This is a genomic window from Pseudomonas sp. W5-36 (assembly GCF_046540455.1).
Lineage (GTDB): Bacteria > Pseudomonadota > Gammaproteobacteria > Pseudomonadales > Pseudomonadaceae > Aquipseudomonas > Aquipseudomonas graminis_B.
The window spans coordinates 1-115,343 of the sequence record NZ_JAXCIQ010000011.1 but is presented as its reverse complement, the minus strand read 5'-3'; the positions used below and the strand labels follow the sequence as shown (position 1 = coordinate 115,343).

The window sequence follows — 115,343 nt, the reverse complement described above, 5'->3', positions numbered from 1 at the left end:
CGTCACGCTGTTGCTGTTCATGCAGCTGATCTATCCGTTGCTGGTGGTGTTTGCCATTGTCGACAGCCTGATTGATTTTCGCGGCCGTCTGGCGTCGAAAGATGCCGATAACGGTTCTGCGAACGGTGAAGGTTAAAGTTAAGAGGTTTTACCAAATGGAACTCATCCTGCTGGAAAAAGTCGCCAACCTGGGCAACCTGGGCGATAAAGTAAACGTTAAGGCTGGCTACGGTCGTAACTTCCTGCTGCCTTTCGGCAAAGCAACCGCTGCAACCGCTGCCAACGTGGCCGCGTTTGAAGAGCGTCGTGCAGAGCTGGAAAAAGCTGCCGCCGAGAAGAAAGCTTCTGCTGAAACTCGTGCTGCTCAACTGGCTGAGCTGGAAGTGACTATCACTGCCACCGCTGGTGACGAAGGCAAGCTGTTCGGTTCGATCGGTACTCACGACATCGCTGACGCACTGACCGCCTCTGGCGTTGAAGTGGCCAAAGCTGAAGTTCGTCTGCCGAACGGCACCATCCGTAACGTTGGCGAATACGACGTAGCCGTGCACCTGCACAGCGATGTTGAAGCTACCGTTCGCGTTGTTGTTGTAGCTGCTTAAGCAGTATGGTTTCTGCGCTTCGGTGCAGAGGTCTGACCGACTGATGACTCGCTCCTCGGTCGGTTAGCATTGGGCACGTTCCTGTTCGCAGGTCGTGCCCTTTGTCATTTCTGAGTATCCTGATTCAACCCCCTGATTTCCGTGTGGCCATGAACGACATCTCCGCTCCCGAGCAATATGACCTGCAAACCGCTGCCCTGAAGGTGCCGCCGCATTCCATCGAGGCCGAACAGGCCGTGCTCGGTGGTTTGATGCTGGACAACAACGCCTGGGAGCGCGTGCTTGATCAGGTGTCGGATGGCGACTTCTATCGTCATGACCACCGTCTGATATTCCGCGCCATTGCCAAGCTGGCGGATCAAAACCAGCCGATTGACGTCGTGACCCTCGCCGAGCAGCTCGACAAGGAAGGCCAGACTTCGCAAGTCGGTGGCCTCGGTTACCTGTCCGAGCTGGCGAAGAACATCCCATCGGTTGCGAACATCAAGGCGTATGCCCAGATCGTTCGTCAGCGCGCAACGCTGCGTCAGTTGATCGGCATCAGTACCGAGATCGCTGACAGTGCGTTCAACCCGGAGGGGCGTACCGCCGAAGAGATTCTCGACGAGGCCGAACGGCAGATATTCCAGATTGCCGAAGCGCGGCCCAAGACAGGCGGCCCGGTCAGCGTCAACGACCTGCTGACCCGGGCGATTGACCGTATCGATACGCTGTTCAACATCGGCGACGGCATCACCGGTCTTTCGACGGGCTACGCCGACCTGGATGAAAAGACCAGCGGTCTGCAGCAGTCTGACCTGATCATCGTCGCGGGTCGTCCGTCGATGGGTAAGACCACCTTCGCGATGAACCTGGTGGAAAACGCGGTGCTGCGCAGTGACAAGGTGGTGCTGGTCTACTCGCTGGAGATGCCAGGCGAATCGCTGATCATGCGTATGCTTTCGTCGCTCGGTCGTATCGATCAGACCAAGGTCCGTTCCGGTCAGCTCGATGACGATGACTGGCCGCGCCTGACATCGGCGGTCAACCTGCTCAACGATCGCAAGTTGTTCATCGATGACACGGCCGGCATCAGCCCCTCCGAGATGCGAGCGCGCACGCGGCGGCTGGTCCGCGAACATGGCGATATCGGCCTGATCATGATCGACTACCTGCAACTGATGCAGATCCCTGGCTCAAGCGGCGATAACCGGACGAACGAGATTTCCGAGATCTCCCGTTCGTTGAAAGCGCTCGCCAAGGAATTCAATTGCCCGGTGGTCGCGCTGTCCCAGCTCAACCGCTCCCTCGAACAGCGTCCCAACAAGCGCCCGGTGAACTCCGACTTGCGGGAATCCGGAGCGATCGAGCAGGACGCCGACGTCATCATGTTCGTCTACCGGGATGAGGTGTATCACCCCGAGACCGAACATAAAGGCATCGCTGAAATCATCATCGGCAAGCAGCGGAACGGCCCGATCGGGTTTATCCGGCTGGCGTTCATCGGCAAGTACACCCGCTTCGAGAACCTCGCGCCGGGCAGTTACAACTTTGATGATGATGAATAAGTAGGCCTCTGGATCGCGACTTTGATGCCGGAAGGGTGCCAGAGTCGCGAGTCAAGCCGATCACTTATCCGACTACTGTCGTCGGATTTGATCAAAATTTGTGCTATTCTCCGCGCCCGCGAATTTCCAAGCGAAAATCGCCCCCAGACACGAACACTGGTCATCGATATGCAAGCAGCCAAGCCGTTATTTGACTATCCGAAGTACTGGGCCGAATGTTTCGGACCAGCGCCTTTCCTGCCCATGAGCCGGGAAGAAATGGATCAGCTTGGCTGGGATTCCTGCGACATCATCATTGTCACGGGTGATGCCTACGTCGATCACCCCTCGTTTGGCATGGCAATCATTGGCCGGCTGCTGGAGTCCCAGGGCTTCCGCGTCGGGATCATTGCCCAGCCTGACTGGAAGTCAAAAGACGACTTCATGAAGCTCGGCGAGCCGAACCTGTTCTTCGGCGTCGCGGCCGGCAACATGGACTCGATGATCAACCGTTACACCGCCGACAAAAAGATTCGCTCCGACGATGCTTACACGCCGGGCGGCATGGCGGGCAAGCGTCCGGACCGTGCGAGTCTGGTCTACAGCCAGCGCTGCAAGGAAGCCTACAAGAACGTGCCGATCGTTCTGGGTGGCATCGAAGCATCGCTGCGCCGCATCGCTCACTACGACTACTGGCAGGACAAGGTTCGCAATTCGATCCTGATCGACGCCTGCGCCGATATCCTGCTGTATGGCAACGCCGAGCGGGCCATCGTCGAAGTGGCGACCCGCCTGTCTTATGGCGAGACGATCGAAAGCATCACCGACGTCCGCGGCACGGCATTCATTCGCCGTGATACGCCGGAAGGCTGGTATGAAGTCGATTCCACCCGTATCGACCGTCCAGGCAAGATCGACAAGATCATCAACCCGTACGTGAACACTCAGGACACCCAGGCCTGTGCCATCGAGCAGGAAAAGGGTGACGTTGAGGATCCGAACGAAGCGAAGGTCGTGCAGATTCTGGCGAGCCCGCGCATGACTCGCGACAAGACGGTCATCCGTCTGCCGTCGATGGAAAAAGTGCGCGGCGACGCGGTGCTCTATGCCCACGCCAACCGCGTCCTGCACCTGGAAACCAACCCGGGCAACGCCCGCGCACTGGTCCAGAAGCACGGCGAGGTGGACGTCTGGTTCAATCCTCCGCCCATTCCGATGACCACTGAAGAAATGGACTACGTGTTCGGCATGCCCTACGCGCGCATTCCGCATCCGGTGTACGGCAAGGAGAAGATCCCGGCCTACGACATGATCCGTTTTTCGGTGAACATCATGCGCGGCTGCTTCGGCGGCTGTACGTTCTGCTCGATTACCGAGCACGAAGGCCGGATCATCCAGAACCGTTCCCACGACTCGATCATTCGCGAAATCGAAGAGATCCGTGACAAGGTCCCTGGTTTCACCGGCGTGATTTCCGATCTCGGCGGGCCGACGGCGAACATGTATCGCATCGCCTGCAAGAGCCCGGAAATCGAATCGGCGTGCCGTAAGCCGTCCTGCGTGTTCCCGGGAATCTGCCCGAACCTGAACACCGATCACTCGGCATTGATTCAGCTGTACCGCAGCGCCCGTGAACTGCCCGGCGTGAAGAAGATTCTGATCGCGTCCGGTCTGCGGTACGACCTGGCCGTTGAATCGCCCGAGTACGTCAAGGAACTGGTGACGCACCACGTCGGCGGTTACCTGAAGATTGCGCCTGAGCATACCGAAGAAGGCCCGCTCAACCAGATGATGAAGCCGGGCATTGGCAGCTATGACAAGTTCAAGCGCATGTTCGAGAAGTACTCCAAGGAGGCGGGTAAAGAGCAGTACCTGATTCCTTACTTCATCGCGGCCCACCCGGGCACGACCGACGAAGACATGATGAACCTGGCGCTGTGGCTCAAGGGCAACGGCTTCCGTGCGGATCAGGTGCAGGCGTTCTATCCGTCGCCGATGGCCAGTGCGACGGCCATGTACCACTCCGGCAAGAACCCGTTGCGCAAGGTCACGTACAAGAGCGACTCGGTCACCATCGTCAAGAGCGAGGAGCAGCGCCGTCTGCACAAGGCGTTCCTGCGCTACCACGATCCGAAGGGCTGGCCGATGCTGCGTGAAGCGCTGGAGCGGATGGGCCGTGCCGATCTGATCGGGCCGGGCAAGCACCAGTTGATTCCACTGCATCAGGTTGAAACCGATAGCTATCAGAGCGCGCGCCGCAAGAACTCGACGCCGGCCGGTAGCCACAAGGTCGCCAAGACCACCAAGATCCTGACGCAGCACACCGGCTTGCCTCAGCGTGCAAGCGACGGGAGCAAGCCTTGGGACAAGCGCGAAGAGGCCAAGGCTGCTGCGGCAGCTCGTAACCGGGACGCCGCCAAGGAACGCGCTGATGCCGCCAAGGGTGGCAAAGGCGGCAAAAGCAAGAAGCCTTCGCGTCAGCCGGTCTTTCCACGCTAAGGTCCCGCGCCGCGCGATACCGAACAACAAAACGCCAGCTTTCGAGCTGGCGTTTTGCATTCCGGTGCAAATAACCCCACCCGCCTCATTTCCGTGCGACCCTTGCACCATTCGTTGAGGGTGGCGCGATTTTGGTGCTGTGCCTGGCTGAACAGGCAACCTCCGCGCCGGAGGCGCCTGATTTGCCGCGGTGGCATAAGTCTTGCGCGGCTCCGCTACCGTCCAGGCTCGCAGGAGGCACGCCGTGTCGATTCACATTGCCTTGCACCACGTCACGCATTACCGCTACGAACGCGCGGTAGAGCTGGGTCCGCAGATCGTCCGCTTGCGCCCGGCGGCCCACAGCCGCACGCGTGTGCTGTCGTATTCGCTGAACGTCCTCCCCGAAAACCACTTCATCAACTGGCAGCAGGACCCGCAGGGTAATTACCTGGCGCGGTTAGTGTTCCCGGAAAAGACCAGCGAGTTGCGCATCGAAGTGGACCTGGTCGCCGAAATGGCGGTGTTCAACCCCTTCGACTTCTTTCTTGAGCCCTACGCCGAGAAGATTCCCTTCACTTATGCCCGAGAAGAGCACCACGAGCTGCAGCCTTATCTGGAAAAGCTGCCGCTGACCCCGAGATTCCAGGCGTACCTGGACAGCATCGACCGCACGCCGATTCCGGCGATCGACTTTCTGGTGGGGCTCAACCAGCGTCTGGCCAACGACATCGGTTACCTGATCCGTATGGAACCGGGCATTCAGACGCCGGAATACACCCTCGAAAACGCGTCGGGGTCCTGCCGTGATTCGGCCTGGCTGCTGGTGCAGTTGCTGCGTCACCTGGGCCTCGCCGCGCGGTTCGTGTCCGGTTATCTGATTCAGCTCAAGGCCGATGTCAAAGCGCTGGACGGACCGTCTGGCACTGACGTTGATTTCACTGACCTGCACGCCTGGTGCGAGGTGTACCTGCCGGGCGCTGGCTGGGTGGGCCTTGACGCGACCTCCGGCTTGTTCGCAGGTGAGGGACACATTCCGCTGGCGTGCAGCCCCGAGCCGTCTTCGGCGGCGCCGATCAGTGGCATGGTCGAGCCTTGCAACACCGAGTTCACCCACGAGATGTCGGTGGAGCGTATCTGGGAGGCGCCGCGCGTCACCCAGCCCTACACCGAAGCGCAGTGGCAGGACATTCAAGCGCTGGGACGCCAGATCGACAGCGATCTGGTTGCCCACGACGTGCGCCTGACCATGGGCGGCGAGCCGACCTTTGTGTCCATCGACGACCGTGACGGCGAGGAATGGAACACCGCTGCGCTGGCGCCGAAGAAGCGCCTGCTCTCCGCCGAGCTGTACCAGCGCATGCGAGACCATTACGCGCCCCAGGGCATCGTTCATTTCGGTCAGGGCAAGTGGTACCCCGGTGAGCAACTGCCGCGCTGGTCGCTGAACTGCTTCTGGCGCAGGGACGGGCAACCGGTGTGGCGCAACAATGCGCTGATCGCTGATGAAACCCGGGACTATGGCGCCGACAGCGAGATGGCGGGCAGTTTCCTGCGCAGCGTTGCCGAGAGGCTGAAGCTGCCGACGCATTACGTTTTCCCGGCGTACGAAGACAATTTCTATTACCTGTGGCGCGAGGGCGCGCTGCCCAAAAACGTCAGCGCCGAAGCCTCACGTCTTGAGGACCCCCTTGAGCGCGCCCGTCTGCGCAAAGTGTTTTCCCAAGGCCTGGACACGATCATTGGCCACGTTCTGCCGTTGGCGCGAACCGCCGCCGACGATCAATGGCAGAGCGGTCGCTGGTACCTGCGCGACGAGCATTGCCGCCTGGTGCCGGGGGATTCCGCCCTTGGCTATCGCCTGCCGCTGGCCTCGCAGCCATGGGTCAAGGCGGCGGAATATCCCTACATCCACCCGACCGACCACAATCAGGCATTTGCCGAGCTGCCCGACCGCGACGAGGTTCAGTCGCGACTGGACGGCCTGGCAGAGCAGCGCGACCCGAGCATCGACCGCGAACCCGAGATCGACGAGTCGGCCGATTGGCTGACCCGCACCGCACTGAGCGCCGAAACGCGGGGCGGGCGGTTGTACCTGTTCATGCCGCCGCTGCAATCCCTTGAGGCCTATCTGGAATTGGTCGCCGCCATTGAAGCGACGGCCGAGGACATGCGCTGCCCGGTGTTGCTGGAAGGTTACGAGCCGCCGAGCGATCCGCGTCTGGCGAACTTCCGCATCACCCCGGATCCGGGCGTGATCGAGGTGAACGTGCAGCCGTCGTCCACCTGGGATGAGCTGGTCGAACGCACCGAGTTTCTCTACGAGCAGGCGCGTCTGACCCGGCTGACCACCGAGAAATTCATGATCGACGGGCGCCACACCGGCACCGGCGGCGGTAACCATTTTGTCCTCGGTGGCGCGACGCCCGGCGACTCGCCCTTCTTGCGTCGGCCGGATCTGCTGCGCAGCCTGTTGAGCTACTGGCATAACCACCCGTCGCTGTCCTACCTGTTCTCCGGATTGTTCATCGGCCCGACCTCCCAGGCACCGCGGGTCGACGAAGCGCGCAATGACTCGCTGTACGAGCTGGAAATCGCCTTTTCGCAAATGCCCGCGCCGGGCGAGGAATGCGCGCCGTGGCTGGTGGACCGGCTGCTGCGCAACCTGCTGATCGACGTGACCGGCAATACCCATCGCGCGGAATTCTGCATCGACAAGCTGTACTCGCCGGACGGTGCTACCGGGCGGCTGGGACTGCTGGAACTGCGGGCATTCGAGATGCCGCCGCACGCGCGCATGAGCCTGGCGCAACAGCTGTTGCTTCGGGCACTGGTCGCGCGTTTCTGGCGCGAGCCCTATGCACCGGCGAAACTGGCGCGCTGGGGGACCGAGCTGCATGACCGCTTCATGCTGCCGCACTTTATCGACCAGGATTTTGCCGACGTTATCGCCGAGCTCAACGACGCGGGTTATCCCGTGCGCGGCGAGTGGTTCGCGGCGCATCTAGAGTTTCGCTTTCCGAAGGTCGGCGACTACGCCGTCAGCGGCATCGAGCTGGAGCTGCGTCAGGCGCTGGAACCGTGGCACGTGCTGGGCGAGGAGGGGGCAGCCGGTGGAGCGGTTCGCTACGTGGACTCGTCTCTTGAGCGCTTGCAGCTGAAGGTCACGGGTCTGCCGCCGCAGCGTTACATGCTCACCTGCAACGGCGTGCCGGTGCCCCTGCAACCGACCGGGCGCGTCGGCGAGTTCGTCGCAGGCGTACGTTACCGCGCCTGGCAGCCGACCAATGCCTTGCAGCCGACAATCCCGGTGCATGCGCCGCTGGTCTTCGACATCCTCGACACCTGGATGCAGCGCTCGCTGGGGGGCTGCGAGTACCATGTCGCCCACCCTGGCGGGCGCAATTACGAGACCCTGCCGGTGAACGCCAATGAAGCGGAAAGCCGACGTCTGGCGCGGTTCTTCCGGATCGGCCACAGTCCCGGCAAACGTGAGGTTCCCGCGTTGACCCTCAACGATGAGCTGCCGATGACCCTGGACCTGCGCCTGCATCGGTAGCCGCGCCGGCGACCTGACGTGGGATCAGGTCGCCGTGCCGCACGTTTGAAACGTGGAAAGCGGCGCCTGCGTGTCATGTTGTCTGCGCTAGTCTAAGCGCTGTTGATTCGAGTCCTTTTGTTGTCTGCCGAGCCTTCCATGCCTGACCTGCTTGATCAATATCCGCTCACCCCGGGTACCTATCACGAGATGCTGGATGCCAGCGGCGCCGTTCGGCCGCACTGGCAGCGTCTGTACGAGCATCTCCAGCGCAGTACACCTGCGCAGCTCATCCAGCGTCAGGCGTTGCTCGCCCGGCAGATTCAGGAAAACGGCGTGACCTATAACGTCTATGCCGACCCCAAGGGTGCCGATCGGCCCTGGGAACTGGACATGCTGCCCCACGTGATTCCAATGGAAGAGTGGCAGCCGCTGGCGGCCGGCATCGCCCAGCGCGCGCGTCTGCTCAATGCCGTGCTGGCTGATCTCTACGGTCCGCAGGAACTGATCGCCGAAGGACTGCTGCCGTCGGAACTGGTGTTCGGCCACAATAATTTTCTCTGGCCATGCCAGGGCGTAACGCCCCCCGAAGGCACCTTCCTGCATGTGTACGCAGTAGACTTGGCGCGCACGCCCGACGGTCGCTGGTGGGTGACCGCCGACCGGACTCAGGCGCCGTCGGGTGCCGGTTATGCGCTGGAAAACCGCCTGATCGTGTCGCGAGCATTTCCCGAGTTGTACCGGGATCTGCAGGTCCAGCACCTCTCCAATTTCTTTCGGTCGCTGCAGGAAACACTCGCGCGCCAGGCACCGACCAGCCACGAAGCACCGCTGGTGGTGTTGCTGACGCCCGGGCGTTTCAACGAGAGCTATTTCGAGCACCTTTATCTGGCCGGTCAGCTGGGATATCCGCTGGTGGAAGGCAGCGACCTGACCGTACGCGACGCCACGGTGTACCTGAAAACCCTCAGCGGCCTGCGTCGTGTTCACGCGATCATGCGCCGTCTGGACGACGACTTCTGCGATCCGCTGGAACTGCGCACAGATTCAGCGCTAGGCGTGCCCGGCCTGCTGCAGGCGGTGCGTCAGGGGCGTGTGCTGGTTGCCAACGCCTTGGGCAGCGGCGTGCTGGAATCGCCGGGACTGTTGGGGTTTCTGCCAAAGATCAACGAACACCTGTTTGGCGAAGAGCTGTTGCTGCCGTCGATCGCCACGTGGTGGTGTGGCGAGCCGCCGGTGCTGGCCCAGGCGCTGGAGAAGATGCCGGAGCTGCTCATCAAGCCTGCATTCCCGTCCCAGAGTTTCGCCCCGGTGTTCGGCCGCGATCTCAGCGAGGAAGCGCGTCAGGCGCTGTCCGCGCGCATGCAGGCCAGGCCCTATGCCTACGTGGCTCAAGAACTGGCGCAGTTGTCCCACGCGCCGGTTTGGCAGGGCGAGGACAGCCAGCTGCAGCCCCGCGCCATCGGCATGCGCGTATACGCAGTGGCCACCGCCGATGGCTATCGCGTCCTGCCGGGCGGATTGACCCGCGTGGCCGCCGATGCCGACGCCGACGTGGTGTCGATGCAGCGCGGCGGCGCAAGCAAGGACACCTGGATTCTTGGCGAGCGTCCGCTCGGCAGCGAACCGTGGAAAAACCGTCACTCGCTGGGCGTGCACGACTTGGTACGTCGCGACCCGTATTTGCCGTCGCGGGTGGTGGAAAATCTGTTCTGGTTCGGCCGCTACTGTGAGCGCTGCGACAACAGCGCGCGCCTGCTGCGAATCATGCTCACGCGCTATGTCGACGGTGATGATCCGGTCGCCCTGCAAGCAGCGGTCGAGCTGGCCGAACGGTTGAACCTCCTGCCGCTTCAGGACGAAGAAGCACCGAGCGAGCTGCATGAGCGTCTGCTCGAAGCGCTGTTGGGTGATGACTGGCCGTTCAGCCTGCGCTCCAACTTGCAGCGCTTGCAGTGGGCGGCGTCCCAAGTACGCGGCAAGTTGTCCCGCGAGAACTGGCAGGCGCTGGTGGAGTTGCAGCGGGAAGCGATGAGCCTGGAGACCGAAACCCCTGATTTCGGCGAGCTGCTGGATTTCCTCAACCGGCTGGTGATGTCACTGGCGGCGTTGTCCGGTTTTGCCTTGGACGACATGACCCGCGACGAGGGCTGGCGCTTCCTGATGATCGGGCGGCGCATCGAGCGCTTGCAGTTTCTGTGCACGACGCTGGCGGCATTCCTGCGCAGCGACGCGGTATTTCATCAGGATGCGCTGGACGGGCTGCTTGAACTGGGTAACAGCGGGATCACTTACCGCTCGCGCTATCTGGCCCTGCCGCAGTTGATCCCGGTGCTCGATTTGCTGGTACTGGACGATCAGAACCCCCACGCGGTGTTGTTTCAGCTCAAGCTGGTGGCCCGTTCGGTGAAACGCATGAACGAGGATTTCGGCGTGCCCCAGGACAACAGTCTCGCGGTGCTGATTCAGCGGCTGTCGATGTTCGATCTGGGTTGCCTGGAAGAAGGGCTCTTCGGCGAGAGCAGTGTCAAAGCGGCGCTGGATGGGCTGGCGGATTTGCTGCAGACCATAGGCGACACCAGCGGCCATGTTTCTGACCGGCTTGCGCTGCGTCATTTCGCCCACGTCGACGATGTCAGTCAGCGCACGGTGTCGGTCTGATGAACAGTGTTCAGTATCAGATCCTCCACGACACGCACTACAAATACGACAGCCCGGTTTCCCTGGCCCAGCAACTTGCGCATCTGTGGCCGCGGCGCAGTCCCTGGCAGCGTTGTCTGGAGCAGCACCTGCTCATCAGCCCGATGCCAACCACGCGCCGCGATGAACTGGACGTCTTCGGCAATCCGCTGACGCGTCTGGCGTTCGAACGCCCCCACGATGAGCTGCAGGTCAACGCGCGCCTGCGCATTGAAGTGCTGGAACGTCCGCTGCTGGATTTCAATGCTTCCGCTTCGTGGGATGAGGCCCAGCACCGGCTGACCTACAGCGCGTCGAGAATGGCGCCGGATATCCTTGATGCCTGCCGCTATCGCTTCGAATCGCCCTACGTGCACCTGAAGCAGACGTTTGTCGAGTTCTCCGCCAGTTGCTTTCCCGCGGGGCGGCCGGTACTGCTGTGCGCGCAGGCGCTGATGGAGAAGATATTCGAAGAATTCACGTTTGACGGCGAGGCGACTCAGGTTGCGACGCCGCTGGTGGAGGTCCTGGAAACCCGCCGTGGCGTCTGTCAGGACTTCGCTCATTTGATGCTGGCGTGCGTCCGGTCGCGCGGGCTGGCGGCGCGTTATGTCAGCGGCTATCTGCTGACCCAGCCGCCGCCCGGTCAGCCACGGCTGATCGGTGCCGATGCGTCCCACGCGTGGGTGTCAGTGTTCTGTCCGGTGCTGGGGTGGGTGGATTTCGATCCGACCAACAACGTTCAGCCTGCGCTTGAGCACATCAGTCTGGCGTGGGGGAGGGATTTTTCGGACGTGTCGCCGTTGCGAGGGGTGATTCTGGGGGGCGGGAGCCATGACCCGGACGTGCGCGTCACGGTGATGCCGATTGCGGGGTAGGTGGGCGTTGCTGTCGACGGGGCTGTGAGCGTACTGGCGATCAGGGGGTGTCAGCCAATGGATGGATCATGGCGAAAATCCCATCGCGAGCAAGCTCACTCCTAGAGGTTTCGCGTTCATCCATCCCATTGCGCTGAATCAGACGATCACTCAGCGGGCTTTTCTTCGGCGGAGCCTTTTACGTCAGCGGAGCCTTCAGCATCGGTAGAGTGTTCGGCTTCGGAAGAGCCTTCGGCGTTTTCGCCGTCTACAACCGCAGCTTCTCCGGCCTCTGCTTCAGCCTTCTCAGCCTGCTTGCGCTGTGCTTTTTCCTCTTTCTTTTGCTCTTTTGCCAGATCACGTTGGCGTTTGGCGAAGGAATAGTTGGGTTTGGCCATGGGCAGTCCTCGAGGCAGACGATAAGTCAGCACATTCTGCCTGAGAATGGTGCAAAGCCGGCGTGGTATTTTTCTTCACCCAGTCATATATCCCGGTCGGTCGCCCGCCGTTACAGGTCGTAGCCTGCGGAAAACGCGCGTTGGTAGACGCCGTAATCCTGGCTGGCGCGGTCGTAACTACCCGATGCGCCACAGGCGTAAGCGGCGAGCAAGCTGCGGAAAATGCTGGAGAGTTGCATGGGATCGTCCTGAAGATAGGTGACAGCGCGATCTTATGCAGCCATCGTAGCGCTGACTGTTTGATTGTCTTGATGGCACTGATAGAGGCCGCCCAGAGGTGACCGGTCATAACGGTTGATAAATTGTTCTAATTCAGGTCAGTCTTTGTATGCAAAATCCAAGGCTGCCCACCAGGAGACGCACCATGATTCGCAAGCTTGTCGCTGCATCCATTCTGACTTTGGCCAGTGGGCACCTTCTGGCGGCGGAATGCTCGGTCGAAGTCGATTCCACCGACCAGATGACGTTCACCACCAAGGCCATCGAAATCGACAAGAGCTGCAAGCAGTTCACCGTCAACCTGAAACACTCCGGCAGCCTGCCGAAGGCCGTCATGGGTCACAATCTGGTCATCAGCAAATACGATGACATGTCGCAGATCGCCACAGACGGCATGAGCGTCGGCATCGACAAGGATTATCTGAAGGACGGTGACGCGCGCGTTATTGCCCACACCAAAGTGATCGGCGGAGGCGAGAAGGATTCGGTCACGTTCGACGTCTCCAAGCTGGACCCGGCCGAGAAATACGGCTTTTTCTGCTCGTTCCCCGGCCACATCGGCATGATGAAAGGCACCGTCAGCCTGAAGTGACCGCTAGGGCTGCTTCGAGTCGGTCATTTTGAAGATGCCCTGCGCGTTGCTGCTGTCGAAGTTGAGATCGATCTTGCCGTTGTCAGGGTCGATCTTGCGCTGAATGAACTCCACGAATGAGCCCGGCACCTTGTGCGCCACGACGACGCCCTCGGCATTCATCAGCCCTCGGCTCACCGTGCAGGCCTTGTACGCGGTCTGCATGACCCTTCCCGAACCTGACACCTCGATGCTGTCCTTCATCGGCCGTTCGCGCCGATTCTGTTCGGCCACCGTCGCTTCCAGATCCACCACCCGATCGGTCAGATGATTGAAGCTGTTGCCCTCGGTGGCGATCCACGCCATTTCCGCGCTTTCGCTCAGCAGTTGCCGATAGTCATCCTCCCGAACGACGCCGTGCTGGCGGCCAAACGCGCGATACAGGGCCGGCAGCAGGCGCGTGGCTTCGGCCAGGCTGCAATGCCGGGTGGTGCGCAGGCGATTCAGCATGCTCAAGTCTTCAGAACTCAACGGGTCGCGGCTCGAACCGACGACGCGGCTGACCGCCTCTTGAAACGACTGACTGAGTCGGCCGGGGTGCAGTTCGGAGACGAAGAACTGCGCGATGTCTTCTGGCAGGTCCATCTGGCGATAGCCCCAACCGGTCATGTTCAGTTTGGTCAGCGGATAGGTGCGCACATCGGTGAAACCCAGCGGCTCGAGCAGGCGCGAGAAGCCCTGACGACCGCGCGGCAATTCGCCGTTGTCCGCCCAATCGACGGTGCGGATGGCGCCATGATCAAACACCACCTTGCGGCCGCTCTCGGATTGCTCGTCCACATAACGAAGCCCGTCGGGCACGGCCTCTACCAACTTGTGGAACAGGCAGAGGTTCAACGCTTCGGCGAGCCAGACCCGATGGACCGCCTCCTCGGACCAGGAAAACCCGCCCAGCGCCTGCGGCACCTCGACGCGGTGTTCCAGCCATGCCGCAGCAGGCTGGCCGACGGTGGACGCAACGAGGGTGAAGAGGCCTTGGAAAGCAGTCATGGGTAGCGGCTCTGGGCGGGGAAGTCAGAGCGCTATGTAAGCCGTGATGGCGAGCGCCATCAAGCGAAAAGAAATAACGGGTTCATTCCGTTTTTGAATGCAGCGGTACTGCTGCCCGATGAATTTTCAATCAAACCCATCGGGCGTCTTTGTGGCCGAGCCTTATGGCGCGTAAGGCAGATCCCGCTTGTGCTGGGTCTTGCGGTAGGTGCTGACAATGATCTCGGCGGTTTCCTGCTTCACTGGCTCGCCGTGCAGGAAGGCGTCGATCTCTGCGTAGCTGATGCCGTGGGCCGCTTCGTCCGGTTTGCCGGGGACCAGTTCTTCGAGGTCCGCGGTGGGGACTTTCTCGACGAGGTTCTGTGGCGCGCCGAAGCTGCGGGCGATCGCACGGACCTGGTTCTTCACCAGACCGCTCAACGGCGCCAGGTCGCAGGCCCCGTCGCCGAACTTGGTGTAGAAGCCCATGACCGCTTCAGCCGCATGGTCGGTGCCGATGACCAGACCGCCTTTCACGCCAGCAATGGCGTACTGCGCGACCATCCGTGCCCGGGCCTTGATGTTGCCTTTGACGAAATCCACGGTATTGGCCGGCTGGCCCCCGAAGGCTTTGATCTGATCAACCAGCGCTTTCACCGAGGGCGCGATGTCCACTGTGTGGCGCTCATCGGGATTGATGAAATCCACCGATGCCGTGGCTTCGTGTTCGTCGTGCTGGATGTGATACGGCAGGCGCACGGCGACGAAGGTGTAGGCATTGTCGCCGGTGCTTTCACGCAGCTCGCGGATGGCGCGTTGGGCCATCAAACCTGCTGTCAGCGAATCCACGCCGCCGCTGATGCCCAGCACCAGCACCTTCAGGCGGGCGTTATGCAGGCAGTCCTTGATGAATTGCACGCGGCGGCTGACTTCCGCCTGCAGTGCCTCATCATTGGCAAAAGGCGGCTGGACGTTGAGCTGCCGGGCGATCTCGCGCTGTACGTCTTGCATGATTGACTCCTCGAGCAAAAAAGGAATGGCATAAAAAGGGGCTGCGGTCGGTGCTCGACTCAGGCTGGCACCTTGAATACGTGGCGCAGATAGGACACGAACTCCGGGTCCTTGCACTGGGTTTTGCCGGGCTCGTCGGAAATCTTGGCGACGGGCTGGCCGGCGCAGGCGGTCATTTTCAGCACGATGCTCATTGGCTGGATCCCCGGGATGTCGGCGGTCAGGTTGGTGCCGATCCCGAAGCTGACGTTGATGCGACCCCGCAGCGCGCGGAATATTTCCAGCGCCTTGGGCAGATTCAACCCGTCGGAGAACACCAGGGTCTTGCTCATCGGCTCGATGCCCAGCTTTTGATAATGCCGGATGCATTTTTCGGCCCACTGCACGGGGTCGCCCGAATCGTGGCGCAGGCCGTCGAAGAGCTTGGCGAAGAACAAGTCGAAATCACCGAGGAAGGCATCGGTGGTGATGCAGTCTGTCAGCGCAATACCCAGCAGGCCGCGGTATTCGCGGACCCAGCAATCGAGGGCGGCAATCTGGCTGTCGATCAGCCGCGGGCCGAGTTGCTGATGGGCCATGATCCACTCGTGAGCCATGGTGCCGAGGGGTTTGAGGTCGAATTTGCGCGCCAGGTGCACGTTGCTGGTGCCGACGAACTGGCCGGGGAAATCCTTTTTCAGCACCGAAACGACGTCTTCCTGCACCGCGTAGGAGAAGCGCCGGCGGGTGCCGAAGTCAGCCACCTTCAATTCCGCCAGTTCATCAGCGGTGGCGGTTGCGTTGAGCCAGTCGATTTTTCGGTACAGCTGATCGCGGGCCTGGCTGAGCAGGGTTTCCGGGTTGCGATGGCGATTGCGGACTTCGCTGACGATGGCCAGGACGGGCACTTCGAAAAGGATCACGTGCAGCCAGGGGCCTGAGAGGCGGATGCACAGTTCGTCGTTTTCGATGGTGGTCTGGACGTAGCGCAGGTTGAAGCGGAATAGCCCGAGGAAACGCAGGAAGTCGGGCTTCATGAAGTTGATGCGTTCGAGGAAACCGGTCTCCTCGACACTCAGCGACAGGTCGCAGAGCTGCTCGATCTGATGGCGGATCTCGGCCAGATACGGCCGGAGGTCTTCACCGTTGCGGCAGCGAAACTCCCACTCCACTTCGACGTTGGGGTAGTTGTGCAGCACGGCCTGCATCATGCTCAGCTTATAGAGGTCGGTATCGAGCAGGTTCTGCACGATGCGGTCCGCGAAAGCGCTCTCACTCATTGTGTCGCTCCAGCCAGCAGCGGCCGCCAAGGTGCGGCCCGGGATTCAATTGGATGTCGCATACAACCTTGCGGTAGCGCTGTGGCGGTACGTCCGGTTTGTTATTGACGATGGCCGACATAATGCCAGTCGTCGTGGAAGAGGGGCAGAAATGTTTCAGCGACTGACTGCCTGCTCCTAGCAGGACTGGCTGGAACTCCGATTCCATGGACTGGCCTGAACTCCAATTGTAGGACCGGCTTTGGCCTGGAAGGCGTCGGTGGTCACGGCGCAGATTTGATGGTGCGCAAACTGGCCTCTTCCCGGCTGAAGCCGGTCCTACTGTGAGATTGCGCGACGTCAGTAGGACCGGCTTTAGCCGGGAATGTTTTTACTGCGGCGTTGGCTCGTTGAGCTGTTCGAGCATCCATTCCACAAACACGCGGATTTTCGGCACTTCGGCCGCGTGCTCCGGGTATGCGAGGTAGTAGGCGTCCTGACTGGGCAGGGCGTGGGGCCAGGGGATGATCAGCTTGCCGTCCGTCAGCTCTTCCTCCACCAGAAACCGGGGCAGCAGCGCGACGCCGCAGCCCACTTGCGCCGCACGAATGCACATATAGATCGTTTCGAAGCGCGGGCCGTGGTAGCTGTGCTCGGTCTGGTGACCCTGACTGTCGAACCAGTCATGCCAGGCCTGGGGACGGTGCGCGTTTTGCAGCAGGACCAGATCGGTCAGTTGCGTAGGATCGGTGAAGGGTTCATCGGGCAGGCTGCCGGGAGCGCATACTGGCACTAGCTCTTCACTGAACAGCTTCACGCTCTCCGCACCGGGTCGGGCGCCACCGCCGAAATAGAACGACAGGTCGCAGCGGCTCTGGGCTACATCATCGCTCTCCTGTTCGTTGACCAGATCCAGATGAATGTGCGGATGACGCAAGCGCCAGCCCTTGAGCCGTGGCACCAGCCAGCGGGCGCCGAAGGTCGAGGGTGTCGACACCCGCAGGACTTCGGTTTCGCCGCCGTAGGAACGCAGGAAGTGCGTCGACATTTCCATCTGCGTGAGCACTTTGCGCACCTCTCCCAAGTACAGCGCACCGGCTGGCGTCAGTTGCAGGCGTCGACGCACCCGTCGGAACAACAGGTGTTGCACCAATTCTTCCAACTGGGCGACCTGCTTGCTGACCGCGCTCTGGGTGAGGTTCAGCTCTTCGGCCGCGCGGGTGAAACTCAGGTGACGGGTCACCGCTTCAAAACATTGCAGCGCGGTGACCGACGGGAGATGGCGTTTGCTCAGCATATTCGGCTCGTTCAGCGTCAGCATGAAAAAACGGAATGATATCTCGCTTAATCGTCGTTTGTTGCAGTGTCGCCGGCCAGCTATTACTAGAGGCTGACGAAATAACCCACATTTGGCATTCCGCTTTTGCGCTTACGAACAGTTCCAGGAGAAACCATGCTCAACGACCTGCTTACCCGACTCGGTGTCGACGCCACGCTTTATCAACAGGGCGACAAGCCTGTTCACACGCCAATCGATGGCAGCAAGGTCGCGTCGGTGAGCTGGGAAAGCGCCGCCGAAGTCGAGCAGCGCATCACCCGCGCCGATCACGCCTTCGAAGCCTGGCGCAAAGTGCCTGCACCCCGTCGCGGCGAGCTGATTCGTCTGTTTGGCGAAGCGCTGCGCAAGCACAAAGCCGACCTCGGTGAACTGGTGTCGTGGGAAGCCGGCAAGATCACTCAGGAAGGGCTGGGTGAAGTGCAGGAAATGATCGACATCTGCGACTTCGCCGTCGGCCTGTCGCGCCAGATGTACGGCCTGACCATCGCTTCCGAGCGCCCGGGCCACCACATGCGTGAGACTTGGCATCCGCTGGGAGTTGTCGGCGTTATCAGCGCGTTCAACTTCCCTGTCGCGGTCTGGTCGTGGAACACCGCGCTGGCGCTGGTCTGCGGTAACGCGGTGATCTGGAAACCGTCGGAAAAAACGCCCCTCACTGCGCTGGCCTGTCAGGCCCTGTTTGATAAAGTCGCCGCTGAATTTTCGGATGCCCCTCAGTACCTCACCCAATGCATTGTCGGCGGCCGCGAAGCCGGTGAGGCATTGGTCGATGACATCCGCGTCGCATTGATCAGCGCCACTGGCAGCACGCGCATGGGCCGCGAAGTGGCGCCGAAACTCGCTGCACGTTTCGCCCGCAGCATTCTGGAGCTGGGCGGCAACAACGCGATGATTCTGACCCCGAGTGCCGATCTGGATCTGGCCGTGCGCGCGGTGCTGTTCAGTGCCGTCGGCACGGCCGGTCAACGCTGCACCACCCTGCGCCGTTTGATTGCGCACTCGTCGGTGAAGGCGGAGTTCGTCGAGCGCCTGAAAGCGGCTTACGCCAAAGTGCGCATCGGGCATCCGCTGGAAGGCAATCTGGTCGGTCCGCTGATCGACAAGCAAAGCTACGAAAACATGCAGGAAGCGCTGGAGCAGGCGTTGAGCGAAGGCGGCAAGGTGTTCGGCGGCAAGCGCCAGTTGGAGGAGAAATTCCCGAACGCTTATTACGTCTCGCCGGCCATCGTCGAGATGCCGGAACAGAGCGAGGTCGTGCGCAGCGAAACCTTCGCGCCGATTTTGTACGTGGTGGGCTATGAGGAATTCAGCGAGGCGGTTCGTCTGAACAATGACGTCCCCCAAGGTCTGTCGTCCTGCATTTTCACCACTGACGTGCGCGAAGCCGAGCAGTTCATTTCGGCACTGGGCAGCGATTGCGGCATCGCCAACATCAACATTGGCCCGAGTGGTGCAGAGATTGGCGGCGCGTTCGGTGGCGAGAAAGAAACCGGCGGTGGCCGCGAATCCGGCTCGGACTCCTGGAAAGGCTACATGCGTCGCCAGACCGCGACGGTGAACTACTCCCGCGAACTGCCGCTGGCGCAGGGCATTACGTTTGATTGATGGTTTGTGTAGGAGCGTGGCTTGTCCCGCGATCTGGCGCGCAGCGGCAGTAAGTTCTTGAACCCGGTTTGTCTGAATCAACCGGGGAAACGCATTACGACTGCTGCGCAGCCGATCGCGGGACAAGCCACGCTCCTACAGGTTTAAGCCATCCGCGCGCATGCATTACCACGCGGAGCGTGGGAACGATCAATGGTCTGGCTGTCTCTTTCCGAGGTTTTGCGATGCCGTTACGCGAAGAATGTCTGTGGGAAACGCTGACGCCGCAGAGGCCGGAAGCGCCCGCGTTGCGCGGGGAAGTGACTGTCGATGTGTGCGTCATCGGCGCAGGCATCACGGGTTTATCGGCGGCCATTCATTTGCTTGAGCAGGGCAAGACCGTTGCTGTCGTCGAAGCCCATCGCACCGGGCAGGGCGGGTCCGGCCGGAACGTAGGATTGGTCAACGCCGGCCTGTGGATTCCGCCTGACGAAATCGAAGCCGGATTCGGCGAGAAAGTCGGCAGCCAGCTCAACACCATGCTCGGCAACGCGCCGTCGCTGGTCTTCAGCCTCATCGAAAAATACGGCATCGACTGCCAGGCCACGCGCAAAGGCACGCTGCACATGGCCCACAACGCCAAAGGCGAGCTGGACCTGCGCAGCCGTGAGGAACAGTGGAAACGTCGCGGCGCGCCTGTGGAATTGCTCACCGGCAAGGCTTGTCAGGAAGCGACCGGCACCACCGAGATCACCTCCGCTTTACTTGATCACCGCGCGGGCACCATTAATCCGATGGCCTATACCAGCGGGCTGGCGGCGGCCGTCACGCAATTGGGCGGTCAGCGTTTCGACCACTCGCCGGTCAGACGCCTTGAGCGACAAGGCTCGCGCTGGTGCGTGATCACTGAAAGCGGCGCGGTGCTTGCCGAGCAAGTCGTCATCGCCTCCAACGCCTACACCGAGGGCGAGTGGACGGAGCTTCGGCGCAACTTCTTCCCCGGCTATTACTATCAAGTGGCCTCGGCGCCGCTGACGGAAGACGCGGCGCAGCGGATTTTACCGGGCGGGCAGGGCTCCTGGGACACGCGGCAGGTGCTCAGCAGCATCCGTCGCGATGCCGATGGCCGGTTGTTGTTGGGCAGTCTGGGCAATGGCAATCAAAAGCCTGGCTGGTTTCTCAAAGCGTGGGCCGATCGTGTGCAACAGCATTATTTTCCGTACCTCAAAACGGTCGAGTGGGAATGCACCTGGACCGGCTGCATCGCGTTTACGCCCGATCACTTGCTGCGAATGTTTGAGCCTGCACCAGGACTGGTCGCGGTCACCGGTTACAACGGACGCGGCAACACCACTGGGACAGTCGTCGGCAAAGCATTCGCCGATTACCTGTGCAGCGGCAACGCCAGTGTTTTACCCATCCCCTTTGCGCAGATGCAGCCGCTGGCGGCCGTCGGACTGCGCAGTTCTTTGTACGAGGCTGGCTTTTCGCTATACCATGCGGGACAGTGCCTCAGAATCGTAATCTAAGAAGAATTCTCTCTCCAAAACAACGCTTTCTCCTACATCCACTACCCTCAAATGGTGCGGCCCGTAGCGGATCCGCACCGACGGTGTGCAGTTCGGTGACGCACGCTGTAACAACAGGGTTGTACAGGTGAGAACGGCGCGGTTGCGCGTCTGTCTCGCCAGGGTTGCTCTTTTAAAGTCGCGAGGTTGCACCTTGCGCGGTTTAGACGGTTGCACGCCCCGTGAAAAAGGGCAGAAATCAGTCGGATAGCGACAAAACGACGAGTTTCTCAAGAATAAAAAACCGATGGCACGCCACTTGCTCGCAGCAGCTCTGTGGTCGCAGTGCTAATTAAAAAACCCAGGAGCACCAACTCATGTCGCAGACGTTCTACAGAAAAGGCTTTCTCGCACTCGCCGTGGCTACTGCCATGGGTGCGGCTTCATTTGCGCAGGCAGCCGACATCAAGATCGGCGTTGCAGGCCCGATGACCGGCGCCAACGCCTCATTCGGCGAACAGTACATGAAGGGCGCTCAAGCGGCTGCCGATGCCATTAACGCTGCGGGCGGCGTCAACGGCGACAAAATCGTCCTGACCGCCTACGACGATGCGTGCGAACCGAAACAGGCCGTTGCCGTCGCCAACAAGGCCGCGTCCGACAAAGTTGCCGGCGTTGTCGGTCACTTCTGCTCCTCCTCGACCATCCCGGCGTCGGAAGTCTATGACGAAGCCGGCATCATCGCGATCACTCCTGGCTCCACCAATCCGACCGTGACCGAGCGCGGCCTGAGCGCCATGTTCCGCATGTGCGGTCGTGACGATCAGCAAGGCGTCGTTGCCGGCGACTACATCGTCGACGTGCTCAAGGGCAAGAAGATCGCCGTCATCAACGACAAAGACACCTACGGCAAAGGCCTGGCAGATGCCACCGCCAAGCAGCTGACCGCTCGCGGCGTGAAGCCTGTGCTGGAAGAAGGTCTGACCCGTGGCGAAAAAGACTTCAGCGCCCTGGTCACCAAGATCCGCTCCGTTGGCGCTGACGTCGTTTACTTCGGCGGCCTGCACCCGGAAGCCGGTCCACTGGTTCGCCAACTGCGTGAGCAAGGCCTGAAAGACGTGAAGTTCATGTCCGACGACGGCGTTGTGACCGACGAGCTGGTGACCACCGCTGGCGGCGCGCAATACGTCGATGGCGTGTACATGACCTTCGGCGCCGACCCGCGCATGCTGCCAGACAGCAAGGCTGTGGTTGAGCAGTTCCGCAAATCCGGCTACGAGCCAGAAGGCTACACCCTCTACGCTTACGCTTCGGTTCAGGCCCTGGCTGCTGGCTTTAACGGCGCCAAGTCGAACAAAGGCGAGGACGCTGCCAAGTTCCTGAAAGCCCATCCTGTCAAAACCGTCATGGGCGAGAAAGCCTGGGACACCAAGGGCGACCTGAAAGTCTCTGACTACGTGGTTTACCAGTGGGACAAGGACGGCAAATATCACCAGCTCGAAAAGCAGAAGTGAGTTAAGCGCTTAGTCGGATCGGCCGTTTCCCGGGGGTGAGTCGGGAAACGTTCTGATCCGGTAATCGGCGCTGTCTGACAGCGGCGCCGGATTTCTTCTGTTGCCACTGTGTGCGCCGCTCTGTTCCTCACGAGGGAATGGTCGCCGCGCGTCAGGCTGGCCTTTCAAGTTCGTGAGCGTGCGTGATGGACGGTATTTTCCTGCAGCAAATGGTCAACGGCCTGACACTGGGCTCGGTCTATGGCCTGATCGCCATCGGTTACACGATGGTCTACGGCATCATCGGCATGATCAACTTCGCCCACGGCGACGTGTACATGATCTCCGCCTACCTCGCAGCCATTGGCCTCGCCGTACTGTCGTTCTTCGGCGTTGAGTCATTCCCCTTTCTGATTCTCGGCACACTGATCTTCACCATTGTGGTGACCGGTGTGTACGGCTTCGTCATCGAGCGCGTGGCGTATAAACCGCTGCGTAACTCGACCCGTCTGGCGCCGCTGATCAGTGCGATCGGCATCTCCCTGATTCTGCAGAACTACGCGCAGATCGCTCAGGGCCCACGCCAGCAAGGCGTACCGACCCTGCTCGAAGGCGCCATGCGCTTCGATGTCGGCAGCGGCTTCGTACAGATCACCTACACCAAAATCTTCATCCTGATCGCCGCCTTCGTCGGCATGGGCGTACTGACCTACATCATCAAGTACACCAAGCTGGGCCGCATGTGCCGCGCCACGCAGCAGGATCGCAAGATGGCCTCGATTCTGGGCATCAATACCGACCGGGTCATTTCCTACGTGTTCATCATCGGCGCGGCTATGGCGGCACTGGCCGGCGTGCTGATCACCATGAACTACGGCACCTTCGACTTCTTCGCCGGCTTCGTCATCGGCATCAAGGCGTTTACCGCAGCGGTCCTGGGCGGCATTGGTTCGTTGCCGGGCGCCATGCTCGGCGGGCTGATCCTGGGGGTGGCCGAGTCGCAGTTCTCCGGCCTGATCAACTCTGACTACAAAGACGTGTTCAGTTTCGGCCTGCTGGTAGTGATTCTGATCTTCCGTCCCCAAGGCCTGCTGGGTCGCCCACTCGTGGCGAAGGTATAACCATGTCTGCACCTACTAAACCCATTGATATCAAACAAAGCCTGATCGACGCGGTGATCGCCGGACTGCTGGCGTTGATCGTGTTCGGCCCGATCGTCGGCATCGTGCTCGACGGTTACGGCTTCAACCTGCAACCAGGGCGCGTCGCCGTGCTGGTGGGCGTGGTCGTTGTCGGTCGTTTCTTCATGAGCCTGTTCCTGCAGACGCCGAAGGGCGTGGCCATCGCCCAGAGCTTCGAAAACTCGGGCTCAGGCGTGCACGTGCTGCCACCGGGTTACAAGACGCGCCTGCGTTTCATCATTCCGCTGATGATTCTGATTGCGGTGATTTTCCCGGTCTTCGCCGACAAGTATGTGCTGACCGTGGTGATCCTCGGCCTGATCTATGTGCTGCTGGGCCTGGGCCTTAATATCGTGGTAGGGCTCGCTGGTCTGCTCGATCTGGGTTACGTGGCTTTCTATGCGATTGGCGCGTACGGCCTGGCACTGGGTTATCAGTATCTGGGCCTGGGGTTCTGGTCGGCGTTGCCGCTGGCAGCCATTGCGGCGGCGCTTGCCGGTTGCATCCTCGGCTTTCCGGTGCTGCGCATGCACGGGGATTACCTGGCGATCGTGACGTTGGGCTTCGGCGAGATCATTCGTCTGGTGCTCAATAACTGGCTGTCGTTCACCGGCGGACCCAACGGCGTGGCGGTGCCTGCGCCGACCTTCTTCGGCCTGGAGTTCGGACGTCGCGCGAAAGACGGCGGCATCCCCATCCACGAGTATTTCGGCTTCGAATACAACCCGGACCTGAAATTCATTTTCATCTACACCGTGCTGTTCCTGGTCGTGTTGGCGGTGCTGTACGTCAAGCACCGCCTGACGCGCATGCCGGTCGGCCGCGCGTGGGAGGCACTGCGTGAAGACGAAATCGCCTGCCGCTCCATGGGCCTGAACCACGTGCTGGTCAAGCTTTCGGCCTTCACTATCGGCGCCTCGACCGCAGGGCTGGCCGGCGTGTTCTTCGCCAGCTATCAAGGCTTCGTCAACCCGACCTCGTTCACCTTCTTCGAGTCCGCGCTCATTCTCGCCATCGTCGTGCTCGGCGGCATGGGCTCGACCGTCGGCGTGGTCATTGCGGCGTTCGTGCTGACCGTCGCACCGGAACTGCTGCGCAGCTTCGCGGAATACCGCGTCTTGCTGTTCGGCATCCTCATGGTGCTGATGATGATCTGGCGTCCCCGTGGCTTGATCCGCATCAGCCGTACCGGCGTGCAGCCACGCAAAGGCGTGCTGGCTAAAGTGGAGGGCGCGTGATGAGCGACGAAATCGTTCTGTCCGTCGAAAACCTGATGATGCACTTCGGCGGCATCAAGGCCCTCAGCGACGTCAGCCTGCAAGTGCGGCGCAACTCGATCTTCGCCCTCATCGGCCCGAACGGCGCCGGCAAGACCACGGTGTTCAACTGCCTGACCGGTTTCTACAAAGCCACCGGCGGGCGCATCGAGCTCAACGCGCGGGGCAAGAAAACCAACGTCATTCAGTTACTCGGCGAACAATTTCGCGCCGCCGACTTCGCGTCGCCCAAGCGCTTCGGCAGCCGCCTGTACTACAAAATGTTTGGCGGCACGCACCTGGTAAACCGTGCGGGGCTTGCGCGTACCTTCCAGAACATTCGCCTGTTCAAGGAAATGTCCGTCGTCGAGAACCTGCTGGTCGCACAGCACATGTGGGTCAATCGCAACATGCTGGCCGGCATCCTCAACACCAAGGCCTATCGCAAGGCCGAAGAAGACGCCATGAACACCGCGTTCTACTGGCTCGAAGTGGTGGATCTGGTGGACTGCGCGAACCGTCTGGCCGGTGAGCTTTCCTACGGCCAGCAACGCCGTCTGGAGATCGCGCGGGCGATGTGCACGCGGCCGCAGGTCATCTGCCTGGACGAACCGGCAGCCGGCTTGAACCCGCAGGAAACCGAGGCGTTGAGCGGCATGATTCGCCACCTGCGCGACGATCACGACATGACCATCGTGCTGATCGAGCACGACATGGGAATGGTCATGGGCATTTCCGACGACATCGTCGTGCTCGACCACGGCAACGTGATCGCCAAGGGCAAGCCGGAGCAGATCCGCAACGATCCGAAAGTGATCGCGGCGTATCTGGGCGCTGATGAAGAGGAGTTGGTATGAGTAAGCCGATCCTCGAACTGAAAGAGATCGACGTGTATTACGGGCCGATTCAGGCCTTGAAGAAAGTCTCGATGCACATTGACGAGGGCGAGACGGTCAGCCTGATCGGCTCCAACGGCGCGGGCAAATCCACGCTGCTGATGTCGATCTTCGGCCAGCCGCGCGCGGCCAGTGGACAGATCATCTATCAGGGCACCGACATCACCCACAAGTCGTCGCACTACATCGCGTCCAATGGCATCGCGCAGTCGCCGGAAGGCCGCCGTGTATTTCCGGACATGTCGGTGGAAGAGAACCTGATGATGGGCACCATCCCCATCGGCGACAAACACGCCAGCGAAGACATGCAGCGCATGTTCGAGATGTTCCCGCGGCTCAAGGAGCGTCGCAATCAGCGGGCGATGACGATGTCCGGGGGCGAACAGCAAATGCTCGCCATTGCGCGGGCGTTGATGAGCCGTCCCAAGTTGCTGTTGCTGGACGAACCGAGCCTGGGGCTGGCACCCATCATCGTGAAGCAGATTTTCGCAACGCTGCGCGAGCTGGCGCAGACCGGCATGACCATCTTCCTGGTGGAGCAGAACGCCAACCATGCGCTGAAGCTGTCGGACCGCGCCTACGTGATGGTCAACGGCGAGATTCGCCTGACGGGCACGGGTAAGGAATTGCTCACCAACGAGGAGGTCAGGAACGCCTATCTCGGTGGTCACTGATTGCTGATCAATGCGGCTCAAACAAGCCCCGGGTGGATAACTTCCGGGGCTTTTTTATGCGGTAGCCGAATTGTGGAAAACAATTTTGGGCAGATGCGAAAACGCGACATATAGCCGCTGCAAATCGCTGTTTTGTCACGCTTTTGACTTGTTCAGTTTTACTGTGGAGGTGACTGTGAATAAGTTGGGAGCAGCTGGCTGGAGGCCTTTATTTACGTGGCTTGCAGCATGCTGATCAATATTTGACCAGTGCTTTCGGCCGGTATTTTTAGGGGGTTTGTCAACGTTCTTGTGGCTGGTTTTTTATACAGTCTTTATAAGGTGTCTGCCTGTGGATAAGTCTGTGTGCAACCGTTGGAAAGACCGCCGCAGATAGCGCAATCTCTGGCGTTCACGCAGCAATCCTGTCCGCGCGCCCAAGTCTTGAGAAAGTCGACGGCAGATGGCCCATGGCCGGTCAAGTAAAAACATCCGCTGAGTTACCCACACGCCCCGTATGCCGGGACTTTCGGCGTTTTAGAGTTGCCCCCAGAAAATGTACGTCTGACTGTGGATAAGGTGGGCAAAAGTGTCTGCAGGCCACATGGTGTAAGGGTTGGGAGCAATTGGTTGTTTTTTGTACAGCAGAGCGGTTGTATGAGGATGTTGCGGATGGTGCTTGATCCCGGCCTGTGCGGGCGGGCATTCTCCAGAACCTTCCTACACGCAACGCTGCTTGCGTGACATTCCCGCTTGGCTTGATAAGCCCGCATCTTTAGTCAGGAGAAAGAAATGACCTCTACCGTATTCATTACCGGGGCCACTTCCGGGTTTGGCGAAGCCTGCGCCCGTCGTTTTGCCGAGGCGGGGTGGTCGCTGGTGCTGACCGGTCGCCGTGAAGACCGCTTACAGGCGCTGAGCGCCGAATTGTCGAAACAGACCAAGGTGCACACGCTGACGCTGGACGTGCGCGATCGCGCAGGCGTGGAGCGCGCCGTGGAAAGCCTGCCGGCTGAATTCGCGAAGATCCGCGGCCTGATCAACAACGCAGGCCTGGCGCTGGGGATTGATCCTGCACCCAAGTGCGATCTGGATGACTGGGACACCATGATCGACACCAACATCAAAGGGCTGGTTTACACGACGCGCACGCTGCTTTCGCGTCTGATCGCCTACGGCCGCGGCGCCAGCATCGTCAACCTTGGCTCGGTCGCTGGGAATTATCCGTACCCGGGCGGTAACGTATATGGCGGCACCAAAGCGTTCGTCGGACAGTTCTCGCTGAACCTGCGCAACGACCTGGTCGGCACTGGCGTACGGGTGACCAACCTTGAGCCTGGCCTGTGTGAGAGCGAGTTCTCGCTGGTGCGTTTCGGTGGCGATCAGGCCAAGTACGACGCCACCTACGCAGGCGCCGAGCCGATCCAGCCCCAGGACATCGCCGACACCATCTTCTGGATCATGAACACGCCAGCCCACGTCAACGTCAACAGCCTGGAACTGATGCCCGTGAGCCAGACCTGGGCCGGGTTTGCGATTGATCGCAGTCGCGGGGAGAAATAAGTAGGGTTTTAGGAGATTAGCGTCGCCCGACACGCGGCGCGTTCCAGAGGGCAGCGCCGTCCATGTGGGAGTGAGCTTGCTCACGAAGACGGCATTCCAACCGCTGAATATTTAGCGGATGTACCTGCCCATTCGCGAGCAAGCTCGCTCCCACAGGGGTCGCCGCCAATCTCTGATGGGATGACCATCAGGGAATCAGCTCAGCCGATAAAAAACTCGGCCAGCCCGATGTAGCAGGTCGCCAGGTGATACGGCGTTGTCGACGGCATGTCGCTGCGGCTGATCTGTCCCTGGCTGTCGAGGCACTCGTTCCAGCCGGTAGGATGCAGGAACTGCGTTTGCAGCGCAGTCAATTGGCGCGCCAGCAGATGTTCGCTCTCAGGCCGTAACGTCAGCGCGCGCAGGTATTCAGCCTGAGCCCAGATGCGCTGCGTGCCGTCTTTTACCGAACCGTCCACTTCCAGCATCGCCGCGACCGCGCCAGTCGTCTGGTCGACACCCTGTGCTTCGGCGTGGGCGAATGCAGCCTCCAGCGAGCGATACAGCGGCGTGCCCCGCAGACGCGCGGACGATGCCAGCAGATAAAACCATTCAAACTGATGACCCGGCTCGGACCAGTTATCCACAGCGTCCAGCGGTTTCTCCAGCATGACGCCGTGATCGACGTCCACGAAGCGTCGCTGCATGGCTTCTACCAGGGCATCCAGCGCCGCCAGCGTGTCAGCGTCATCACGCACGGCCAAGGTGCCGAGAAATGCTTCGGCCAGATGCATCAGCGGGTTTTGCAGCGGGCCGGCGTTGAGCGAAGACCAATCCTCGGCCAGCACGGATTCGTACAAGCCATCGCCATCGGCGAAGCGTTCGGCGACCACGTTCAGCGCGGCATTAAGCACCGACTCCACCAACGGCTCACGGACCTTGCCCCAGTAATGCGCGCAGGCGAAGACGATGAAGGCGTGAGTGTAGAGATCCTTGCGGCGATCCAGCGGTGCGCCCTGTGGATCAATGCTGTAAAACCAGCCGCCGTGCTCGGCGTCGTGAAAGTGCTGCTCCAACGAACGAAACAGCGCGGCCGCGCGGGTGGCGGCGTCGGGCACGTCGGGGTGATCGATCAGGCTTGAAAACAGAAACAGCTGACGCGCGCAGGCCATGGCCCGGTAGCGCTGTGGCGGCAAAGGCCGATGCTGGGCGTCGAGCGCCTCGAACGGCAACGCCATCTCGGCATTCCACCCCGGGCCCTGCCACAACGGCACGACCACGCGCATGAAGTGCTGCTGCAGCTCAGTGAACAGGGCGGACAGTTCAGACTTGGCGGTGGGGAGGGAAGCGTCAGGCATTGGATGGCGTCACGGCAGTGGCAAATTGCGCGACATGGTAGCAGGAGGTGAGGCGGGCGGGGCAGCGGGGATCGATTGATCCCCGCCGAACCCTATAGGGCATGGTTTAGCTCGCGAACAACCAGATGCCGGCTGCGGCCGACAGCGCGCCTGCGATCCGCACCACTGGTGCCGCCGCGGTTGGCAGAAACCGCACCACGGCATAACCCGCCGCATGCAGCGCAGCCGTCGCGCCGACGAATCCGAGGGCATAGCCCCACGGGCTCGACATTTCAGGGAGCTCCAGACCGTGGGCGACGCCGTGGAACAGCGCAAACAGCGCCGTCGCTGCTACAGCCATAAACAGTGGCGGGCGTACGGCCAGCGCGACCGCGAGGCCCAATGCAAACACCGATGCCGCAATGCCGCTCTCCAGTGCCGGCAATGCCAGGCCTTCAAACCCGAGCAAGCCGCCCATCAGCATGGTGCCGACAAACGTGCACGGCAGCGCCCAGCGCGCGGCGCCTTTTTGCTGTGCAGCCCAAAGCCCGACAGCGATCATCGCCAGCAGGTGATCGATGCCGCCCAGTGGATGGCTGATGCCGGCCACAAGACCGCTTTCATCATGGCCGGGGTGGGCGAAGGCCAGCGCCGGAACGAGGAGCAGCGCCAACGCGCCGAATACTTTTTTGCCGTTCATGAATGAATTCCTTGCTTCACTTGGGTGTTAGCCATTTGGGTGGACGAAATCAGGCCGCAGTCAGCAGACCCTGGCGCTCGATGAACGCGATGATCTGCTCCAGGCCGTGACCGGTTTTCTGGTTGCTGAACACGAACGGCTTGTCGCCGCGCATCTTCTTCGTGTCGCGGTCCATCATGTCCAGCGATGCACCCACCAGCGGCGCGAGGTCGATCTTGTTGATCACCAGCAGATCGGATTTGCAGATGCCCGGGCCGCCCTTGCGCGGCAGCTTGTCGCCGGCTGACACGTCGATCACATAAATGGTGAGGTCCGACAGCTCCGGGCTGAACGTCGCGGACAGGTTGTCGCCGCCGGATTCGACGATGATCAGGTCCAGCCCCTCGAAGCGCCGATTGAGCTGGTCGACCGCTTCCAGATTGATCGAAGCGTCTTCGCGGATCGCCGTGTGCGGGCAGCCACCGGTTTCCACGCCGATGATGCGCTCGGGCGCCAGTGCTTCATTGCGCACCAGAAAATCAGCGTCTTCACGGGTGTAGATATCGTTGGTGACCACCGCGAGGTTGTAACGATCGCGCAGGGCCAGGCACAGCGCGAGTGTCAGCGCGGTCTTGCCGGACCCGACCGGACCGCCGATGCCGACGCGCAAAGGTTGGCTGTTCATTCGTTCTCTCCGTTAAGCATGGTGTGCGGTTCGAGGTGCTGCGGCGATGGCAGCCACCTCATGATCGGAACAGGCGGCTGTACTGCCGCTCATGGTTCATGCTCGCCAGCGCCAGACCGAATGGCGCGCTGCCGATGTGTTCAGGATTCAGTACGGTCGCGTCGTGCTGGGCCTTCTGCAGCAGCGGCAGCAACTCACTGGTCAGGCGCTGTGCAGCTTGCTGCCCCAATGGCAGGGTTTTCATCAGCACCGCCAACTGGTTTTCGAGCCAGCTCCAGAGCCAGGCAGCGAGCGCGTCCTGAGGGCTGATCTGCCAGGCGCGCGCGGCCAGTGCCCAACCCAGCGCCAGATGTGGCTCGCCCATACGCTGTAGAAAGTCCCGCGCGGGCTGATCCATTTCCGGCAGACCGTTGAGCAATTGCTGCAGCGAGTAGCCCATCTGCCGGCTTTCCAGATGCAGTTCGCGGGTTTCGCGGCTGGCGCGATGCTCTTCGCTCAATTGCAACAAGGCCGCCCAGTCGTCTTCGGCAGCCGCCGTGCAGTGCGCCAGTAAAAGCGGCGCCTCGAATCGTGCAAGGTTGAGCAGCAACTGGTCGCCAATCCAGCGGGCGGCGCTGGCCGAGTCGTGGACGGTCGATTGCTCGACCGCCATTTCCAGGCCCTGGGAATAGCTGTAGCCGCCGATCGGCAGCTGGGGGCTGGCCAGACGCAGCAGCGCCCAGGCTGCGTTCACGTGCGTACGCCGAATTGATGAATGCGCGGCGCGTAATTGAAATCTTCCTCACCGGCGCGCGAGTGGTGATGGCCGCCGCCATAGGCGCCGTGCTCGGGCTGGAAGGGGGCTTCGATGGATTCGGTCGTGGCGCCCAGTTGATCGAGCATGGCCTTGAGCACGTAGTCGTCGAGCAGACGCAGCCAGCCGTCGCCTACTTGCAGTGCCACATGGCGGTTGCCCAAGTGATACGCCGCCCGGGTCAGCTCGAACGTGTTGCTGCACGTCACGTGCATCAGTTGCTCGGGGCGCGCGCAAACACGCACGATCCGCCCGTCTTCAGCCTTGAGAAAGTCGCCATCACGCAGCGGCGGCTGGCCCCGCTCAAGGAACAGCCCGACGTCTTCGCCCTCGGCACTGAAACAGCGCAGCCGGCTTTTGCTCCGCGCCTCGAATATCAAATGCAGCTCTGCGGCCCATTCAGCCTGAGGTTCGACCCGTTGATGAATCACCAGCATCAGAAAGCTTCCAGCAATGTGCGATGCAAGGGCTAGAGCAAGTGGCTTGCCAACAGATGGACAGGGCAGAAATTGCCAGAATACGGTGCAGTAAGGGCGGGGCTGATCACCTGAGTGCGACTTATCGGTGCGTCAGTTGCGAAGGCGCACCTCCGTGGTGCGAAGGGAGGGTCATGAAGCCGTGTTGCAGAGGAGTGAAGCGTCGCGACTCACTCGGTGCTGCCCAATCCCTGCCAGCGCTTGGCGCCGATGAAGATAAAGCGCAGTTGCTGAGTGATTTTCGCGCGGGGGGTCAAATGTTCGGCCAATGCCGGGGGCGGCGGATCGATCAGCTCCGGAAGCATGGCAAACACGCTTTTTACCACGAGGTCGGCCATGACCGAGAGGTCGTCGGTGTTCAGGTGATGGAATTTGGGCATCGACGCCAGGTCGGTCGCGAGGTCGGCGATGATGCCTTCGCGCAGCGCACCGAGCGCCTGTCGGACCTTCAGCGAGCCGCCGTATTGTTCGCGCGCCAGGAACAGAAACTGCGAGCGGTTGGCGGCCACGACGTCCAGAAAGATGCGGATGGAGGCGTCGATGATGCCGCTGTCGATGTTGTCGTTGTGCCGCACGCGGCGGATGGTTTCGCGGAAGGTCTGACCGACTTCGCTGACCAGCGCCAGGCCGAGGTGGTCCATGTCATCGAAGTGCCGATAGAAACCGGTGGGTACGATGCCGGCTGTTTTCGCCACCTCGCGCAGGCTCAGACTGCCGAAACCGCGTCCGCTCTCCATCAGGCCCCGGGCTGCATCGAGCAGGGCATGGCGAGTCTGCTGTTTCTGTTCGGCGCGGGGCAGCATGGGGCGTGTATCTGATAGAGGCATGGGCCGCAACTCTAGCAAATGCGTTTGCGTGGCGTCGAACCCGGTTTGACGTCGGGCAATAAAAAGCCCGGCGATCAGGGCCGGGCTGTTCACATGTTTTTTGTCGTGCCGATTTTTGGTTGATCTGAACGGCCTCTTCCCGGCTTAAGCCGGTTCCACTAACAAGCGCCGCGTTATTTCCGTAGGACTGGCTTTAGCCGGGAAGCTTTTGACGCAGCGGGTAAAAATCAGGAAACGCGCTGATACTGCTGAATCAGCCGATCAGGGCCGTTTTCGGCGACGCGCTGATATTGATTGATCAATCGGTCGGGGCCGTCCTGCGCAAGGGTCGGCAAACCGGAATGCTGTGTCGCCTTTGCTTCGCCGAGGATCGCTTGTTCGCTGGCAGGCATCGCGAACGCGCTCGAGGCAAGCAGGGAAAGGGTCAGGGCAATCAACTGGCGTTTCATGGAAGGATGCTCGGGTGTAAAGGGTGATGTGAACGTGCTGGCGATTTTACCGCTGCCCGCTTGATAAAGAAGTTCAGCGAGCTGATGGTGACCATCGACAGAAATGATGCGCCTCTGGACTCGTTGCCCGGCGGGCCTTTCAGCGAGTTTCAGAGGGATCGCCAAGCCCGTCTGGACGTACGGTATCGGTGGGGTGCGGAACTTTTCTGGCCTTGAATACAGATTTGATCAAACCGACGCGGCTTTTCTCAGTCGAAGCGTTACGACGTACGAGACGCGCCCTGGATGGCGCATCGGTTTTTGGGGAGACAACGCAATGACGCGAGGCCGTAAAATCTTCGCCTGGACAGCCGCAATCCTGCTGCTGTTGCTGGTGATTCTGATCATTGTGATCGCCACGTTCGACTGGAACCGACTCAAGCCGACCATCAACGAGAAGGTGTCTGCAGAACTCCATCGTCCCTTTGCCATCAACGGCAATCTGGCCGTGAGCTGGCACCGCGAGCCCGATGAAGGCGGCTGGCGCGCCTGGGTGCCGTGGCCGCACCTGTCGGCGGAAGACATCGCACTGGGCAACCCGGAATGGTCAAAGACGCCGCAGATGGTCACGCTCAAGCGCGTCGACCTGCGTTTGTCTCCCTTGCCGTTGATGGCCCAGCGCGTGGTCATCCCGCGTATCAACCTGACCGAGCCCAACGCGAAGATCGAGCGTCTGGCCGATGGCCGCGCCAACTGGGTCTTTGATCTGCCCAAGAGCGACCCGAACGCCAAACCGTCGAGCTGGGTGGTCGACATCGGCTCGATCGGCTTCGACAAGGGCTTCGTGAGCTACAACGACCAGAAGATCAACACGGCCGTCGATGTCGTCATCGACATGCTGGGCAAGCCGATCCCCTACAGCGACATCGTCGGCAGCAGCGAGGCGAAGAAGGTTCAGGACAAGGGCGCTTCGGCTCAGGACTATGCCTTCGGCTTTACTGCCAAAGGCCAGTACCACGGCCAGAAACTCAACGGCAGCGGCAAGGTAGGTGGGCTGCTGGCGCTGAAAGACGCGGCGTTGCCATTCCCGGTGCAGGCCGACGTCAGCGCGGGTGCCTTGCGTGTTGCGATTGCAGGCACGGTTACCGATCCGCAGAATCTGGGTGAACTGGACCTGCGCCTGAAACTCTCCGGCGACAGCCTCAGCAATCTCTATCCGCTGACCGGCGTGACGCTGCCGGATTCCCCTCCGTACTCCACAGACGGCCGCCTGATCGCGAAACTGCACGACCCGGCGGGTGCGTCGTTCCAGTACAAGGGCTTCAACGGCAAGATCGGCGACAGCGACATCCACGGTGATCTCGGCTTTGCCGCCAGCGAACCTCGGCCCAAGCTGACCGGCGCGCTGGTGTCCAACCAACTGCTGATGGCGGACCTCAAGCCGCTGATTGGCGCCGATTCCAATGCCGAGCAGAAAACCCGGGGCGGCGAGAGCAAGCAGCCGACAGGCAAGGTGCTGCCGGTCGAGGAGTTCAAGACCGACCGCTGGGCTGCCATGGACGCCGACGTCGAGTTCACCGGCAAGCGCATCGTGCAGAGCGCCGACCTGCCGTTCACCGACCTGTACACCCACGTGGTGCTCAACGATGGTGTGCTGAGTCTGGAACCGCTGCGGTTTGGTGTGGCAGGCGGCAAGCTCGACGCCGACATCAAGCTCAACGGGCACACCCAGCCGCTGGAGGGCCGCGCGAAACTGTCGGCTCGCGGCTTCAAGCTCAAGCAGCTGTTCCCCACCTTCGAACCGATGAAAACCAGCTTTGGTGAGCTCAACGGTGATGCCGACCTCAGTGGCCGTGGGAATTCGGTGGCAGCGTTGCTGGGCACGTCCAACGGCGAGCTGAAGATGCTGATCAACGACGGCGCCGTCAGCCGTGGCCTGATGGAAATTGCGGGCCTGAACGTTGGCAACTACGTGGTGGGCAAGCTGTTCGGCGACAAGGACGTGAAGATCAACTGTGCGGCCACCGATGTCGGCTTCAAGGACGGCTTGGCGAGCACGAAGGTGTTTGTGTTCGATACCGAGAACGCGATTATTTACGTCGATGGCACGGCGAACCTGAAGACCGAGCAACTGGACATGAAGGTGACGCCCGAGTCGAAAGGCTTCCGGGTCTTCTCCCTGCGTTCGCCGCTGTATGTGCGTGGGCCGTTCAGCAAACCCAACGCGGGTGTTGAGTCAGGTCCGCTGTTGCTGCGCGGCGCGGGCATGGTGCTGTTGGGCGCTGCAGTCGGGCCGGCGGCAGGATTGCTGGCACTGGTGGCACCGAGCAGTGGCGACGCGCCTAACCAGTGCACCGGGTTGCTGGAGCAGATGCGTTCAGGCAAAGCGCCTAAGACTGTGAAATAAGTTCGGCGCAGGATTCTGTGCCGTCTTCACTCACACAATATGCCCGGGTTCGGCGCAGGCTTGCGTGGTACCCGGTCCCACAGAACCGCGTTCGGCGCCTGATTCAGCGTCAGGTTGATCTGGCCCTTGTGGGAGCGAGCTTGCTCGCGAAGAGCTCGGTATCCGCTAAACATCCCGCCTGAAAGTTACCCACAAAAAAGCCAGGGCATGTGCCCTGGCTTTTTGCATTGCGTGTCGCGTATCAGAGGCCGTCGAGCAGGTCTGCCATGTCGTCGGCGTGCTCTTCTTCCTGCGCCAGGATCTCTTCAAAGATACGGCGGGTGGTCGGGTCTTGGTCGCCGATGTACTGAATGATTTCGCGGTAGCTGTCGATCGCGATGCGCTCGGCCACCAGGTCTTCAGTGATCATCTCTTTAAGCGTGTTGCCGGCCACGTACTGGGCGTGGGAATTCTGGCTCAGCAGGTCCGGGTTGAATTCCGGCTCGCCGCCCAACTGCACGATGCGCTCGGCCAGCTTGTCAGCGTGTTCGAGCTCTTGATTGGCGTGTTCCAGAAACTCATCAGCGGCGGCGTGGGACTTGATGCCCTTGGCCATGAAGTAGTGACGCTTGTAACGCAGGGTGCAGACCAGTTCAGTCGCGAGCGACGAGTTCAGCAAACGCAGGACCTCATCACGATCACCGTTGTAGCCTTCAGTGACGGCGCCGTCTTCAACGTTTTTGCGCGCGCGCTCTCGCAGGGTGGCGACGTCGGTCATTGGGTGCAGATTGATCATCAGATTTCTCCAGGGCTTTTACGGTTTTTTCCGTCGCGCTCTGTTGCGCCATACGTCAAGCAGGCGCCCGGCGAGATCGGGTCTTAAGGTGTGAGTGGTGGGCGCTGGCAAAAGTTTGATTTTTGTTCGGGGACTTTTTGACGCAGTGTCAGATGGTCGGGTTGTGGCGGGAACAGGGCGATGCGGAGTCAAGATGGTGTGCGCGTGTTTCCAGGGAATCACTCGCGACAGCGGCAGCGCCGGGCATCTTTGCGATGCCTCGGCGCTCGTGATCGCGAGCGGACTCACCCATTCATACGGACGGCGTCAGATCACATGGCGCGTTCGTTGGCGTCACGCTGTTCGCAGGTCATGAAACCCTTGCTGTTGACGCGGCCATTGTTGTCGAAGGTGACGTAGTACGCCTGCTGATGGCCTTCGCGGTTCAGCACGTAGTTGTTGCAAGTACCTGGGTGGGCGCGACGCTGAATGGAGGTCGATGGCGTGCCGCCGATGGTCAGGACCTGTTCTTTGGTCATGCCTTCTTCGACTTGCTTGACCAGCGGCTCATTGCGATAGGTCGCGTAATCAACCGGGTTCGGCAGGGTGGTCGATGCGCAACCGGCCAATGCGGCCATGGAAATCACTACTGCCAGGGATTGCTTGAACATTCGAATCGCTCCGCGAAAAAGGCCATTGTTGGCCCGTTGCTGTTAGGAGCATTCAAGATGCAAAAGAGTTCGATCAAATTGATGGCGATGGGGCATTACCCGTACTGTCATGTTTTATGAATGTTTCCCGGCTACTTTGACGTGGCTGACTTGACCCCGCAGCGCTGAACAAAAACGCTCACTGAGGAACGCTCCTTAATGTCGCAAGAGCAGGCCACCCGTTATCCCATCGTCTTGGTACCGGGATTGATGGGCTTCGTGAAACTGGTGGTCTATCCGTATTGGTTCGGCATCGTGCCAGCGCTGCGTCGGGGCGGCGCACAGGTGGTTCCGGTCATGGTGTCGGCGGTCAATTCCACCGAGATTCGCGGCGAGCAATTGCTGGCCCGAGTCCAGGAAGTTCTCAAGGAAACCGGCGCGGCGAAGGTCAACCTGATCGGTCACAGTCAGGGGGCGCTGACCATTCGGTATGTTGCTGGCGTACGCCCGGACCTGGTCGCCTCGGTCACCTCCGTCGCGGGACCCAACCATGGCTCCGAACTGGCCGACTACTTTGAAGCGCATTACCCGCCCCATACCCTGAAAGGGCGTGTGGTCAACGCTGCCATCCGCCTCACCACGCTCATCACCAGCCTGCTCGACACCGGTTATCGCGGTACGCGCCTGCCCGTGGATGTCGACGCTGCGCACCATTCGCTGACCGCACGCGGCGTGGCGCACTTCAACCGGCGGTTCCCCCAGGGATTGCCCGAACACTGGGGCGGGCAGGGCGAGGAGGAGGTCGACGGCGTGCGCTATTACTCGTGGTCCGGGACCCTGCAACCGGGGCGTACCGACCGCGGCAAGAACCTCTTTGATACGTCAAATCTCACTTGCCGAATATTTGCTCGCACGTTCACGAAAGAGCGGGGTCAATCTGATGGCATGGTCGGGAGATGCAGTTCTCACCTGGGTAAAGTCATCGGTGATGACTACCCGCTCGACCATTTCGACATCGTCAACCAGCACTTCGGGCTGGTGGGCAACGGAGCCGATCCCGTGGGGTTGTTCCTTGAACATGCCGCGCGTCTCAAAGCCGCCGGTCTTTGACTTATTTGGCCGTAGTTCGTGATCAGTCGACCCGTGAGGTCGCGTAGGAAGAGATGCGATGAGCGATAAAGAGCTTTATGAAATCGAGTACACGCTGGCCGGTGAGCACCATGTCGATCTGATTGAAAACCTCGACGTGCCGATCATCGAGGTCGTGCACGAGCTGGCGCTCAAGCACAACGTGGCCGTTGAAGATGACCCCTTCGATACCGGTGAGGACACCATCGGTCTGCCCCATGTGCTGGGCATTACCGACGTGTCGATTCACGCTGCGCAGGAGCACGACAAAGCCTGATAGCCGGTTTCATCCGACGGACAGCGTTAATGGATTGCGGCCTTGCGCAGCGGTGTGGTCCAGCGTTCTGCCAGGATCACCCCGCCCAGCGTCAGGGCACCGCCGATGAAGTGATACGACGCCAGCTGCTCGCCCAGTGCGAGCGCAGCGACCAGCGCCGTCAGGATCGGCACCAGGTTGAAAAACAACGTGGTACGGCTTGGCCCGAGGATGGAAATCGCTTTCATCCACAGCAACGGCGCGAGCATTGAGGTCGGGATGCACGCGTAGAGCACCAATGGAATGTTGCTCGCATTCAGGCCGGTTTTCGGTGAAATCGCGAACAGCGGAAACAGCGCGATGATCGCCACCAGGATCTGCAAATAAAGCAGCTGCAACGGCGGCATGCGCAACTGCCATTTCTTCAGCAGCGTGCTGTAGGTTGCATAGGCCAGCGTTGCGACCAGCATCATCACGTCGCCGATGTTGATGCCATGGGCAATCAGCAAGCTCCAGCTCCCTTGGGACACCACCCACAACACGCCCGCAAACGACACGATCGCGCCGACCAGCGCGCCTGCGGTCAACCGGGTGCCGAGGCTGGCGATCGACATGCCCAGGGTCATCACCGGCACCAACGACAGAATGATGCCCATGTTGGTGGCCGTCGTGATGTTCGCCGCGTAGTACGCCAGGCTCTGATAAATCGCCATGCCCAGCACGCCCAGCACCACCACCTTGCCGATGATGGGTTTGATCTGCGCCCGATTGCGCAGCACGGGACCCAGCAGAAACGGCGTGAACAGCAAGCCGGCCAGTAACCAGCGATAGAAGCCGATCTCGGCCGGGAAAATACGGCCCGCGGCGGCTTTGGTGATGACGTTGTTGCCCGCCCAGATCATGACGGTGAGCAGTGGATAAAGGTATTGCATGACCGGCCCGGCGGCTGAATGAGGCGCCATTATCGGCCTGTCAGTGCGCACGTCCAGCGCACGCTGCGCATTTGCAGAAATATGCAGCAACATTCTTTGGCTACACTGCTCCGAAAGCCATGCAGGTGCGTGGCGCTTCCGGAGAAAAGCGATGACGATGCTGCGTATTCCTCTGCTGGTGATGGGCCTGCTGCTGAGCGCCCAGGGTTTTGCCGCCACCGCCCAACAAAACAAGATGACCACCTGCAACGCCGATGCCTCGGCCAAATCCCTCAAAGGCGACGAGCGCAAGGCGTTCATGAGCTCCTGCCTGAAGGCCGCGCCTGCGCCTGCCGCCACTCAGCAGGAAAAGATGAAAACCTGCAACGCCACCGCGAGCACCCAGGCGCTCAAGGGCGATGCGCGCAAGGCGTTCATGAGCGATTGTCTTAAAAAGAAATAATTTTCCGAGCCAATGGCGGGCGTCGAAAGGCGGCGCCGGCCCCTGTACTTTCTGCGATTGCGGCCGATGATCTGGCCTGCAATCGCAGCCTCCCAACGCTTGAGCCCTGAAGGGCTTTCGCGTCGCTGGTTCTCCACCCAGAACGCTGGCAGACTGCCCATCCTTCACGCCGCTCGTTTTGAGGCTGTATGCCAACGTTTACGCCCCGTCAAGTCTATCTGGCCAGTTGCATTCTCGTGTTCGGCGGGTTGCTGCTGGTCTTGCCGCTCAACCTTCTGCCCAGTCTGCTGGCGGGTTTGCTGGTGTACGAACTGGTCGACATGCTCACCCCACAGCTGCAACGGCTGATTGCCGGCGAGCGTGCGCGGTGGCTGGCGGTGGCGTTGCTGGGGACTCTGGTGGTGACGGTGCTGGCGTTGCTGTTTGCCGGCGCGATCAGCTTTTTGCTGCACGAGGCGGAAAACCCCGGCGCCTCGCTGGATAAATTCATGATTCTGGTGGACCGCGCCCGCGGTCAGCTGCCGCCTTTCATCGACAACTACCTGCCGGCCAGTGCCACCGAGTTTCAGGTGTCCCTCAGCGCGTGGCTGACCAAGCACCTGGGCGAGCTTCAACTGCTCGGCAAGGGTGCGGCGCACATGTTCGTGACGTTACTGATTGGCATGGTGCTGGGCGCGATCATCGCCTTGCAGCGCATCCCCGATGTCACCAAGCGCAAGCCATTGGCGGCGGCGCTGTTCGAGCGTCTGCACCTGCTGACCCAGGCCTTCCGCAATATCGTTTTCGCGCAAATCAAGATCTCGCTGCTGAACACGGCGTTCACTTCTATATTCCTGGCAGTGATCCTGCCGCTGTGCGGCGTGCACCTGCCGCTGACCAAAACCCTGATCGTGCTGACCTTCCTGCTGGGCCTGCTTCCGGTGGTCGGCAATCTGATGTCCAATACGCTGATCTTTATCGTCGGCATGTCGTTGTCGATCTGGGTGGCGGTGGCGGCGTTGGGTTATCTGATTGTGATCCACAAAGTCGAGTATTTCCTCAACGCACGGATCGTCGGCGGGCAGATCAGCGCCAAGTCGTGGGAGTTGCTGCTGGCGATGCTGATCTTCGAAGCCGCCTTCGGCCTGCCGGGGGTGGTGGCAGGGCCGATTTATTACGCGTACCTGAAGAGCGAACTGCGCCGGGCAGAGCTGGTGTAGCGGCAGGTTTTAACCATTTCGCGGCTACCCGCGGTGTGTAGGACCGACTTCAGCCGAGAGGCCTGCACAGACAACCTCACTTTCGCGGTGTGACACCCGACGCCTTCCCGGCTAAAGCCAGTCCTACGATGCGCCCGCGATGTAGTAGGACCGGCTTCAGCCGGGAAGAGGCCTGCGCGGACGGCCTCAACTTCGCGGTGTGACAGCTGACGCCTTCCCGGCTAAAGCCAGTCCTACGATGCGCCCGCGATGTGTAGGACCGGCTTCAGCCGGGAAGAGGCCTGCGCGGACACCCTTAATTTTGCGGTGTAACACCTGACGCCTTCCCGGCTAAAGCCGGTCCCACAAAGTGCACACGGTCGGTCAGTGGGACCGCGATGTTCAGTAGGACCGGCTTCAGCCGGGAAGAGGCCTGCGCGGACACCCTCAATTTTGCGGCATGACACCTGACGCCTTCCCGGCTAAAGCCGGTCCCACAAAGTGCACACGGTCAGTCAGTGGGACCGCGATGTTCAGTGGGACCGGCTTCAGCCGGGAAGAGGCCTGCGCGGACACCCTCAATTTCGCGGCATGACACCCGACGCCTTCCCGGCTAAAGCCAGTCCTACAAGCGCCCCGCGGGGGATCAGCCGTAACGCTTCTTGGCTTCGATCGCCAGCCCGCTGCCGATGCTGCCGAAGATGTTGCCCTCGACGTGCCGGGCCTTGGGCAGCATTGCGGCGACGCTGTTGCGCAGGGCCGGGATGCCGCTGGAGCCGCCGGTGAAGAACACGGTGTCGACATCGGTCACACCCACGCCGGCGTCATTCAACAGATTCGTCACACTGCCGCGCACGCGTTCGAGCAAGGCGTCAATTGACGATTCGAACAACTGCCGCGTGAGGTCCACGCTCAGGCCGGGCTCGACGCGGTCCATCGGCACCAGGCGATTTTCCGAGTGGGTCAGCTGGATCTTGGTTTCTTCGACTTCCATCGCCAGCCAGTGACCGGCGCGTTGATCGATCAGCCTGAACAGCCGATCAATGCCTTGGGTGTCTTCGATGTCATAGCGCATGCTGCCCAGCGCCAGTTGCGACTTTTGCGAATACACCGAGTTGATCGTGTGCCAAGTCGCCAGGTTCATGTGTGTGCTGGTCGGCATGTAGGCGCCGCTTTTCATCCGGCTGCCATAGCCAAACAGCGGCATCACGCCCTGAAGGCTCAGCTGCTTGTCGAAGTCGGTACCGCCGATGTGCACGCCGCCCGTGGCGAGGATGTCGGTGTGACGGTCATCAATCAGGCGACGCTCCGGCGACAGGCGCACCAGCGAGAAGTCCGACGTACCGCCGCCGATGTCGACGATCAGCACCAGCTCTTCACGGTCCAGCGTTGACTCGTAGTCGAAGGCCGCTGCGATGGGCTCGAACTGGAAGGAAACCTCCCTGAAGCCGATCTTGCGCGCCACATCGGCCAGCGTGTCTTCTGCCTCCTGGTCGGCGGCAGCGTCGTCATCGACGAAGTGCACGGGACGGCCCAGCACGACGTGCTCAAAGGAATGACCGGCAGCAGCTTCAGCACGTTTTTTAAGTTCGCCGATGAATAGCCCGAGCAGGTCCTTGAACGGCATCGCTGTCCCGAGCACGCTGGTGTCGTGCTTGATCAGCTTGGAACCCAGCAGGCTCTTGAGCGAGCGCATCAGGCGGCCTTCGTAGCCCTCGAGGTACTCGTGAAGCGCAAGACGACCGTAGACCGGGCGGCGCTCTTCGATGTTGAAAAATACCACCGAGGGCAGCGTGATCTTGCCGTCCTCCAGTGCGATCAGCGTTTCCACTCCAGGGCGTAGCCAGCCGACCGTGGAGTTGGACGTGCCAAAATCGATGCCAAGGGCACGGGCCGGGGATGGAGTGCTCATCTGCTTTGCATACCAGTCAAAAAACGGCCGCGCAGTGTATGCGAGTGCGCGCCGGATGCGTAGCGCGAAACGTCGGTTTATCGCCCGTCCGGCATCTATTTCCGGCCCTTGGCTTGAACTGTGGCCCCGAGCCCCAATCTAGCAGGCAACTCTTAATGCATTTGGCCGGTCTGGACAGCGTTTCAATTCGCGGGACGGCGTGCCGATAACATTGCAACGTTCAACGCAGCCAGCGTTCACATGTGGAACACGCTGCGGACTGGGCTGGATATTCCAGAATTGGGTGACCGTCAGATGGACTTCAAAGACTATTACAAGATCCTTGGCGTAGAGCCGACGGCGGACGAGAAGACGATCAAGACCGCCTATCGCAAGCTCGCGCGCAAGTATCACCCCGACGTCAGCAAAGAGCCTGGCGCGGAAGACAAATTCAAAGAAGCCTCCGAAGCGTATGAAGCGCTCAGCGACCCTGAAAAGCGCGCCGAATACGACGAGATTCGCAAATACGGCAGTCAGGGCCGGTTCCAGCCACCGCCTGGCTGGCAGGGCCGCGGCGGCGCGGGCGCGGGTCAGGGCTTTGGTAGTGGCGGCTTCGAAAACGGCGATTTCTCCGACTTTTTCAGTTCCATTTTCGGTAATCGCGGTGGTCAGCAAGGCGGTCGGGCGCAGAGCCCGGGGCGTCGAGGGCAGGACGTGGAGATGGAACTGGCGGTGTTTCTGGAGGAGACCCTCTCCACCGAGTCCAAGCAGATCAGCTTCAAGGTGCCGCAACACAGCGCCAACGGTCAGCGCATGGCCGACATCACCAAGACGTTGAATGTGAAGATCCCCGCGGGCGTCACCGATGGCGAGCGCATCCGCCTTAAGGGGCAGGGCGCGCCGGGCGTTGCCGGTGGGGAGAAGGGCGATCTGTACCTGATCATCCGCCTGGCGCCGCACCCGATGTTCGACGTCGAGGGGCATGACCTGATTATCACGGTGCCGATCGCGCCGTGGGAAGCAACGCTCGGCACCAAGGTGGCGGTGCCGACGTTGACCGGCAAGATCAACCTGACCATCCGCCCGGACAGTCAGAACGGTCAGCGGCTGCGGGTCAAAGGCAATGGTCTGCTGAACAAGCAGGGCCAGCGCGGCGATCTGTACGCGCAACTGAAAATCGTCATGCCCAAATCCACCAATGAGGCGACCAAAGCGCTGTGGGAGAAGCTGGCCCAGCAGGCCGCGTTCGATCCGAGGGCTCAATGGAGTAACTGATCATGAGCAATACCCTGGTCATAGACATGCAGGAGTTCTGTGAGGTGGTCGACCTGCCGGCCGCCTTCGTAATCGAGATTGTCGAGCACGGCATTCTCGAACCCCAGGGGAGGCAGCCGGATGAGTGGCTGTTCGACAGTGCCGCGTTGTCGATCGGCAGGCGTGCGGTCAAATTGCATCGCGAATTGCAGCTGGAATGGGACGGCGTCGCTTTGGCGCTGGACCTTCTGCAAGAGCTCGAACACGTCAGGGCGGAAAACCGCATGCTCAGGCAGCGGCTGGGGCGGTTTGTGGATTGAAGCGCTGGACTGAAGCTCACTCCCCACACGGGTTGTGCTCGCTGCTCAACGCTTATTAACCTTTCTTCGGCAATTCCACGTTAAACGTCGTGCCGTCTCCGACGTTGGACACAACCGTGATGCTGCCGTTGTGGGCATTCACCACCTCTTTCACGATGAACAACCCCAGGCCCAGGCTGGTGGAAGGGTTGTGGATGCCGGTTTTTTCGTTGGCCGAGCGGACCAGCGGGTCGAAGATGCTGCCGATGGCTTCCTCCGCGATAGGCTCGCCGCCGTTATGCACCGAGAGGCTCACATGGTTTTCGCTGCCGGTGAGCTTCACGGTGACCTGCCGCGTCGCCGCGCCATGCTGCAAGGCATTGCCAATCAGGTTTTGCAGCAACTGCGCGATGCGTGCCCGATCCCACTCGCCCCGGGTGTCACCGGTGCTGGTGAACACTGCGTTGCAATCGGGCTGTCCTGCCGTGGCCGCGTCGATGGCCTCGCGGCAGGCCAGGGTCATCTCCATGGGTTTGCGCTCGACCGGCAGCGTGACGCCGAGACGGCTGCGAACAAACTCCAGCAAGTCGCTGATCATTGTCCCCATCAACAAACTGCTGCTTTTGATGCGTTTGATGTACCCAAGCTCGGCGTCTGCCAGCGTGGTCTTGCGCATCAGCACTTCGGACGACATACCGATGGCCTGCAAGGGCGCGCGCAGGTCGTGACCGAGAATGGCGAGAAAGATGTCACGGGAACGTGTCACGCGATCGGCGTAGGCCGCCGTCGACTCGGCCAGGGCTTCATCGATGGCTTCGTTGAAGCGGATCATGTCGGTGATGTGACTGACCTGTGGATCTATCTGGTTTTCTGCCCAGAAGCGCACGACCGTCGCCCGAAGGTGGCGGAATTCTGAAGTCATCTGCACCAGGTCAAACCCGACGATATGGCGCAACTCGCCGTGACTGGAGGCGGCCTGATCGAGTGTCGGGGTTTTGCCGATGTCTTCGCCCTGAGCCTTGGCGATGCGTTCGGCTTTGGTCTGAGCGGTGTTCATGTCACGCGCCGCCGCGAGCAGGATCGCCTCGGCATGGTCGCGCAGCTCGGCTGAACTCATCTGGGCGGCGGCGGGCGTCAGCGTGGCCGCAAACCGTTCCCACTCATCGACGATGCGATCCACATTCTGAACGATGAAGTCCGAAAGACGCATGGGGAACTACCTTGCTGCCGGGGCGCTGAATGAGAGCGCGCATAGTACCGCCATGTTGTTGCAGGAAGCATCACGCATTTGCACGCTTTCATTGTAGGAGCGTGGCTTGTCCCGCGATCGGCGACAAAGTCGTCGTGAAAAGCGGCGATCGCGGAATAGCTGGATCTTCGCATTCATGGATTTCACTGGCGCTGCGCACCAGATCGCGGGACAAGCCACGCTCCTACAAAAAAGGACTAATACCCTTAGAACAGAAAATACCGCTGCGCCATTGGCAGCACGTCCGCCGGCTCGCACCACAACAGCACGCCGTCGGCCTTGACCTGGTAGGTCTGCGGGTCGACGTCGATGTTTGGCAGGTAGTCGTTGTGGATGAGGTCCGCCTTCGTGACGCTGCGGCAGCCCTTGACCACGCCGATCTGTTTCTTCAGACCCAGCTGCTCCGGGACCCCGGCGTCAAAGGCCGCCTGGCTGATGAACGTCAGGCTGCTGGCGTGCAACGAGCTGCCGTAGCTGGCAAACATCGGGCGGTAGTGAACCGGTTGCGGGGTCGGGATCGAGGCGTTGGCGTCGCCCATCAGGCTGGCGGCAATCGAGCCGCCCTTGAGGATCAGCGTCGGTTTCACCCCGAAGAAGGCCGGCCGCCAGAGCACCAGGTCCGCCCATTTACCCACCTCAATGGAGCCCACTTCATGGCTGATGCCGTGGGTGATGGCCGGATTGATGGTGTATTTGGCGATGTAGCGTTTGGCGCGGAAGTTATCGTTGCCTTCGCCGTCCCCCGGCAGCGGGCCGCGCTGGCGTTTCATTTTGTCGGCGGTCTGCCAGGTGCGCATGATCACTTCGCCCACGCGGCCCATGGCCTGGCTGTCGGAGCTGAGCATCGAGAACGCGCCCAGATCGTGAAGGATGTCCTCGGCGGCAATGGTTTCGCGGCGGATGCGGCTCTCGGCGAACGCGACGTCTTCGGCGATGCTCGGGTCCAGGTGATGGCAGACCATTAGCATGTCCAGGTGCTCGTCGATGGTGTTGCGGGTGAACGGCCGGGTCGGGTTGGTCGAGCTCGGCAGCACGTTAGGGAAGCCGCAGGCCTTGATGATGTCCGGTGCATGACCGCCGCCGGCGCCTTCGGTGTGGTAGGTGTGAATGGTGCGGTTCTTGAACGCCCCCAGGGTGGTTTCGACGAAGCCGGACTCGTTCAGTGTGTCGGTGTGGATCGCGACCTGCACGTCGTACTGATCGGCGACGCTCAGGCAGTTATCGATGGCCGCAGGCGTGGTGCCCCAGTCTTCGTGCAGCTTGAGGCCGATGGCACCGGCCTTGACCTGTTCGATCAGCGGCTCGGGCAGGCTGACGTTGCCCTTGCCGGTAAAGCCGATGTTCATGGGGAACGCTTCGGCAGCCTGCAACATGCGCATCATGTGCCACTTGCCGGGCGTGACCGTGGTTGCGTTGGTGCCCGTCGCCGGGCCGGTGCCGCCGCCGATCATGGTGGTGACGCCGCTCATCAGCGCTTCTTCGATCTGCTGCGGGCAGATGAAATGGATGTGCGTGTCGACGCCGCCGGCGGTGAGGATCATGCCTTCGCCAGCGATAACTTCGGTGGCGGCGCCGATGGCGATGGTCACGCCGGGCTGAATGTCCGGGTTGCCGGCCTTGCCGATGGCTGCGATGCGCCCGCCCTTGAGGCCGACATCGGCTTTGACGATGCCCCAGTGATCGACGATCAGCGCGTTGGTGATCAGCGTGTCGACGACTTCGGCAGCCACGCCCTGGCCCTGGCCCATGCCGTCACGAATGACCTTGCCGCCGCCGAACTTCACTTCCTCGCCATAGACGGTGAAATCCTGCTCGACCTCGATCCACAGCTCGGTGTCGGCCAGACGCACACGGTCGCCGACAGTGGGGCCGAACATGTCGGCGTAGGCTTGTCGGCTGATCTTCATACTTCGTTCCTCGAATCAAAGCGGCAAGCCTCAAGCGGCAAGCGGCAAGCGGCAAGTAAAAGCGAATGTTGTGTACGCCGCGGACTGCTGTGCTTGGCGCTTGTGGCTTGGCGCTTGCAGCTTGACCTGGCTGGAAAGTGAACGCGTTTTACAGTTCACCCATAACTCTTCCCGCAAACCCGAAAACCCGCCTCAACCCGGCCAGGTCCACCAGTTCCACTTCCCGCGCCTGTCCCGGCTCGAAGCGCACGGCGGTGCCGGCGGGGATGTTCAGGCGCATGCCCCGGCTGGCGGCGCGGTCGAAGGTCAGGGCGTCGTTGGTTTCGAAAAAATGAAAGTGCGAGCCGACCTGAATAGGCCGGTCTCCACTGTTGGCGACGCTAAGGATGATGGTCCGGCGACCGGCGTTGAGCTCGATGTCGCCGGGCTGGATCTGGTATTCACCAGGAATCATGCGCTCTTCCTCGACAGTAACTTGTAGTAAATGGCCGTGGCCTTGTATTCGCCGTCGGGGTTGCAGGCGTAGTCCGGCAGCAGGCCAGACAGCTCATACCCCGACGCGCGATAGAAATCTTCGGCATCGGAACCGGCCAGTGTGTCCAGAAACAAAAGCCCGCGCTGGTGCTGCTGCGCTGCCTGTTCCACGGCGCTCATCAACTGCGTCGCCAGCCCGCGCCGGCGTGCCTGACTGAGCACCAGCAATTTCTGTACCTCGGCGCGGTTCAGGCCATTGGCCTTCTGGCACAGCGCCAGTTGCACCGTCGCCAGCACCTGGTCTTCCTCTGCCACCACCCAGAGCAGCAGGTCGCCCTGCTCAACCTCGGCCTTGACCCCGTCCCACCACGTGGCCGCCTCTTCAGCGCCGAGATCGGCCATGAAGCCGACCGAGGCCCCGTGGCGGACGGCGTCCAGCAACAGCGCCACCAGGCCTGAGCGGTAATGCGCGAAGCTTTCTGACGTGACACGGCGTAAATGGGCGGCATTCATGGGCGAAATCCTTTCAGGATGAACATTCAGGCGACAGGCGTGATGCCGGGCGCTTGCGAAGGTGGGGCAGAGGCGCCGGGCGACAGGTCCAGCTGCATGAAGGTCAGGTCCAGCCAGCGACCGAACTTGGTGCCCACCTGGGGCATTTGCCCGGTGGTGATAAAACCCTCGCGCCCATGCAGGTGAATCGACGCCGCATTACCGCTTTCGATGGCCGCGACCATCATGTGCTTGTCGCAGGCGCGGGCGCGCTCGATCAGCGCTTTCATCAGCAGCGGACCCAGGCCGTTGCCCCGTTGATCGGCACGCACGTAAACCGAGTGCTCGACGGTGTGACGAAACCCCTCGAACGGTCGCCAGTCGCCGAACGACGAATAGCCCAGCACCTGATCCTCGTCGTCGACGGCGACCAGAATCGGGTACGCCTGTGCCTGGCGCGCGGCGAACCAGGTTTTGCGGTTGGCAAGGTCCACCGGCTGCTCGTTCCAGATCGCCGTGGTGTTGAGCACGGCGTCGTTGTAGATCGCCAGCACGGCCGGCATGTCAGTCAGCAAAGCGTCACGGATCGAATAGGTCATGTTCGTTTCCACGGGTTCCTGTGTGGCTGTTTCAACGGGCTTCTCAGGTTCAATGGGCCGTTCAGGCAATCGGCTGATGCACGGTGACCAGCTTGGTGCCATCCGGGAAGGTCGCCTCGACCTGGATCTCCGGGATCATTTCCGGGATGCCTTCCATCACCTGGTCACGGGTCAGCAGGGTGGTGCCGTAGTGCATCAGGTCGGCGACGGTCTGGCCGTCACGCGCACCTTCCAGCAGGGCGGCGGAGATGAAGGCCATCGCTTCCGGGTAATTAAGCTTCACACCGCGTGCCAGCCGTCGCTCGGCGACCAGGCCTGCGGTGAAGATCAGCATCTTGTCTTTTTCGCGTGGGGTCAGATCCATGGGTTTTGTCCGTTATTAAGTTCCGAATAGAGAAATCGCCGCAAACTCTGTAGGAGCGTGGCTTGTCCCGCGATCTGACGCGAAGCGGCAGTCATGGCCTTCCTTCGATCTGTCATGAGGACCGTATGGGCCGGTTTACGACGACTTCGTCGCCGATCGCGGGACAAGCCACGCTCCTACAGATGGCCAGTTTCGTTTAGGTGCTCCAGATCCTCGGCGCCACCGCCTCCCGGCCCAACAGGGCAGGGCGCAGCAGCCTCCATAATTCAATCAGCCAGGCCCGCGCGTGCAGGGCTTCGTCTGCCAGGCAGCGGGCGATGATCAACCCTGGCAACTGGCTGAGGTCGCCGCGCACGGCTGAATGCGCGGCCAACTCGCGGCAGCGCTCCATCAAATCAGCATCGATTTCCCCGGTTACGATCAGCGTCGCAAACACCGGTTTACCGCACAGGCCAATAGGCGAATCCAGCAAGCCGTCATTGCCGACGATGCGCTGGCGCTCGTGCCACAACAGCTTGCCGTCACGCCGGATATCCAGATGCGCCTGAAAGTGGCCCTGATCGAAACGCTCGCCACTGGCCGGCCGGCCCAGCGCAACCACGTCCCAATAGAACAGCCGGGCGTCGCCTTCCAGATCAATCCGCGTGGTCAGTTCAGCCTTGGCTTCGCTGAAGACGATGGATTCCTGCGGCAGCCATTCCAGCGTGCCGCCTGCAGCGACGTTTATGTCCAGTTGCTGATAGGCCGGGCCCGCCGCGCGGTACCACTTCGCTGCGCCGGGGCTGGTCAATTGCGCCCAGGCGTTGGCGCCGACGCTGGCGCTGATGTCCAGCCGATCGCCGCCGGCAATGCCGCCCGGCGGGTGAACGATGATGTGTTGGCAGACCTGCGGCCCTTCGGCGTACAGATGCTTTTGCACCCGCAACGGACCTTTGTGGCGTCGTTGCGTCGGGCGCGTGCTGTCGCCGAAACGCCCATACGCCAACTCCAGCTCGGCATGCCAGCTGGGGGTGAACAGGGCGGTGTGGGCAGGAAGATTCATAAGTCGATTATCGTGTTATCCAAGGACCGTACCTTAGCTGATCGGCGCATTAATTAAATGGTGACCAGACCCCGAACGCCTTCGGCCTCCATGTTATCGCCGCGCCCTTGCTGGACGATCTCGCCGCGGGACATGACGATGTACTGATCCGCCAGCTCGGCGGCAAAGTCGTAGAACTGCTCGACCAGCAGGATCGCCATGTCACCGCGGGCGGCGAGCTTTTTGATCACCGCGCCGATCTCTTTGATCACAGAGGGCTGAATGCCTTCGGTGGGCTCGTCGAGAATCAGCAGGCGAGGGCGACTGGCGAGGGCGCGACCGATCGCCAGTTGCTGTTGTTGACCGCCGGACAGGTCTCCCCCGCGCCGGTGCTTCATCTGCAGCAACACCGGGAACAGCTCGTAAATGAACGCCGGGACTTCCTTCGCCTCCGATCCCGGAAAGCGTGACAGGCCCATGAGCAGGTTTTCCTCAACGGTCAGCCGCCCGAAAATCTCCCGGCCCTGGGGCACGTAGGCGATGCCGGAATGCACGCGCTGGTGGGGCTTGAAACCGGTAATCGGCTTGCCTTCCCACTGCACAACGCCTTCTTTGGCGGGCAGCAGCCCCATCAGCACTTTCAACAGCGTGGTCTTGCCCACACCGTTACGACCGAGCAGGCACGTGACCTCGCCGATTTTTACGTCAAACGACAGGCCGCGGAGGATGTGGCTGCCGCCGTAGAATTGATGCAGCTGAGTGACGGTTAACAATTTGATTTCCTCGGATTCATCAGCTGCAAGCTGCAAGAAAAAGCGGGTCATGCGTTTGGCTTCAGCTCGCCGCTTGCAGCTAAAAGCTTGCCGCTGGGCGGTTTACCGCCCCAAATACACTTCGATAACTCTTTCATCCGCCTGCACGTCTTCTAGCGATCCTTCCGCCAGCACGCTGCCCTGGTGCAGGACGGTGACGTGGTCGGCGATGCTGCCGACGAAGCCCATGTCGTGCTCGACCACCATCAGCGAGTGCTTGCCGGCCAGGCTTTTGAACAGCTCGGCGGTGAATTCGGTTTCGGCGTCGGTCATGCCGGCGACAGGCTCGTCGAGCAGCAGCAGTTGCGGGTCCTGGACCAGCAACATGCCGATCTCCAGAAACTGCTTCTGACCGTGGGACAGCAGCCCGGCGGGGCGCGACATCGACGCGCTCAGGCGAATGGTCTCCAGCACCTCGTCGATGCGGTCGCGCTGTTCGCCATTGAGCTTTGCCCGCAGGCTGGCCCACACCGATTTGTCGGTTTTCTGCGCCAGCTCCAGGTTTTCGAACACGCTCAGCGCTTCAAACACCGTCGGTTTCTGAAACTTGCGGCCGATGCCGGCCTGGGCGATCTGCACTTCGCTCATCTTGGTCAGGTCCAGGGTTTCGCCGAACCAGGCCTTGCCGTGACTGGGGCGGGTCTTGCCGGTGATCACGTCCATCAGCGTGGTCTTGCCCGCGCCGTTGGGGCCGATGATGCAGCGCAGCTCGCCCACGCGGATGTACAGATTCAGATCGTTGAGGGCCTTGAAGCCGTCGAAGCTGACGCTGATGTCTTCCAGCGTCAGGATGGTGCCGTGCAGCGTGTTCAGGCCCTTGCCGGCCACTTGGCCGAGACCGATGGCATCGCGGCTGGTGCCGGCATCGCTGTTCGGGTCGAGCACCGGATCGAATGCGGGCGTCGGAGTGCTTTTCATGGCTCGCCCCTTTTTTTGATCAGGCCGATCACGCCTTTGGGCAGGTACAGCGTCACCACGATGAACAGCGCGCCGAGGAAGAACAGCCAGTATTCAGGGAAGGCCACGGTGAACCAGCTCTTCATGCCATTGACCAGGCCGGCGCCGAGCAGCGGGCCGATCAGCGTGCCGCGACCGCCCAGGGCGACCCAGACGGCCGCTTCAATGGAGTTGGTCGGCGACATTTCGCTCGGGTTGATGATGCCCACCTGCGGCACGTACAACGCCCCGGCCAGGCCGCACAGCACGGCGCTCAACACCCAGACAAACAGCTTGAAACCGCGCGGATCGTAGCCGCAGAACATCAAACGGTTCTCCGCATCGCGCACGGCGGTCAAGACACGACCGAACTTGCTGCGGGCCAGGCGCCAGCCGACGAACAGGCTGCCCGCCAGCAGCGCCACCGTCAGCAGAAACAACACCGCGCGAGTGCCCTGGGAGGTGATGCTGAACCCCAGAATGCTGCGGAAGTTGGTGAAACCGTTGTTGCCGCCAAAGCCGGTTTCGTTGCGGAAGAACAGCAGCATCCCGGCGAAGGTCAGGGCCTGGGTCATGATCGAGAAGTACACGCCCTTGATCCGCGAGCGGAAGGCGAAGAAGCCGAACACCAGCGCCAGCAACCCCGGTGCCAGGACCACCAGGCACATGGCCCAGAGGAAATGCTGGGTGCCGACCCAGTACCACGGCAGTTCGGTCCACGACAGAAAGGTCATGAACGCCGGCAGACCGTCGCCCGACGCTTCGCGCATCAGGTACATGCCCATCGCGTAACCGCCCAGGGCGAAGAACAGCCCGTGGCCGAGGGACAGCAGGCCGGCGTAGCCCCAGACCAGGTCCAGTGCCAGCGCAACGATCGCGTAGCAGAGGATTTTGCCCACCAGCGTCAGGGTGTAGGCCGAGACTTGCAGGCTGTTGCTCTCGGGTAGCAGGGACAGCAACGGCAGGGCGATCAGCAAGGCAAGAATCACCACGCCGACCGCGACCGTAACTTGGGTGCCGGCGCGTTGCGCGGCAGTGACCATCAATGGCTGATTCATCAGTCGATCACCCGTCCTTTGAGTGCGAAGAGGCCTTGCGGACGTTTCTGAATGAACAGAATGATCAGCGCCAGGATCAGGATCTTGCCCAGTACCGCGCCGATCTGCGGTTCGAGAATCTTGTTGGCGATGCCCAGCCCGAAGGCCGCCGTGACGCTGCCGGCCAGTTGCCCGACGCCGCCGAGCACGACCACGAGGAAGGAGTCGATGATGTAGCTCTGGCCCAGGTCAGGACCGACGTTGCCAATTTGGCTGAGTGCCACGCCGCCCAGGCCGGCAATGCCGGAGCCGAGCCCGAAGGCCATCATGTCGATGCGCCCGGTGGGCACGCCGCAGCAGGCGGCCATGTTGCGGTTCTGGGTGACGGCACGCACGTTCAGGCCCAAGCGGGTTTTGTTCAGCAGCAGCCAGGTCAGCACGACGACAAACAGCGCGAAGGCGATGATGACGATGCGGTTCCAGGGCAGCACGAGATTGGGCAGCACCTGAATGCCGCCCGACAGCCATTCCGGGTTCGCCACTTCGACGTTCTGCGCGCCGAACACCACGCGAATCAGTTGGATCAGCATCAGGCTGATGCCCCAGGTCGCCAGCAGTGTTTCCAGCGGGCGACCGTACAAGTGGCGGATGACCGTACGTTCCAGGGCCATGCCGATGCACGCGGTGACGAAAAACGCGATCGGCAGCGCCACCAGCGGATAAAACTCAAGGGCGCCTGGGGCGTAGCGCTGAAACATCATCTGCACGACGTAGGTGGCGTAGGCGCCGAGCATCAGCATCTCGCCGTGGGCCATGTTGATCACGCCCAGCAGGCCGAAGGTGATCGCCAGTCCCAGCGCCGCCAGCAGCAGAATCGACCCGAGCGACAGGCCGGCGAAGGCTTGGCCGAGGATCTCGCCGATCATCAATTTGCGTTTGACCTGAGCCAGGCTTGTCTCCGCCGCCAGACGCACGGTGGGGTCGGTTTCAACGTTGGGTTCGAGCAGGGTTTCCAGCCGGGTGCGGGCCAGAGGATCACCGGTTTCACCGAGCAGGCGCACCGCGGCGAGCCGCACGGTAGGGCTCACGTCCACCAGCTGCAGGTTGGCCAGCGCCAGATTAAGGGCCGAATGGACGCTGTCGTCCTGTTCGCTCGCCACTTGTTGCACCAGCAACGGCAATTGCGCCGGGCGCGCGCTTTTCTGCAGGATTTGCGCGGCGGCCAGGCGAACCTTGGGGTCGGCAGCGAGCAATTGATGGCTGGCCAGCGCGGTGTTGATCAGGCCGCGAAGGCGGTTATTCAGGCTAATGGCCTGTGGCGTGTCGGGGTTTGGCGCATCGGCCAGCGCGGGAGCGGCAGGGTCGACGGCGATGAAGCTGTCGCCGTTCTGGATGAACGCCCGGTTGCTGCTGTCGGCGGCGACGCGGCCGTCCTGCAGGGCAACCAGCAACTCGACGCGCGCCGGGTCAGGCCTGGCGGCCCAGGTTTCCAGCAGTTGGGCGCGCTCGGAGGATTGGGCCGCGACAAAGTCGCCGGCATCGCTGGCGTGGGCGGCGAAGGGCAGCCACAGGCACAGCGCGAGAATGAGGTGGTGGAAGTATCTGGGCATATCGAGTCCTGGGAGCACCCGCATGACGCAATGTCATGCAGGGAACCTGTAGGCGTGAGCTTGCTCGCGATCACGTGATGTCAGACGGCATCTGCGATCTCGGTGAGATCGCATTCGCGAGCAAGCTCGCTCCCACAGGGAAAGGTTCAGCCGGAACATTTCAACCGGCCGTTTACCCTGTTTTCCTTAGTTGCTCTTCACTGCGTAGTCAGGCTTTTTGTCGTTGCCCGGAATGAACGGACTCCAAGGCTGGGCGCGAATCGGCTCTTTGGTCTGCCACACCACGTTGAACTGACCGTCAGCCTTGATCTCGCCGATCATCACCGGTTTGTGCAAGTGGTGGTTGGTCTTGTCCATCGTCAGGGTGAAGCCCGACGGCGCGGCGAAGGTCTGGCCAGCCATGGCTTCGCGGACTTTATCCACGTCGGTGGATTTGGCTTTCTCGACCGCTTGCGCCCACATGTGGATACCCACGTACGTGGCTTCCATCGGGTCGTTGGTCACGGCCTTGTCGGCGTTCGGCAGGTTGTGCGCCTTGGCGTAGGCCTTCCAGTCGGCGACGAACTTGGTGTTGACGGGGTTCTTGACCGATTCGAAGTAGTTCCACGCCGCCAGGTTGCCCACCAGCGGCTTGGTGTCGACGCCGCGCAGTTCTTCTTCGCCGACCGAGAACGCCACTACCGGTACGTCGGTGGCTTTCAGGCCCTGATTGCCCAGCTCTTTGTAGAACGGCACGTTGGAGTCGCCGTTCACGGTTGAGATCACCGCCGTCTTGCCGCCCGCCGCGAACTTTTTGATGTTCGACACGATGGTCTGGTAGTCGCTGTGACCGAACGGGGTGTAGACCTCTTCGATGTCCTTGTCCGCGACACCTTTGGAGTGCAGGAACGAGCGCAGAATCTTGTTGGTAGTTCGCGGGTAAACGTAGTCGGTGCCCAGCAGGAAGAAGCGCTTGGCCGCGCCACCGTCTTCGCTCATCAGGTATTCAACCGCAGGAATCGCTTGCTGGTTGGGCGCGGCCCCGGTGTAGAACACGTTCGGCGACATCTCTTCGCCTTCGTACTGCACCGGGTAAAACAGCAAGCCGTTCAACTCTTCGAAGACCGGCAACACCGACTTGCGCGACACCGAGGTCCAGCAGCCAAACACCACGGCGACCTTGTCCTGAGTCAACAGCTGGCGGCCCTTCTCCGCGAACAACGGCCAGTTCGACGCGGGGTCGACCACCACAGGTTCAAGCATCTTGCCGTTGACGCCGCCCTTGGCGTTGATTTCATCGATGGTCATCAGCGCCATGTCCTTGAGCGAGGTCTCGGAGATGGCCATGGTGCCGGACAAAGAATGCAGAATGCCGACCTTGATGGTCTCGGCCGCCTGAGCGGTCCAGGTCAAACCCATCGCTGCGATCGATGCAGACAAAGTGAACGCTTTCAGCAAACTACGACGCTTCATTGGCTAGCTCCATTCTCTGATTTTTTTAGATGACGGCTGTTGGCGGTGCACAGTTGAGTCTGCTTAGGCTTTAGCAAACGCTGGGCCAAGGCTGCGCGCGTCGCAAAATGGAATCAAAACGTCGCGTGAACCCGGCGCCGCGCACCAATGTGGATCGATGCGGGGCGGGTGGTGCGTCAAGCGCGCTCAACTGGTGCGATACCGTCCGGCGCCCCTCGTTTGACTGGCCTGGCGCACTCGGCAAGGGCTGCTACCTCACGAAAAGCTCACGCTCCCCCGTAAACAGATCAAAGGTTTCGTAGACGATGTTGTCCGGCGCGGTGAAATAGGCGAACGCCTGTCCGTTCACCTCTTGAAACGCTTTGAGCTGAACGCGGGTGCCGGGCGGGATAGCGACGTGGTCGGCAAGAAAATCCGAGAACATGTTCTTCTTCGGTACCGACGGCGCAAAGATCAGAAACACCGGACGCGTATTACTGAGTGCCTGGTCCGTCACGAACCTGTCCAGGCTCCAGCGCACGGCATTCCCGCGGCTAATGGACGCTGATTGCACCCCTGCGTCAACAAACACCGCGCCGAGCTGGCGTCGTAATTGTTGCAGACCCTCGTCCGTGACGCGCGCGGCACGGAACGCATCGCCTTTCCATGAACGCAGGCGGTAGAACTGGTTGAGAAACGCCTGGGTCCGGGGCGTCCGCGCTCCGCTTCTCAGGAGTTGATTGATCTCTGCGGATCCGCCTTCGATGTAGTCGAGGAGCTCGGGGTACAGCTCCGCCCTTGCGCGTTCGGCCAGGGCCAGGAACCGGGGTTCATCGAGGGACGGTTCAGCAATGCTAATGCCTTCAGACGGGAACGGCCATCCGGTGAGCAGCAGGCTTAGGTCATGCCGGGCCTGTCGACTCGCGCTCGGTGCCAGGCGCACCACCGGCTGCGAGAGCTTGCGCCAGCCCCCGGTCCTTGTCCGCACAACGTATTCGTCCTCATGGATCAGCAGCGCGGGGTCTCGGTAATAGGGGCGGTACAGGCGGCACCGCCCGAACAGGTTGAACCGTCGAGCCACGTAGGCCTTTTCAGAATCGAGGGTGATCTCGGTAAATTTTTTCGGGTCAAGCCTCGTGATCATGCCCGACTCGGCAAAGTAGGGCGCCCCAGCGGGTGACAGCAGATAGCCGATCTGCACCTGTCCATGGCGTCCGGTGCGGCGGACCAGGTGCGGGCGTTTTATCGCCGCCAGTTGACGGCCCTTGAAGGCTGCGCCACCTGCGCGGGAGATACCGGCAGTCAGCAGATAACCGGCCGCGTCCATAAACTCCTGTGCGGCACCGTCCCAGTCGTTTTCATCGACTTTTTGAAAGCCGCTCCAGGCGTTGGCCAGGCCCATTCCGAGCGCGAGGGGGATCATGACCGGCGGGGGCAACAGCAGCAGGGCCACGCTCACCACCATGTCGAAGGTTTGCCACCGGGACTCGCCACTGCCGGGCTGGATCAGCAGCGATTTCGCTTCCTCTTTCAACTGGCGGATCCTGCCCCCGAAATACTCGTCTAACAGATCGCCCGTCTGCGTCACAAACACCACTGGATGCGTAAAGTGGGACGGGATGGGAAGCGGACTCGGCAGCGACGCCAGTACGTCCGGGAGGCGCCAGTGCTTGAGCGACTCTTCGTAATCGAGCATCAGCCTGGCCTGGCGTCTGTCGGCCAGCGGCAGCAGCCTCGCCATGTAGGATTTGTACGTGTCGTTTTCCAGAAAAGCGTTCGTGAGGTGGAACATGCTGTCGAATGCGCGGAACACCACGTTATCCGGGGCGTTGAGCGTGCAAAGCACAAGAGGCCCCTTGCTGAATTTGCCAGCGGGGGCAATCAACATGACGTCCGGGATCTTGACCCCGCTAATGTGCAGCAATCGCACCTCGATATTGACCTCGTCCACCCCCGGACGCCGCTGCGAATCGGGGCCCTCCAGTACCGCTTTGATCCAGCGCAGCCGGTTCTCGGGAAATCCGTTGAGCTGACTCTCCCTATACGCCATGCCCAGTCGCGCCAGCAGCAACTCGCGGTGCTGGCGCTTCAACTGGCCAGCGTACTCGGAGTGATCAAGGTGTTCGGTTAGGTAGTCGTCCAGCCGCTTTGGAATCTGGATTCGCGCTAGCAGCTCTCTCACGAAAGCGCCAGAAAGCCCCGGTATCTCTGCACCGTGTTCGTCTGCAGCCCGTAACTCGATGGCGTTCTGGATGTTCGTCCGTAGGGCGTCTTCGTGGGCCAATGCGTGCAGCGAGTGGGTCTGGAACCGGGTTGTCGTTTCTGTCGGGGTAAGGGGGTAAAACAGGGACGCGTCGAGATGCTGGAACGTCGCAATGACCTGAATATTTCGAGGCGCCAGCTGGATATTTTTCTCTGCCAGTGCGGCGGTGACCGTTGCATCGACGTAGGCCGTAATGACGTGGGCGCCGTTAGCTTGCGGCGTGTTGAAGTAGTCCAGACTGATGCGGCGGATGGCCCGGATAGACTGCGCGTAAGCCGTGGCATCGCGGGTCCATTCGGCCCGCTGTTCTTCACTCATTTTGTCCCACCAGTCCGGCATCTGCTCGCGGACCACATCGCAATCCAGCTGCCGCTCGATGCGGTGGTTGTCGAACAGCTGATCCGAGGCCATCAACTCGAGAATGAGGCGCTGCAACGACGGCTGATTGAGGTTCAGGGATTGAGCGATGTTCACCGCGTGGTCGAAGTCTGCCTTCTGCTTGATGATCTGCGATGTCAGCAGCAGGCTCATGAAATTATTGCCCAGCTTCTGCAGGCCCCAACGTACAGGGGGCTGCTCAACGTCAGTGTTGGGCAGCGCCATTGTGATGACATCGTTGAGCCTGAGATGGCCCAGCAACTGGCGGCGTTGCGTCTCGTCGGCAAGGCGACGGGTGAGGGTGCCGGTGAGCTGATTCACTGAATCGAATCGTTCCAGACTGCCGGCAGGGGTGTAGAGAACGACCTCTCCTACTGACTCGTCGTCAGGTGCCGGAACCTGATCGCTGCGTTGCTCGGTGATGACAAACGCCCCTGTCAGGGGAAACAGTGCGGTGGAGCTTGTCCCCAACCACAGGTTAAAGACGTCGTGCTTCTGCAGTGGGTCCGCCGAGGTGTCCATGCCGTAATCCAGTGTGGCGTCGAGCATGCTGTACAGATACGGACGAAACTCACCTTTTTCGACTCGCATCTGGCCCTCCAGCCTGAGCAATTTGACCCGATCCGCGAGGAAGTCGTCTCCCCGCGTTTTACCGGAGGGTTGAAGCTCTGCCCAATGATCCGACAGTGTTTGTTTGTAGCGGGCGGGCAGGGCCTGCGCGACGGCTGCATACAGAGCGATCAGTGCGTCGCGGTCCAGCCCGCCGATGGAGGGCGTGTCCGGCGAAGGAAACTCAGTGGTGTAGAGCCCGGCAGACTCGACGTTCTGCCACTGAAAAAGCCCGGTGAAGTGGGCTGTCAGGCTGGCAAGCAGCGGGTAACTGCTGGTGACTTCGGTTGCGCCGGGTTCGATGCTTCGCTCTTGGCAGACCAGCCGGGCACGGGCGTAATCGAACGCCAGCCCGCGATGGCTCAGGCGAAGGCAGTCAGTGAGCGTCTGTTCAAGGGCCTGGGTGAAATCGGGGAGTGTGTAAATCGTCAAGGCAGAGCTGTCGACGTCGAGCATGGATGGAGCGGTAACGTTCGTGGAATTCATGGCGCCTGTTCGTATGCATGAGGGATGACTCGCAGAACCGACGGGTTCGGCGACTCGTTTCATGGAGTCAGGGCGTGAGGCGCGCGTCTGTAGGCGGAGCCAAGTCTGGAGGGAAAGGAAAAGCGACCAGACGGGTAGGAGTTTTCGCGGAGGAGGTGGGACATTCGACGATCAGAAAAACAGGTGCGAAGCCTGAAACCCGAAATGAGGAGGAATTCATCACTAAACCACCCAAAAGAGGTTCCAGGCTCCGCGAGACGCAATCTAAGCTGTTGTCGCCGTTTTGGCAAAGCGCGAACGCACTATTCGATCGAGCATCCATACCGCCAGCATCGAAACCCCTACCAGCGGAAACGCCACGCCCAGCGCGACCATCACCACCGTTGCGGCTTTCCAGCGCGGCAGGTCATGACGCAACGGCGGAACGCCGAAACCGTTCTGCGGGCGACGCTTCCACCAGATCACGATTCCGCTCACCGAACTCAGCAGCACCATCAGGCAGATGAACAGAATCAGCAGCTGGTTTACCCAGCCGTACATCTTGCCTTCGTGCAGCATCACGCCCAGTTCAGTGGCCTTGGACACGGTGCTGTAATCGCTGTAACGCACGTCCGCCAGCACCTTGCCGCTGTACTGATCGACATGCAGCGTGGCGTCATTGCGCGGGTCGTCGGCGAACACGGAGACGGTGAACACGCCATCGGCGGTTTTCGGTTGGGTGATGCTGTAGCCCGGTTCGATAGTGCGCGCCTTGGCGATGTCCACTACCTGCTGCAGGGAGATGCCCGGCGCTGCGGGAGCGCTGGACATGTGCGCGTGATTCATGTGCTCGGCGTGATCCCCGGACGACACCGGCATCGGCGTGTTTTCCATGGCCCACGGCACGGTCTGCACACTGGCGCTGTTCAAGGCGCCCGCCTGCTTGTCCGACTTGGGCACGTCATTCCACATCGCCGCCGGAAACGTGTTCCAGACATCGGCATACACCTTCCCCCACATGCCGGTCCAGGTCATGCCGCTCAGCAACATGAACAGCAGCGCCACCGACCCCCAGAATCCGGTCACCGCGTGCAGGTCGCGCCAGAGAATGCGGCCTCGGGCGGAGAGACGAGGCCAGAGCACGCCGGCGGGTGATCGACCGCGTGGCCACCACAGATACACGCCCGAAACCACCAGCGCGATGCCCCAGCCGGCGGCCAGTTCCACCAGCCGATCGCCGACGGTGCCGATCATCAGTTCGCCGTGCAGTTCGCGCGCGATGGCTTGCAGGTTTTGCTTTGCGTCCTGGGTGCCAAGCACCGTGCCGCTGTAGGGATCGATGAACACGTTCATGTCGCGGCCGGCGTTTTTGACCACGAACTGCGCGCTGCCCTCGGCATTCAGCGGCGGCAGGTATTTGCTCACCTGAGCCTGTGGAAAGGCCGTCAGCACACGCTTTTGCAGGTCATCGGCACTGAGTGAGTGGTGCGCGGGTTTAACCGTCAGCAGGTCGCTGTACATCAGCGCGTCGAGCTGCGGTTTGAACAGGTAAATGATCCCGGTGACCGCCAGCAGAATCATGAACGGCGCGACGAACAGGCCGGCATAGAAATGCCATCGCCACGCCAGGTTGTAGAAAGACACATTCGGTTTGGACATGGTGCAACGCTCCCGTCAGGGAAAACACGGCGCAACCCGCTGGCAGCCAGAGAAGCCGTCAGCGGGTGCGAGTCAATTTGTGGCGTTCAGGCGACTGACGAGAGGGGCGGCGCGCGACTGCGGGCGTTGGGGAAGACGTTGCGCTGGGCGTGGCCGAGTTGCGTGGCCTCGTTGTAGAAGTCAGCGGGTCTGGGCGGGACGGGGGCCAGGACGGCGACGGTTTTGGTGAGCGCCGGGCAACTGAACAGCAGTGTGCAATAGCCGCATTTGGCCCAGATGACGTGATCGACGCCGGCGTCCAGTTCGGCCTTGGCGTGGCCGCTGTGTTCGCCCGCGCCCATCTCCATGGCCATGTCCATCGAGGCCGACATGTCCATTTCGCCATGCATCGACATCGACATCGAAGTCGGCGCGGGCATTGCCATACTGCTGTGATGCTCCATGGGCATCGACTGCGAGATCAGCGGGCCGATGAAGATCATCAGCATGGCGAACAGGCTCAGCCACGCACCCTGCGAGTGACGAGGGGCGTGGGCTGATCGGGCGCGGTTCGCGGGCGGACGGTTCAAGGGGGCGGCGTCGGGATTCGGCGGGTCAGTGGGCGTGGGCCGGGGCGGCAGCATCGGGTGGCTGTTTCAATACCATGACGTCAACGGTCAGGTCGCCCGCTTTCTCAAAGTGCAGTGTGAGGGGGAAGCTCTGCCCGTCGATCAGTCGGGCGCGGTCTTTCAGATCCAGCAGCATGACGTGATAGGCCATGGGGGCGAATGTCGCGGTGCCGCCGCCGGGGATATCCACCGTCTCGACGTGCTGCATTTTCATCAGGCCGTCCTGGCTGACGTGCTCATGCAGCTGAGCGGCACCGGCGATGGGGCTGTCGACCGCTTTCAGCTTATCGTTCTCCGCGCCTCCGTTGGTGATCACAAAATAGGCAGCGACGGTGGGCGCGTTGGGCGGCAACGCCATGGACCATGGCTGCGCAACGACCAGTTGGCCCTTGGTGTAATCCTGGGCTTCAACGAAAGGCGCTGGCAGCGCAAGGGCGATCAGCAGGAGGATTTTGTTCAGCATCAACGCAGGTCTCCGGTTCATTCAGGTGCGCCAGGGCAAGGTCGACTCATCAGACCCGGGGCGATGCATGCGGATTGCGTGCAGGCCAGCGCTGAAGGGGCGGCGCACGCAGCACCAGTACCGCAACAGGGAAACGCACCGGTTCGACCAGGGCGAACAATCCAAAACCGATGAGGGTCGGCACTGCAACCAGTGGCGTGGCGTTTGTGCAGCAGGCGCAGTGCTGCACGAACGCGATGTCGGGGTGATAGGACGATTGTTTATCGCTGACTTCAACGGGCGTCATGGCCAGGCGTGATGCGGCGTCTGTGCAGCCGCTTCCCCAGACCAGCCGCTCACCCTCGGGGCGCGGCATGGTCGGCGTCATCGGCATCGCCAGCACGCCGAACAACAGTGCGAAACAGGCCACCCAGGCGAACGCCCGGCGCCGCTTCTGCGTGATGATTTGATCTTGTTGTTTTCTCATGCCGGCCATTTAGCCTGATCAGCCGCCAGATGTAAAAAGCCCGCCCGCGACGTTATGTCGCGGGGCGGATTTGGTTCAGGAAGGGTTCAGCAGGGGGCCAGACGGATGCCACACAGCTAGCTGGCATCTTCAGCATTCTGCAACGCAGCCAACACCTCGCCCACACTCCAAAAGGCCCGATCCACCTCCGGCAGCATCGGCCGTTTCAACACAAGCACCGGCACCCCGCGCTCCCGCGCCACCTCCAGCTTCGGCTCGGTGGCCGTGCTGCCGCTGTTCTTGCTGATAAGGACGTCGATGTTGCGAGTCTCGAACAACTCGCGCTCATCCTCCAGCCGGAAAGGGCCGCGCGCGCCGATCACTTCACAGCGTTCATTGCCGGGGTAGATGTCCAGGGCCCGCAGCGTCCAGAACTGATGGGCGGGAATCTCGTGCAGGTGCTGCAAAGGTTCGCGGCCCAAGGTGAACAGGGGGCGTTGAAAGGGGGTGAGGGCGGCGATCAATTCTGCCCAGTCCGCAACTTCGCGCCAGTCATCGTCCGGCCCCGCCTGCCACGCGGGTCGACGCAATGCCCAGCAGGGAACACCGGTCAGCTTTGCCGCCGTGACAGCGTTCTGGCTCATCTGCGCAGCGTAAGGGTGCGTCGCGTCCAGGATCAGATCGATGCCTGTTTGCTGTACGAAGTTTGCCAGCCCTTCAGCGCCGCCGAACCCGCCCACACGGACTTCGCAGCGCAGGTCGGTGGGCACGCGACCCACGCCCGCCAGGCTGTAAACGTGCTGAGGCCCCAGCGTACGGGCGATCGCCAGTGCGTCGGTGACGCCGCCGAGCAATAGTACGCGTTTCAGGGTGTGTGAGTTCAATCAAAACCTCCCGCGTGGCCGACGATCCCGCCCTGCCGGTCGATGGCGAAGACCTCGACCTCAACCTGCGCCGGCACCACGCTGCGGGCGAAATCCAGCGCGTGCTGACAGACCGCATCACCCAGCGCGATGCCGACGGCGGAGGCCATGGCCAGCGCTTGCTGACTGGTGTTGGCCTGGCGAATGTTCTGTTGCAGCTCGGCGTCCGCGCCCACATCGGCAGCCCAGCGCGCGAGCTGAACCAGATCTATACTGGAGTGGCGACTGTGCAGGTCCATATGGCCCGCCGCCAGCTTGCTGATCTTGCCGAAACCGCCGCAGACACTGAGCCGCTCTACCGGGGTTTTGCGCAGGTGCTTGAGCACAGCGCCGACAAAATCCCCCATCTCGATCAGTGCGATGTCCGGGATCTGATACACGCGACGCATCGTGTCTTCGCTGGCGTTGCCGGTGCAGGCAGCGATGTGCTGATAACCGTTGGTGCGCGCGACGTCGATGCCCTGGTGGATCGACGCGATGTACGCCGCGCAGGAGAAGGGACGGACGATCCCGCTGGTGCCCAGAATCGACAGGCCGCCGAGAATCCCCAACCGCGGGTTCATGGTTTTCAAAGCCAGCGTGCTGCCGTTTTCGACGCAGACCGTCACTTCAAACCCGCCGCCATAGCTCACCTCTTGGGCCAGATGCGTGAGGTGTTTGGCCATCATCCTGCGCGGCACCGGATTGATCGCCGGCTCGCCGACACCCAGCACCAGACCCGGGCGGGTGACGGTACCCACGCCTTCGCCCGCGACAAATCGCACGCCGGGCTCAGGGATCAGCCTGACTTGGGCAGACACCAGCGCGCCGTGGGTAACGTCCGGATCGTCACCGGCATCCTTGAGCGTGCCGGCCTCGGCGCCGCCCGCAATCAGACGGCAGAATTCCAGGCGCATCTGCACGCACTTGCCTTTGGGCAGCGTGATTTCGATGGCATCGTTGGTCTCAGCGGCCAGCAACAGGCGCGCGGCGGCGAGGGACGTCGCCGTGGCGCAGCTGCCAGTGGTCAAGCCGCTGCGTAATGGCGCGGGCTGTTCGGCGGTTTCGTCGCGCATCAGGGTTTGATCGCTTCGAGCAAGGTGATCGGCAGCGCCTGACGCCAGGTGTCGAACTCGCCCAGTGGTTTGGCGTGGGCCAGGTGAATGCGGGTCAGTTCGCCGCCGTATTGCTCGCGCCAGTTAACCAGCATCGCTTCGCTTTGCAGCGTGACGGCATTGGCGACCAGTCGACCGCCCGAACGCAGGCTCTGCCAGCATGCAGGCAGCACACCCTCGCGCGTTACGCCGCCGCCGATGAAGATCGCGTCCGGTTGTTCAAGGCCTTCCAGCGCATCGGGCGCACGTCCGCGAATCAGTTGCAGGCCTGGCACACCCAGCGCATCGCGGTTGAATTCGATCAGTTGTTGCCGTCCCTCATCCGCCTCGATGGCGATGGCGTGGCAGGTCGGGTGCGCGCGCATCCACTCGATGCCGATGGAGCCGCAGCCTGCGCCCACGTCCCACAGCAGTTCACCGGGAACGGGGGCGAGCCTTGCCAGGGTGATGGCCCGCACGTCGCGCTTGGTGAGCTGACCGTCATGCCGAAATGCCTCGTCCGGCAGACCGCCCAGCGGCGAAAGACGCAATGCATCAGGCTGGGCGCGGCATTCGATGGCGACCAGGTTCAGCGCCGCGATGTCCGTGGCGTTCCACTCACCGGCGGTGCCTTCGATCTGTCGCTCGGCGCTGCCGCCTAAGTGTTCGAGCACGATCATGGGGCTCGGGCCAAACCCGCGTTCGCGAAGCTGCGCCGCGATGGCCGCCGGGCTGGAGCCGTCGTTGCTCAGCACCAGCAGGCGCAGGCCGTGTTGCAGGTGAGCATTCAAGGCCGCGACCGGGCGGGCGACGACCGACAGCGTCACCACGTCCTGCAACGCCCAACCCAGACGGGCCGCCGCCAGCGAATAAGAAGATGGCGCTGGAATCACCCGCATCTCAGCGAAGGGGACGTGTTTCGACAGGCTCGCGCCGACGCCGAACAACATGGGGTCGCCGCTGGCCAGCACGCAGATCGGGACGCCGCGTTGCTCCAGCACCGGGCTCAGGGAAAACGGGCTCGGCCACTGGCGCTGCTCGGCCTGAATGCACGGCGGCAGCAAGGCCAACTGCCGCGGGCCGCCGAACACCTGCCGCGCCTGCAGCAGCGCGTGCCGAGCGTTTCGGCCCAGACCTTTATAGCCGTCCTCACCGATTCCCACGACTGTCAGCCACGGTGACATGAATTGCCCTCAACCCGATTGCGTGCAACAGGCCCGCCTGCTCGGCCTGTGAAAGTGGCCGGCATGATACCGCGCCGACGGGGCCGGTTCGTATGGCTTTGTGAATCCGACAGAGCGTCTTTTCATGGCAGCGGCCAAAGCAGGCATAATACGGCCCCTGTAACTTTTCGTTTCTCTATGCGTCCGCCCATTCGCACCAGGTGATCCATTGACCGAGCCGTTGTCCGCTCGCCCCTCCGCTACGCCCATTCGCCCCTCGGCTTGCCCGGGGTTGCTGCGTATCGTCCCGGCGCTGGATGGCGGCATCTGCCGGATCAAGCTGCCGGGCGGGGTGCTTTCAGCGGATCAGGCGCTGGCCGTGGCGGATGCTGCCGAGGGGTTCGCCGGCGGTGTGATCGAGGCGACCAATCGCGGCAATCTGCAGATTCGCGGTATAGGCGCCAACCATGACGGGCTGATCGCCTGCCTGCTCGATGCCGGTCTGGGGCCAAGCAATCCGGCAAGCGACGACGTGCGCAACCTGATGCTCAGCCCGACCGCAGGCATCGATCCGCAGCAACTGCTGGACGTGCGTCCGCTGGCCCGGCAGATCCTGCATTCCCTTGAGCACCACCCGCGTTTCCATGAGCTGTCGCCCAAATTTGCCTTGTTGCTGGACGGCGGCGAGGGGTTGGCGATGCTCGAGCATCCCCATGACGTCTGGCTGTCAGCGTTGCAGGTCGATGGCCGGACGCTACTGGGTTTCGGGCTGGCGGGCTGTCCGGCGACCGACTCACCGGTGGCTGCAGTGGCGCCGGAAGCAGCGCACGCATGGGTGGTCGCGGTGCTGGAAACCTTTCTGGATCTCGCTCGGCCCGATCAGGCACGCATGCGCGATCTGCTGAAAGAAACGCCCGTGCACCGATTCCTCGAACACGTCGCCGCGCGTTTGCCGCAGCCATTCGTGGTTGATCAAAAAGTAACCAGCTGGCGGCGCGAACCGATCCGCTCTTTTGCGCACATCGGCACGTACGCCCAGGCAACAGCCGGCGTGGTGGCCGTTGGCGCAGGCGTGCCGTTGGGGCGTCTGCGGCCGTCCATGTTGCGTGAAGCCGCCCGATTGGCGACTGCGTTTGGCGACGGCCAGTTGTGCATGACGCCGTGGCAAAGCCTGACGCTGCGCAATGTCCCGGCGGAAAAGTCAGCGCTCGCAGTGGATGGCTTGGGTCGGGCGGGCCTGCTCGTCGATGCCGCTCAAGCACTGTCGAAAATCGTCGCCTGCACCGGCTCCGCTGCCTGCGCTAAAGGGCTGGCTGACACCAAGGCCGACGGGCTGCGTCTGGCCGCATTGCTGCAAGAAAACGCCATCAGCCGCGCGGTGCACCTGTCCGGCTGCGCGCGTTCGTGTGCTGCTGCCCATGTGGCACCGGTGACCCTGCTGGCAGCGTCGCCCGGTCGTTACGACCTTTATTTTCGTCATGCAGAAAAGGCCGGGTTCGGCGATCTGCATGCACGTGACCTCACTATTGAAGCAGTCGGCGCGTTGTTGACCGCCGACTCACGGAGCAACACCGATGATTGATTACATCCGCGACGGCCAGGAGATCTACCGCAACTCCTTCGCGATCATTCGTGCCGAAGCCCGGCTCGATTCCATCCCGGCCGACCTGGAAAAACTCGCCGTACGGGTGATTCATGCCTGCGGCATGGTCGATGCGGTCGAAGGGCTGCGTTTTTCGCCCGGCGCGGGCACGGCAGGTCGCCGCGCGCTGGCCGCCGGTGCGCCGATCCTGTGTGACGCACACATGGTCGCCGAAGGCGTCACGCGCACTCGCCTGCCCGCCAACAACCCAGTGATCTGCACCCTGAAGAACGAACGCGTGCCCGAGATGGCGCGTGAGCTGGGCAACACCCGCTCGGCCGCTGCGCTGGAGCTGTGGCGCCCGCATCTGGAAGGCGCGGTTGTGGTGATCGGCAACGCACCGACTGCGCTGTTCTATCTGCTGGAAATGCTCGACGCCGGCGCGCCGAAACCCGCGTTGATCCTGGGTTTCCCGGTGGGCTTCGTCGGCGCCGCTGAATCCAAGGACATGCTGGCTGCCGACAGTCGCGGCGTGCCTTACGTGATCATGCAGGGCCGTCGCGGCGGCAGTGCCATGGCGGCGGCGGCGGTCAACTCACTCGCCACGGAGATCGAATGATGGCACCCCGCGGTCGTCTGATTGGCCTGGGCGTGGGGCCGGGTGATCCGGAACTCATTACCGTCAAGGCGCTGCGCCTGCTGCGCGAGTCGCCGGTGGTCGCGTACTTCGTCGCCAAGGGCAAGAAAGGCAACGCGTTCGGCATCATCGAAGGCCATCTGCAGCAGGCTCAGACGCTGATGCCGCTGGTGTACCCGGTGACCACCGAGGCTTTGCCCGTTCACCTGTCTTACGAGCAAGTGATCAGCGAGTTCTACGACCGCAGCAGCGCCGATGTGGCGGCGCATCTGGACGCCGGACGCGACGTGGCGGTGATCTGCGAAGGCGACCCGATGTTCTACGGGTCTTACATGTACCTCCACGATCGTCTGTCCGATCGCTACGAAGCCGAAGTGATTCCCGGTGTCTGCTCGATGCTCGGCGGCGCGTCGGTGCTGGGTGCGCCGCTGGTGTACCGCAATCAAAGCCTGTCTGTGCTGTCTGGCGTGTTGTCCGCCGAGGAACTCAAACGCAAGCTTCAGGATGCCGACGCTGCGGTGATCATGAAGCTGGGGCGCAACCTGCCGAAAGTGCGCCAGGTGCTGATGGAAACCGGCTTGGCGGAGCGCGCGCTGTACGTTGAGCGCGCGACCATGGCCAATCAGAAGATCGTGCCGCTGGCCGAGGTTGACCCAATGTCGTCGCCGTATTTCTCGCTGATCATTGTCCCCGGCGAACGGTGGCAAGGCTGATGGTCACGACCAACATCAAGGCCCCGGCGATTGTCATCCTGGGCAAAGGCGCGCTGGCGACGGCGCGACGTATCCAGCAGCTGTACCCCCAATCGCTGATTTACGGGCTGGCCGGGCGCGTCGAAGAGGCCGACTGCAGCTACTCGGAGTTTGGCGCGACACTGCGTCAGCTGTATCAGCAAGACACGCCGATAATCGCGCTGTGCGCAGCGGGCATCGTCATTCGCACGTTGGCGCCGGTATTGCTGGAGAAGGGCGTCGAGCCGCCGGTGCTCGCCGTTGCCGAGGATGGCAACGCAGTAGTGCCGCTGCTGGGCGGACTGGGTGGCGTCAACGTCATGGCCCGGGAAGTGGCCGCCGCGCTGAACACCGCAGCGGCTATCACCACCAGTGGCGAGTTGCGCTTCGGCACATGCCTGCTTAACCCTCCAGCCGGTTACGCGCTCGGCGACCTGGAGCTGGGCAAGCGCTTCGTCAGCGACTTGCTGTCGGGCGAAAGCGTGCGTGTCGAGGGCGCGGCGCCCTGGTTGGCCCAGGCGCAGTTGCCTGAGGATGATCAGGCGCAGCTGGCGATCCACGTGGGTTACGCCGAGCGCGAGCCCAGCGATCACGAGCTGCTGATCTACCCGCGCAATGTGCTGGTGGCGCTGAGCGGTGATCTGGTCGATCCCGCCGAGGCGGTAAAAAACGCGCTCCACGATTCGCGCATTGCCGTGCAGGCGCTGGGTTGTTTACTGGCCAGCAAGGCCGAGATGGCCAGTCCGGCGCTGCACGCGGCTGCCGAATCACTGGGCGTACCGTTGCGTTTCACCGCCGCCGGTACCCCTGCGGAAATGACCCAGCAGGTGTTGCCACAACTGTTGCCACCGCTCACCCCGGCGGCGGGCATTGCCATTGCTGTCGCGCCGCAGCCGCTGGAGGTTCAGCAGATTGGCTGTGCACAGGGGCGGCTGGCGGTGATCGGCCTCGGCCCGGGCGCTACCGACTTCATGATTCCCGCCGTTAAAGCCGAGCTGGCGCGCGCCAACGATGTGCTGGGCTACGAGACTTACGTGCGCATGGCCGGGCCGTTCCGCGCCGACCAAGTGCTGCACTGCACCGACAACCGCGAAGAAATGCTGCGCGCCCGGCACGCATTCGAGCTGGCCGCTGAAGGGCGCTCGGTGGTAGTGGTTTCTTCGGGTGATCCCGGCGTCTTCGCCATGGCGGCGGCGGTGCTGGAAGCGCTGCATGAGTCGGACAATCCCGACTGGCACCGAGTGGATCTGCACATCCTGCCGGGCGTGTCGGCTTCGCTGGCAACCGCCGCGCTGGCGGGTGCCCCGTTGGGCCACGATTTCTGCGTCATGTCCCTGTCGGACAACCTCAAGCCGTGGGAGATCATCGAGAAGCGGCTGGACCTTGCCTGCCAGGCCGATCTGGCGCTGGCGTTCTACAACCCGATCTCGCGCTCCCGGCCCTGGCAGTTGGGGCGCGCCCTGGAAATCGTCCGCCAGCATCGGGGCCCTGACACCCCGGTGACCCTGGGACGCGACATCGGTCGGCCCGCCCAGACGTTACGGGTCATCACCCTCGGTGAGCTGACGCCGGAGCAAGTCGACATGCGCACAATGGTGCTGGTGGGGTCGTCGCTGACCTGCGTATTCCCTCGCGCCAATGGCCAGCCGTGGGTCTACACGCCGCGCTGGTATGGTGCCAAGCCGGCGTGAGTGACCGTTCGGTTCGTGCTGTGGGATTTGTCTCATAGCTGACGCAGGCCTATCAGCCGGTCGATGGCGAAACCGATCCAGCCGCGTGTAGAAACGCCAGCCGGTGGACGACTGGGCGCGTCGTCCACTGCCGTTGCCCTGCGCTAAGCGCCCGCCAACCGCTTGCTTTGCTTGATGTTTAGCTCTCCCCATGGCCAGCAGCGGTGCCGTCGCTTTGTAGGAATAGGTGCCTGAATGTACCGAACCCGGCTACCAACCCTTGGGTGGCGCGGCGGGCAATGTTCGTTAATCTCGGAGGTGTCCACGACGGACTTACCTGCCAGTTAAAGGATTAACGAATGAAACATGAAACAAGTATGACCGACGCCGAACGCAGTGCTTTCATCGACCAGTGCCCGATGGCCAACTGCACCCACTCGTTGATCGAGCACTTCTCCGCAATGGATAACGCTGTTCCGGATCTTCCGGACGACCCAAGCCAAGGTGCCGTTGCGGCGGGCAACCTGCTGGCCTTCGCCGAAGGCGTTTCGCGGCAGAACAAAGACGACGTCATTGACTCCCTTCTGTTCGCCACGCTGGTCGCCAACAAAGCGTTCAACCCGGAGAAGCAGAGCGAGCAGTGGTACCAGCAATACAACAAGGTGTTGACGACGCTGGGCTGGTTTTCCACCAACTGGAGGTACAGCCGCTATTACTCGACGCACCGTCGATTCAGCATGGAGCAAGCAGGGCTGGAGATCATCTCTTCCGCTATCGCCGCCGCCGCACTGCCCGGGCCTGCGTCCGTCGCCATGCTGAAGGTCGCCGGTGATGCCGTCGCCGCGCTGAAAGCCCAGGAAAAACCGCTGCGAATTTTCGAGCGTCAGACCAAGACCCACCGTGGCGCGAATTTCCGTATCGGCGCTTGTACTGAATCCAGCGACGGCACTGTCAACCTGGCGATGGGTGCGGTGAATTTCTCCACCGATTCGGCTGTCACCAACGTCCTCTTTTGGGAATGGAACAGTGCTGAAGTGCAAGCTTTCCGGGGTGAGAACCATCTGGTGTTGAACACACGCGTCTATGCGGCACTGCGTACACAGATCCAGCAGCGTTTGAACAAGAGCGCCTCAGCCGCCATCGAGGAATTCCAGATCTAATCAGATAGGGGGAGGCGCCCGTCGCCTCCTTCTCAAGGAGATGTGCCCATGCATCAGGGAATGATCGAAACGCAGGTCAGCGCAGGGTGCCTGCTGTTCACGCACAGTGCCTGTGCTGACTTACAGAAAAGTGACGCCGCCGATTGCGTGCTGTACACGCAGCTTGCGGCGACCAAGAAACACGCTCGCTTTACCGCCACCTCTGCCTGGAACGACACATGGCTCGCTGCTTTCATCCGTTTCGGCTGGGCGCTGAACACCCATGAGACGTTGAGTTGCCCGGCGCTGGAACTCGGGCCCGGCTCGGTGTGGGGATGGTTGAAGAGCAAGTGGCCGATTTTCATGCCCAACGACATGCTGTCTGACAGTGAGTCGGCCCTCTGGCGTTCTGTTTCCAGCCGACCCAATCAGCCAGCAGTCGACCTGCTGGCCCGCCAGGCGCTCGGGCCTTTAGTGCCGAGGGATACAGGCGACGTGCAAAAAGGCCAGAAGGTGGTGCTACAGTTCGGCTTTCTGAACCTGAACGCAGGGCTGTCCGTTGCGCTCGTGAGCTTCACGCACCGAACTGCGCTGAAAGACGACTTTGTGTTCGAGACGCTGCAGCCCCACGATATCGTCGGCAATATCGATCTGCGCTTCTATTCCCTGCGACTCATGGACCTGGTCTACACGCCCCTGCGCAAAAACGTCAGCCAGGCGCTGGAGGGTCGTCGCCCCAGCCTGGTGTGCGCGTTGGCGGGAGCTGACGCATGAGCGCGACAGGCGCGGTAGTCGGCAATGGTCTGGTCTCACTGTCTGCCGGTATCAAGAGGCAGGACCGCGAGGACCTGTTCGACTGCCTGCTGCGAGCCGAGCGAGTGGCGGGTAAGGTCAGTCGGGATGAACATTTCACCTACTGGGCATACCGGTATGGCACGGCACTGGAGCAACGAAGTTTCAGGAAACTGAGCCCGATCATTCATGAACCAATGGTGATCGGGAGCGCGTCGGAACTGGAGGAAATCAGCTTCAGTGTTATCGAATCACGCGGCTCCGCTCGGTTGGCGCGGCAGGCGAAGGCGTCGCTTCAGTCCATGCGCATCCATCGTTATGCGACGCATTTTTTTGAGAGCATCAACGCCAACAGCGTCATCGCCGGCTTTCAGGTCATTCCGTGCGCGACGGACTCTGCGGGCAATGTGATGGTGCTGCTGTGCGGCATCCAGATGACCGGCAACGTCGAGACGAGGGATTTCGACTTCTGGTCTGAATCACGCAGTGAGCTGACATTGCGCATCACCGGAGGGGTCTACCGTTTTGACCGCACCGACTACGCCAGACACCGAGATGCCGTTGCCAGGGAGCTGGACGGCCATGGCGCACGGGCGATTCAGACCTTTGCGATCTGAGCGCCCATCAGGTCAGCAGGTAGCCCTTGATGCCCGTGAAAATGATTTGGGCGGCGAGCGCGCACACAAACAATCCCATTAACCGGCTGACAATCTGCAGGCCTTGATCGCCGAGAATCCGCTCGATGCTGTTGGACAGATAGAGGATGACGCCGACGGTCAGGCTGGCCAGCGCGATGCTGACGATGGCCGTGAGTTTGTCATCCCAGTGCGGCTGGCTGATGCCCATTACAAGCAGTGCGCCGATGGTGCCGGGGCCGACGGTGATAGGGATGGTCAGCGGTACGATGGCAACGTCCTGCTGGACGTTGTCGGTCTGCACGCCGGATTTGCCCTGCGCCATGGCCAGCGCGGAGATGAACAGCACGCTGCCGGCACCGATACGGAAAGCGTCAGCGGTAATGCCGAACACCCCGAAAATCACCCGCCCGAACAAGTACAGCAAGACGCTGGACACCAGCGTCGCGAAGGCGATCTTCCACGCCAGGCGTCGGCGTTCCTTGCGCGAATAACCGCGGCTCAGGGAAATGAAACAGGACAGGACGAAGAACGGGCTATAGAGCACCAGCATCTTCAGGTAAACGCTGAACAGCACGTGAAGCATGGTTTGAGCTCATGGCGGCAGACTGGGACGGCGCCAAGTCTATCAGCCCGTAACGGCCACCTGGCGGTCAGTTTTGCTCGTAACGGTCTTCGCCGCGGGTGGCGCGGGTCGCGTCATCCCGGGCACGTTGCTCCACCCAGTATTCGACCAGATCGCGTAACTGCGACATCTCTACCGGCTTGGACATGTGCCCGTCCATGCCGGACTGCCGCGCGCGATCCTTGTGCTCCGCCAGAATGTGCGCGGTCAATGCCACCACAGGGGTGCGAATGCGCTGGTTTCCGGTTTCCCAGGCGCGGAACTGCTGCGTCGCCGAGAACCCGTCGAGGATCGGCATTTCGCAGTCCATCAGCACCAGGTCATAGCGCCGGGTCTTCATCGCCAGCAGCGCCTCTTCGCCATTGCTGGCAGTGTCCGGCTGCAGGTTGAGCTTGCCGAGCATGCCACGAATGACCTTGGTGGAAATGCTGTTGTCTTCGGCAACCAGAATGCGGAAGTCGCTGGGCACGTCGATATCGCCGATCGCCCCGGGGACTGCAGAAAAGGGCGCATTGCCTATGTTGCGCTGATTGAGCTCGTCCGCCAGCGTGGTCTTCAGCGTGTACCCGGCGACCGGTTTGGCGAGGATGCGTTTAACCCCGGCATTGCGCGCGATGATCTTGCTCGGCGCGTTGCTGATGCCGGTGAGCATGATCAACAGAATGTCGTGGTTCAGGCTCGGGTCTTCCTTGATCTTGGCGGCCAGTTGCATGCCGGTCATGCCGGGCATGTTCTGGTCGAGCAGGACGATATCGAAATAGTCGCGCAGGTGAGCCTTGGTGCGCAGCAGCGCCAGCGCCTCTTTGCCCGATGGCACGGCGCTGACGTTGAGCCCCCACGCGCTGCACTGCTGGACCAGCACCTTGCGGCAGGTGTCGTTGTCGTCGACCACCAGAACCCGCGCGCCTTTGAGCGGGCTGTCCAGATCGGCGGGGGGCTGCTCCAGTCGTTGTGCATCAAGGGGCAGACTCAGCCACAGCGTGCTGCCCTGATTGGTGCCGCTCTGAATGCCGAACTCGCCGCTCATCAACAGAATGAGCTGCCGGGCGATGACCAGCCCCAGGTGACCGCCCACCTTGCTGGCCGCCAGGAAATTCTTGCTATGCAGTTCAGCGTGCAGCAGCGCGTCGCGCTCGTTGGGCGTCAGCGGCGTGCCGCTGTCCTGAACGGCGATGCGCAGTCGTGGCTTGCCGCCGCGGGAGTCGAGGGCGACGACCAACAGGATCTCGCCCTCGTCGGTCTTCTTTAAGGCGTTCTCCAGCAAGCTGAGCAGCGTCTGCCGCAGGCGTGTCGGGTCACCGCTGATGACGCGCGGCACCTGGGGCTGAATGAAGCTGATCAGCTCGACACTTTGCTGTTCGGCCTTGGCGCGGAAGATGCTCAGGCAGTCCTCGATCATCGCATTGAGATCGAACTGCACGTCGTCCAGCTCGATCTGACCGGACTCCAGCTTGGTGATATCGAGGATCTCGTTGATCAGGGTCAGCAGTTCGTTGCCGGCACTGTGGATGGTCTGCACGTAATCGCGCTGCTTGACCGACAGCGGCGTGCCCAGCAGCAGCTCGGTCATCCCCAGAACGCCGTTCATGGGGGTGCGGATCTCGTGGCTGATCTTCGCCAGAAACTCGGCCTTGGCGTTGATCTCCGCTGTGCTGGCGGCGAGTTCGCGGCTGATGCTGAAGTTGTCTTCAGTGATGCTGCGATGACGCTCGCTGAGGGCGATGCTCATCAGCAGGCCGCACAGGCAAAACACCGCCAACACCCCGATGATCAGCGTCTGCGCGGGAATACTCGTCAGCCAGAGCATGGCCGGCAGTACCACGAGGTTGCCGAGATTGAACGCGATCATGGCGATCACGAACGGCCGGGCAGGGGAGTAGCCCTTCTGCAGGTGGTAGATCGACACGAGGGTGATGCTGACCGTGGTCAATGCCACCAGCAGGAACGTCATGATGTTCAGCGGCAGGGTGTCAACGAACAGCACCAGGAGCGCACCAAAGCCCACCACCAGCAGCACGCCCATCAGCAGCCGATTGAGCATCTCGACGCCGCGCTGAACGAAGAAACAGTAGGTGTACATCAGCCCGGTCGCGGCGGCGAGGAGCAGGGCGAGGTGAGCGCTCGGCGTCTGCGCCAGATGCCAGCGCGGCAGCCACGGCGCCTGAAGGTTGAGCAGCAACAGCGCACTCAGCCCCAGAAACGCCTCGCACGCTGCCAGCCACAAGCTGCTGATCGAGCGAGACTGGGCGAAGCGCGTGAGGTTCTGCACGATCAGCATGGCCAGCGAGCCGAAGAACAGGCCGAGCAGCAGGGGGCGGCGCTCGTCGGCGGCGCTGGTGACGGCGGACTGCAGCGTGATGTTAGGGCGCAGCTCCTGCTCGGACTTGAGGCGCAAATACAGGTCGAGCGGCTTGTCGCTGTGGGGCACCGGCAGCAGGAAGTCCAGTGACGGCAGGGGTTGGGCTTCGCGCGGCACCCGGTTACCGGAGCGCGAATGATCGATCAGGCTGTCGCCGTCGAGCACGTACATGTCGACCGTCGCCAGGTCAGGCGCGAAGATCCGCACCAGTTGTTCATGGGTGGCCGGGGGCAGGCGGTAGTGCAGCCACAGCGCGGCGTCGCGATTGGTCGCGCGCACCTTGTCGAGTTCGACCGGGCTGAATTGGGATTCGTAATGGGGGGAGCGAATGTCGCTGAGGTTAAGGTTTGACTGATCGTCGACAAGGGTTGACCAGCCTGCACCGACCTCGGCGGCCGCCGAAGTTATACAGAGCAGGGTCAGCAATGTGACGGTCAAACGAGTGGCAATCCTGAGCCAGCGCACGGCGAAATCCCTTCGTGAATGAAGCCTGTTTAACTCTGGGGCACCGGATGCCCGATCAGCGACTCAACGAGGAATCGCCGATCGGGCCGAGGCTCACGCCAGATCTTCGCCGCGTTCCCGGGCAATGGCGCGATAGCCGATGTCCGTGCGGTAGAAACAACCTTTCCAGTCAATCTTTGCAGCCAGCTCGTACGCTTGTTTCTGCGCATCGCCAACGCTGTTGCCCAGCGCTGTCGCGCACAGCACGCGACCGCCGGAGGTCACGATACGGCCATCCTGCAGCGCAGTGCCAGCGTGGAACACTTTGCCCGGCAACGCGGCCGCAGCGTCCAGCCCGTGAATCTCGTCGCCCTTGGCGTAGTCGGCCGGATAGCCGCCGGCTGCCAGCACGATTCCCAGACTCGGACGCGGGTCCCACTGAGCATCCACCGTATCCAGCGTTTGCGCCAGAGCGGCTTCAACCAGGGTCACCAGGCTCGACTGCAGGCGCAGCATGACAGGCTGGGTTTCCGGATCGCCAAAACGGCAGTTGAATTCGATGACTTTCGGATTGCCAGCCTTGTCGATCATCAGACCAGCATAGAGGAAACCGGTGTAAATGTTCCCCTCGGCGGCCATGCCCCGGACGGTCGGCCATATGACTTGATCCATCACTCGCTGGTGAACCTCGGCGGTGACCACCGGGGCCGGGGAATACGCACCCATGCCGCCGGTGTTCGGGCCGCTGTCGCCATCGCCGACGCGTTTGTGGTCCTGACTGGTGGCCATGGGCAGTACGTTCTTGCCGTCGACCATGACGATGAAGCTGGCTTCTTCGCCGTCGAGGAATTCCTCGATCACCACGCGCGAACCGGCGTCGCCGAAAGCATTGCCGGCCAGCATGTCGCGCACGGCGTCTTCTGCTTCTGCGAGGGTCATCGCGACGATCACGCCTTTGCCCGCCGCCAGGCCGTCGGCCTTGATGACGATCGGTGCACCTTTCTCTTGCAGGTACGCCAGCGCCGGTTCGATTTCAGTGAAGTTCTGGTAGTCGGCAGAGGGAATGTTGTGGCGCGCGAGGAAGTCCTTGGTGAATGCCTTGGAGCCTTCCAGCTGTGCGGCGCCCTTGGTCGGGCCGAAGCACTTCAGGCCACGGGCGCGGAACAGGTCGACAACACCGGCGACCAACGGCACTTCCGGGCCGACGATGGTCAGCGCGACGTTCTTCTCGGCGAAGTCAGCCAGTTGCTCCAGCGCCAGCACGTCGATGGCGACGTTTTCACACTTGGCTTCAGTGGCAGTGCCGGCATTGCCGGGAGCGACGAAGACTTTCTCGACACGAGCGTCCTGCGCGACTTTCCAGGCCAGAGCGTGTTCACGGCCACCGCTGCCAATGATTAAAATATTCAAAGAAAGACTCCTTCGGAGAAGCTGCAAGCTACAAGCGGCAAGTAAAAGCGAATAGCACAACTCTTAATCACGGCTCATTGCTCTGAATTAATAAGACTGCAAGGGCGAGTAAAGCGACGCGACTCTGCTTTTACTTACCTCTTGCAGCTTGATGCTTGCCGCTGCACTCAGTGCCTGAAATGGCGCATGCCGGTGAATACCATCGCGATACCCGCTTCGTCCGCTGCTGCAATCACTTCGGCGTCACGCATCGAGCCGCCTGGCTGGATCACTGCCGTGATGCCAACCTTGGCCGCGTTGTCGATGCCGTCCCTGAACGGGAAGAACGCATCGGAGGCCATGACAGCGCCCTGCACCTGCAAACCGGCGTGTTCGGCCTTGATCGCCGCGATGCGGGCAGAGTTCACCCGGCTCATCTGGCCTGCGCCGACGCCGATGGTCTGCCGGTTCTTGGCGTAAACGATGGCGTTGGACTTCACGTACTTGGCGACCTTCCAGGCGAAGATCAGGTCGTGAACTTCCTGCTCGGTCGGCGCGCGTTGGGTGACCACTTTCAAGTCGTCTGCGCCGATCATGCCGATGTCGCGGCTCTGCACCAGCAAGCCGCCGTTGACTCGCTTGTAATCCCAGGCCGGCGCGCGCTCTGCGTCCCACTGGCCGCTGGTCAACAAGCGCACGTTGGCTTTGCTGGCAATGATGGCCTGGGCTTCAGCGCTGACGCTCGGGGCGATGATCACTTCGACGAACTGGCGCTCAACGATGGCCTTGGCTGTCTCGGCATCCAGCTCACGGTTGAAGGCGATGATGCCGCCGAACGCCGATTCGCTATCGGTGGCATAGGCCAGCTCGTAGGCCTGACGAATGCCGCCTTCTGTATCCAGGCTTACTGCAACGCCGCACGGGTTGGCGTGCTTGACGATCACGCAGGCAGGCTTGACGAAGCTCTTCACGCACTCAAGCGCCGCGTCGGTATCGGCGACGTTGTTGTAGGAAAGCTCTTTGCCTTGCAGTTGGGTGGCGGTCGCAATACCGACTTCGGCAGGCTTTGCTTCAACGTAGAACGCCGCGCTCTGGTGCGGGTTCTCGCCGTAGCGCATTTCCTGCGCTTTGATGAACTGGCTGTTGAAGGTGCGCGGGAATGCGCTGCGGCCTTCGGTGCTCAGGGTGTCAGCGGACTGGTCAACGCTGCCCAGGTAGTTGGCGATCATGCCGTCGTAGGCCGCGGTGTGCTCGAAGGCCTTGAGCATCAGGTCGAAGCGCTGCGCGTAGGTCAGGCCGCCGACCTTGAGGCTTTCCAGCACATGGGTGTAGTCGCTGGCGTTAACGACGATGGCGACGTCTTTATGGTTTTTAGCGGCGGAGCGAACCATGGTCGGGCCGCCGATATCGATGTTCTCGATGGCCGTCGGCAGGTCGCAGCCTGGCTTGGAAACCGTGGCCTCGAACGGATAGAGATTCACGGCAACCAGGTCGATCGGCTTGATGCCGTGTTCGCTCATGATGGCGTCGTCGATGCCGCGACGGCCCAGAATGCCGCCGTGGATTTTCGGGTGCAGGGTCTTGACCCGGCCGTCCATCATTTCCGCGAAGCCGGTGTAGTCGGCGACTTCTACCGCTGCAACGCCGTTGTCCTTGAGCAGCTTGAACGTACCACCGGTGGAGAGGATCTCGACACCGAGGGCTTGGAGTTCACGCGCAAATTCAAGGATACCGGTCTTGTCGGATACGCTGATCAAGGCGCGGCGGATCGGCAGGCGGGTCGTCTGGTCGGTCATCTCAACTTCCATCAAAAGCAAAAGAATTTTGCAAAAAAAACGACCGCATTGAGGTGAGGTCGCTTGTTTTTCGGATGCTTACAGCAGGTCGTACTGCTTGAGTTTCTTGCGCAGGGTGCCGCGATTCAGCCCCAGCATCTCGGAGGCCTTGGTCTGGTTGCCCTTGACGTAGTTCATCACGCACTCGAGCAACGGCGCCTCGACTTCCGAGAGCACCAGGTTGTAGACATCAGTGACGGCCGCACCTTCCAGATGAGCGAAGTAGTTGTGCAACGCCTTCTCGACGCTTCCGCGCAGGGTCTGACCCTCTTCGCTCGGCGTATTGAGGTGTTGTTTCAAATTGACGTTGTCGCTCACGGGTGTTGTTCCACTCACTAAAGTCTCAGTCATCATCGTCATGCGGCCACCTCTTCTTCGTTCCCTGCTGGGAGGGATTTATCGCGCTGGGAAAAGAACTCCCGAACGTTGGCGCACTGTGCTTCTGTATCTTCCAAACGGTTGAAAAGGGCGCGAAACTCCTTGGCGCCCGGCAACGTTGCGAGGTACCAGCCGACGTGTTTGCGGGCGATTCGCACGCCCATCACGTCGCCATAGAAGGTGTGAAGCGCAGCCAGATGCTCTAGCAGAATGCGTTCCACTTCACTGACGGGCAGGCCTGGAAGTTTTTCCCCGGTCTGCAGGTAGTGTTCTATCTCGCGAAAAATCCATGGGCGCCCTTGGGCGGCCCGGCCAATCAACAGCCCGTCGGCGCCGGTTGCGTCGAGGACGTAGCGGGCCTTTTCCGGTGAATCGATGTCCCCGTTGGCAAACACCGGGATGGACACCGCCTGCTTGATGGCGGCGATGGTGTCGTACTCGGCCTCACCGGTGTAGAGATCGGCACGGGTTCGCCCGTGCACCGCCAGCGCCTGAATGCCGGCTTGTTCGGCAATTCTGGCGACGGTCAGACCATTCTTGTTCGCCCGGTCCCAGCCGGTGCGAATCTTCAGCGTGACCGGTACCTCGACTGCCGCGACCACCGCGTGCAGGATTTCGGTCACTAACTGTTCATCTTTCAACAACGCTGAGCCAGCGGCCTTGTTGCAGACCTTTTTTGCCGGGCAACCCATGTTGATGTCGATGATCTGCGCGCCGAGTTCGACGTTGGCGCGTGCTGCGTCCGCAAGCATCTGCGGGTCCCCGCCAGCGATCTGTACCGAGCGTGGCTCGGGATCGCCTTCGTGAATCATGCGCAACCGCGACTTGCGGCTGTTCCAGAGGCTCATGTCGCTGGTGACCATTTCCGAGACCACCAGGCCTGCGCCGAGCTGGCGACAGAGTTGTCGGAAGGGCTGGTCGGTGACACCCGCCATCGGGGCGAGAATCAAGCCGTTTTGCAATGTGTAAGGGCCGATGCGTACCGCCGACATAGGGTGACCTGTTGTGGGGCCGAATCACGAGGTCTGGTCCGAAAAGTGCTTCAGCGCCAATTCAGACGGGACCCAGAGTATGAAAAAGGGTGGGCATGATACCCGCTCTCGATGACTGGATAAAGGCTGAATTGGATAAAATCTGAACAGTTCCGTTCTTAACGCGAACGGTTAGGTTTAGGCCGGTATTGTCATAAAAGTGTCGTCGGATTTCGGGCATCCCATACCTTGCAAGGTGCTGCATTTCGGTGCGGACAAACCCGCCGCGCCCGGGTTTTCACTCCGGCGAACGGAAGCTCAGGCTGTAGTTCGCCGCCTTGGGGCCCGGGTCGAGGACGTCCAGTGCGATGTGAATCGGCGTCTGGGGTGGCATTTCGTCCTTGCCCGCCAGCTCGCCGCTCAGGTACTCGCCCGGTTTGAATCGACGGCTGGCGATGAGTTGACCCGTCGCATCGGCAAAGCGTAGTTCGAGCAGCGGGAACGGCTGGGAGAATGACGCACGGTTATAGATGATCGCGTCGACGACCAGCGCGCCCTGAAACTCGGGGTGGCTGCGCACGACAAGGTTGCTGCTCTTGAGCAGTTTGATATCAACCTTGGACGGGACCTTGCAGCCGAGGGACGGGCACAGCTCCATAAAAATGGGGCGGTATTGATCCTGTCGCGCCAGCTCTTCGAAGTGGTACGCAATGTATTGGCCGGCCAGTGCGCCCAGCCCAACCAGGATCAATAGCATCCACAGCAGACGCCGTCCCCAGCGTGGCTTGGGTTTCTGCCAGGACAACTGCAGCGGGTCATCCGTCAGGTCGACCAGCGCCCTGTCCCGCAGGCCCGGTTCGTTGCGGCCGCCACGCTTGTCGGCAGCGGCGTGCGGAGGCTCATCGTCCCCATCATCATCGTCACGGGCGCTGAGGCGATCCTGATGCTCGTGGGTGTCCAGAGCGGAGAAGCGTTCCGAGGACGGCTCATCGTCGGGGTCGGCGTGAGGCTTGAGCGAGTGGGGGTGATCGGGTTCGTCGCCCAGATCGTCCGGGCTCAGCGAGAATGAAGGCTCGGTGCGATGGCGTTCCTGCTGATTGATGGGCTCGTCCAGCGGGCCTTCGTCTATCGAGTGGTCGGTATGCGCTTCGCGTTCCTCGACGACTTCGGCGCGCAGTTCGGGCAATCGGTCGACATCGTCGTGACTCATGCCGTGGGCCCACGACTCCTGCGCGACGTCAGGCTCATCGCGTCGGGCACTGAAGGACTCGACTTCGTCGTGATCGCGCGCCTTGCTGACACGCCCGAAGGACTCGGGCAGCTGAATCTCGCGCTGTTCGAGACGGGCCAGCTCGACATCGAGATCGTCCAGATCAAGGCTGTCCAGGTCCACCTCACGCTCTTCACGCTTGACCGGCAACAGCGCTGGCTGGGTCACGACGAGGGATTGTGGCGCGAGGATTTCCGGCGTCTTCTCCACGCTTTCGATGTTCGGCGCGGAAGGCGACGGCGTTTCCGGCGTTGCATCGGCGCGTTGTTCCAGCAGTTGCTTCGCGGCGTTGAACACCTGCAGGCATGAGCCACAGCGCACCATGCCTCGGGCCACGCTCAACTGGGCGTGACTGACGCGGAAACTGGTCTGGCAATGCGGGCACTGAGTGACGAAGCTGTCGGTCATGCGGGTATCCGGGGTTAAAGAGCGCCTGATGGTTGGATCTTAGGGCAACTGGCTGTCAGCGGCGACGACCAGTGATCCGTACCCAGCCCTCGCGGTTGGCGATCGGGTCCAGCTCGAAGGTGTCAGCGTACGCGGCAGCGACTTCATCGCCTTGCTCGGCAAGGATACCGGACAGCGCCAGATGGCCACCGGGTTTGACCAGGCTCGCCAGCTGCGGCGCCAGAGCAACCAGCGGGCCCGCGAGGATGTTGGCCACCAGCACATCGGCCGGCACCTGGGGCAGGTCTTCAGGCAAATACAGCGGGAATTTCTCGGCCGGGACATTGTTGCGGCCGGCATTGTCGCGCGACGCTTCCAGGGCCTGGACGTCGATGTCGGTGCCGACGGCTTGTTCAGCGCCCAGCAGCAGTGCGGCGATGGCGAGAATGCCGGAGCCGCAGCCGAAGTCCAGCACGTTGCAGCCGGCGAGGTCCTGGCCGTCGAGCCACTCGAGGCACAGCGCGGTGGTCGGATGAGTACCTGTGCCGAATGCGAGGCCCGGGTCGAGCAACAGATTGACGGCGTCCGGCTCCGGTGCGGCGTGCCAGCTCGGCACGATCCACAACCGCTGGCCGAAGCGCATCGGGTTGAAGTTGTCCATCCAGCTGCGTTCCCAGTCCTGATCTTCGATCACTTCATGGGTGTGTTCCGGCAGCTCGGCGTCGGTGAGCAATCTCAGGTGAGCGAGGACGTGATCGGCATCGGTGTCGGCTTCGAACAGCGCCAGCAGGTGCGTGTGCGACCACAGCGGCGTGGTGTTCAGCTCTGGCTCGAAGATCGGCTGGTCTTCAGCGTCCATGAACGTCACCGATACGGCGCCGACTTCGAGCAGGGCGTCTTCGTAGGTTTCGGCTTGTTCGGGGCTAATGGCGAGACGGACTTGCAGCCAAGGCATGGCGGGTGACCTTCGAGTTGAAAAATTGAAAGGCGGCCGACGGCCACGAAAGACCGGCAAGTTTACGGGGTTCGTGGGGAAACAACAAAGTGGGTGTCGCGATCTGTGGCGTGCGTGTGATTCTGGCGGGGCGGTTAATCGGTAGGACCGGCTTTAGCCGGGAAGGCGTCCGTGTTCACACCGCAACCCTGATGGCGATCGGACCGGCCTCTTCCCGGCTAAAGCCGGTCCCACTGAATGCCGCACCCCACAACCAGATCGCACGCCCCGAAAACAACAAAGCCGCTCGAGAGCGGCTTTGTTGGTCTGTAGCACTTACTGGCAGATCAATGCTTGTCAGCGGCCAGTTTGTGTTCCAGGTAGTGAATGTTGACGCCGCCTTCGCAGAAGCCTTCATCACGGGTCAAATCACGGTGCAGCGGGATGTTGGTCTTGATCCCGTCAACCACGATTTCATCCAGGGCGTTACGCATGCGCGCCATGGCTTCTTCGCGGGTCGCGCCCCAGGTGATCAGCTTGCCGATCAACGAGTCGTAGTTGGACGGAACCTTGTAGCCGCTGTACAGGTGCGAATCCACACGCACGCCATTACCGCCTGGCGCGTGGAAATGCTTGACCAGGCCCGGACTCGGGACAAAAGTCTTCGGATCCTCTGCGTTGATCCGGCACTCCAGCGAATGCCCGGTAATGACCACGTCATCCTGGGTGTACGACAGTTTGTTGCCGGCGGCGATGCTGAGCATCTCCTTGACGATGTCGATACCGGTGACCATTTCCGAAACCGGGTGCTCCACCTGAACACGGGTGTTCATTTCGATGAAGTAGAAACGGCCGTTCTCGTACAGGAACTCGAACGTGCCAGCACCACGGTAGCCGATGTCGATGCACGCTTTGACACAGGCCGCGAACACGTCCTTGCGGGCTTGCTCGTTGATGAACGGTGCAGGCGCTTCTTCCAGAACCTTCTGGTGACGACGCTGCAGCGAACAGTCGCGGTCGCCCAGATGGATCGCCTGGCCCTGACCGTCGGAAATGACCTGGACTTCCACGTGACGTGGGTTGGTCAGGTACTTCTCGAGATAGACCATCGGGTTGCTGAACCAGGCAGCCGCTTCAGCACGGGTCTGCTTGGCGGCTTCGATCAGGTCTTCTTCCTTGTGCACCACGCGCATGCCGCGACCACCACCGCCGCCAGCGGCCTTGATGATCACTGGGTAGCCGACTTCACGGCCAATGCGCAGCGCGATCTCTTCGTCTTCCGGCAGCGGGCCGTCTGAACCGGGAACGGTTGGCACGTTGGCAAGCTTCATGGCGTCTTTGGCGGAAACCTTGTCTCCCATCAGGCGAATGGTTTCGGCTTTAGGGCCGATGAACGCGAAGCCGGATTTCTCGACCTGTTCGGCAAAGTCTGCGTTTTCCGCGAGGAAACCGTAGCCCGGGTGAATCGCCGTGGCGCCGGTCAGCTCTGCAGCCGAAATAATGGCCGGAATGTTCAGGTACGACAGGTTGGCTGGCGCCGGGCCGATACAGACAGTTTCGTCTGCCAGGCCAAGGTGCATCAGCTCACGGTCTGCCGTGGAATGGACCGCGACGGTCTTGATGCCCAGTTCTTTACAGGCACGCAAGATGCGCAAGGCGATTTCGCCGCGGTTGGCGATCAGGACTTTTTCCAACATCGCAGGCTCTCCCCGGTTCAAACGATGGTGAACAGCGGCTGGTCATACTCAACCGGCTGACCGTTTTCTACCAGGATGGATTCGATCGTGCCGCTGACTTCAGCTTCGATGTGGTTCATCATTTTCATCGCTTCAACGATGCAGATGGTGTCGCCTTTCTTGACGGTCTTGCCGACTTCAACGAACGCTGGCGAGCCAGGCGCCGGAGTGCGGTAGAAGGTGCCGACCATTGGCGATTTGACGACAGTGCCGTTGAGCTTCGGAGCAGAGGGTGCTTCGGCGGCTGCGGCCACTGGGGCTGCAGCCGGGGCAGGTGCCGGAGCGGCAACCGGGGCAGGCGCGTAGTACTGCTGTGCTGGAGTCTTGCTGTGACGGCTGATCCGTACGGATTCTTCGCCTTCACGGATCTCCAGTTCGTCGATGCCGGACTCTTCCAGCAGTTCGATCAGTTTCTTGACTTTACGGATATCCATTAATCATCAACTCCCAAGGGACGGTCAGGGGGATTTGGTAGCCGGTTCCGGCGGTCTGGCTCAGTACGGGACTGTGCCGTTCACGCCTCCGAACGCTTGGCCAATTGTTCCAGGGCGGCCTCCAGGGCCAGTCGGTAACCGCTGGCGCCAAGGCCGCAGATCACGCCTACAGCAACATCTGAAAAGTAGGAGTGATGGCGGAAAGGTTCGCGCTTGTGCACGTTTGACAGGTGCACTTCGATGAATGGGATGCTCACTCCCAGCAGCGCGTCACGTATCGCGACGCTTGTGTGCGTAAAAGCAGCCGGATTGATCAGAATGAAGTCCACGCCTTCATCGCGTGCAGCGTGGATGCGATCGATCAACTCGTATTCAGCGTTGCTCTGCAGGTACATCAGGTGGTGACCGGCTTCGCGCGCACGCTGTTCCAGATCCTGGTTGATATCGGCCAACGTGATCGAGCCATAGATCCCCGGTTCACGGGTCCCCAGCAGGTTCAGGTTAGGTCCGTGAAGAACCAGAAAGGTCGCCATCGAGTGTTCCTTGTTGTTCGCGTTTTCGACGCTCACGTACAGAGTGAGCCGCTGATGGGCAGCGACTATGCCGGAAAGTACGATGGACTGTCCAGTTACCCACAATATTCAGCACGATGCCCGATGTTCGCGCGAAGTTTGTGACCATGGCGCTAGATTTGGTCATTTGCTCTAGAAAGCCGCTCTGAGAACGCTTCGACGTCGATTTCGCCGACGACGCGTGCGTTTTCCAGCTCGTTGCCGTTTTTTCCGAAAAACAGCAGCGCGGGAGGGCCAAACAGTTTGTAGCGATCGAGCAATGCGCGTTGCTCGGCATTACTGTCCGTCATGTCGAAGCGGATCAGCTTGAAGGCCCCCAGTTGGCTGACGACTTTTGGATCTGGCAGAACCTCATGCTCGATAACCTTGCAGCTGATGCACCAGTCGGCGTACCAGTCGACCAGCACGGGTTGGCCGGCGCTTTTGGACGCTTCAAGGATCCGGTCCAGCTCGCTGGCCTGGGTCACTGTCTGCCAGCGGCTTTCCGAGGCCGGTTGGGCAGGGCCCGAATCGAGCCGGGATTGACCCAGCGGACGCAGCGGATCGGTCTGCCCGCTGAAAGCGCCGTACCAGCAGGCAAGGGCGTAAACCAGCAAGAACAAGCCAAGCAATTGAGCGAGGCGGCCCCGCGTGGTCTTTTCGCCGAACTCCAATGCACCGAGGAACAACGCAACGCCGGCCCACAGCAGGCCGATTAACAGTAGCGTGAGTTGCCCCGGAATCACCCGGCTCAGCAAGCCGATGGCTAGGGTCAGCAACAGCACGCCGATGGCATTCTTGACCGCCACCAGCCACGGTCCGCTTTTAGGCAGCCACGCCGCACCGCCCGTCGCCACCAGCACCAGCGGCGCGCCCATGCCCAGGCCCAGAGCCAACAGCTTCAAGGCCCCGCCCAGGGCATCGCCGCTGGCGCTTATATAAAGCAGCGCGCCGGCCAGTGGTGCCGAGACACAGGGCGAGACCAGCAGGCTTGAAACCACGCCCAGAACCGCCGCGCCCCACAAAGACCCGCCCTGGGTATTGCCGGCGATGCGGTCCAGTCGGTCATTGAGCGCGCGGGGCAGGCGCAGCTCGAACGCACCGAACATGGCCACGGCGAACAGCGCGAAAAAACCGGCGAACGGCACGAGCACCCACGCCGATTGCAATCGCGCCTGCAGATTGAGGCTGGCGCCGAACATGCCCATCACTGCCCCAAGGATCGCGAAGCAGAGCGCCATCGGCAGCACGTAGGCCAAGGCCAAAGAGAACCCGCGCAACCCGCCGATCTGTCCGCGCAGGACCACGCCGGAGAGGATCGGCAGCATCGGCAATACGCACGGCGTGAACGTCAGGCCGACGCCGGCGAGGAAAAACAGCGCCAGTTGTTTCCAGCTGAACTCGGCGTGGGTGACATTCCCGGCAAGGGGGGTATCGGACTTTGCAGGGCTCGCGCCGCCGATGCTCAGTCGCTCGGTTTCCGGCGGGTAGCAAAGGCCCTTGTCCGCGCAGCCCTGATAGGTGACGACAAGGGTGAAGGGCCGCGTGTCTCCGGTTTTGCGCGGCAGGGTGACGTCGAGGATGCCGTGATAGACCTCAACGTCGCCAAAGTACTCATCGTGCTTCTTTTCGCCGTCTGGCAGTTGCGCGGCGCCGAGGCCGATGTCGGCGGGCTCGGTGCGGAACTGAAAGCGATGGCGATAGAGGTAATAGCCTTCAGTGGCGACGAACTGAAGCTTGACGGACTCTGGGCTGGTGTCGCTCAGGTTCAACTGAAACGCCTGACGCACCGGCAGAAAATCCTTGCTGTTGTCGACAGCTGCGCCGCCCAGTGTGGTGCTCGATCTGTTCTCCAGAAAGCTCGCGCCGACGGCGGACAGGGCACAGATCAGCAGTAACAGACAAAGCAGGCGGCGCATGGCGGTCTCGCATCACAGAAGTCCGCGCATGATAGCGGAGTGGCTGCGGGCGTGCAGGGAGGGCTAGAGTTCTTCGGTCTGAACTTCGGTCTGAAAATGATGCAGGACGCAACCTGTCAAACGATGTCCGGCTGGGTGTGTTTGCTGTGGGGCGACACTGCTGCATGTACTTCTAGCCCGTGCACTTGGTTGCGGCCTGCCTTTTTTGCGCGGTACAGCGCTTCGTCTGCTTGCGAGGCCATCATCAGCGCGTCGTCGTCCTCGGTGATCTCTACCACCCCGGCGCTGAATGTGCAGAACAGGTCCACAGGCTCCGCGGGGTAATGGATTTCGGCGAAGCGCTGGCGAATTTCGTCGAGCACGCCGTGGGCCGCTGCGAGATCAGTGTCCGGCATGACCACGGCGAACTCCTCACCGCCATAGCGACCGATGTAGTCGGTCTTGCGCAGGCGTTGCTTGAGGAACAGCGCCAGGCTTTTGATCACGCGGTCGCCCATGGGGTGGCCGTGGCTGTCGTTGACCTTCTTGAAATGGTCGATGTCCAGCATCGCGAAGCTCAGCGGCTTGTTCTCTCGTCGCGAGCGGAAGCTGCAATCTTCCAGCAATTGCAGGATGTGCGTGTGGTTATACAGGCCGGTCAGGCTGTCGCGGATCATGCGCGCCTTGAGGTTGCGCGCCCGTGCTGCGCGATTGCGCACGGTGGTGATCAGGTGGCGAGGCTTGATGGGTTTGGTGAGAAAGTCGTCGCCGCCTTCGCTCATCGCGTCCAGCTGTTTATCCAGATCGTCTTCAGCCGAGAGGTAGATGATCGGCACGCTGACGTAGCGATCATTGTGGCGGATCACTTTGGCCAGCTCGGTGCCGGTGCAGCCGGGCATGTACATGTCGAGGATGATCAGGTCAGGCTGAAATTCGGCCAGCTCAGCCATGGTCTTGATGGGGTCGAGCAGGGTACGGGTGACGATTCCGGCCCCGTTCAGCAAGCGTTCGGTGTGCTTCGCCTGGGCGCGCGAATCGTCGATGATCAGCACCTTGTAGGGTTCGTACTGTGCAACTCGTGTCAGGATTTCGATCTTTTCCAGCAAGCTTGACGCTTCGAGCGTGCCGGTCAGGAATTCCTCTCCACCGGCGCGCACGGCGGCGAGGCGCGTGGGCGTGTCCGTCTCGTGATGGCTGAAAAACAGCAGCGGGAGTTTTTGCTCGAGTCCTTCCTGCATCTGGGTGGCGAGCTTCAGGCCCTGGCCTGCGCCACCGAAGTCGACGTCCATGACGACAGCGGCAGGCAAGCGCTCGGCCATCGTCATGTGGAAGGTGTCGACGCTTGCGAGGGACTGCGCGCTCAGACCGAAGAACTCCAGTTGCTTGGCCAGACGCTCGCCGCGTTCATGGTCCTCCAGCACGATGTAAATCGGTTTGCGCAGGGGCGGCAGAGCGGTTTGCTCAAGACGGTCGCCATGCCTGAGGCCGGTGTGGGACAAGCGTTGCATCAGACGGTTGAGGTCAGTAATCAGGGCGCTGCTCAATCGACCGCGATTGGCCTCGACGTCGAGCAATGCCAGGTTAATCGCGGTGGCGAGTTGCACGTGTTCGGCCTGCTCGAAGCGTTCGGCAAACCGCAGCAGCCGCTCGTTGGCCTCGGTGAGTTCAGCCATGTCCGTTGCCGACCATTCACTTTGCTGCAGGCGCTGCCACACCTCAAGGATCTGACGGGCCTGATGGATAACGCGCTGGGCAAAGTGGTGTCTGAGCCGGTCGCGGCTCGGATCTTCTGCTTCGGTCATGTCCTGACTTCTTTATAGGGGAAACCCCGATATAAGTGGTGGCGCTATGCTAGCACTACTTTCTGCGGCTAAGGATGCCGCAAGTCATTTTCTCGTGATTTTTGACGATTTTATCCGTCAAATTTCCAGCTTTTAACCCGTTTGAGTGTACGGACCAGTTGGTTAGATTCGGGACATGCAGATCACCCGTGGTTGCGGTCGGTAAGAGAATGGATGAGGTGCCATAAAGCGTGACCCTGATGGCCTCAGCATCCGCCTCCTCCCGGCTAAAGCCGGCCGGGAAGGCGCTCGACTCAGTTGCTCAACAATTGCACCTGCCATCACATTCCTGCCAAACGCACCTTGCTGTAAGGTTGCGGTCAGAAGCACTGAATTCCGTGATTGAAAGGACAAGGCCATGCTGGATTGGAAGAAGCGCTCGGGCAGCGCGGGAACTGAACGCGTTGACGAAAAACCGATGGGCAAGGCGCCTCGCGGTTATTGGGGCGGCCTGTTGTTCAGTCGCGCCGTCGGGGCCGTGGTGGGTATCTACCTGGTGGTCACTGTGGTGCTCGGCATCTGGTGGAGCAGCGAACCGCCCCTGTTTCCGGTCCAGCAGCAAGCCCAGGCCGCCGCGCAAAGCGAAGGCAAGCAGATGGTGTTGGGCTACACCACCGTCGAAACCCTCAAAACCGTCGCCTCCACTCTGCTGGACAAGCCGGGCGGTTACATTTCCAACGATCGCTCGCCGCCCGGCCTGTGGATGGACAACATGCCGAGCTGGGAATATGGCGTCCTGGTCCAAGTGCGCGACCTGAGCCGTGCCCTGCGTAAAGACTTCGCCCGCTCGCAGTCACAGTCCGCCGAAGATGGCGACCTGGCACGTGCCGAGCCGTTGTTCAACTTCGACAACAAAAGCTGGGTGCTGCCTTCGAGCGAGTCTCAATACCGTGACGGTATCGCTGCGCTGAGCCGCTATCAGGCGCGCCTGTCTGACCCGAATCAGAAAGGCGCGCTGTTCTACACCCGCGCCGACAACCTGAACAACTGGCTGGGCGACGTGGGTACGCGACTGGGCTCCCTTTCCCAGCGGCTGTCCGCCAGCGTGGGTCGGGTCAAACTGAACAGCACCCTGAAAACCGAGGCGCAATCCACGGTTACGGTCAAGCCGGGCGAAGTGCCGCAGGTTGACGAAGAAATCGTTGAAACCCCATGGATGCAGATCGATAACGTCTTCTACGAAGCACGTGGTCAGGCCTGGGCGCTGTCGCACCTGCTGCGCGCGATCGAGGTCGATTTCGCCGATGTTCTGGCGAAGAAGAACGCGACCGTCAGCGTGCGTCAGATCATTCGTGAGCTGGAAGCCTCGCAAGAGCCGATCTGGAGCCCGATGATCCTCAACGGCAGCCCGTTCGGCATTTTCGCCAACCACTCGCTGGTCATGGCCAACTACCTGTCGCGTGCCAACGCGGCGGTGATTGACCTGCGTCAGCTGCTGTCCCAAGGCTGATCGATGAGTGTTTCCGATCAAGAGGCCGCCCACCGTGCGGCCTCTGATGCCGAGTTGATTGCCTGGGTTGATCGTCATGACCAACCCCTCGGTTCTTTACCCAGGGCAGATCTGCGTGAGCGCGGGCTCATCGGGCGCGGCACCTATATCCTTCTGTTCAATTCGGCTGGCGAGCTGTGTGTGCACCGACGCACGCTGAGCAAGGCCATTTATCCCGGCTACTGGGATGTGGCGGCGGGCGGTATGGTGCAGGCCGATGAAAGCTACGAGCTCTCGGCGGCGCGCGAACTGGAGGAAGAACTGGGCGTTTCCGGCGTGGCGCTTGCGGCTCACGAGCGGTTCTTCTTCGATCAGCCGGATAACCGCCTGTGGTGCGCCGTGTTCTCGGCGATCTGGGACGGGCCATTGAAGCTGCAGCCGGAAGAAGTGCTGGAAGCGCGCTTTCTCAGCATTGATCAAGTACTGCGCGAAACCACTGAAAAGCCTTACTGCCCGGACTCGTTGGCCGCGTTGAAGCGCTATTTGGAAGGCGTCGCAAATGTCCCGTAAATTGGCGCATATTTGCACTTAGCATCGGCGCCTTTTGCCGTTACACTGCGCGACTTTTCACGCCGGACCGCCCTTGCGATCCGGTAGCGCTGCCCCTGCCTGAGTGGGGCTTCGCGGTCGGCTCCCGTCGGCCAGACTTCGCTCCTCAAGAAGAGGATTGCCGGTGGCCAAAAAAGCCGCATCCTTCGCCGCCCTCGGTGGCCTGGTATTTTCAACCGATGCCGGTCGGCATTGTCCCGACTGCCGTCAGCCTGTCGACGCCTGCACCTGCAAAAGCACGCTCATCCCGGAAGGTGATGGCATCGCCCGTGTGCGCCGTGAAAGTAAAGGCCGTGGCGGCAAGACCGTCACGACCGTCACCGGCGTTCCGCTGGCCGAAGACGCGCTCAAGGACTTGGCAAAGACCCTCAAGCAACGGTGTGGAACCGGCGGCGCGCTGAAGGATGGCGTGATCGAGATCCAGGGTGACCACGTCGACACGCTGTTGGCCGAGCTGGTCAAACAGGGTTTCAAGGCGAAGAAGTCGGGCGGTTGAGCCGTCTGTTTCGAGCCCGTTGATTTTGTCGTCGGTCTGGCCGCAGTCATCCATGCAAACTCTGCTGCGCAATGCGGGTCTATTGCCCCACAGGCGAGCAGGCGCCAAACCGTCATTTCCACGCTCTACACTGCGCCCAGCCGGTCAGGCCGGGGCTTTATGACTTTTCTATAGGGGACTTTGATGTCCGTACGACGCACACGCAAAGACGATGGCAGCCAATGGACCGTGGCAGACAGCCGCAGTGTCTACGGGATCCGTCATTGGGGGGCCGGTTATTTCGCAATCAATGAAGCCGGCCGCGTTGAAGTTCGCCCCAACGGGCCGACCAGCTCGCCCATCGATCTTTACGAGCAGGTCGATCAGCTGCGCAAAAGCGGCTTGTCCCTGCCACTGCTGGTGCGTTTCCCTGACATCCTGCAGGACCGCGTGCGTCAGTTGACCGGTGCGTTCGACGAAAACATCGCCCGCCTGGAATACCAGAGCAAATACACCGCGCTGTACCCGATCAAGGTCAACCAGCAGGAAGCGGTGGTGGAAAACATCATCGCCACGCAAAACGTTTCCATAGGCCTCGAAGCCGGCTCCAAGCCTGAGCTAATGGCCGTGCTGGCTTTGGCGCCGAAGGGCGGCACCATCGTCTGCAACGGCTACAAGGATCGCGAATTCATTCGTCTGGCCTTGATGGGGCAGAAGCTGGGCCACAACGTCTTTATCGTCATCGAGAAAGAATCCGAAGTCGAACTGGTCATCGAAGAAGCCGCCGAGCTGAAGGTCGCGCCGCAAGTGGGGCTGCGCGTGCGCCTGTCGTCCCTGGCCTCCAGCAAATGGGCCGACACCGGTGGCGAGAAGTCCAAGTTCGGGCTGTCCGCCGCGCAGTTGCTGTCGGTCGTCGAGCGCTTCACCAAGGCAGGGCTCGATCAGGGCATTCGTTTGCTGCACTTCCATATGGGCTCGCAGATCGCCAACCTGGCTGACTATCAGCACGGTTTCAAGGAAGCGATTCGTTATTACGGCGAGCTCCGCAACCTCGGCCTGCCGGTGGATCACATTGATGTCGGCGGCGGTCTGGGTGTGGACTACGACGGCACGCATTCGCGCAACGCCAGTTCGATCAACTACGACATGGACGATTACGCCGGTGTCGTGGTCGGGATGCTCAAGGAGTTCTGCGACGCGCAGGGCCTGCCGCATCCGCACATCTTCTCGGAGAGCGGCCGTTCGCTGACTGCGCACCACGCCATGCTGGTGATTCAGGTGACCGACGTCGAGCGTCACAACGACGAAGTGCCGGAGATCACCGACAAGGAAAGCCTGCCGGAAACCCTGCAGTGGCTGATCGATTTGCTCGGCCCGACCGACATCGAAATGGTCACCGAGACCTACTGGCGCGCCACGCACTACATGAGCGACATCGCGTCCCAGTACTCCGACGGCAAGATCACCCTGGCGCAGAAGGCCTTGGGCGAGCAGTGCTATTTCGCAGTGTGCCGCCGTTTGCACAACTCGCTGAAAGCCCGTCAGCGTTCCCATCGTCAGGTGCTCGACGAACTCAACGACAAGCTGGCCGACAAGTACATCTGCAACTTCTCGGTGTTCCAGAGCCTGCCGGATACCTGGGCGATCGATCAGGTGCTGCCGATCATTCCGCTGCATCGCCTGGACGAAGAGCCGCTGCGTCGCGCCGTACTGCAAGACCTGACCTGCGACTCCGACGGCAAGATCAATCAGTACGTCGACGAGCAGAGCATCGAGACCAGCCTGCCGGTTCACTCGTTGAACGAGGGTGAGGATTACTTGCTGGGCGTGTTCCTGGTCGGTGCGTATCAGGAAATTCTGGGCGACATGCACAACCTGTTCGGTGACACCGATTCGGTGAACATCTATCAAAACCAGGATGGCAGTGCCTATTCAGCCGGGATCGAAACCCACGACACCATCGAAGACATGCTGCGTTACGTGCACTTGTCGCCGGAAGAACTGATGACCCATTACCGGGACAAAGTGGCCAGCGCCAAGATTACCCCGCGCGAGCGTACCCAGTTTCTGGATGCCTTGCGACTGGGCCTGACGCGGTCGTCCTACCTGTCGTCGTAATGAGGTAGGTAGTCCCAAAAACGGGCCCTTGTGGCCCGTTTTCGTTGTCTGCACAGTCAGGCGTCCTTCACTGTTTCGGGAGCATGAACGATGATCAAACTGGCGCTCAAAGCAGTGTTCGCCGCCTGGCTGATGACCTTGCTGATGGCCTGCTCGCCGTTGAAGGTGCTCAACGCGTTTACCCCGAGCAGCACGTTCAGCAGAACGTCTGACCTGGCGTACGGCCCGGACCCGCGCAATAAAGTCGACGTCTACACGCCCAAAGATGCAGCGCCGGACGCGCCGGTCGTCGTGTTCTTCTATGGCGGCAGCTGGACCAGTGGATCGCGGGGTGATTACGCCTTCGTCGGTGAGGCGCTGGCGTCCCGGGGCATCGTTGCGGTACTTGCCGATTATCGGCTGTACCCGCAAGTGCATTACCAGGAGCTGCTGCAGGACAGCGCCCAGGCAGTGGTCTGGACCCGCGATCACATTCGTCAGTTCGGCGGGGATCCGGCGAAGTTGTATGTGATGGGCCACAGTGCCGGGGCTTACAACGCGGCGATGCTGGCCCTGGATCCGCAATGGCTGGCGGCGGCGGGCACCACACCTTCCATCATCAAGGGCTGGATCGGTCTGGCCGGGCCCTATGATTTTCTGCCCATCGAAGACGCGGAGGTGAAGCCGGTTTTTTACTTCCCGAATTCGCCACCGGACTCCCAGCCGATCAACCATGTCAGCGCAGCGTCACCGCCGGCGTTGCTGATCGCTTCCGCCGACGATACGGAGGTGAACCCGCAACGCAACACGGGAGGCATGGCCAGTCGTTTGCGCGCTCAGGGCGTGTCAGTGCGCGAGGTGTATTTCTCTCGCACCAGTCATCGCACGCTGGTGGGCGCACTTGCCCGCCCGTTACGCAGCCTGGCGCCGGTGCTGGAGGAGGTTGCAGCGTTTATCCACGCTCAGGATCAGGCGCAGGTCTCCAGCGTCTCGGTCAGCCGTTGAACCAGGCGCCGCTGCGGTTGAGCTTCAACGCCAGATACCCCAGCGTCAGCGCCCTCAATGCCATGAACACCAAAAACGCCAGCCACAGCCCATGGTTACCAAACCCGCTTGCCAGCCAGGCAAACGGCGCGGTGATCAACGCCGTGACGACCATCGCGTTGCGCATCTCGCGAGCGCGGGTGGCGCCGATGAACAGGCCGTCGAGCAAATAGCTCCAGACCGCGACAAAGGGCAGCACGGCGAGATAGGGCAGATAAACGAAAGCGATGTCACGCACTGCGGTGATGTCGGTCTGCATCTCGACGAACAGATGCCCGCCCAGCAGAAACAGCCCCACAAATGCGACGCTGCAGATTAGCGACCAACCCCCGGAGACGTTCAACGAGCGCCGCAACGCCTCGCGATCCCGCGCGCCGATGGCGTGTCCGCAGAGGGCTTCAACGGCGTGGGCCAGTCCGTCCAGCGCGTGGGCCATCAGCAACAGCCCATTGAGCAGCAGCGCGTTGGCTGCCACGGTGGCGTCGCCCAGTCGAGCGCCCTGCACGGTGATCAGGAAGAACACCGATTGCAGGATCAGGCTGCGAATGAAGATATCGCGATTGACCGTGAGCAGCGGTCGCCAGCTCTGCCAGCGCTTGAACGCGGACACCGCCAGCTGTCCGGGATACGCGCGCAGACCTTTGTGGGTGAGGGCGAGACCGAGGAGGGCGCCAGTCCATTCGGCGATAACCGACGCACGTGCGCTGCCGGCCACGCCCCAGTCCAGGCCCATGACGAACCACAGATTCAGCGCGATGTTGACCAGGTTGGTGGTCAGCAGAATCGCCAGCGGCGCTCGAGCGTTTCGCAGCCCGAGGAACCAGCCCACCAGCGCATAACTGGCCAGCGCGGCCGGTAAGCCGAACAAGCGGGTATGGAAGAAATCGCGGGTCAGGTCGTTGAGATCATTGGAGGGCTGCATCATTTCCAGCGCCAGGTGCTGGAAGGGCAGGCCGATCAGCCCCAGTAGCACAGAAAACCCAATCGCCAGCAGCAAACCCTGCAACAGCACCTGGCGCAGCGCCGCTCCGTCGTTGCGCCCGGCGGCCTGGGCGGCGAAGCCGGTCGTGCCCATGCGCAGAAACCCCATGGCCCAGGCGAGAAAGCTGTACAGCGTGCCGCCGACCGCCACCGCGCCGAGCTGGTGGGCGTGGGGGAGATGGCCGATGACCGTGCTGTCCACCAGCGAAACCAGCGGCACGGAGATATTCGACAGGATCATCGGCGCGGCCAGCGCCCACACCTGCTGATGCGTGGCGCGCTGACGCCAGTCGTTGAAGAAGTTAGACATGAAGGCTCCCGGGCAAGCGCGCGAGTGTAGCGAGAACAAAAGCACAAACCCACGGTCTATCTGCGCGCCGCGCTTTACGATTGCCAAAGCGGTGCTATAACTTCTGCTTCCTCATCGCTGCCGTCCAAATGAGTGCCTCATGCTAAACAAAGGATTGTTCCTGGCCTGCGCGCTGGTACTGCTCAGTGCCTGCGATTCCTCTTCATCCGACAAACCCGCCCCTGTCCCCGCTTCGCCGGCTGCAGCAGCTGCGCAACCCGGCCCCACCGATGCCAAGCCCAAGCCTGCGGTGGACATTCCCGCGCTGAGCAAGCGTTACGCCGGGCGCGAGTTGACGGTGGTGGACGTCTCCGAAGTTCAGCTTGATGGCGCCAGCACGCTGTCGTTGAGCTTCTCGGTGCCCTTGAACCCCGATCAGAAATTCGCTGAAAAAGTGCACCTGGTCGACAGCAAGGACGGCAAGGTCGATGGCGCCTGGGAGCTGTCGGACAACCTCATGGAGCTGCGCCTTCGTCATCTTGAACCCAAGCGCAAACTGGTGCTGACCATCGATCCGGGCCTGGTGGCGGTGAACAACAACACCCTGGCGGCCGAGTATTCCGCGCGCCTGGAAACGGCTGATCTGCAGGCGACCGTGGGCTTCGCCAGTCGCGGCAGTCTGCTGCCAACGCGGCTCGCTGAAGGTCTGCCGGTGATCGCCTTGAACGTCGATAAAGTCGACGTCGAGTTCTTCCGCATCAAGCCTGAGTCACTGCCTGCGTTTCTTGGCTCGTGGGAAGGCTCGTCCAGTCTTGAGAGTTATCAATCCAAAGAACTGCTGCCCCTGGCCGATCTGGTCTACAGCGGCCGTTTCGACCTGAACCCTGCGCGCAACACCCGCGAGACCGTGCTGCTGCCGATCTCGGGCCTCAAACCGCTGCAACAGCCGGGCGTTTATCTTGCCGTGATGCGTGCCTCCGGGACCTACAACTACACGCAGCCAGCCACGCTGTTCACTCTCAGCGACATTGGTCTGTCGGCGCACCGTTACGCCAACCGCCTGGACGTGTTCACCCAGGCGCTGGAAGGCGGCAAAGCCCTGAGCGGCGTTGACGTCGAGCTGTATGACGAGAAGGGCCGTGTGATCGGCCAGGGCAAAACCGACAACGCTGGCCACGCGGAACTGCCTTTGCCGGCCAAAGCCCAAGTGCTGCTGGCCCATCAGGGCGAGCAGACCAGCATGCTGCGCCTGAACAGCGCCGCGCTGGATCTGGCAGAATTCGACATCACCGGCCCCAAGGCCCACCCGCTGCAATTCTTTATCTTCGGCCCGCGAGACCTCTATCGTCCGGGAGAAGTGGTGCTGCTCAATGGCTTGCTGCGTGACAGTGACGGCAAGAGCGTGAAACCTCAGCCGATCACCGTGGAAGTGCGCCGTCCGGATGAGCAGGTCAGTCGCAAGTTCGTGTGGGACGCTGACGCCACCGGGCTTTATCAATATCAATTGCAGCTGTCGGAAGAAGCACCCACAGGTCGCTGGCAACTGGTGTTTGATCTGGGTGACGGCAAGCCGCAGCTGTATGAATTCCAGGTCGAAGATTTCCTGCCAGAGCGCATGGCGCTGGAACTCAAGGGCAGCGACATCCCGCTGGCGCCCGATGCGCCGTTCGACGTAGCCATCACCGGTCGATACCTGTACGGCGCGCCAGCGTCGGGCAATCGCCTGAACGGTCAGTTGTATGTGCGTCCTCTGCGTGAAGCGGTTCCCGCTCTGCCGGGTTATCAGTTTGGCTCGGTGACCGAGGAGGATCTCAAGCAGGACCTTGAAATCGAAGACAGCACACTGGATGCCAACGGCAAGCTCGACCTGAGTATCGACAGTCAGTGGGCCAAGGCCCGTTCACCGCTGGAGCTGGTGCTACAGGCCAGTTTGCAGGAGTCGGGTGGGCGCCCGATCACGCGGCGACTGACCCAGCCGGTCTGGCCCGCCGAGGTAATGCCGGGGCTGCGCGGTTTGTTCGACGGCGAAGCCACTGATGGCGACGGCCCGGTCGAGTTCGAAGTGCTGATGGCCGACGCCCAGGGCCACAAACTGGCCGCCGACAACCTCAAGGTGCGGCTGGTGCGCGAGCGCCGCGATTACTACTGGAACTACTCCGAGAGCGATGGCTGGAGCTATCATTTCAACGAGAAGTTTCTCAACCTGTCCGAAGAAACCCTCAGCGTGAAGAAGGATTCGACGGCGAAAATCAGCTTCCCGGTTGAGTGGGGCCCGTACCGCGTCGAAGTCGAGGATCCGGCCACCGGCCTGATCAGCAGCGTGCGTTTCTGGGCCGGTTACCGCTGGCAGGACAACGCCGAAGGCGGCGCCGTGCGTCCCGATCAGGTCAAGCTGGCGCTGGACAAACCGGCCTACGCCGACGGCGACACTGCGAAAGTGACGGTCACGCCGCCGTCTGCGGGCAAGGGTTATCTGTTGGTGGAATCGAGCGAAGGGCCGCTGTGGTGGCAAGAGATCGATGTTCCCGCCGAGGGCAAAACCTACGACATCCCGATGGACAAGAAGTGGGCGCGACATGACCTCTACGTCAGCGCGCTGGTGATTCGTCCGGGTGAGCGCAAAGCCAACGTCACGCCGAAACGCGCCGTGGGCGTCCTGCACCTGCCGCTGGATCGCTCGCAGCGCAAGCTGGCGCTGAGCGTCACGGCACCCGAGAAGATGCGGCCCAAGCAGCCGCTCAAACTGAAGGTCAACGCGAAGAACGCCGACGGCACGATTCCGAAAAGTGTGCATGTGCTGGTAGCGGCGGTGGACGTGGGCATTCTCAACATCACCGAATACGCCACGCCGGATCCGTTCGCGGCGATGTTCGGGCGCAAGGAGTACGGCGCCGATCAACTGGACATCTATGGCCAGTTGATCGAGGCCGGCCGTAATCGTCTCGCCAGTCTGGCGTTCGGTGGCGACGCGGCGCTGGCCAAGGGCGGCAAACGCCCGGAAACCAGTGTCACCATCGTCGCCCTGCAAAGCGCGCCGGTGACCCTGAACGAGCAGGGAGACGCGGAAGTCAGCGTCGACATCCCGGATTTCAACGGTGAGCTGCAGATCATGGCCCAGGCCTGGACCGATGAGCGCTACGGCATGGCCGAGGCCAAAACCGTGGTAGCGGCGCCGCTGATTGCCGAGTTGTCGGCACCGCGATTCCTGGCGGGTGGCGACCAGACCAAGGTGGCGCTGGACCTGTCGAACCTGTCCGGCAAAGCGCAGAAGCTCAATGTGCAAGTGGTTGCTGAAGGGCAGTTGAGCCTCGCAGACGGTGACGGCGCGAAAGCCGTCAGCCTGGATCAGGGGCAACGCACCACGTTGCAGATTCCGGTCAAGGCGCTGGGCGGCTTCGGTCAGGGCGTGATTCGTGTCACGGTCAATGGCCTGGACCTGCCGGGCGAGAGCCTGCCGGCGTTCAGCCGCGAATGGACCATTGGCGTGCGCCCTGCGTACCCGGCGATGCTCAAGCAATACCGCGCGGTGCTGAAGGATCAAGCATGGAGCCTGCCAGACGGCGCCCTTGAGGCGTTCGAGCCCGCTGGTCGTGAGGCGTTGCTGTCGGTGTCGAGCCGTCCGCCGCTGAACCTCGGCGAACAGATTCGCGCGCTCAAAGCCTACCCCTACGGTTGCCTGGAGCAGACCACCAGCGGCTTGTACCCGTCGCTCTACGCCGACGCCGCAACGCTCAAGCGTCTGGGCCTCCAAGGTGAATCCGATGCCGACCGCAAGCGCAAGATCGAGCTGGGCATCGAGCGACTGATCGGTATGCAGCGCTACAACGGCAGCTTCGGCCTGTGGGCGGCGGACGGCGAGGAGGAATACTGGCTGACGGCGTACGTGACCGACTTCCTGCTGCGCGCTCGCGATCAAGGCTTTGCCGTGCCGCCGGACGCGCTGAAGAAAGCCAATGAGCGGCTATTGCGTTACTTGCAGGAGCGCAATCAGATCGAGGTCAATTACAGCGAAAACGCCGACCACACCCGTTTTGCCGTGCAGGCCTACGCCGGTCTGGTGTTGTCACGCAGTCAGCAGGCGCCGTTGGGTGCGCTGCGCAGCCTCTTTGAGCGCCGCAGTGACGCGCGATCCGGCCTGCCGCTGGTGCAGCTGTCCATCGCGCTGGAGAAAATGGGGGACAAACCCCGCGCCGATCAGGCCTTGCTCGCAGGGCTGGCAGCCGGTCGCAAGGCCAACGACTGGCTCGCCGATTACGGCAGCCCGTTGCGTGATCAGGCGTTGATTCTGTCGTTGCTGGAAGAAAACAAACTCGCACCGGAGAAGGTCGAGGAGCGGCTGTTTGCGCTGGCTGATCAGGTCGCGGCGAACCGCTATCTGTCGACCCAGGAGCGCAATTCGCTGTTCCTTGCCGGTCGCGATCTGCTCGGCAAGCCCGAGGCCAAATGGGCGGCGACGCTGACCAGCGGTAGCAATAACCGCGAGCTGAGCAACGACCAGCCGGGCGTCAAACTCGACAGCTCAGTGCTGGCCGCGCCGTTGACGTTGCAGAACACCGGTGGCGACACGCTGTATCAGCAAATGACCCTCTCCGGGTATCCGTCTCAGCCGCCTGCGGCCGGTGGCGAGAACCTGTCGATCAGCCGTGACTATCTGGGCATGGACGGCGCGGCGCTGAACCTCAATGGCTTGAAGAGCGGCGAACTGGTCTTGGTGCATCTGGAGATCAAGGCCAGGGAGCGCGTGCCGGATGCGTTGGTGGTGGATTTACTGCCGGCCGGTCTTGAGATCGAAAACCAGAATCTGGCGCAGAGTTCAGCCAGTCTTGAAGACGCCAGCGAGTCGGTGAAGCAGTGGCGCGAATCGATGGAAAACGCTGGCGTGAAGCATCAGGAATTCCGTGGCGATCGTTACGTGGCCGCGGTGGATCTGGAGGGCTTCAACACTGTGCACCTGCTGTATCTGGCGCGGGCTGTGACGCCGGGCGTGTACCGCGTGCCGCCGCCGCAAGTGGAGTCGATGTATCGGCCGAACTGGCAGGCATTGGGCGAAGCGCCGGCGCAGTTGGTGGTGAAGGGCAAGAAGTAGGGATTACGCTGATGATCGCTCCCACGCTCTGCGTGGTAGCAGCCTTTACTGACGCTTTGCGTCAGGTGACGCTAGGGGACGGTGACGCTAGGGGACTGATTTATTTACAACGCTCCACCGTAAATTAATCTGTCCCCGGTTCCTGACGTATCAATGAATAATCCAGCTCAACAGCCACAACCCTAGAAACAGCCAGATGATCCCCATGATGATCGAGGCGCGCATGAAAGCGCGGATCGCTGAATACAGCAGCATCAACCCGATGACCAGGGCGACGATGCTGACGATTGAAGTGTCCATGCCCAGCGTGCGCGACAGGCCGTCAACGAAATTGCCGCCCGCGTGAGTGAACATGTTGAACAACCAGCTTAAGCCGTCGACGACGAAGCGGATCACGGCGCCAATCACTTGGCCGAGCCATTCGAAAACGCTTTCTACCTGCATATCTGCTTCCTGATGAGGGGCGTGGACCAAAAACGGCATTGCTCGCTTTGGCCGTCGATTGTCCGGGCGAGTTCCCTGTCGGGTAAAGGCTTTCTGTGAAGATCACCCGATTATTGCTACGAGAGACTCGCTCGGGATCGTGCGAGCGAGCGTGCTCGCGAATGGGGCGACGCTTTGCCCGCGCTTTCGCCTGGCTCATCGGCAGCCTGCTCATGGTGTGCCTGCTGCTCTGGCTGGCCGATCGGATCTGGCCGCTGCCCTTGCCCAAGGACGATCTGGCGCGCGTGGTGCTCGCCGAAGACGGCACGCCGTTGTGGCGGTTCGCCGATGCCAATGGCGTCTGGCGCTATCCGGTGACGGTCGATCAGGTGTCGCCCTATTACCTCGAAGCGCTGCTGACCTACGAAGATCGCTGGTTCTATCAGCACCCTGGCGTAAATCCCATGGCACTGGCGCGCGCCGCTTGGCAGAACCTCGCTGGCGGCCACGTAGTATCCGGTGGCAGCACGCTGTCGATGCAGGTCGCCCGCTTGCTCGACCCGCATTCGCGCACGCTGGCGGGAAAACTCCGACAACTGTGGCGCACCGCGCAGCTGGAATGGCACCTGTCCAAACAGGACATTCTGGTGCTGTACCTGAACCGCGCTCCGTTTGGCGGCACCTTGCAGGGCGTCGCCGCCGCCAGTTGGGCGTACCTGGGCAAGTCCCCGCAGCAGCTGACCCGTGCCGACGCGGCGCTGCTGGCGGTCTTGCCCCAGGCGCCGAGTCGCTTGCGTCCGGATCGCCACGCGCAACGCGCCCAGGCCGCGCGGGACAAGGTGTTACGGCGTCTGGCCGAGTTCGGCACCTGGCCCCAGGGGGCCGTTAACGAAGCGCTGGAAGAACCGCTGCTGCTCGCGCCTCGTCAGGAACCCAGCCTGGCGCCTTTGCTCGCCCGGCGCCTGAACCGCCCGAGCAGCCCGCCGCTGATCCGCACCACCCTGGACGCCGGTCTGCAGCGACGTCTCGAAGACCTGCTGCTGGGCTGGCGCGCGCGTCTGCCCGAGCGCACGTCCGCCGCGATTCTGGTCGTAGAAGCGCAGAACATGGCCGTGCGCGCGTACGTCGGCTCGGTGGACATCGGTGATGCCAAACGCTTTGGTCATGTGGACATGGTCAGCGCGCTGCGCTCACCCGGGTCAACGCTGAAACCCTTTCTCTACGGCAAGGCCATCGACGCCGGGCTGATCCATTCCGAGTCATTGCTGCAGGACGTGCCAAGGCGCTATGGCGACTATCGTCCCGGCAATTTTTCGTCGGGCTTCAACGGTGCGGTGGCGGCAAGCTCGGCGCTGTCGATGTCGCTCAATCTGCCAGCGGTGCAGTTGCTGGAAGCCTACGGCCCCAAGCGCTTTGCGGCGGAATTGCGCAATGGCGGCGTGCCGTTGACTCTGCCGCCTCTGGCCGAACCCAATCTGGCGTTGATCCTTGGCGGTGCAGGCAGTCGGCTGGAAGATCTGGTCGGTGGCTACAGCGCGTTTGCGCGGGGCGGGCGCAGTGCGGACATTCGTTTGCAGCCCGATGACCGTCTGCGTGACCGACCGATGATGTCGCCCGGCGCGGCGTGGATCATTCGGCGGATTCTCAGCGGCCAATCCCGGCCTGACCTCGATCCCCACGCCGAGCTTGTGCAGCGCCCGCAACTGGCCTGGAAAACCGGCACCAGTTACGGCTTTCGAGATGCGTGGTCGATTGGCGTAGGGCCGAGGTTTCTGATCGGCGTGTGGATCGGCCGGCCGGACGGGACCCCGGTGCCGGGGCAGTTTGGGCTGGCGTCGGCAGCGCCGCTGATGCTGCAGGTTCACGATCTGCTGGTGAACCGCGATGCCCAGCGCAACATCCTGCCGCCCGTGTTGCCGGTGCCGCTCAACGTCGGTGTCGAAGCGATCTGCTGGCCGCTGGGTCAGCCGATGAGCAAAAGCGACCCGAACTGCCGTCGCCAGCGTTTCGCCTGGACCCTCGACGGCACGACGCCGCCGACCTTGCAGGCGACCGATCAGCCGTTGGGGTTGGGGCTGACGGAGAAAGTCTGGCTGAACGACAAGGGCTTGCGTGTCGCGGCAAGTTGTCCACAGGCGCAGGCCAAAGAGATTGCCCTCTGGCCGGCGCCGCTCGAACCCTGGCTGCCCAAGAGCGAGCGGCGCGAGGCACGTTTGCCGGACATCGACCCGTCATGCCCGCCCCAAGGGTTGAGCCTGGCGCCGCCGTTGTCGGTAGTGGGGGTGCGGGAGGGCGATCAGTTGCGCTTGCCGGCCGGCAGTCAGCAGCTATTGCGCCTCAAGCTGTCGGCGCTGGGCGGAAGTGGCCGGCGCTGGTGGTTCATTGATGGCACGCCGGTGGGCGACACCGCCAGTCAGGACAGCTACACCCACACCTTCACACGCTTGGGGCGATATCAACTGAGCGTGCTGGATGAAAGCGGACAGACTGCCAGAGTGGAATTCAGTGTGGTGGATTGAGGCCTGGAGTTCGCCCCACTCTTGTGGACGCGAGCGGGGTGGCGGTCCACCTTGCTCGCGAATAAGCGGTACATCCGCCGAAGATTCAGCGGCTGAAATACCGTCTTCGTGAGCAAGCTTACTCCCACATGGACCATGCCTCACCGGCTGAGAACTGGGATCAACCCTCAATGGGGCGGGTATTGCTGCAGGATTTTCTGCACCGTCTGGCGCAAAGCCTGCTCGCGCGCAGCAGGGTTGGCGTTGCCGTCACTGACCATCTGTTCGGTGCTGCCACGCCACACCAGCTTGCCGTCCTTGCCGTCGAGCATGTCGATCTGCAGCGTCGAAACTTTGTAATCGATGTTGCGCGTCTCGGTGCCGATCGGGCCGCCCCAGTAGCCGCCCCACGGATTACCCCAATACCCGCCACCGCCGCCGTAGTTGGTGGTGACCGTCTGCTGACGGTTCTCAACGATCAGCCACGTCTGCAATTGAACGTCCGCTTTCACGCCGGGCGCCGCCATGCGCAGGCCGCGCTGCTCAAGCTGCTCGCCGACTGCCTGGCGAATGCGCTGCTCGGTGAGGTCACTTTTGATCCGCGGATCGTCGGGCTGATATTGCAAACCAGGCTCCTTCCACGCCCATGACCGGTAGGCGCCGAAATCGCGCTGGGCGTCGAAGTCGCGGTTGACCCGATCAGTCTGGCAGGCGCCGAGCAGCAGGGCGACACAAAGGACAGCAATGCGGCGGTACATGGGATTTCTCCAGCGTGTAAACAAAACGCCATGGGGCGCGAAATCAGGACGGCGGGTAGGCCGTCAGGGCTTGTTGTACGGCCTGGCGCAGGGCTTTGGCGCGCGTCGACTGATCGCCGCCGCTGGCGGTTTCGGCGCTCGCGCTCCAGACCGGCTGACCGCTGCGGGCATCGAACAGACTGATGCGCACCACCATTACCTGTTCTTGATAGGTGCGCACGATCGGCACGCTGGCATAACCGCCGTAACCACTGCGGTACCCATTGCCACCGTAATAGCCCACACCTGAACCGCCGTAGTACGGATCGTAATAGTCGTCACGCACCTGCCGAATCCGGGTCTCTGCATGGGCATCGGCGGCCACGCGCAGGTCTGCCGCCTGCGGGTTCTGCGAAGGCCGCAGACCGCGTTGATCCAGCCCGTTGCTGACGGCTTCGGCCAGTTGAGCAGAGTCAGCCCAGAGGGTGCCCGGTGGCAGCTGGCCGTTGAGCCAGGCCCAGTTGCGATAGCGGCCGTAATCACGCGGCGCCGCAGGGTATGCGCTCATGTCGATCGCATTGGCGGCCTGAGGCGGCGCCGGTGGAATGGCCGCAGACACGGCGCGATAAGGGTTGGGGCTCTGGCAGGCGGCGAGCCCCAGGCAGAGGGAAAGCAAAGCGAGACGGCGTTTCATGAGGGTCTCCGCAGCGAGTGTTAAGCAGCGTGTATCAACCAGCGTGGGTCAGACAGCCCGGCACATCCAGTGCAGATAGCGTCCCAGTCCGGCGAAGGCCGGGTGGCGACGGTGTGCGAGCTCCATTTCCAAGAGGTCCGCGAGATCAGCTTTGGCCTGAAACTCGACCGGCATGTAATCGTGAAAAACCCGAACGCCACTCTGGGTTTCGACTCGCCACAGAGGGCCAAGTTGCGCCGCCAGTTCGCGGGGATCAACAGGCTCCTGGGGCGTCAGGCTCTGTTTTTCACCGGCCAGGGTGTTCTTGCGCATCTTGCGGAAGTGGCCCTTGAGCAGGTTGCGGTAAATCAGTGCTTCGCGGTTGTAAAAAGCCAGTGACAGCCAGCCGTCGGGCTCCGTCAACTGATGCAGCACCGGCAGAATCGTGAACGGCTCGTCCAGCCACTCCAGCACTGCATGGCAGATCACCAGGTCGTAACGCTCGGTCAGAATATCGGGCAGGGCTTGCCAAGGTGCTTGAATGAACGTGGCGCGCTGACCGGCATCGGCGAAGCGCTGGCGGGCGCCCTCCAGCATGGGGGCGGCGGGCTCAGCCAAGGTGACGTCATGGCCGCGTTCGGCGAGCCACAACGACATGTGGCCAAGCCCCGCGCCAATGTCCAGCACGCGCAACGGACGATCTGGCAGGCTCTCGGTGAGGTCAGCTTGCAGCACCGCTAGACGGATCGCGCCCTTGGCGCCGCCGTAGATTTTTTCAGCGAAGCGCGTCGCCAGTTGATCGAAATGACGGTCGCTCATTGGCTGAACCGCCGTTCGCCGTCCGCCAGTTTCGCGCGCACGACTTCATCCATGTCCAGGCCCAACTCGCTGCACAACAACAGCAGGTAAAGCACGATGTCCCCGACTTCCTGCCCGGCGTGGGCCAGTTCATCAGCCGGCAGTTGGCGGGACTGATCTTCGGTTTTCCACTGGAAGATTTCCACCAGTTCAGCCATTTCCACGCTGGCGGCCATGGCCAGGTTTTTCGGGCTGTGAAATTGCCGCCAGTCGTTGTTATCGCGGATGCGATGCAGGCGTTCGGTGAGTTCGTCGAGGTTCATGGGGGTCTCCTGAAGGTGCGTAGCTTCAGGGGGATAGGCGATTGACGCAAGGGGGTGCGATGCGCCGGGACGCAGGTTCAATACCCGCTACGGCGGTACGCCGATTCCCGGCTGAAGCCGGTCCTACCGTCGGCGTGCTTAGTGGGACCGGCTTCAGCCAGGAAGGCGTGAGATGCCACACCGCGAAGTAAGCGTGCATTGAGGCGCAGCCATCACTCCGAAGCCGGCTGCCAATTCCCCACCATATGCACGATTCCTTCCGCGCCCTCCAGCTTAAACTGCCCATGGGACCCTGCCGCGCTGGCAGACAGCGTCACTCCGCTGGGCAGCCGCACTGGTTTTTGAAATGCCACCGATATCTCCACATTCGAGGCCGGCAGGTGATCTTCAAGGGCTGCCAACGAGCGGCTTTTTATCCACAGCCCATGGGCAATCGCCTTGGGAAAACCGAACAGTTTGGCGCTGCTGTCACTCAGGTGAATCGGGTTGTAATCACCACTGACCTTCGCGTATTGGCGACCGATGTCCGACGGCGCCGACCACGTCGCCAGTTCCGTCATCGGCAGTGGCGCGGGCTCGTGATCGCCTTCGATCTCTCCATCCACGTGAACGCCTCGGCACAGCATCGTGCTCTCTTCCTCCCACAGCAGGCCCAGCGCATCCTCGATCTGGGTGATCAGACTGAACGTCGCGCCTTTGGCGTGGGGCTTGAGATGGCCGGCGCGTACGCTGACCTGCACCTTGATCACGCTGCCGAGCGGGCGACGAATGCTGATCCGGTTATGCAAGTGGACCAGCCCGAGGAGCGGGAAGGGGAAGTCTTTGTCGGTAAGCAGCTTCATCTGCAGCGGGAAGGCCAGCACGTGGGGGTAAGTGGGCGGCAACAGGCTGCCGGGCACGAACCCGCAGACCTGAGCAAACGCTTTCACTTTACCCGGGTCTACCGACATCCAGCACCGCAGGCCCTGATCCGGCAATTGGGTGCCGCTGACCTTGCGCCGCAGCGCCGCTTGCATGAACAAACCGGGCAAGGCCGGGGGCGTGTCCAGATACCGCCAGTGCGCACTCATCGAGCTTCTCCTGTGGTGATGCTGCAGATCAGGCACGCCTCGGACCGACGGGGCGAGCTCAAACGGTGATCGTGTCGGTGCTCACTCAGGCGCCAAGCACGCTTTGGCCGCACACGCGCAGCACCTGGCCGCTCATTGCGCCGGAGCCCGGCTGACCCAGCCAGGCCACTGCTTCCGCCACGTCTTGCGGCTGACCGCCCTGACCCAAAGAGCTCATGCGTCGACCGGCCTCTCGCAGGGCAAAAGGCATGTGCGCCGTCATGCTGGTTTCGATAAAACCCGGCGCCACGGCGTTGATGCTGATGCCCCGCGCTTTAAGCGTCGGCGCCATTGCCCGTGCGTAGCCGATCAGGCCGGCCTTGCTGGTGGTGTAGTTGGTCTGGCCGCGGTTGCCTGCCAGTCCGCTGATCGACGCCAGCAGAATCACACTGCCGTTGTCGCGCAGTGCGCCGCTGTCGATCAGCGCCTGGGTCAGCACCTGGGGAGCATTGAGGTTGACGTCGAGCACCGAGTCCCAGAAGTCCGCGGGCATATTGGCCAGCGTCTTGTCCCGGGTGATGCCGGCGTTGTGCACGACGATATCCAGGCCGCCGGGGAGGTGTTCAATCAACTGAGCGGCAGCGTCCGGTGCGCAGATGTCCAGCACCAGCGCCTGCCCGCCAAGACGCGCCGCCAGCGCATCGAGATCGGATTTTGCTTGGGGCACATCCAGCAACACGACTTCGGCCCCGTCGCGGGCGAGGGTTTCCGCGATGGCCGCGCCGATGCCTCGGGCTGCGCCGGTCACCAGCGCTTTACGTCCGGCCAGTGGGCGGGTCCAGTCCTGAACCTGCTGATGGCAGGCACTCAGGCGAATGACCTGACCGGAGATGAACGCGCTCTTCGGCGACAGGAAAAACCGCAGCGCGCCTTCCAGTTGATCTTCGGCGCCGTCCTCTACTTGCAGCAGCTGAACCGTTCCGCCGTTGCGCATTTCCTTGGCCAGCGAGCGGCTGAAACCTTCGATGGCCTGCTGCGTGCTGGCCGCCAGCGGATCGGTTTGGGCATCGGGCGAGCGCGCGAGAATGACGACGTGGGCGCTGTTATCCAGATGACGCAAGATCGGCTGAAAGAATTCGCGCAACTGATTCAGCTGAAAGGTGTGCAGTAGCGTGCTGGCGTCGAAGACCACAGCCTTGATCTTCTCGCTCTGCTCGGCGGTCCAGGGTTGGGCGCCGGTATTTTCGCCAGTCACTGCACCGCCAGCACTGAACAACACGTCGGTCAGGCGTGGCGCAAAGGCGCTGACCCGCTCGGCCAATGGCCCCGTGCTCAGCAACATCGCGCCCTCAACCGGACGCAACCGACCCGCCTGCCAGCGCTCCAGACGTGCGGGCGCAGGCAAACCGACGGCCCCGACCAGCTTGCGGCCGAGGTCGGAGTTGACGAAGTCAATGTAGCGATCGGATGCCATGGAACACTCTCCTTGAGTCTGGGTTCAAATCAGTGGACCGCGTGGTCGGGTAATAGGTCCTACGCTGTCAGGCAGCGCTTCTCAAACAATAGACGCATTCAGGGCAGGGAGATTTAGATGATTCAGACACGACGCGTGGCCATTGTCGGCGGTAATCGCATTCCGTTCGCTCGCTCCAACGGCGCGTATGCCACCGCCAGCAATCAGGACATGCTGACTGCCGCGCTGGAGGGTCTGATCGAGCGTTTCAATCTGCATGGCCTGCGCCTGGGCGAAGTCGCCGCCGGCGCGGTCCTCAAGCACTCCCGTGATTTCAACCTCACCCGTGAATGTGTGCTCGGCTCAAGACTGTCGCCGCAAACCCCTGCCTATGACATTCAACAAGCCTGCGGCACCGGGCTCGAAGCGGCGCTGCTGGTGGCGAACAAGATCGCCCTCGGTCAGATTGAGTGCGGCATTGCCGGCGGCGTCGATACCACCTCCGACGCGCCCATCGGCGTCAACGAGGACCTGCGGCAGATTCTGTTGCAGGTCAATCGCAGCAAGACGACGGCTGACAAGCTCAAGGCGCTGACACAATTGCGCCTGCATAACCTCAAGCCGGAACTGCCGCGCAATGGCGAACCCCGCACCGGTTTGTCGATGGGCCAGCACTGCGAGCTGATGGCGCAGACCTGGGGCATCCCCCGCGAGGCGCAGGACCAACTGACGCTGGAGAGCCATCAGAAAATGGCCGCTGCGTATGCGGAAGGCTGGCAGGACGACCTGCTCACGCCGTTTCTCGGCCTGACCCGCGACAACAACCTGCGAGCCGACGCCAGCCTGGAAAAACTCGCCTCGCTCAAGCCTGCTTATGAGCGCAGCGCCAAAGGCACGCTGACAGCGGGCAACTCGACGCCACTGACTGATGGCGCGTCCTTGGTGCTGCTTGCCAGCGAAGCGTGGGCGCGTGAGCGGGGCTTGCCTATTCTGGCCTACTGGCGGGATGGCGAGGCCGCCGCCGTGGATTTCGTGCGCGGTAACGAAGGCCTGCTGATGGCCCCGGTCTACGCCGTCCCTCGTCTGCTGGCACGCAACGGGTTGACGCTGCAGGACTTCGATTATTACGAGATTCACGAAGCCTTCGCAGCGCAGGTGCTGTGTACGTTGAAGGCCTGGGAAGACCCCGAATACTGCAAAACCCGTTTGGGCCTGGATGCGCCGTTGGGATCGATTGATCGCAGCAAGCTGAATGTGAAAGGCAGCTCGCTGGCGGCCGGGCATCCGTTTGCCGCAACGGGTGGGCGGATTGTGGCGAACCTCGCGAAACTGCTGAGCAAGAAAGGGGGAGGGCGCGGGTTGATCTCCATCTGCGCGGCCGGTGGTCAGGGCGTTACGGCTATCATCGAGAGCTGATTTTTTAAAGTGTGTTCAAGGGACTTTTTTAAAGGGGACTGATTTATTTACAGCGCTTCACCGTAAATTAATCTGTCCCCGTTTGAAGGGAACCAAAATCAAATAAATCAGACCCCTTTAGTCAAAACCCCTTTAGTCATTATCCCTTTTAGTCCAGTGCGGCAGCCCGATTCTGCATCAGCTGTCATCCCCCAAAAAGGCTCCAGCGATGGCAACTGACGAACACTCCTCACGCAGCCTCGATACTCAGCGTCAAATCCCGGCGATCAAGGCGCTACCGCGCGCGCTCTACGCCCGAGCCGAAAGTTTGAGCCAAGGCTCATGGACCCCCACTCACAGCCACGACTGGGTGCAGTTTTCCTACGCCATCAGTGGCGTACTTGGCGTTCACACCCCGCATGGCAGCTTCTTTGCTCCGCCGCAGTGGGGCGTTTGGATTCCGGCTGGTCTCGACCATGAAGTGGTCACGTCAACCCGCGCCGAGATGCGCAGTCTGTATGTGCGCAGGGAGGATTGCGAGTGGGCGCCGGACCGCTGTCGCGTGCTGGAAGTCACGCCGCTGGCCAAGGAGCTGATCAAGGCGTTCTGCCAACTGCCGGCAGAATATCCACAGGTCGACAGCCGCGAGATGCGCCTGGTGCAGGTGCTGATCGATCAGTTGGCAAGTCTGCCCGAAGTGGGGTTTTCCCTGCCGCTGCCAAGGCATGCGCGCCTGCTCGGTCTGTGCAACGAACTCATCGAACAACCTGAGCAGCTCATCACCCTGACCGAGTGGGCAGCGCGACTGAGCATGTCCGAGAAAACCCTCATGCGCCTGTTCCTGCGGGAGACCGGCCTGAGCTTTCGAGGCTGGCGACAACGCGCCCGATTGCTGTCCTCACTTAAAGCGCTGGAGGAGGGCACAAGCGTGACCAGCGCAGCGCTGGCCTCGGGTTACGACTCGACATCCGCATTTATCGCCGCATTCAAAAGCCTTTTCGGGCTCACCCCCGGCGAGCTCTTCCGCAGCCAATAACAGTAGGTAGGCGTGGACAGGGGACTCGTGGAAAGGGGACCGTGGAAAGGGGACTACTGGAAAGGGGACTGATTTATTTACAACGTTTCACCGTAAATTAATCTGTCCCCGAGTGCCGCGCGTGCCATGTCCCCGCGTGCCAAATCCGATCTGATCCATCCCTGATCAAGTACCCAATACACCCTGAGGCCGACCCCGGCCCCGGTATTCAACCCGTCGCCCCAACACCTGTTCAACCTCATCAGCAAACTGCCGTCCCCCCGTCAATTGCCCCCTCTGCAGTGCATTCCGAATCAGTCTCAGCTCGCCGTCAGCCGCCGGCGCCTCAAAAAACGACCGATACGCCTGTTGCCGACCAAGCCGTGTCAGCCCCAAAGCCTCGTAACAGGAATGAACATCCAGCCAGTCGTGCTGCACATTCGTGGTGAACCGCAACCCAAAGCTTGACCATCGATACTCCTCCACGCGTTCAACCATTCCGGCCCGCACAGGATTGAGTTCGATATACCGACTGCACGCCAGCAAATATCCATCGGACTGCACAGCGCTAGACTTGTAACGACTCTCCCATAGCGTTCCAGACCGCCCCTCCAGCTTATTGCGATACCGCGTCATGCGCGCAGCAAGCGCCTTCATCAACTTCCCCAATCCTTCGGTGCATGACGGGGCTAGCAATAAGTGCACATGGTTGGTCATCAGGCAGAACGCAAACACCTTAACGTCAAACACATCTTTGAGTTCCTGAAGATCATCCAGATAACGCGCGAAATCGTCCTCATGGGCAAACACCGTTTGCCGGTTATGGCCGCGCTGGACAATATGATGAGGGTGACCGGGCAACACGATACGAGCAATGCGGGGCATGACTGATCCTCCGTCCTTGGGAAGGATCAGCGTAGCCGCGATGGTTAAGGGCGACCTGCGTCAAAGGGGGCAAATTGATTGCAACGTTTGTAGCGCAAGCGAACCAAAAGCGCTGACTCGAGGCAAGGGGACCGAGGCAAGGGGACGGATTTATTTAGAGATGCAAGGGGACTGATTTATTTACACGCTTCACCGTAATTAATCTGTCCCCGGTTTAAATAAATCAGACCCCTTTATCGATTCCTTTATCGAGACCCCTTTATCGTAAATAAATCAGACCCCTTTATCAGTACTTTATCAAGAAACGGTCTAAGCAACGTAAAGATGTCTGGAAGAAGCGCTCGATAGCAAGCTGATTTATCTACAGTGATTTACTGCAAATTAATCAGACTCCTTTACCCTTTAATGTATTTCAATCGCTTTACTGTAAGAGATCCTCCGTATTGTATGTCAGATGTAAATTCTAGCCTTTTTATTTTTGTAGCGATTATAGGTAGCTCATAGCCCGATAAGCCGACAACTTCTTGGAGAGTTTTGCTATAAACAATGCCGCCACCCTCGTCATATGCTCTGACTTGCGAGAAAATTACGCCACTTCCCAGTACGTACATTTCTACGTATGCGGTTACCGATGAGTATGTGGATTTTAATGTTGCAACTAATGTGAGTGATCCGGGTGTGTATCTGTAAGATGAGACTATAGCGCCAAAATCTTCGACGACTCGGCAGCCTTGACCATCTCCATATCTCCCATTCGCAGTTAGTATTAACGTTTCGCACTCAACACTTCCGTGCTCCGGTACCTGCTGCGATTCTACGCCGTGGAAAGTCTCCTCCATCTGCACTTTGCTGATTGTATATTCTTGAGTTGGAAATGGTAGCGCAGATAACTCGCCATCTTGGCCGGACAACCCAACCTTACATGTCGTCGTTAATGTATCTCCGTCCTGGAGCTTATCCAGCTCCAAGCGCGCAATAGGGCGCCCGATACCATCTTTCACATCCTCCTTGACCAATGAATAACCATCAAATAATGTGACTTCCGGCACCCCATTGGACCCCTTTACCCTCAGCCAAACTGTCTGACCCTCAGCAATAAAAGGCCAAGGCGCTACCGTAACATTTGCATCACCGGCAAAAGTGTTCAAATCTAAAACGTCCCCCAGAGCCTCGGTGATTTGCGGCGTTGGCAGTGACGCAGGGGGGATCGCCTCAACTGTCAATTTGAGAATGTCTGAGAAATACGTCCGGCTATCACGGTAAACTCGGTAGCGCACGTCAATCGTCTTGCCTATAACCGCTCCAATCATCGTCGCCGGAACAGGGGACTCAACCGTCTCCGGCGGAGAGCCACCGGGTTTACCAGGCTTCGACGGAATGGTATCGGAGATATCGTTCCAGACCGGCACGATAGTATCGGTGGCTCGCATGCCAGGGTAACTCGCACGAAACGTGGCGCCGCCCACGACGGTGATCGGATTCAATGTCCCCGCCAGCGCTTCCACGATGACCGGCGCCGGAATTACCGCCGGTGCGCTCCTAATGGTGTACGCCTGTTCCGAAAACGGAAAGCGCGTTGCACCGCCATCAAAAGACGCCTCCAGCTTCAGCGTAAAGGTCGAGCCGTCGGTCAGCGTTTTGAGGAGGTCCTTGGAGATGCCCCTGCTCTGGGCGCCCAATGTCGTGACGTTCAGCGGATTCCAGTTCTGCAGCGTGATCTGCGGCGTCGAGACCACGCTCAGCCAGAGTTTTTGCCCCACTGCCTGACCAGGCCAGGCCGCCAGTGTCATG

At 61.6% G+C, this 115,343-nt stretch carries 98 protein-coding genes and 1 pseudogene (1 of these 99 running past the window's edge); 39 read left to right on the top strand and 60 right to left on the bottom strand.

Features of this window, described 5'->3' with window-relative positions; genetic code table 11:
- From SLW74_RS18210 to SLW74_RS18180, 7 genes are all read left to right on the top strand, one after another.
- A protein-coding gene (locus tag SLW74_RS18210) for a hypothetical protein (protein WP_065987795.1) crosses the window boundary here: on the top strand, window positions 1-136 show its 3' portion. It extends 761 nt beyond the left edge of the window; only the last 136 of its 897 coding nucleotides appear in the window; its start codon lies beyond the left edge, outside the window; the stop codon is at window positions 134-136.
- Between the two features lie 19 nt (window positions 137-155).
- Window positions 156-602 (top strand): 50S ribosomal protein L9, encoded by a 447-nt coding sequence (gene rplI / locus SLW74_RS18205; protein WP_065987794.1) that lies wholly within the window; start codon window positions 156-158, stop codon window positions 600-602.
- 149 nt (window positions 603-751) lie between these two features.
- Window positions 752-2,149, top strand: coding sequence for a replicative DNA helicase (dnaB, locus tag SLW74_RS18200; RefSeq protein WP_065987793.1), 1,398 nt, complete (start codon window positions 752-754; stop codon window positions 2,147-2,149).
- A 168-nt stretch (window positions 2,150-2,317) separates the two neighbouring features.
- Window positions 2,318-4,627 carry a YgiQ family radical SAM protein gene (locus SLW74_RS18195; RefSeq protein WP_108119052.1) on the top strand — a complete coding sequence of 770 codons (2,310 nt, stop codon included), beginning with the start codon at window positions 2,318-2,320 and terminating at the stop codon, window positions 4,625-4,627.
- A 244-nt stretch (window positions 4,628-4,871) separates the two neighbouring features.
- Complete coding sequence (locus SLW74_RS18190) at window positions 4,872-8,165, top strand: DUF2126 domain-containing protein (RefSeq protein WP_410929703.1); 3,294 nt, start codon at window positions 4,872-4,874, stop codon at window positions 8,163-8,165.
- Between the two features lie 138 nt (window positions 8,166-8,303).
- Window positions 8,304-10,805 (top strand): circularly permuted type 2 ATP-grasp protein, encoded by a 2,502-nt coding sequence (locus tag SLW74_RS18185; RefSeq protein ID WP_410929702.1) that lies wholly within the window; start codon window positions 8,304-8,306, stop codon window positions 10,803-10,805.
- The gene (locus SLW74_RS18180) at window positions 10,805-11,701 is read left to right on the top strand and encodes a transglutaminase family protein (RefSeq protein ID WP_410929701.1); all 897 of its coding nucleotides are present in this window, start codon (window positions 10,805-10,807) and stop codon (window positions 11,699-11,701) included. Before SLW74_RS18185 ends, SLW74_RS18180 begins: the two co-directional genes overlap by 1 nt.
- Before the next feature lie 146 nt (window positions 11,702-11,847).
- Here the strand turns inward: SLW74_RS18180 and SLW74_RS18175 are convergent, their stop codons facing one another.
- On the bottom strand, window positions 11,848-12,078 hold the full coding sequence (locus SLW74_RS18175; RefSeq protein WP_410929700.1) for a hypothetical protein: 231 nt from the start codon (window positions 12,076-12,078) through the stop codon (window positions 11,848-11,850).
- A 110-nt stretch (window positions 12,079-12,188) separates the two neighbouring features.
- Window positions 12,189-12,317, bottom strand: coding sequence for a hypothetical protein (locus SLW74_RS18170; protein ID WP_274605159.1), 129 nt, complete (start codon window positions 12,315-12,317; stop codon window positions 12,189-12,191).
- A 185-nt stretch (window positions 12,318-12,502) separates the two neighbouring features.
- Here SLW74_RS18170 and azu point away from each other — a divergent pair, with 185 nt between their 5' ends.
- Window positions 12,503-12,949 carry an azurin gene (gene azu, locus SLW74_RS18165; RefSeq protein WP_296313335.1) on the top strand — a complete coding sequence of 149 codons (447 nt, stop codon included), beginning with the start codon at window positions 12,503-12,505 and terminating at the stop codon, window positions 12,947-12,949.
- Between the two features lie 3 nt (window positions 12,950-12,952).
- On the opposite strand, the gene SLW74_RS18160 is transcribed toward azu, so the two are convergent.
- The 4 genes from SLW74_RS18160 to SLW74_RS18145 form a co-directional block, all read right to left on the bottom strand.
- Window positions 12,953-13,978, bottom strand: coding sequence for a DUF1338 domain-containing protein (locus SLW74_RS18160; RefSeq protein ID WP_410929699.1), 1,026 nt, complete (start codon window positions 13,976-13,978; stop codon window positions 12,953-12,955).
- Window positions 13,979-14,140: 162 nt separating this feature from the next.
- Window positions 14,141-14,968 (bottom strand): ammonia-dependent NAD(+) synthetase, encoded by an 828-nt coding sequence (gene nadE / locus SLW74_RS18155; protein WP_065987785.1) that lies wholly within the window; start codon window positions 14,966-14,968, stop codon window positions 14,141-14,143.
- 59 nt (window positions 14,969-15,027) lie between these two features.
- Window positions 15,028-16,227 carry a nicotinate phosphoribosyltransferase gene (pncB, locus tag SLW74_RS18150; RefSeq protein WP_065987784.1) on the bottom strand — a complete coding sequence of 400 codons (1,200 nt, stop codon included), beginning with the start codon at window positions 16,225-16,227 and terminating at the stop codon, window positions 15,028-15,030.
- Between the two features lie 370 nt (window positions 16,228-16,597).
- The gene (locus SLW74_RS18145) at window positions 16,598-17,503 is read right to left on the bottom strand and encodes a LysR family transcriptional regulator (RefSeq protein WP_065987882.1); all 906 of its coding nucleotides are present in this window, start codon (window positions 17,501-17,503) and stop codon (window positions 16,598-16,600) included.
- A gap of 156 nt (window positions 17,504-17,659) precedes the next feature.
- Here SLW74_RS18145 and SLW74_RS18140 point away from each other — a divergent pair, with 156 nt between their 5' ends.
- The 8 genes from SLW74_RS18140 (at window position 17,660) to SLW74_RS18105 (ending at window position 27,679) form a co-directional block, all read left to right on the top strand.
- Window positions 17,660-19,150: an aldehyde dehydrogenase family protein gene (locus SLW74_RS18140; protein ID WP_410929698.1), complete on the top strand. Its 1,491-nt coding sequence runs from the start codon at window positions 17,660-17,662 to the stop codon at window positions 19,148-19,150.
- A gap of 224 nt (window positions 19,151-19,374) precedes the next feature.
- Window positions 19,375-20,658, top strand: a complete 1,284-nt coding sequence (locus SLW74_RS18135; protein ID WP_410929697.1) for an NAD(P)/FAD-dependent oxidoreductase — start codon at window positions 19,375-19,377, stop codon at window positions 20,656-20,658.
- 356 nt (window positions 20,659-21,014) lie between these two features.
- Window positions 21,015-22,151, top strand: coding sequence for an ABC transporter substrate-binding protein (locus SLW74_RS18130; RefSeq protein WP_065987781.1), 1,137 nt, complete (start codon window positions 21,015-21,017; stop codon window positions 22,149-22,151).
- 185 nt (window positions 22,152-22,336) lie between these two features.
- Window positions 22,337-23,251 (top strand): ABC transporter permease subunit, encoded by a 915-nt coding sequence (locus SLW74_RS18125; RefSeq protein ID WP_065987780.1) that lies wholly within the window; start codon window positions 22,337-22,339, stop codon window positions 23,249-23,251.
- Between the two features lie 2 nt (window positions 23,252-23,253).
- On the top strand, window positions 23,254-24,549 hold the full coding sequence (gene livM, locus SLW74_RS18120; RefSeq protein WP_065987779.1) for a high-affinity branched-chain amino acid ABC transporter permease LivM: 1,296 nt from the start codon (window positions 23,254-23,256) through the stop codon (window positions 24,547-24,549).
- On the top strand, window positions 24,549-25,424 hold the full coding sequence (locus SLW74_RS18115; RefSeq protein WP_065987778.1) for an ABC transporter ATP-binding protein: 876 nt from the start codon (window positions 24,549-24,551) through the stop codon (window positions 25,422-25,424). The genes livM and SLW74_RS18115 overlap by 1 nt, the downstream gene beginning before the upstream one ends.
- Window positions 25,421-26,137 carry an ABC transporter ATP-binding protein gene (locus SLW74_RS18110; protein ID WP_065987777.1) on the top strand — a complete coding sequence of 239 codons (717 nt, stop codon included), beginning with the start codon at window positions 25,421-25,423 and terminating at the stop codon, window positions 26,135-26,137. Before SLW74_RS18115 ends, SLW74_RS18110 begins: the two co-directional genes overlap by 4 nt.
- Window positions 26,138-26,908: 771 nt before the next feature.
- A complete protein-coding gene (locus tag SLW74_RS18105; protein ID WP_065987776.1) occupies window positions 26,909-27,679 on the top strand; it encodes an SDR family oxidoreductase in 771 nt (256 codons plus the stop codon).
- 200 nt (window positions 27,680-27,879) lie between these two features.
- Here the strand turns inward: SLW74_RS18105 and SLW74_RS18100 are convergent, their stop codons facing one another.
- The 7 genes from SLW74_RS18100 to SLW74_RS18070 all read right to left on the bottom strand — a co-directional run bounded on the left by SLW74_RS18100 (window position 27,880) and on the right by SLW74_RS18070 (window position 33,069).
- Window positions 27,880-29,016, bottom strand: a complete 1,137-nt coding sequence (locus SLW74_RS18100; protein ID WP_410929696.1) for an AGE family epimerase/isomerase — start codon at window positions 29,014-29,016, stop codon at window positions 27,880-27,882.
- Window positions 29,017-29,122: 106 nt separating this feature from the next.
- The gene (locus SLW74_RS18095; RefSeq protein WP_410929695.1) at window positions 29,123-29,695 is read right to left on the bottom strand and encodes a HupE/UreJ family protein; all 573 of its coding nucleotides are present in this window, start codon (window positions 29,693-29,695) and stop codon (window positions 29,123-29,125) included.
- A gap of 49 nt (window positions 29,696-29,744) precedes the next feature.
- On the bottom strand, window positions 29,745-30,359 hold the full coding sequence (ureG, locus tag SLW74_RS18090) for an urease accessory protein UreG (RefSeq protein WP_065987773.1): 615 nt from the start codon (window positions 30,357-30,359) through the stop codon (window positions 29,745-29,747).
- A 58-nt stretch (window positions 30,360-30,417) separates the two neighbouring features.
- On the bottom strand, window positions 30,418-31,092 hold the full coding sequence (locus SLW74_RS18085) for an urease accessory protein UreF (RefSeq protein WP_192135308.1): 675 nt from the start codon (window positions 31,090-31,092) through the stop codon (window positions 30,418-30,420).
- The gene (gene ureE / locus SLW74_RS18080) at window positions 31,089-31,589 is read right to left on the bottom strand and encodes an urease accessory protein UreE (RefSeq protein ID WP_192135307.1); all 501 of its coding nucleotides are present in this window, start codon (window positions 31,587-31,589) and stop codon (window positions 31,089-31,091) included. Before ureE ends, SLW74_RS18085 begins: the two co-directional genes overlap by 4 nt.
- A 209-nt stretch (window positions 31,590-31,798) precedes the next feature.
- Complete coding sequence (locus SLW74_RS18075; protein WP_065987770.1) at window positions 31,799-32,431, bottom strand: TetR family transcriptional regulator; 633 nt, start codon at window positions 32,429-32,431, stop codon at window positions 31,799-31,801.
- A 251-nt stretch (window positions 32,432-32,682) separates the two neighbouring features.
- Complete coding sequence (locus SLW74_RS18070; RefSeq protein WP_192135306.1) at window positions 32,683-33,069, bottom strand: hypothetical protein; 387 nt, start codon at window positions 33,067-33,069, stop codon at window positions 32,683-32,685.
- Between the two features lie 151 nt (window positions 33,070-33,220).
- Between SLW74_RS18070 and SLW74_RS18065 the strand changes: the two genes are divergently transcribed.
- Window positions 33,221-35,290 (top strand): AsmA family protein, encoded by a 2,070-nt coding sequence (locus SLW74_RS18065; RefSeq protein ID WP_410929694.1) that lies wholly within the window; start codon window positions 33,221-33,223, stop codon window positions 35,288-35,290.
- Window positions 35,291-35,531: 241 nt separating this feature from the next.
- On the opposite strand, the gene SLW74_RS18060 is transcribed toward SLW74_RS18065, so the two are convergent.
- Together SLW74_RS18060 and osmE are read right to left on the bottom strand one after the other, a co-directional pair.
- Window positions 35,532-36,065 (bottom strand): bacterioferritin, encoded by a 534-nt coding sequence (locus tag SLW74_RS18060; RefSeq protein WP_369303828.1) that lies wholly within the window; start codon window positions 36,063-36,065, stop codon window positions 35,532-35,534.
- 311 nt (window positions 36,066-36,376) lie between these two features.
- Complete coding sequence (osmE, locus tag SLW74_RS18055) at window positions 36,377-36,715, bottom strand: osmotically-inducible lipoprotein OsmE (RefSeq protein ID WP_065987766.1); 339 nt, start codon at window positions 36,713-36,715, stop codon at window positions 36,377-36,379.
- Between the two features lie 198 nt (window positions 36,716-36,913).
- On the opposite strand from osmE, the gene SLW74_RS18050 reads away from it, so the two are divergent.
- Window positions 36,914-37,804, top strand: coding sequence for an esterase/lipase family protein (locus SLW74_RS18050; protein WP_410929693.1), 891 nt, complete (start codon window positions 36,914-36,916; stop codon window positions 37,802-37,804).
- A 58-nt stretch (window positions 37,805-37,862) separates the two neighbouring features.
- Window positions 37,863-38,099, top strand: coding sequence for a hypothetical protein (locus tag SLW74_RS18045; RefSeq protein WP_074891368.1), 237 nt, complete (start codon window positions 37,863-37,865; stop codon window positions 38,097-38,099).
- 26 nt (window positions 38,100-38,125) lie between these two features.
- On the opposite strand, the gene SLW74_RS18040 is transcribed toward SLW74_RS18045, so the two are convergent.
- Window positions 38,126-39,010: a DMT family transporter gene (locus SLW74_RS18040; RefSeq protein WP_410929725.1), complete on the bottom strand. Its 885-nt coding sequence runs from the start codon at window positions 39,008-39,010 to the stop codon at window positions 38,126-38,128.
- 151 nt (window positions 39,011-39,161) lie between these two features.
- Between SLW74_RS18040 and SLW74_RS18035 the strand changes: the two genes are divergently transcribed.
- Window positions 39,162-39,452 carry a PsiF family protein gene (locus SLW74_RS18035; RefSeq protein WP_065987763.1) on the top strand — a complete coding sequence of 97 codons (291 nt, stop codon included), beginning with the start codon at window positions 39,162-39,164 and terminating at the stop codon, window positions 39,450-39,452.
- Between the two features lie 188 nt (window positions 39,453-39,640).
- On the top strand, window positions 39,641-40,651 hold the full coding sequence (locus SLW74_RS18030) for an AI-2E family transporter (RefSeq protein WP_065987762.1): 1,011 nt from the start codon (window positions 39,641-39,643) through the stop codon (window positions 40,649-40,651).
- Window positions 40,652-41,276: 625 nt separating this feature from the next.
- On the opposite strand, the gene SLW74_RS18025 is transcribed toward SLW74_RS18030, so the two are convergent.
- On the bottom strand, window positions 41,277-42,542 hold the full coding sequence (locus SLW74_RS18025; protein WP_065987761.1) for an Hsp70 family protein: 1,266 nt from the start codon (window positions 42,540-42,542) through the stop codon (window positions 41,277-41,279).
- A gap of 294 nt (window positions 42,543-42,836) precedes the next feature.
- Here SLW74_RS18025 and cbpA point away from each other — a divergent pair, with 294 nt between their 5' ends.
- On the top strand, window positions 42,837-43,796 hold the full coding sequence (gene cbpA, locus SLW74_RS18020) for a curved DNA-binding protein (RefSeq protein WP_410929692.1): 960 nt from the start codon (window positions 42,837-42,839) through the stop codon (window positions 43,794-43,796).
- A 2-nt stretch (window positions 43,797-43,798) separates the two neighbouring features.
- A complete protein-coding gene (locus tag SLW74_RS18015; protein WP_065987760.1) occupies window positions 43,799-44,095 on the top strand; it encodes a chaperone modulator CbpM in 297 nt (98 codons plus the stop codon).
- A gap of 55 nt (window positions 44,096-44,150) precedes the next feature.
- On the opposite strand, the gene SLW74_RS18010 is transcribed toward SLW74_RS18015, so the two are convergent.
- The 20 genes from SLW74_RS18010 to cbiE form a co-directional block, all read right to left on the bottom strand.
- Complete coding sequence (locus SLW74_RS18010; protein ID WP_065987759.1) at window positions 44,151-45,284, bottom strand: sensor histidine kinase; 1,134 nt, start codon at window positions 45,282-45,284, stop codon at window positions 44,151-44,153.
- A 245-nt stretch (window positions 45,285-45,529) separates the two neighbouring features.
- Window positions 45,530-47,230: an urease subunit alpha gene (ureC, locus tag SLW74_RS18005; protein ID WP_065987756.1), complete on the bottom strand. Its 1,701-nt coding sequence runs from the start codon at window positions 47,228-47,230 to the stop codon at window positions 45,530-45,532.
- 148 nt (window positions 47,231-47,378) lie between these two features.
- Window positions 47,379-47,684 (bottom strand): urease subunit beta, encoded by a 306-nt coding sequence (locus SLW74_RS18000; protein WP_192133266.1) that lies wholly within the window; start codon window positions 47,682-47,684, stop codon window positions 47,379-47,381.
- Entirely contained in the window at window positions 47,681-48,217 is a 537-nt protein-coding gene (locus tag SLW74_RS17995) for a GNAT family N-acetyltransferase (protein WP_410929691.1), read from the bottom strand. Before SLW74_RS17995 ends, SLW74_RS18000 begins: the two co-directional genes overlap by 4 nt.
- 26 nt (window positions 48,218-48,243) lie before the next feature.
- Window positions 48,244-48,795: a GNAT family N-acetyltransferase gene (locus tag SLW74_RS17990; protein ID WP_410929690.1), complete on the bottom strand. Its 552-nt coding sequence runs from the start codon at window positions 48,793-48,795 to the stop codon at window positions 48,244-48,246.
- A gap of 61 nt (window positions 48,796-48,856) precedes the next feature.
- Window positions 48,857-49,159 carry an urease subunit gamma gene (locus SLW74_RS17985; protein ID WP_065987752.1) on the bottom strand — a complete coding sequence of 101 codons (303 nt, stop codon included), beginning with the start codon at window positions 49,157-49,159 and terminating at the stop codon, window positions 48,857-48,859.
- A 196-nt stretch (window positions 49,160-49,355) separates the two neighbouring features.
- Complete coding sequence (locus SLW74_RS17980; RefSeq protein WP_410929689.1) at window positions 49,356-50,201, bottom strand: urease accessory protein UreD; 846 nt, start codon at window positions 50,199-50,201, stop codon at window positions 49,356-49,358.
- 53 nt (window positions 50,202-50,254) lie between these two features.
- Window positions 50,255-50,953 carry an urea ABC transporter ATP-binding subunit UrtE gene (gene urtE, locus SLW74_RS17975; RefSeq protein ID WP_410929724.1) on the bottom strand — a complete coding sequence of 233 codons (699 nt, stop codon included), beginning with the start codon at window positions 50,951-50,953 and terminating at the stop codon, window positions 50,255-50,257.
- Window positions 50,954-51,055: 102 nt separating this feature from the next.
- Complete coding sequence (gene urtD, locus SLW74_RS17970; RefSeq protein ID WP_410929688.1) at window positions 51,056-51,910, bottom strand: urea ABC transporter ATP-binding protein UrtD; 855 nt, start codon at window positions 51,908-51,910, stop codon at window positions 51,056-51,058.
- Window positions 51,907-52,986 carry an urea ABC transporter permease subunit UrtC gene (gene urtC, locus SLW74_RS17965; protein ID WP_410929687.1) on the bottom strand — a complete coding sequence of 360 codons (1,080 nt, stop codon included), beginning with the start codon at window positions 52,984-52,986 and terminating at the stop codon, window positions 51,907-51,909. Before urtC ends, urtD begins: the two co-directional genes overlap by 4 nt.
- Complete coding sequence (gene urtB / locus SLW74_RS17960; RefSeq protein ID WP_192133252.1) at window positions 52,986-54,575, bottom strand: urea ABC transporter permease subunit UrtB; 1,590 nt, start codon at window positions 54,573-54,575, stop codon at window positions 52,986-52,988. Before urtB ends, urtC begins: the two co-directional genes overlap by 1 nt.
- A gap of 186 nt (window positions 54,576-54,761) precedes the next feature.
- Window positions 54,762-56,027, bottom strand: coding sequence for an urea ABC transporter substrate-binding protein (gene urtA / locus SLW74_RS17955; RefSeq protein ID WP_122533769.1), 1,266 nt, complete (start codon window positions 56,025-56,027; stop codon window positions 54,762-54,764).
- Window positions 56,028-56,277: 250 nt separating this feature from the next.
- On the bottom strand, window positions 56,278-59,742 hold the full coding sequence (locus SLW74_RS17950; protein ID WP_410929686.1) for a dermonecrotic toxin domain-containing protein: 3,465 nt from the start codon (window positions 59,740-59,742) through the stop codon (window positions 56,278-56,280).
- 264 nt (window positions 59,743-60,006) lie between these two features.
- The gene (locus tag SLW74_RS17945; protein WP_410929685.1) at window positions 60,007-61,380 is read right to left on the bottom strand and encodes a PepSY-associated TM helix domain-containing protein; all 1,374 of its coding nucleotides are present in this window, start codon (window positions 61,378-61,380) and stop codon (window positions 60,007-60,009) included.
- An 86-nt stretch (window positions 61,381-61,466) separates the two neighbouring features.
- Window positions 61,467-61,949, bottom strand: coding sequence for a DUF2946 domain-containing protein (locus tag SLW74_RS17940; RefSeq protein ID WP_410929684.1), 483 nt, complete (start codon window positions 61,947-61,949; stop codon window positions 61,467-61,469).
- A gap of 25 nt (window positions 61,950-61,974) precedes the next feature.
- Window positions 61,975-62,451 carry a copper chaperone PCu(A)C gene (locus SLW74_RS17935; RefSeq protein WP_410929723.1) on the bottom strand — a complete coding sequence of 159 codons (477 nt, stop codon included), beginning with the start codon at window positions 62,449-62,451 and terminating at the stop codon, window positions 61,975-61,977.
- A gap of 49 nt (window positions 62,452-62,500) precedes the next feature.
- A complete protein-coding gene (locus SLW74_RS17930; protein ID WP_410929683.1) occupies window positions 62,501-62,917 on the bottom strand; it encodes a DUF2946 domain-containing protein in 417 nt (138 codons plus the stop codon).
- A 116-nt stretch (window positions 62,918-63,033) separates the two neighbouring features.
- Window positions 63,034-63,765: a cobalt-precorrin-6A reductase gene (locus SLW74_RS17925; RefSeq protein WP_296312287.1), complete on the bottom strand. Its 732-nt coding sequence runs from the start codon at window positions 63,763-63,765 to the stop codon at window positions 63,034-63,036.
- A gap of 11 nt (window positions 63,766-63,776) precedes the next feature.
- Entirely contained in the window at window positions 63,777-64,874 is a 1,098-nt protein-coding gene (locus SLW74_RS17920) for a cobalt-precorrin-5B (C(1))-methyltransferase (protein WP_410929682.1), read from the bottom strand.
- Complete coding sequence (cbiE, locus tag SLW74_RS17915) at window positions 64,874-66,076, bottom strand: precorrin-6y C5,15-methyltransferase (decarboxylating) subunit CbiE (RefSeq protein WP_410929681.1); 1,203 nt, start codon at window positions 66,074-66,076, stop codon at window positions 64,874-64,876. Before cbiE ends, SLW74_RS17920 begins: the two co-directional genes overlap by 1 nt.
- A gap of 208 nt (window positions 66,077-66,284) precedes the next feature.
- Between cbiE and cobG the strand changes: the two genes are divergently transcribed.
- The 7 genes from cobG (at window position 66,285) to SLW74_RS17880 (ending at window position 73,223) form a co-directional block, all read left to right on the top strand.
- Entirely contained in the window at window positions 66,285-67,637 is a 1,353-nt protein-coding gene (cobG, locus tag SLW74_RS17910) for a precorrin-3B synthase (RefSeq protein WP_410929680.1), read from the top strand.
- Window positions 67,630-68,256: a precorrin-8X methylmutase gene (locus SLW74_RS17905; protein WP_065987740.1), complete on the top strand. Its 627-nt coding sequence runs from the start codon at window positions 67,630-67,632 to the stop codon at window positions 68,254-68,256. Before cobG ends, SLW74_RS17905 begins: the two co-directional genes overlap by 8 nt.
- Window positions 68,256-68,987 (top strand): precorrin-2 C(20)-methyltransferase, encoded by a 732-nt coding sequence (locus SLW74_RS17900; RefSeq protein ID WP_065987875.1) that lies wholly within the window; start codon window positions 68,256-68,258, stop codon window positions 68,985-68,987. Before SLW74_RS17905 ends, SLW74_RS17900 begins: the two co-directional genes overlap by 1 nt.
- Window positions 68,987-70,696, top strand: a complete 1,710-nt coding sequence (cobJ, locus tag SLW74_RS17895; protein ID WP_410929679.1) for a precorrin-3B C(17)-methyltransferase — start codon at window positions 68,987-68,989, stop codon at window positions 70,694-70,696. The genes SLW74_RS17900 and cobJ overlap by 1 nt, the downstream gene beginning before the upstream one ends.
- A 338-nt stretch (window positions 70,697-71,034) precedes the next feature.
- Window positions 71,035-71,835 (top strand): hypothetical protein, encoded by an 801-nt coding sequence (locus SLW74_RS17890; protein WP_410929678.1) that lies wholly within the window; start codon window positions 71,035-71,037, stop codon window positions 71,833-71,835.
- Window positions 71,836-71,883: 48 nt separating this feature from the next.
- Window positions 71,884-72,588 (top strand): hypothetical protein, encoded by a 705-nt coding sequence (locus tag SLW74_RS17885; RefSeq protein WP_410929677.1) that lies wholly within the window; start codon window positions 71,884-71,886, stop codon window positions 72,586-72,588.
- Window positions 72,585-73,223 carry a hypothetical protein gene (locus SLW74_RS17880; RefSeq protein ID WP_192133234.1) on the top strand — a complete coding sequence of 213 codons (639 nt, stop codon included), beginning with the start codon at window positions 72,585-72,587 and terminating at the stop codon, window positions 73,221-73,223. Before SLW74_RS17885 ends, SLW74_RS17880 begins: the two co-directional genes overlap by 4 nt.
- Before the next feature lie 7 nt (window positions 73,224-73,230).
- Here SLW74_RS17880 and SLW74_RS17875 read toward each other — a convergent pair whose 3' ends face one another.
- The 13 genes from SLW74_RS17875 to SLW74_RS17815 form a co-directional block, all read right to left on the bottom strand.
- Window positions 73,231-73,827, bottom strand: coding sequence for a MarC family protein (locus tag SLW74_RS17875; RefSeq protein ID WP_065987735.1), 597 nt, complete (start codon window positions 73,825-73,827; stop codon window positions 73,231-73,233).
- A 67-nt stretch (window positions 73,828-73,894) separates the two neighbouring features.
- On the bottom strand, window positions 73,895-76,690 hold the full coding sequence (locus tag SLW74_RS17870; protein WP_410929676.1) for a response regulator: 2,796 nt from the start codon (window positions 76,688-76,690) through the stop codon (window positions 73,895-73,897).
- Between the two features lie 93 nt (window positions 76,691-76,783).
- Window positions 76,784-78,079 (bottom strand): phosphoribosylamine--glycine ligase, encoded by a 1,296-nt coding sequence (gene purD, locus SLW74_RS17865; RefSeq protein ID WP_410929675.1) that lies wholly within the window; start codon window positions 78,077-78,079, stop codon window positions 76,784-76,786.
- 167 nt (window positions 78,080-78,246) lie between these two features.
- Entirely contained in the window at window positions 78,247-79,854 is a 1,608-nt protein-coding gene (gene purH / locus SLW74_RS17860; RefSeq protein WP_410929674.1) for a bifunctional phosphoribosylaminoimidazolecarboxamide formyltransferase/IMP cyclohydrolase, read from the bottom strand.
- Window positions 79,855-79,932: 78 nt separating this feature from the next.
- Window positions 79,933-80,253, bottom strand: a complete 321-nt coding sequence (gene fis / locus SLW74_RS17855; protein WP_015093301.1) for a DNA-binding transcriptional regulator Fis — start codon at window positions 80,251-80,253, stop codon at window positions 79,933-79,935.
- Window positions 80,250-81,263, bottom strand: coding sequence for a tRNA dihydrouridine synthase DusB (dusB, locus tag SLW74_RS17850; protein ID WP_369319127.1), 1,014 nt, complete (start codon window positions 81,261-81,263; stop codon window positions 80,250-80,252). Before dusB ends, fis begins: the two co-directional genes overlap by 4 nt.
- A gap of 277 nt (window positions 81,264-81,540) precedes the next feature.
- A complete protein-coding gene (locus tag SLW74_RS17845) occupies window positions 81,541-82,920 on the bottom strand; it encodes a DUF3426 domain-containing protein (protein WP_410929673.1) in 1,380 nt (459 codons plus the stop codon).
- Window positions 82,921-82,975: 55 nt separating this feature from the next.
- Window positions 82,976-83,854, bottom strand: coding sequence for a 50S ribosomal protein L11 methyltransferase (gene prmA, locus SLW74_RS17840; RefSeq protein ID WP_410929672.1), 879 nt, complete (start codon window positions 83,852-83,854; stop codon window positions 82,976-82,978).
- A gap of 326 nt (window positions 83,855-84,180) precedes the next feature.
- On the bottom strand, window positions 84,181-85,530 hold the full coding sequence (gene accC, locus SLW74_RS17835; RefSeq protein WP_410929671.1) for an acetyl-CoA carboxylase biotin carboxylase subunit: 1,350 nt from the start codon (window positions 85,528-85,530) through the stop codon (window positions 84,181-84,183).
- A gap of 17 nt (window positions 85,531-85,547) precedes the next feature.
- Window positions 85,548-86,003, bottom strand: coding sequence for an acetyl-CoA carboxylase biotin carboxyl carrier protein (gene accB / locus SLW74_RS17830; RefSeq protein ID WP_065987727.1), 456 nt, complete (start codon window positions 86,001-86,003; stop codon window positions 85,548-85,550).
- A gap of 80 nt (window positions 86,004-86,083) precedes the next feature.
- Complete coding sequence (gene aroQ, locus SLW74_RS17825) at window positions 86,084-86,536, bottom strand: type II 3-dehydroquinate dehydratase (protein ID WP_065987726.1); 453 nt, start codon at window positions 86,534-86,536, stop codon at window positions 86,084-86,086.
- Window positions 86,537-86,688: 152 nt separating this feature from the next.
- On the bottom strand, window positions 86,689-88,473 hold the full coding sequence (locus tag SLW74_RS17820) for a protein-disulfide reductase DsbD (protein WP_410929670.1): 1,785 nt from the start codon (window positions 88,471-88,473) through the stop codon (window positions 86,689-86,691).
- A gap of 116 nt (window positions 88,474-88,589) precedes the next feature.
- Complete coding sequence (locus SLW74_RS17815) at window positions 88,590-90,254, bottom strand: PleD family two-component system response regulator (RefSeq protein WP_192133220.1); 1,665 nt, start codon at window positions 90,252-90,254, stop codon at window positions 88,590-88,592.
- Between the two features lie 397 nt (window positions 90,255-90,651).
- Here SLW74_RS17815 and SLW74_RS17810 point away from each other — a divergent pair, with 397 nt between their 5' ends.
- From SLW74_RS17810 to SLW74_RS17790, 5 genes are all read left to right on the top strand, one after another.
- A complete protein-coding gene (locus SLW74_RS17810; RefSeq protein ID WP_065987724.1) occupies window positions 90,652-91,743 on the top strand; it encodes a DUF2333 family protein in 1,092 nt (363 codons plus the stop codon).
- Between the two features lie 3 nt (window positions 91,744-91,746).
- The gene (locus SLW74_RS17805) at window positions 91,747-92,292 is read left to right on the top strand and encodes an NUDIX hydrolase (RefSeq protein WP_065987723.1); all 546 of its coding nucleotides are present in this window, start codon (window positions 91,747-91,749) and stop codon (window positions 92,290-92,292) included.
- A gap of 163 nt (window positions 92,293-92,455) precedes the next feature.
- On the top strand, window positions 92,456-92,827 hold the full coding sequence (locus SLW74_RS17800; protein ID WP_065987874.1) for a translation initiation factor Sui1: 372 nt from the start codon (window positions 92,456-92,458) through the stop codon (window positions 92,825-92,827).
- A gap of 183 nt (window positions 92,828-93,010) precedes the next feature.
- The gene (speA, locus tag SLW74_RS17795; RefSeq protein WP_065987722.1) at window positions 93,011-94,924 is read left to right on the top strand and encodes an arginine decarboxylase; all 1,914 of its coding nucleotides are present in this window, start codon (window positions 93,011-93,013) and stop codon (window positions 94,922-94,924) included.
- A gap of 90 nt (window positions 94,925-95,014) precedes the next feature.
- On the top strand, window positions 95,015-95,908 hold the full coding sequence (locus tag SLW74_RS17790) for an alpha/beta hydrolase (protein ID WP_410929669.1): 894 nt from the start codon (window positions 95,015-95,017) through the stop codon (window positions 95,906-95,908).
- Here the strand turns inward: SLW74_RS17790 and SLW74_RS17785 are convergent.
- A complete protein-coding gene (locus tag SLW74_RS17785) occupies window positions 95,898-97,238 on the bottom strand; it encodes an MATE family efflux transporter (protein WP_410929668.1) in 1,341 nt (446 codons plus the stop codon). The two genes, SLW74_RS17790 and SLW74_RS17785, sit on opposite strands and share 11 nt — an antisense overlap.
- A gap of 139 nt (window positions 97,239-97,377) precedes the next feature.
- On the opposite strand from SLW74_RS17785, the gene SLW74_RS17780 reads away from it, so the two are divergent.
- Window positions 97,378-102,303 carry an alpha-2-macroglobulin family protein gene (locus SLW74_RS17780; protein WP_410929667.1) on the top strand — a complete coding sequence of 1,642 codons (4,926 nt, stop codon included), beginning with the start codon at window positions 97,378-97,380 and terminating at the stop codon, window positions 102,301-102,303.
- Between the two features lie 150 nt (window positions 102,304-102,453).
- Here the strand turns inward: SLW74_RS17780 and SLW74_RS17775 are convergent, their stop codons facing one another.
- On the bottom strand, window positions 102,454-102,747 hold the full coding sequence (locus tag SLW74_RS17775) for a hypothetical protein (protein WP_065987718.1): 294 nt from the start codon (window positions 102,745-102,747) through the stop codon (window positions 102,454-102,456).
- 161 nt (window positions 102,748-102,908) lie between these two features.
- Here SLW74_RS17775 and pbpC point away from each other — a divergent pair, with 161 nt between their 5' ends.
- Window positions 102,909-105,245, top strand: a complete 2,337-nt coding sequence (gene pbpC, locus SLW74_RS17770; RefSeq protein ID WP_410929666.1) for a peptidoglycan glycosyltransferase PbpC — start codon at window positions 102,909-102,911, stop codon at window positions 105,243-105,245.
- 167 nt (window positions 105,246-105,412) lie between these two features.
- On the opposite strand, the gene SLW74_RS17765 is transcribed toward pbpC, so the two are convergent.
- The 6 genes from SLW74_RS17765 to SLW74_RS17740 all read right to left on the bottom strand — a co-directional run bounded on the left by SLW74_RS17765 (window position 105,413) and on the right by SLW74_RS17740 (window position 110,278).
- Window positions 105,413-105,982, bottom strand: coding sequence for a DUF4136 domain-containing protein (locus SLW74_RS17765; RefSeq protein WP_065987716.1), 570 nt, complete (start codon window positions 105,980-105,982; stop codon window positions 105,413-105,415).
- A 43-nt stretch (window positions 105,983-106,025) separates the two neighbouring features.
- Window positions 106,026-106,655 carry a DUF4136 domain-containing protein gene (locus SLW74_RS17760; RefSeq protein WP_410929665.1) on the bottom strand — a complete coding sequence of 210 codons (630 nt, stop codon included), beginning with the start codon at window positions 106,653-106,655 and terminating at the stop codon, window positions 106,026-106,028.
- A 48-nt stretch (window positions 106,656-106,703) separates the two neighbouring features.
- Complete coding sequence (locus tag SLW74_RS17755; RefSeq protein ID WP_410929664.1) at window positions 106,704-107,453, bottom strand: methyltransferase domain-containing protein; 750 nt, start codon at window positions 107,451-107,453, stop codon at window positions 106,704-106,706.
- The gene (locus SLW74_RS17750; RefSeq protein ID WP_065987713.1) at window positions 107,450-107,755 is read right to left on the bottom strand and encodes a MazG-like family protein; all 306 of its coding nucleotides are present in this window, start codon (window positions 107,753-107,755) and stop codon (window positions 107,450-107,452) included. The genes SLW74_RS17755 and SLW74_RS17750 overlap by 4 nt, the downstream gene beginning before the upstream one ends.
- Window positions 107,756-107,967: 212 nt before the next feature.
- Window positions 107,968-108,825, bottom strand: coding sequence for a MaoC/PaaZ C-terminal domain-containing protein (locus SLW74_RS17745; protein WP_410929663.1), 858 nt, complete (start codon window positions 108,823-108,825; stop codon window positions 107,968-107,970).
- Window positions 108,826-108,910: 85 nt separating this feature from the next.
- The gene (locus SLW74_RS17740) at window positions 108,911-110,278 is read right to left on the bottom strand and encodes a 3-oxoacyl-ACP reductase (protein ID WP_065987711.1); all 1,368 of its coding nucleotides are present in this window, start codon (window positions 110,276-110,278) and stop codon (window positions 108,911-108,913) included.
- A 117-nt stretch (window positions 110,279-110,395) separates the two neighbouring features.
- Here SLW74_RS17740 and SLW74_RS17735 point away from each other — a divergent pair, with 117 nt between their 5' ends.
- Window positions 110,396-111,673: an acetyl-CoA C-acetyltransferase gene (locus SLW74_RS17735; protein ID WP_410929662.1), complete on the top strand. Its 1,278-nt coding sequence runs from the start codon at window positions 110,396-110,398 to the stop codon at window positions 111,671-111,673.
- A 208-nt stretch (window positions 111,674-111,881) separates the two neighbouring features.
- A complete protein-coding gene (locus SLW74_RS17730) occupies window positions 111,882-112,688 on the top strand; it encodes an AraC family transcriptional regulator (RefSeq protein WP_410929661.1) in 807 nt (268 codons plus the stop codon).
- A 165-nt stretch (window positions 112,689-112,853) separates the two neighbouring features.
- Here SLW74_RS17730 and SLW74_RS17725 read toward each other — a convergent pair whose 3' ends face one another.
- Window positions 112,854-113,552 (bottom strand): transposase, encoded by a 699-nt coding sequence (locus SLW74_RS17725; RefSeq protein ID WP_410929660.1) that lies wholly within the window; start codon window positions 113,550-113,552, stop codon window positions 112,854-112,856.
- 395 nt (window positions 113,553-113,947) lie between these two features.
- Window positions 113,948-115,343 (bottom strand): annotated as a pseudogene (locus SLW74_RS17720) (hypothetical protein); the annotation flags it as partial.

Bases quoted from the DNA above. Each gene is read 5' to 3' on its own strand.
- rplI (WP_065987794.1), top strand. From the start codon at position 156: ATGGAACTCATCCTGCTGGAAAAAGTCGCCAACCTGGGCAACCTGGGC.
- dnaB (WP_065987793.1), top strand. From the start codon at position 752: ATGAACGACATCTCCGCTCCCGAGCAATATGACCTGCAAACCGCTGCC.
- SLW74_RS18195 (WP_108119052.1), top strand. From the start codon at position 2,318: ATGCAAGCAGCCAAGCCGTTATTTGACTATCCGAAGTACTGGGCCGAA.
- SLW74_RS18185 (WP_410929702.1), top strand. From the start codon at position 8,304: ATGCCTGACCTGCTTGATCAATATCCGCTCACCCCGGGTACCTATCAC.
- SLW74_RS18180 (WP_410929701.1), top strand. From the start codon at position 10,805: ATGAACAGTGTTCAGTATCAGATCCTCCACGACACGCACTACAAATAC.
- SLW74_RS18175 (WP_410929700.1), bottom strand. From the start codon at position 12,078: ATGGCCAAACCCAACTATTCCTTCGCCAAACGCCAACGTGATCTGGCA.
- SLW74_RS18170 (WP_274605159.1), bottom strand. From the start codon at position 12,317: ATGCAACTCTCCAGCATTTTCCGCAGCTTGCTCGCCGCTTACGCCTGT.
- azu (WP_296313335.1), top strand. From the start codon at position 12,503: ATGATTCGCAAGCTTGTCGCTGCATCCATTCTGACTTTGGCCAGTGGG.
- SLW74_RS18160 (WP_410929699.1), bottom strand. From the start codon at position 13,978: ATGACTGCTTTCCAAGGCCTCTTCACCCTCGTTGCGTCCACCGTCGGC.
- nadE (WP_065987785.1), bottom strand. From the start codon at position 14,968: ATGCAAGACGTACAGCGCGAGATCGCCCGGCAGCTCAACGTCCAGCCG.
- pncB (WP_065987784.1), bottom strand. From the start codon at position 16,227: ATGAGTGAGAGCGCTTTCGCGGACCGCATCGTGCAGAACCTGCTCGAT.
- SLW74_RS18145 (WP_065987882.1), bottom strand. From the start codon at position 17,503: ATGCTGAGCAAACGCCATCTCCCGTCGGTCACCGCGCTGCAATGTTTT.
- SLW74_RS18140 (WP_410929698.1), top strand. From the start codon at position 17,660: ATGCTCAACGACCTGCTTACCCGACTCGGTGTCGACGCCACGCTTTAT.
- SLW74_RS18135 (WP_410929697.1), top strand. From the start codon at position 19,375: ATGCCGTTACGCGAAGAATGTCTGTGGGAAACGCTGACGCCGCAGAGG.
- SLW74_RS18130 (WP_065987781.1), top strand. From the start codon at position 21,015: ATGTCGCAGACGTTCTACAGAAAAGGCTTTCTCGCACTCGCCGTGGCT.
- SLW74_RS18125 (WP_065987780.1), top strand. From the start codon at position 22,337: ATGGACGGTATTTTCCTGCAGCAAATGGTCAACGGCCTGACACTGGGC.
- livM (WP_065987779.1), top strand. From the start codon at position 23,254: ATGTCTGCACCTACTAAACCCATTGATATCAAACAAAGCCTGATCGAC.
- SLW74_RS18115 (WP_065987778.1), top strand. From the start codon at position 24,549: ATGAGCGACGAAATCGTTCTGTCCGTCGAAAACCTGATGATGCACTTC.
- SLW74_RS18110 (WP_065987777.1), top strand. From the start codon at position 25,421: ATGAGTAAGCCGATCCTCGAACTGAAAGAGATCGACGTGTATTACGGG.
- SLW74_RS18105 (WP_065987776.1), top strand. From the start codon at position 26,909: ATGACCTCTACCGTATTCATTACCGGGGCCACTTCCGGGTTTGGCGAA.
- SLW74_RS18100 (WP_410929696.1), bottom strand. From the start codon at position 29,016: ATGCCTGACGCTTCCCTCCCCACCGCCAAGTCTGAACTGTCCGCCCTG.
- SLW74_RS18095 (WP_410929695.1), bottom strand. From the start codon at position 29,695: ATGAACGGCAAAAAAGTATTCGGCGCGTTGGCGCTGCTCCTCGTTCCG.
- ureG (WP_065987773.1), bottom strand. From the start codon at position 30,359: ATGAACAGCCAACCTTTGCGCGTCGGCATCGGCGGTCCGGTCGGGTCC.
- ureE (WP_192135307.1), bottom strand. From the start codon at position 31,589: ATGCTGGTGATTCATCAACGGGTCGAACCTCAGGCTGAATGGGCCGCA.
- SLW74_RS18075 (WP_065987770.1), bottom strand. From the start codon at position 32,431: ATGCTGCCCCGCGCCGAACAGAAACAGCAGACTCGCCATGCCCTGCTC.
- SLW74_RS18065 (WP_410929694.1), top strand. From the start codon at position 33,221: ATGACGCGAGGCCGTAAAATCTTCGCCTGGACAGCCGCAATCCTGCTG.
- SLW74_RS18060 (WP_369303828.1), bottom strand. From the start codon at position 36,065: ATGATCAATCTGCACCCAATGACCGACGTCGCCACCCTGCGAGAGCGC.
- osmE (WP_065987766.1), bottom strand. From the start codon at position 36,715: ATGTTCAAGCAATCCCTGGCAGTAGTGATTTCCATGGCCGCATTGGCC.
- SLW74_RS18050 (WP_410929693.1), top strand. From the start codon at position 36,914: ATGTCGCAAGAGCAGGCCACCCGTTATCCCATCGTCTTGGTACCGGGA.
- SLW74_RS18045 (WP_074891368.1), top strand. From the start codon at position 37,863: ATGAGCGATAAAGAGCTTTATGAAATCGAGTACACGCTGGCCGGTGAG.
- SLW74_RS18040 (WP_410929725.1), bottom strand. From the start codon at position 39,010: ATGCAATACCTTTATCCACTGCTCACCGTCATGATCTGGGCGGGCAAC.
- SLW74_RS18035 (WP_065987763.1), top strand. From the start codon at position 39,162: ATGACGATGCTGCGTATTCCTCTGCTGGTGATGGGCCTGCTGCTGAGC.
- SLW74_RS18030 (WP_065987762.1), top strand. From the start codon at position 39,641: ATGCCAACGTTTACGCCCCGTCAAGTCTATCTGGCCAGTTGCATTCTC.
- SLW74_RS18025 (WP_065987761.1), bottom strand. From the start codon at position 42,542: ATGAGCACTCCATCCCCGGCCCGTGCCCTTGGCATCGATTTTGGCACG.
- cbpA (WP_410929692.1), top strand. From the start codon at position 42,837: ATGGACTTCAAAGACTATTACAAGATCCTTGGCGTAGAGCCGACGGCG.
- SLW74_RS18015 (WP_065987760.1), top strand. From the start codon at position 43,799: ATGAGCAATACCCTGGTCATAGACATGCAGGAGTTCTGTGAGGTGGTC.
- SLW74_RS18010 (WP_065987759.1), bottom strand. From the start codon at position 45,284: ATGCGTCTTTCGGACTTCATCGTTCAGAATGTGGATCGCATCGTCGAT.
- ureC (WP_065987756.1), bottom strand. From the start codon at position 47,230: ATGAAGATCAGCCGACAAGCCTACGCCGACATGTTCGGCCCCACTGTC.
- SLW74_RS18000 (WP_192133266.1), bottom strand. From the start codon at position 47,684: ATGATTCCTGGTGAATACCAGATCCAGCCCGGCGACATCGAGCTCAAC.
- SLW74_RS17995 (WP_410929691.1), bottom strand. From the start codon at position 48,217: ATGAATGCCGCCCATTTACGCCGTGTCACGTCAGAAAGCTTCGCGCAT.
- SLW74_RS17990 (WP_410929690.1), bottom strand. From the start codon at position 48,795: ATGACCTATTCGATCCGTGACGCTTTGCTGACTGACATGCCGGCCGTG.
- SLW74_RS17985 (WP_065987752.1), bottom strand. From the start codon at position 49,159: ATGGATCTGACCCCACGCGAAAAAGACAAGATGCTGATCTTCACCGCA.
- SLW74_RS17980 (WP_410929689.1), bottom strand. From the start codon at position 50,201: ATGAATCTTCCTGCCCACACCGCCCTGTTCACCCCCAGCTGGCATGCC.
- urtD (WP_410929688.1), bottom strand. From the start codon at position 51,910: ATGAAAAGCACTCCGACGCCCGCATTCGATCCGGTGCTCGACCCGAAC.
- urtC (WP_410929687.1), bottom strand. From the start codon at position 52,986: ATGAATCAGCCATTGATGGTCACTGCCGCGCAACGCGCCGGCACCCAA.
- urtB (WP_192133252.1), bottom strand. From the start codon at position 54,575: ATGCCCAGATACTTCCACCACCTCATTCTCGCGCTGTGCCTGTGGCTG.
- urtA (WP_122533769.1), bottom strand. From the start codon at position 56,027: ATGAAGCGTCGTAGTTTGCTGAAAGCGTTCACTTTGTCTGCATCGATC.
- SLW74_RS17950 (WP_410929686.1), bottom strand. From the start codon at position 59,742: ATGAATTCCACGAACGTTACCGCTCCATCCATGCTCGACGTCGACAGC.
- SLW74_RS17945 (WP_410929685.1), bottom strand. From the start codon at position 61,380: ATGTCCAAACCGAATGTGTCTTTCTACAACCTGGCGTGGCGATGGCAT.
- SLW74_RS17935 (WP_410929723.1), bottom strand. From the start codon at position 62,451: ATGCTGAACAAAATCCTCCTGCTGATCGCCCTTGCGCTGCCAGCGCCT.
- SLW74_RS17930 (WP_410929683.1), bottom strand. From the start codon at position 62,917: ATGAGAAAACAACAAGATCAAATCATCACGCAGAAGCGGCGCCGGGCG.
- SLW74_RS17920 (WP_410929682.1), bottom strand. From the start codon at position 64,874: ATGCGCGACGAAACCGCCGAACAGCCCGCGCCATTACGCAGCGGCTTG.
- cbiE (WP_410929681.1), bottom strand. From the start codon at position 66,076: ATGTCACCGTGGCTGACAGTCGTGGGAATCGGTGAGGACGGCTATAAA.
- SLW74_RS17905 (WP_065987740.1), top strand. From the start codon at position 67,630: ATGATTGATTACATCCGCGACGGCCAGGAGATCTACCGCAACTCCTTC.
- SLW74_RS17900 (WP_065987875.1), top strand. From the start codon at position 68,256: ATGGCACCCCGCGGTCGTCTGATTGGCCTGGGCGTGGGGCCGGGTGAT.
- cobJ (WP_410929679.1), top strand. From the start codon at position 68,987: ATGGTCACGACCAACATCAAGGCCCCGGCGATTGTCATCCTGGGCAAA.
- SLW74_RS17890 (WP_410929678.1), top strand. From the start codon at position 71,035: ATGAAACATGAAACAAGTATGACCGACGCCGAACGCAGTGCTTTCATC.
- SLW74_RS17885 (WP_410929677.1), top strand. From the start codon at position 71,884: ATGCATCAGGGAATGATCGAAACGCAGGTCAGCGCAGGGTGCCTGCTG.
- SLW74_RS17880 (WP_192133234.1), top strand. From the start codon at position 72,585: ATGAGCGCGACAGGCGCGGTAGTCGGCAATGGTCTGGTCTCACTGTCT.
- SLW74_RS17875 (WP_065987735.1), bottom strand. From the start codon at position 73,827: ATGCTTCACGTGCTGTTCAGCGTTTACCTGAAGATGCTGGTGCTCTAT.
- purH (WP_410929674.1), bottom strand. From the start codon at position 79,854: ATGACCGACCAGACGACCCGCCTGCCGATCCGCCGCGCCTTGATCAGC.
- fis (WP_015093301.1), bottom strand. From the start codon at position 80,253: ATGACGATGATGACTGAGACTTTAGTGAGTGGAACAACACCCGTGAGC.
- dusB (WP_369319127.1), bottom strand. From the start codon at position 81,263: ATGTCGGCGGTACGCATCGGCCCTTACACATTGCAAAACGGCTTGATT.
- SLW74_RS17845 (WP_410929673.1), bottom strand. From the start codon at position 82,920: ATGACCGACAGCTTCGTCACTCAGTGCCCGCATTGCCAGACCAGTTTC.
- prmA (WP_410929672.1), bottom strand. From the start codon at position 83,854: ATGCCTTGGCTGCAAGTCCGTCTCGCCATTAGCCCCGAACAAGCCGAA.
- accC (WP_410929671.1), bottom strand. From the start codon at position 85,530: ATGTTGGAAAAAGTCCTGATCGCCAACCGCGGCGAAATCGCCTTGCGC.
- accB (WP_065987727.1), bottom strand. From the start codon at position 86,003: ATGGATATCCGTAAAGTCAAGAAACTGATCGAACTGCTGGAAGAGTCC.
- aroQ (WP_065987726.1), bottom strand. From the start codon at position 86,536: ATGGCGACCTTTCTGGTTCTTCACGGACCTAACCTGAACCTGCTGGGG.
- SLW74_RS17820 (WP_410929670.1), bottom strand. From the start codon at position 88,473: ATGCGCCGCCTGCTTTGTCTGTTACTGCTGATCTGTGCCCTGTCCGCC.
- SLW74_RS17815 (WP_192133220.1), bottom strand. From the start codon at position 90,254: ATGACCGAAGCAGAAGATCCGAGCCGCGACCGGCTCAGACACCACTTT.
- SLW74_RS17810 (WP_065987724.1), top strand. From the start codon at position 90,652: ATGCTGGATTGGAAGAAGCGCTCGGGCAGCGCGGGAACTGAACGCGTT.
- SLW74_RS17805 (WP_065987723.1), top strand. From the start codon at position 91,747: ATGAGTGTTTCCGATCAAGAGGCCGCCCACCGTGCGGCCTCTGATGCC.
- speA (WP_065987722.1), top strand. From the start codon at position 93,011: ATGTCCGTACGACGCACACGCAAAGACGATGGCAGCCAATGGACCGTG.
- SLW74_RS17790 (WP_410929669.1), top strand. From the start codon at position 95,015: ATGATCAAACTGGCGCTCAAAGCAGTGTTCGCCGCCTGGCTGATGACC.
- SLW74_RS17785 (WP_410929668.1), bottom strand. From the start codon at position 97,238: ATGTCTAACTTCTTCAACGACTGGCGTCAGCGCGCCACGCATCAGCAG.
- SLW74_RS17780 (WP_410929667.1), top strand. From the start codon at position 97,378: ATGCTAAACAAAGGATTGTTCCTGGCCTGCGCGCTGGTACTGCTCAGT.
- SLW74_RS17775 (WP_065987718.1), bottom strand. From the start codon at position 102,747: ATGCAGGTAGAAAGCGTTTTCGAATGGCTCGGCCAAGTGATTGGCGCC.
- pbpC (WP_410929666.1), top strand. From the start codon at position 102,909: ATGGGGCGACGCTTTGCCCGCGCTTTCGCCTGGCTCATCGGCAGCCTG.
- SLW74_RS17765 (WP_065987716.1), bottom strand. From the start codon at position 105,982: ATGTACCGCCGCATTGCTGTCCTTTGTGTCGCCCTGCTGCTCGGCGCC.
- SLW74_RS17760 (WP_410929665.1), bottom strand. From the start codon at position 106,655: ATGAAACGCCGTCTCGCTTTGCTTTCCCTCTGCCTGGGGCTCGCCGCC.
- SLW74_RS17755 (WP_410929664.1), bottom strand. From the start codon at position 107,453: ATGAGCGACCGTCATTTCGATCAACTGGCGACGCGCTTCGCTGAAAAA.
- SLW74_RS17750 (WP_065987713.1), bottom strand. From the start codon at position 107,755: ATGAACCTCGACGAACTCACCGAACGCCTGCATCGCATCCGCGATAAC.
- SLW74_RS17745 (WP_410929663.1), bottom strand. From the start codon at position 108,825: ATGAGTGCGCACTGGCGGTATCTGGACACGCCCCCGGCCTTGCCCGGT.
- SLW74_RS17740 (WP_065987711.1), bottom strand. From the start codon at position 110,278: ATGGCATCCGATCGCTACATTGACTTCGTCAACTCCGACCTCGGCCGC.
- SLW74_RS17735 (WP_410929662.1), top strand. From the start codon at position 110,396: ATGATTCAGACACGACGCGTGGCCATTGTCGGCGGTAATCGCATTCCG.
- SLW74_RS17730 (WP_410929661.1), top strand. From the start codon at position 111,882: ATGGCAACTGACGAACACTCCTCACGCAGCCTCGATACTCAGCGTCAA.
- SLW74_RS17725 (WP_410929660.1), bottom strand. From the start codon at position 113,552: ATGCCCCGCATTGCTCGTATCGTGTTGCCCGGTCACCCTCATCATATT.